The following is a 115,343-nucleotide window of genomic DNA, read 5'->3' as shown; positions in this document are numbered from 1 at the left end:
TGGTACTTGGCCATTCCAGTTGGCATTGGGTGTGAAGGTGTAAGAGCCATCGGCATTGATGACTAAGTCGCCGCCTTCAAGTTCAACTGTGGTGCCTGCGGCCACTGTATCGCCGTTCACGGTGAAGCTAACGACCGATAAGGTGTTATCCACATCGCTGTCATTGGTGAGCACGTTACCGGTGGCAACGGTATCTTCATCAACGGTATTAGTATCGTTGGCTAACGCAGAGGCATCATCAACAGGGGTAACATTAATGGTTAATGTGGCCGTTGAACCAGTGTTAGTGGTGTAGGTAATGACAGGTACTTGGCCATTCCAGTTTGCATTCGGCGTGAAGGTGTAAGAACCATCGGCATTGATGACTAAGCTGCCACCTTCTAGGGAAACAGTGGTGCCTGCGGTAACGGTATCGCCATTCACAGTGAAGCTGACAACGGAAAGGGTGCTGTCGATATCGGAATCATTATCAAGCACATTGCCAGTTGCTGCAGTGTCTTCTGCAACTGTGGCGCTGTCATTTGCAAGGATGGAAGGATCATCGACAGGGCTGATATTAATGGTTAGCGTTGCAGTTGAGCCCGTGTTGGTTGTGTAGGTAATGACAGGTACTTGGCCATTCCAGTTTTCATTCGGCGTGAAGGTGTAAGAGCCGTCGGTATTTAAAACTAAAACACCACCTTCGAGAGTCACTTCTGTGCCTGCTGCATAGGTGGTACCGCTGATTTCGAAGCTCACAACACTTAGAGTGGAATCCACATCAGTGTCGTTATCGAGCACATTGCCAGTCGCTACAGTATCTTCATTGGAAGTGTTGCTGTCATTAGCTAGTGCTGAAGGTGAGTCTGCTGCAATGGTGAATTGTGGAATATTAACCGTCGTTCCAGTCAGTGCTTGGCCGCTTGTTGAGTAGCCTGAAGCTGCAATGGTTTCTGTGCCGCTACGGGCTAGAGTGACATAGCCCGAGTTACCATCACTGCCTGGTGTGTTACCTGCTGCGGTTTCTGGTAGGTTCTGAGTTGGGTCTTCACCGGATGCAATAAGATCTTGTAATGCTTGAATTTCATCTAGGGCTGCTTCGTTAGCCGTGCCAGAGGCTGCTGCAGTAGTTTCGCTGGGCGCGACTTCATTTGATAGCTTAGTGCCATCATCGAAGGTAATTTCATAGGTTGCGTTTTCGCCAATATGGAGCACAGCACCTTTAGGGAGTTGTTCGCCATCCTTAGCGGGTTGATTTGAACCATCAACTTCGACATTGATTTGCCCTTTTACTAACTTAAGCAAACCTTTCTTTGATGTAATTACCGATCCCATAGTAAGCTCCCAACAGCCAAAGTGTGTTAATCCATAGACGCACAAGTCCAACAAATATGTCGCACTGTGATACAAGTGGTGGAATTTTAGCTAACGAAACGACTTAAGTCAATTTTTTGACGCGCTTGTGTTGCCTGCTCTTATGCGGTTTTACGGATCTTAATGCGCAAAAGTGACAATTTTTAGACCTGTAACTAGATGTAGTAGTTATATCTATAAAAAGAGCCGTATTTAGTACTTTTTAACTCTAAGATTAAGCATAGTTATAAGAAATTAATCTGGATTGGGAGAGTGGTTTTTACGGAAAAGAAGCGACACGATCTAGTTTTTAACATTTTTGCAAGTTCAGTGGGTTTTAATATGCCAGCATTGGCAAGTGCCGTGATCTTTCGTTACTCAAATCACGGCGACTAGGTTGCAGGCATTGTAGAACTACAGATTAACCGCCTGACGATAACTTTGATTTGCGTTACCTTGTTCGCCTAACTGTTCTTGAATCCGCGCAAGCGCCAACCAAGAGGCTTTTGTGGGTTCGAGTCGGCAAACATTTTGCCAGCAGGTTCTGGCTTCTTTCATATCCCGTGTTTGCTGATAAAGTTTAGCTAAGCACATCTGGTAGTCGGCATTATTCTCATGGGTGATTTCATGCTTGAGTAACTGCTTACGGATTTCTGTATCTTGGGCTGTCGTTATTTCTGGAATGACTTCTAAAAGCGCTGATTCAGGAGCAGTGCGTAATTTTTTCGAGAGTAGCTTCAGCGCTTGCTCTTTGCGATTAAAGCGGCATAAACCCACAGCATAAATCGCCAAAAACTCAGACTGATTGCGCTCACTGCGAGATAACCACTGCCAGCATTGTTCTAAGGCTGCTTCGCCTTTAATGGTTGCGGCTTTGAGTAAAGCGCAGTGAGTGATTACATTGAGTTCATTTAGCTGGGTGTCATCTAGGATCTGGCGCTTCTTCAAAATAGGTAACAATAGCTTGAGCGCATCCCAATCCTCTTGCGCTCGATATAACTCGAGGGCGAGTTTGAGTACCGGTGCTTTGCTCTTACTTGTGGGGGCTAATTTATCGAGCTCGGCGCGGGCTAAAGCTAACTCTCCTTGTTTTAACAGATATCGAGTACGCGTGGTTGCGACGGCATTCGCGGCCAGCGGTTGTGTTGCTGCACGGTCAAGATATTGATCACGCTCTGCTATTTTCTGTTGGTACTGGGCAGCACGAGCCGCTGCAAGTAAATTAAGTGCAGGGAGTTCGCCATTGTCGGCGCCTTTTATCATAGCGCGTTCTGCTGCTGGCCAATCTTCTTCTGCCAGAGCCAGTGCACCCATTAAGGTATGCTTTTTCGCGGAGCGACGGCGCCAGTGGCGAGGAATAAAACGGCTACGCAGCATGAGATTAATGGCGCTAATCACCAACCATTCTAGTACTTGGAACATGGCATAAAATACAATTAAGGCAATGATCCCAAAGACTAAACTGGTCTCAATCTGGTAGTCACCTGCCGCAATGTATACATAACCTGTGTTGCCCACCAACCAAGGGCTAATGCAGAGCCCTATTAGTATTATCCCTAAGAAAATTAATATCTTGATCATAATGGCACATCCTCTGATGAGGTCAGCTCACCATAGCTTGTCAGCTGTAATAGCAGAGGTTTTGCGGCAAAGGATTTCAGAGTAATAGGATCAAGTTCTAATGTCGCCAATTTATCGATTTTGGCGATGGCTTCAGCAGTGCTGTGATCTTGAGTATCAAAATAGGTTTGAATCCACTTACGCACCATCATTAATGATTGGTGATAAGCGGCTCTGTCGTAGCGGTATAACGCAAGTTGAGATTGCAGCAGTTTATGACGAATGTTTTCAACCAGATACCACTGTTGCTCAGGAGCAAGTAAAGCGGGTGCATCGGCGGTTCTATGGCGTATGGTGATAAAGTCTTGGGTTAACGCTTTCCACGTCTTCCCTAAGTTGCTCTGCCAGTCATTTAAATCGCCAGTAATGTTTGTATCTTCAGGGGCATCGGTTTCTGCATCGGTGCGATTAAGTGGCAGCTTATCGAGTTGCTCAATTAAGGCATCGAGTGCTAATACACTACCATCAATATCTGTGGTTTTAATACTTGCAGTCGCGGCGATATCTTTTGCCAGAGCTTTACGAATAGGTAGCAAAGCGGGATTGTTCATGGCGGCGATGGTTTCATCCGCCGACTTTAATAGATCGGTGGCGGTGCGGGGATCTTTTTCTAACCAAAGTTTACGGCCCGCCATGTTTACTAGATATTCGGCTTCTGACGCCATCCAATGCGTTGAGCTGCGTTGGGCGAGTTTATTGATCCTGTCCTGCAGTTGATTTTGGTCTTCTGCCAATTTTGTTAATTCTTGATAGGTCTTAGCATCATTCAGTTGTTGCTGTTCAAGCTGGCCAATACGTTGATTGGGTTGTAGCAGGGCTTGCTGTAATTGGTCCTGCAGGGCGATATTTTTCGCATCCTGCGCCAGCAGTTGCTGTTGCATCTGTTGGTATAACATAAAACCGCCGCCAAGGGTGCAAGCGGTTAAACCCAGCGCTAATAACACCCCAAAGCGAATCGCCCACGAGCTTCTATTGGATGCTGGCGTTTGACTCGGCGTGCTTGAAGGTGTGGCTTTGGCTGTTTGGGATTCAGAAGATGGCGCTGAAGTTATGGGCGTGTCATCAGTCGTTATTGATGGTTCAATAATAGAGGTAGCCTGTAATTCAGGGCTCTTTGCGTCGTGCTTGTTGTTATCCATTTAACAGTCCTTGAAAACATGCTACTGCCGAAATTCGAGTTAAATCGGGCTAAATAGCGCTTAGAGTTTAAGGGCGTTTAGCACGGCTTTGCTGTTGGCGGCATTGGCATTGGTGACTTGGGTTATACCAAAGGCGTGAGCTTGAGCTTCTACTCGGTTACTTGGGACTATGATATGACATGAGCGCAGCCATGCAAATAACTCTTTTGGCACTAGATTAATCAGGTTATCCAGTACTTCACCGCTGGTGACGACAATAGTGTCGATGCCAAACTCTTGCCATTGTTGTGCGATCTGTTGTCCATTGAGTGGTGGACAAGCCCGTTGATATACTTCCCAATAGCGCACTGTTGCCCCGCGCTCAGCCAGTCGTTCAGCTAAGGCTTCACGGCCACCAACGCCACGTATGATCGTAATCTGCTTACCTTTAATATCTTGCAAAGGCGCGAGCGTGAGTAGACCTTCGGTCTGCTGACAATCATCTGGGGCTTCGAGGGCTTCAATGCCGAGTTGATTTAATGCTTCCCAAGTCGCATGACCTACGGCGAAATATTGAGCTTGAGGCCAGCCTTTTATTCGAGAATGAGCGGTTGTTAAGGCATAGTCGGCATAGCTGACTGCATTAGCGCTGATACAGATAATCATATCGGCGTGTGCCAGTGGGTGCGAGTTATTCGTTGTGATGGGCGGCGTTGCTTCGACACACAGTAGAGGTGTAACCCAATGGCTAATGCCTTGTTGATTCAAGGCATCGGTCATGGACTGATTGCGCCCTTCTGGGCGCGTCAGTAAGACTTTCATCGACTTAGGCTTTAGCGTAAACAGCGTCGAGTATGCTTTTTGCGCCTTTGCTCAATAGCTCTTCGGCAAGGGCAACCCCTAATTGCGTGGCGTCGGTTTTTGGACCTGTGATCACGCCTTCGATGATTTCACTACCATCAGGGTTACCGACTAGGCCGCGTAATGTCATCTCATCACCATTGATTTCGGCAAATGCGCCAATCGGCACTTGGCATCCACCTTCTAGGCGCGTGTTCATCGCGCGCTCGGCAATCACACGGTAGCGCGTTTCTAAATGTTCTAATGGTGCCAGTAGAGCCTTAACGCGTTCGTCGTTGGTGCGACATTCGATACCCACAGCGCCTTGGCCGTTGGCGGGCAAGGATTCTTCGGCAGAGATAAAGCTAGCAATCCGCTCAGATAATTTCAGGCGAATTAAGCCAGCAGCAGCAAGAATAATGGCATCGTATTCGCCGTTATCAAGTTTAGCTAAACGAGTGCCTACGTTACCGCGTAAATCTTTGATAATAAGGTCAGGGCGTGATGCGCGCAGTTGGCATTGACGACGTAGGCTCGAGGTGCCCACAGTTGCGCCTAATGGTAATTCGCTGATCGTTTTATATAAATTCGATACAAAGGCATCGCGGGGATCTTCGCGCTCGCAAATAACTTCAAGGCCTAAGCCTTCTGGGAAGTCGACGGGCACGTCTTTCATTGAATGCACTGCGATATCGGCAAGATCGTCTAACATAGCGACTTCAAGCTCTTTGACGAACAAACCTTTACCGCCCACTTTGGCTAGCGGCGTATCTAAGATAACGTCGCCTTTAGTGCTCATTGGCAGCAATTCCACCACAATACCGGGGTGAATGCGTTCTAATTCGGCTTTAACAAATTCAGCTTGCCACATGGCCAGCGGACTCTTGCGGGTTGCGATACGTATGCGGTTCTCAGACATGCCTAGTTTCCATCAAAGATCTTAGTTGCGCCAATGCTAACATTGGCAAATCGTTTATGTAAGGAAGCCGTATCGATTCTTTGAAGTTGGCGATGTTCTAGATACCATGAAAGTGTGACGGGCTTCACGTTTAGTTGCTCGAGTTTGTAAAAGTGTTAACATGAGCACATTTCCCATAAGTGCTTAAGTGTTGTGTTTTTGAATGGATCGGCAAATACAGTTTCCTGATATAGCAGAAAGACTTAATAAGGTACGTATTGCACGCGCCCTAGCTTTGCTATCGCCGCTACAAAAACACTTATTCCATTTGATCCCTTTTTTAATTCACCAGAACGGTGTTCAGTATCCTGGCTATCATGCCGCCAATACGCCCTGTGGAATCAACGAGTATCAGGTTGGTGAGACTGAGTCCCAGGCCTGCGATGTGTTCTCTCTGCCTTTTACTACTCAAGAAGCGGATATCAATGCCTTTGAAGGCGTTTATGCGATGGGGAGTACTGGCAGTTTTGGCCAAAATGCCAAGAGCGATGTCGATGTTTGGTTAGTACATAGGGCCGATCTGTGTGCTGAGGATTTGGCGCTAATCAAGATTAAAGCGACTCGATTGACTGCTTGGTTTGCCGAGTATCAGTTTGAGGTGAATTTTTACTTAGTTCATCCGCAGCAGTTTTGTGGCGGTAAAGCCGTTCGTGGATGTCAATCAGCAATGGCCCATGAGCATAGCGGTAGTATGCAACATTGGTTATTACTTGAAGAGTTTTATCGCAGTCAAATTCGTTTGGCGGGTAAAACGATTGCATGGTGGCCAGACGCTAAACTCAATCCTGCGCTCTTGTCCTTAGGCGATGTACATGAATTACCTGCGAGTGAGTACTTTGGTGCTTCGTTATGGCAGCTCTACAAGGGCTTAGAAAAGCCCCATAAGGCACTGATTAAAGTATTGCTACTCGAGGCTTATGCCAGTGATTATCCCCATTCAACTCTGCTTTGTGATCACTTATGGCAGAAAACGCTCGCCGGTGATTTTTCGACTTCGAATGATGCCTATTACTCTATCTATGAGATTATCGAAACCTATTTACTTAAGCAGAATGATACTCGCCGACTAGAGATAGTGCGGCGCTGCTTCTATTTAAAATGTGGCGTGCACTTGAGTCGAACCCAAGAGGGCAAAGATTGGCGTTATCCTAAATTGCAAAAGCTGGTGCAGGATTGGCAATGGCCGGATAGTCTGATTAGCACTTTAGACAATTGTGAACATTGGCATAGTGGCCAGCTCAATTGGTTTAACGAGCAACTGAATGAACTGTTATTAGCAAGCTACCAAACCTTATTACGCTTCGCATCGACACATGAGTTAAATGAAGGTTTGCGGATTGAAGATTTGGGAATGCTGACTCGCAAGTTGCATACCTATTTTAGTCAAGATGAAGACCAAATCGCTAAGCTGAATCTGCTGTGGAGTGCTTCAGTCGCTGAGTCCGAAGTGACTATGGTCTCAAGCTCCCGCGAGCGTCAATATTATCTGTATCGACAAGGGCCTCAGCCACAAAATTTGTTAGGCGAGTCGGCAATATGTAAGGGAAAAACCCCTTCAGCCTTAATGATTTGGGCATGTTTAAATGGGATCTCGACGCCGAGTACTCAATGGCATGAATATGGTCAGAGTAAGGCAAAGTCGAAACGGCTTACCGAAGCTTCTAAGCGGTTACTGAATTTTATCGACCACGATTGGCGTGTATCTAAACGTGACTTATGCCAGCCATGGCATTTTCGTAAGCTGATTTTCGTGCTCAATCTGGATTGCGATCCCACCATTGAATGGCAAGGACAGGAAATGATGGTCGATGTGATGAATGCGAACGTGTTCTCACTCGGGCGTAAAAAAGCCAATATGCTTGGTGCGTTAGATGCGATTTGCTTGAATAGTTGGGGTGAATGGCAGTGTCATCGCTTCGAAGGCGATACCGCGGTATTGCAAGCCTTAGCCTTTGTAACGCCGGGGCTAAGACGGGCCAGTTTACCTGTGGATATGGATGTGATCAGCTGTTCACAGAAGTTACGCCCACAGCTTAAATTAGCAGTGAAAAATCTACTAAAACAAACCATGCGTTTGTGCCAACAAGTGCAGCAATCCAGCACCTTAGTGCAGCCACTGCAGATAAGTCGTACTCGCTATGGGATCTTTTTTAATCCTTTAGGTATGGCTTATCAGGACTTGAGCGATGCCAAGTCATTTTATCAACAGTTATCCCGCAGTCATCTTGTACTATTGCCGCGGCCTGAATTAGGTGACGATCCCTTTTCGAGTATGCCGAAAGTGGTGCAAAACTATGCGGCTAAAGGCGCTATTCAGTATTTTCTACGCCAACGGGTCGATAACTTGGATGTATTTATCCTCGATGAGGAAAATCAACTAAGCCATTACGTGCAGGCGGGATCAAACATGGCCGAGTTGGTAAATAAAGTGAGCCATCACTATGTGTTCGATGAGCATTATGCTTCACGGGCGCGGTTTAATATTCCGCAATTTTTCCATTTAGTGCGGGTAGCCGGAGAGTTAACGGTGGCGCCTTTCGGTATCGATGTTAGCGATCAAGACACTGAGTTTTAGCTGGTTTTTAACATAAATAATGGGAGCTAAGGCTCCCATTATTGTTTTGCACTATTACGGTTTTGCACTACGACAGGCTTAGATTAGAAGCTAAGCTTAATGCCGCCTTGGCGCTCGATAGACTCTTGCACGAATGGCATAAACTCGCCGCCATTTCGTCCGTCCATCCATTTACCTTCAACAAAACCAAAGTGATATCCACCAAAGCGTGTGGCGACCCAAATCTCATGCAAAGGTTCTTGCTTGTTGATCACTATCTTAGAGCCATCAACAAATTCTAATTGCAATACGTTGCCACTGGCATCGATATCAAGATCGGCATCTTGATCATCAATCGCAGTTTCAATCGCATTTTCTATGGCTTGGAACATGTCATCGGCGAGCTGGTGAAATTCTGTATCTGTCATGGCCATGCATTTCTGTCCTTTGCTTTCGTCAAGATGGGTGCGATTATAAGGCCATTAGTCACCAGATGCACAGATGTTGAGAAAAATGAGACTGTTTTTATTGTTATTGCTTGGTAGCCTATTCATTACTGCATGCGGCCAGAAGGGCCCCCTCTATCGATCTCCGGCCACAGAGGTGAATCAGCCTAAAAAGGTTGAGGCGTCTAAACCTGAGCCTGAAGTAGAAGAGATTAAAACCGAAATTCGAGCCATCGAAGTACAAAAAACACAACAATAATAGCAGCTATAACTATCATCACTATCGCAGCGATAAAGCGCAGTAAGGAATCAGACATTGGATCACTTTCTCTACCAACAAAATGCCCTGCACGCAGAAGGCTGCCAGGTCGCCGACTTAGCTCAAACCTATGGTACGCCGCTGTATATCTATTCCCGCGCCACGCTAGAGCGCCATTGGCATGCCTTTAATAACGCCGTGGCAGATCATCCACATTTGATTTGTTACGCGGTTAAAGCTAATTCGAACTTGGCCGTACTGAATGTGTTAGCACGTTTAGGCAGTGGTTTTGATATCGTTTCGGGTGGCGAGTTAGCAAGAGTGATTGAAGCGGGCGGCGATCCCGCTAAAGTGGTGTTCTCTGGCGTGGGTAAAACTGCGGCCGAAATGGAACAGGCACTTAATCTGGGCATTTATTGCTTTAACGTCGAGTCGAGCGCCGAGCTTGAGCAGTTAAATTTGGTCGCAGGTCGTTTAGGTAAAGTGGCGCCAGTTTCCTTGCGAGTCAATCCCGATGTGGATGCGGGTACTCACCCCTATATTTCGACTGGTCTTAAAGAAAATAAATTCGGTATCGCTATGGATGAGGCCGAAACTGTCTTCGCCCGTGCCCATGCTTTGCCACATTTAAAAGTGAAAGGTGTCGATTGCCATATCGGTTCGCAATTGACAGAAATTCAACCTTTCCTCGATGCAATGGATCGTATGCTAGCGTTGATCGATCGTCTGGCTGAACAAGGTATCGTCATCGAGCATTTTGATGTGGGTGGCGGTTTAGGTGTGACCTATGATGCTGAAACCCCGCCGCACCCTGATGTGTATGCCGCCGCCATATTAGCGCGTTTGGGCGACCGTCAACTTAAGCTGATCTTCGAACCGGGCCGTGCGATTGCCGCCAATGCGGGGATTTTTGTTACTCAGGTGCTTTATCTGAAAGAAAACAGCGACAAGCGTTTTGCGATTGTCGATGGCGCGATGAATGACTTAATTCGCCCAGCACTTTACAGCGCATGGCAAAATATTATCCCAGTCGTGCCAAGGGACTCTGAGGCCTATGAGTTTGATATTGTTGGTCCAGTCTGCGAAACAGGTGATTTTTTAGGTAAAGATCGCAAGCTGGCTTTAGTGGCAGGGGATTTACTTGCTGTGCGTTCGAGTGGTGCCTATGGTTTTGCGATGGCCTCTAACTACAACACGCGTCCTCGTGCGGCTGAAGTCATGGTCGATGGTGAGCACGCTTTCTTAGTGCGTGAGCGAGAAAAATTGTCTCAGCTCTGGCAAGGTGAGCAACTCCTGCCGTAAACTAGAAAAATTATATTGATTCAGGCGCTTGGTTTCATACTTAATGAGCGGCGCCTCGGCTTAAAGGATAAGTATCTTGATCCAATTCACTAAGATGCACGGACTGGGTAACGATTTTATGGTGGTCGATGGGGTCACGCAGAACGTGTTCTTTTCGCCTGAGCAGATCCGCCGTTTAGCCGACCGTAACTTTGGCATAGGTTTCGATCAATTACTGTTGGTTGAGCCGCCTTATGATCCCGATTTAGATTTTCATTATCGCATCTTCAATGCCGATGGTACTGAAGTCGAACAATGCGGTAATGGCGCCCGCTGTTTTGCCCGTTTTGTGCGCAATAAAGGATTGACCAATAAGAGTAAAATCCGTGTTAGTACTTCATCAGGTAAGATGACTCTGCGTTTAGAGCGAGACGGTACAGTTACCGTGAATATGGGCGTGCCTATTCTTGAACCAAGTCTGATCCCCTTTAAAGCCAAGAAAGCCGAAAAAACCTATTTACTGCAAACACCACTGCAAACCTTTTTATGTGGCGCGGCTTCTATGGGCAATCCCCATTGTGTGCTCGACGTTGAAGATGTGGCGAGCGCCGCTGTTGCTGAAATTGGTGCCATGCTCACTAAGCATGAGCGCTTTCCCCGTGGTGTGAATGTGGGATTTATGCAAGTAGTAGATTCGGGCCACATTAAGCTGCGGGTGTATGAACGTGGTGCGGCCGAAACTTTGGCCTGTGGCACTGGCGCGTGTGCAGCTGTGGTTGTAGGTCAAGTGCAAGGGAAGCTCGGCCAGCAAGTGCGGGTGGATTTACCCGGCGGTACTTTAACCATCAACTGGGAAGGCGAGGGGAAACCTTTGTGGATGACGGGCCCAGCGCAGCATGTTTACGATGGACAAATTCAGTTATGACAGAGCCCTTGATGCCGCAGACGAATGTGCCCTTTGATGAGTTGATTATTCGCGAGTATCTGCTGGATAATCCTGATTTTTTCAATCGCTATCCTGAGCTATTGCTGGCAATGCGTCTGCCCCATCTGGAGCGCGGCGCCATCTCTTTGGTGGAACGTCGTCAAGAAATGCTACGCCAGCGAGTCAGCCAGTTGGAAGAAGAGATCACCAGTCTGTTAACGATGGCGGCGCGCAACGAGAAAATTTACCAATTCAATACTGAGTTATCCTTCCAGCTACTGAATTGTGCCGATCTAGTGTCACTCAAAGAAGTGCTGGCCGACAGTTTAAAATTACAGTTTAATTTCAGCCATGTGCGTTTGATCAGCGTTCTCGATGCTGATATGAAGGCAATATGGGATCAAAGACTGCATAAAGGTCACTATTTTGGTCGGCTAACGCAACAAGAAGCCAAACGGTTATTTGGTAGCGAAGTGGGATCGGTGGCACTGACTAAATTGTCGGAAGACAACCCGGTGATTTTTGCCATTGCTAGCCAAGATGTCACCCATTTTCATCCAGATATGGATAACATGCTGCTGGAACAGTTGCGGCGTTTACTGGCGCATATGCTTGCCAAGCTGTAACGGTCGTTGAGCTATAGTGCTCACCCAAAGCTTAGCAAAACCCACGAGGAAACCGATATGAGTACGCAAACAGGCGAAGTGTCGGCATTAAATACTCAATGGTTACAAACCTTTGAACGTTATCTGAGTACCGAGCGACAGTTGTCTGCCCATACAGTACGGAATTACCTTTATGAGCTTAATCGCGGTAGCGATCTCTTGCCCGAAGGCGTGCATTTACTCAATGTGAGCCGCGAGCATTGGCAGCAAGTGTTAGCCAAATTGCACCGCAAAGGTTTAAGCCCGCGATCGCTTTCTCTGTGTTTATCTGCGGTAAAACAATGGGGTGAATTTCTGCTGCGCGAAGGTGTGATTGAGCTTAATCCCGCCAAAGGCTTAAGTGCTCCCAAACAAGCTAAACCGCTGCCGAAGAATATCGATGTCGATGCCATCAGTCACTTGCTCGACATTGAAGGCACAGATCCCTTGAGTCTGCGGGATAAAGCCATGATGGAGTTGTTTTATTCCAGTGGTTTACGTTTAGCAGAACTCGCCGCGCTTAATTTATTCAGTGTGCAATACGATTTGAAAGAAGTGCGAGTCTTAGGTAAAGGCAATAAGGAACGTATCGTCCCTGTCGGTCGTTTGGCGATTGCTGCGCTGCAGAATTGGCTCAATTGCCGAAAGCAGATCCCCTGTGAAGATAACGCCTTATTTGTAACCGAAAAGGGCAAGCGACTCTCCCATCGTAGTATTCAGGCGCGGATGGCGAAATGGGGTCAAGAGCAGGCATTATCGGTGCGAGTACATCCCCATAAGTTGCGTCATTCCTTTGCCACTCACATGTTAGAAGCGAGCGCCGACTTGCGAGCGGTGCAAGAATTATTGGGTCATGCGAACCTAGCGACCACACAAATTTATACCAGTTTGGATTTCCAACACTTAGCTAAGGTGTATGATAACGCCCATCCTAGAGCGAAAAAAACACAGGATAAATAATGCGTTGCTATCTTAGGCCTCAACATATTCAAGCGATCAGTTTCGATCTCGACGATACCTTGTACGACAATCTGCCGCATATTTTAAATGCCGAAGCTGAGCTGGCGACGTTTCTGTTGCAGACTTATCCATTATCGCAGGCGTGGCAACCCCATGATTGGCGCAGGCTAAAACTGCAACTTTTGCAGCAAAATCGTGAGCTCGCCCACGATACTAGCGCCGCCCGTTTAGCTACGCTTCGCCAAGGCCTAATACAATTAGGATATTCGGCGACTGAAGCCGAACGCGGCGCCGAGCAAGGATTAGCATGCTTTTATTTTTATCGCAGCCATTTTCAAGTGTCTGACGAAGTGCTCTTATTACTCAAGCGCTTATCGCAGCATTTTAGATTAGTCGGGATCACCAATGGCAATGTGGACGCCGAGCGGATTGGTTTAGGGGAAACTTTCGAGTTTGTGTTGCATCCAGGTAATGGCGTGCATATGAAACCCGCTAAAGACATGTTCGCATTAGCTTGCTCGCGGTTAAAGATTGCACCGCAACACTTACTGCATGTTGGTGATAGCATGAATGCAGACGTTCGTGGTGCTCGGTTGGCGGGGTGCCAGTCTGTGTGGCTAAATCCCAGTTTTGGTCGAGTCGATTCCTTACCGATAGCCGCCTTGTTGCCCCATTTAGAAATAGCCTCCCTCGACGCTTTGACAAAAGTATTGGCTATCGACGTAAACTAACTTAGCGTGCATTTTTAATCTGTATCTTTGGGTGATTGAGATCAAGGTTTGCCAGCCAAATTTGCACTAAAGTTAAGTTTTATATCACTAAAGTCACTGACTAAGGCTATTTTATGGCGCGTATCGGGTTGTTATTACTGCTCTCTTTATGTTGGATCGCGCCGGTATCGGCCCATGAGATCCATTCAGGTGGCGGTTTCATGTCGGGTTTTAATCATCCCGTATTGGGCTTCGATCACTTGCTGGCTATGTTGAGTGTGGGCATGTTGAGCACCCAGCTCGGTGGCCGCGCGATTTGGACTGTCCCCTTAGCATTTGTCACCTTTATGTTAGTGGGCGGGATTTTAGGTTTATATGCGATTGCTGTTCCCTTTGTTGAAATAGGTATTGCCCTTTCTGTGTTGTTGCTCGGTCTTGCTATCGCCTTCGACCGTCAAATCCCGCTGTTATTCGCCATGGCCTTTGTGGGTGTATTCGCGATTTTTCATGGTCACGCCCACGGCGCTGAAATGCCGGAATTGGCCAGCCCAGTCCTGTATGCCCTAGGATTTTTATTTGGTACAGCAGTCATCCATTTAGGCGGCGTAATGATAGGCCTTGGAATGCAGCGGATGACAGGGCAACGCAATTTAATGCGCGTTACTGGCGTGGCGATTGCGGCCATGGGCGGCTATCTATTAGCAGGTTTTTAAAGTAATAACAGGATGTTAGATTTACTGGATTAACGCGCCTTGAGTTGCTTCATGCAAAGATGGGCGCGGCGTAGCAGTAGATTGACTTGCCGACGGCTCGCGTGCATGTCGGCATCTCCCACTCTAAAATAACTCCCAGTGTAAGGATCGCTGCCTACGTAGATAGGTTTGAGCTGCTCAGGCGCCAGCGGTACGCGGATACGAATCAGCTTTTTATTCATAATTTCAATAATCTGCACATCTGAAATCGCTAAAAGATTGTGACTAGTGCGACTCGGGTCATCGAGTATTTCCCAAAATTCTTGTAGAACAGGAAGCGGGTTGGGAATGCCTTCAATACTGAAATGGCCACGTTCTTCACGTACCCCTAGGATGATCTCGCCACCCAAAGTGTTGGCAAAAGAGCTATAAGTCGCCCAAATGTCTTCGGGTAATTGACCTTGGCCATCGCGGCCACCTGCGAGTTTAAATTCTACTTGGGCCGATTCGTGTAAATTGGCAATATCATCGAGTGCAAATGATTGAAATGTCATGGCAGCTTATCCGTCAGCGACACATGACTTGTTGTAGCACGTCAACAATTGAAAGGCCAGACTTAGGTCTAGCCTCAATGTTAAGCGGATAATCCGTAATTTGGAGCCGCTACGGGATAAACATTTAATCAATTATTGGGTGAGACCCAATGCCTTAGGAAATAGAATATTGTTTTCTAAGTGAATATGCTGATGTAAGTCCGCCTCAAATTCCGCCAGAGTGGCATAACAAACACGCCATGTAGTGCACGCATATTCAGGTGGTGTGAAGTCGTTAGTGAGTTCGTGTAATTTTTGCAAAATCAAACCGACTTCTTCATGCTCATGTTGCATCGCATTGATGGGGTTGCCAATATGGCCAAAGCAAGCCTCAACCTGCTCTCCATGACTCATGGCGCGGATCGCCGGAAACAGTATTTTTTCTTCCTTCATTAAATGTGGCATTAAGTCTTCAACTAAGGCTCGTACCCAACCCGCAAAGGGAACGATTTCGGCATAGTGCTCACCGTGAGCGCGAATCATTTTCTCAGAATATTCGACTAATAAAGGGGCTTTTTCGCGCACGTATTGATGGTGCGTTGATTCTATATATTCGATAAGTTGATCTAAGGGTAATTGATTTAATTCATCTTCTTTGCCACCAGTAAGTGTTGCGGCATTCAGCGCAGCAACCACTTTTGCGGGATCTACATCTGCACGCTCACAGGCGACCACTAGTGATTTACCCCCGCCACAACAAAAATCGATACCAAATTGACTAAGCACATGTGCGCGGCGAAAGTCTTCTGCCACTAGTTCACCTATTTTTCGTTCTAGCCAATGATTGTGTTGAGAATTAAACCCATGGGGTGGGAGTTGTGCATCTTTTGAGACAGAAGTAGCAGACATGAGTAGCTCCAGAGCAGCAATAAATTTACATTCATATTATTTGCAGCTTTTAACTATGACAACTAAACCCGACTAAAATAGTCAGGTTTTGCAGTACCAGTCACATAAATGGAGTCAAATAGAAGGAAGGCTATCTGATTGTTCTGAGCTACAAGCAACAGGAAGCTAAGATGGCTAGCCCGTTATTTTGACCTTGTAACCTTATCAAGTTGACGTTGAATCAGTTCGCTGGAGATTTGATTCATCTTAAGGGGAAAACCGCCCTCAAAGAGCCAAAAACGAGGCGCGATGGCGGGTTTTAGGGGGGCGTGAATCAGTCTGGTGAGAGTGATTCACTAACTCTGTTTTTGTCATTGTAGATTACCAAATGTATGGCATAAACGGCCCTTCAGCCGACAAACAAGCGAGAAATCACTTATGGACATTTTAGCATTAGGAATGCGAACGGTTTGAATACCAGAGCATAACTAATCACGGTAAAGACTAATCTAATATATTGCAGTGCTCGAATAAATATAATTTTGGCCACTGTCTAGGTATTAGATATGCTACATCTCCTGTGTATTCAAGTGTATTCAAAATTAGACGAAATAAAATATTTAAACAAGATGTTATGAGTTCTATTTCAGCCTTTTCGTCTTCAATATTTTTAGCTATTAACTTAGGATGTGCACAACGGTTACGTAACTTAGTCCAGTCACTCTTATCTTTATTTTCAAAAAGTCCTTTCTCAATTAAATGATCAAAGGCATTCGCTGAGGTTATATTCTTCCAATTAGCAACACTTCCTAAAATACGACTTTTCTGTTGGTCTGTTAACGCTGTATTTCTAAGTTCATTTTTGATGAATGAATGTTCAATTTTGTCTTCTGCTGTGTCCTGTGAAGATTTAATATACGGTATGTATATATCATTTAGCACACCTTCAATAGCGACAGACAGTGTCAATGAGAGAATTTCATCTTTTGACTGCGAAGCGAACCAGACACGTTCCCATTGAGCAACAATACTTTCAAATCTACTGTGTTTTTCAGCATATAGCTTTGTAATACACTTAAAAAGGTTATAGTGATATTCATGTGGTACAGTGACCAATGGCGATGCAGCTGTCTGTTGTTTTCTTGTATTATTAATACTTGATAATCTTTTTATGCATTCCGTCCCTTTCCGTTCATCCATATAGCCTAACTGTGGCATAGATCCACTTGAAAAACCGATATAGAATTTCAGGCTTTCTCTTACAACATCTATATCAAAAATGCCTTTAACAACTACTGATGTATGGTCTTTATGATGAATAATTGTCACTAGATAGCCTTCCATTTTAATATCTGCTTGATTCCAGCTGACGGATGCACTTCCTAGTGAGGATTCTGACGTATTAGACTTGTTGAACGGTATGTCTAATTTTTCTACGAACTCGAAATATAAATAATCTGATTCCTTATCGTAATAACCTTCTTTCGCTGTTTTTTTACATGATATTGATGGTAAAAAAATATATTGAACCGCCGGTAAATTGTGAAGACGATAAGATACTTCCATGAAGAAATTACTAGCTTCAAATAATTCACCGTCGACGGTTAGAGCTTCCAAGTGAAGTGATTGTGATTTATCTAAAGCATCTTGAGGAAAACGCTCACCGAAAAGACTTTTCGGTGCGTTATGTTTTTCTGTACATATAAACTCTAGATATAATGTGCCTACTTCATTGATTTTTATGGTGCCATGACCAGAAAGCTCCATTCCACCAATAAGTTTTTGAAAGATTTTCACATTTACACAGTGAAGAACCAAATCATTATTACGAATATTTTCGTTCAGTTTACCTGCAAACATTTTGCTGCCTATTGAGTGGATTGGTGAGGTCGACGTTCTTTAGATACTTTGTAGTATTATAAAATTTTATCAACTGGACAGTGCCAAATTTGCTGTTTGCATGAGAGTAAGACCGTATGGGGCAAAAGCATGTTAGCCCAAAGCTAATGAAAAATGACGGTATTCAGTGCGTGAACCAGACTAGGCAAGTCTGATTCACTCATTATCAAAATCTAACACTTTTTAGATCCACCCGCTGGGATAATGGCTCTCCATATTTAGGATTGGATTTATCGCCCTTAACGATAAATGCGCTGATTGATGCAGTGTGTCGATGGCAAAGCTTATGCAAATTGGGTGGTTTGCCTGTGAATCCCTGCATAGCCCTATGCTTGATGCAGCATTCTTTTGATCTACTCCGCAATAAAAGTTACTAGCGCCTTAGGGTCGATAATATGCAGCTGCTGATCGCGTTTTTCGACAAGGCCGAGTTCAATGAGAGAGTTGAGTGCGCGGCGGTAGACGCGACTGCTGGTGCCAAAGCGTTCGGCTTCTTGCTCGACTTTGTTAAAGGCTCCGAGGGCGATATTGTTTTGACTACGTTGTAGCAGATCGAGGGCAATATTGACGGCAATGGGGTGCAATAGGCGGTTGGTGTAGATTGCCATTGAGTCTTGATAATCCCATGCCAGCGCTGAGGCAAAAAAGAGTGCTAATTGCGGTTGCGTGATGATGCATTGCTGTAGTTTGGCGGCACAAATTACCTCGGCTTCCATCTGATCTTCGGCCATCACTGTCCACTGGCAGGGCAGTTTGGTAAAAAACTCAATTTCGCCAAAAATATGCTGATCACAATTTAGCTCACCTAACTGAAAGCGCCGACCATTGTGGGCGCTAGTATACATGGCGACTTTTCCTACGGACACGACATAAAGCTCACGCACATTTTGCCCCTGTTGCAACATGATATCACCGGGGGAAAATTGGCGGCTGGCCGTTTGGCACTGAAATAAGGCCTGCTTAAAGAGTTCGCGCTGCTCGCTTAATGTGTCACCAAAGCGGCTAGAGAGTTCAGGATGTAACTGCATGTTGATGATAGTTTTGGATATTGATGCGATTAAGGTACGCATTTCGCTGCAGGATTGATACTCATTCGATCATAAAATATGTAAATCCCTGCGTGAGGGCTGGCACTTTGGCGGCGGTAGATGGTCGATCGCATTGTGTGTCGCCGTTGTTGTGACGCTGCAAACGTGTGTTATGACAGGTCGGTGTGAGTGTGAGCTTTAGTGAAAATGTTGGCGCATTGACTGCGCCATTAAGAGGATGACTTGGTGGTTATCTGGATGCTGCGTTTAGCGGCAAGGCTTACTGCTAATTAACCTCAACAAGCTCTAATCACACAGTGCGTTGAGCGCAGCTAAAATGGCATGTTGCTCACCTTGGGTGCTTGCTTTGGACGATGCAACATAGTCATTAACTCCTGCTTTAACATCCTGCTCAAATAGCACTACGTTGGTTAGTATTGCCGCCACTTCAAGTTGGCGCAGTCGGCCGACGGTGAATAACGCAGCGGTTTCCATATCGGCACCGAGCACGCCTTGGCGATGCCAATAGTGGCAGAGCTCCTGTTCTTGATCGGTATAAAAACTGTCGTGGGAGCGCACTACGCCGCTATGGGCAATAATATGATACTGCGCGCAGTATGCTTGCAGTTTGCCGACCAAACGATGATTGGCACAGGCCGGAAAACCGGGCTTTACATAGCTGGCAGAGCCGCCATCATCACGCACTGCGGCCTCGGCAATAATCACATCACCTATCGCTATCTGCGGTTGTAGCGCACCGGCGGAGCCGATGCGGATAAGTTGTTTAACACCGCATTGATACAGTTCCTCAAGGGCAATGATCGCCGAGGGAGCACCAATACCTGTGCTGCAAACGGTGATTATAGTGTCGCCATAACGGCCACGCATTAACCGAAACTCGCGGTTATCCGCCAAGGATTCGACATCCGTTAGATGCGCCGCGATGCGGTTGACTCGATTGGGTTCGCCGCAGACGACGGCTTTTTCACTGACTTGATGGGGCGCGACGAGAATATGGGGTTGAATACTCATTGTTGACCTTTATCAATTACTTAGCTTGGCGGTAGCCCCGAATGGTATCGGGCTACCGCGAAGGGAAAACTTAGATAAACAAACTGACAATTGCAGCATTCATCAAGTTTGCTAACGTCGCCGCTAGCAGTACTTTCATCCCGAGCTGACCAATCAGCCCCGCGCGTTGCGGTATCATTTGACTCAGGGCGCCACACACCATGGCCACTGAGCCGATATTGGCAAAGCCGCAAAGGGCAATGGTCATAATGGCATTGCTACGTGCAGAGAGTTCCACATTGCCCATATTGGCGAAGGCAACAAACTCATTCATGGCGATTTTTTGGCCTAGGAAGGCGCCTGCTGTGCTTGCTTCAGCCCATGGAATACCAATCAACCATGCTACTGGCGCAAACAAGGTGCCGAGGATCATATCCACGGTTAAGGTTGGCATGCCAAACAGTTCACCAATCGCACCCAATCCGCCGTTCAACAAGGCCATGAGACCAATACAGGCAATAATGACTGCGCCGACGATGGCAGCGATTCCCATACCAGCAATAGCGCCTTTGGCTATGGCATCAATAAAGCTACTGGGCTTTTCATCATCGGGTAATTCTGGCACTTCGTTAACGGTTGGCTCGGTTTCTGGGATAAGCAACTTAGCGAACATCAACCCCGCTGGCGCTGACATAAAGCAAGCCATAATCAGATAGTTAAGCGCAACGCCCATCCCCGCAAGGCCCGCTAAAATGGAGCCAGCAATTGAAGACAATCCACCGACCATCACCGCAAAAATTTGTGCGCGGGTGAGGACGCGGTGGTAGGGCTTGATCAGTAACGGTGCTTCGGTTTGGCCGAGAATAATATTGCCCGCCGCATTCATTGACTCCGCCCGTGACGTGCCGAGCACCTTTTGCAAGCTGCCGCCAATAATTAACACAAACCACTGCATAATGCCTAAGTAGTACAGCAAAGAGGTGAGTGCGGCAGTAAAGATGATTTGCGGTAATACCTGTAACGCCCAGACAAAACCTATGCCTTCAACGCTGAAATTGACTAAGCTGCCAAAGGCAAATTTAATCCCTTCAGTACCATAACCAAAGACTTTGCCTACGGTATTCGATACGGCCAGCAGCACATCGGCACCAATCTCGGTTGCCAGTACAAAAAAAGCTAGCGCGATGATAATGCCAAACGCACCGATAACGGCACGCCAGCTGATCAAACGGCGGTTGTCAGAAAACAGCAAACCTACGCCTAAGAGTACAAAAATGCCGAGGATGGACTGGATCATACTGAGTGGTCCTTATATGAATTAATGGCTGCAATCACACGCTCAGCGTGGGCCTTTGCAAGGGAAAGGGTGTTGGACTTATTGCCACCTTCGGCGGCAGTGGAGTTCATCTCAAAGCTAATAATGGTATCGATAATCTCGACAGCGGCTGCGCGAAATGGGTGTTCGTAAGCTTGTTGGTATACGTTAAAGGGTAAAAAGTTAAAGCCTGTTTCGCTGTAGGAGTCTTCAGTCGCCCCTGCAGTGATAGAAAACAGGACAGGTTTACCTTGGAGCTGGCTACCATTGGGGCCAAAGGCAAAACCATAGGTAAATACCTCATCAATCCAATGTTTGAGCACGGCGGGGTAGGTGCTCCAATAGAGCGGGAATTGCACCACAATCACATCGGCATCGAGCAACTGTTGCTGCTCCGTGGCGGTATCCCCATCAAATTGAGCCACAGAATTAATACGCCAGCCCGGTTGCTCAGCTTCAAGGGTAAGTATGCTGGCATTGGCCACAGACAGAGTTAAGTTGGGGTGCCCGTTTAGCACGAGTATATTCATTAGCTAGCTCCTGAGAGGAAACGGTGCCGCCATGCAGCCAAAACCAGAGGCTCAAGCACCGAGTTACGAAGTCATGGCGTGGATTATAGGGAGGGAAGAGGGAATGCCAGAGGACATTTGTCTCCTAGCACCTGATGCAGCTCATACTATTGTGAAAGTTTGATTAAAACGTCGATATAAAAATGAATGAAGTGATAAGCGCAATGTCTGGTCATACCGAAATGCTAACGTTTATTAAGCGCTAAGCTTAGCTCCCAATCTGTTCATCCTGACTGCGTAAAATAGTGCTAAGTGCATGTGGCACCAATGTCGAACGCCGGTTAGCATTCTGTCATTGATGCTTCTTGCACAATGAAAACTTAATAAAGCGATAGGGCTTAATGCGTTTGATTACCCTAGTTGTCCCGCAATCATAAGTTCTTTTGTTTCAGGGACTTCATTATAGGATAAAACATGCAGTCCACGGGCGAATGCTAATGCGTAACGCGCGAGGAAAGGCCTGAGTTGCGGTGAAACAAGTAGGATAGGGTTATAGCCTTTCTCTTTTGTCTCCGCGAGTAATTGGGGCATTCTTTGTTGTAGCTGCGCCAGTAGATTAGGTTCGATAGGGAAACTATCCAATGCAACTCGGCCCTGTTGCTGCGATTGATTTAACGCTGTCATTAAGGTTTGTTCTAATTCTGCGGTCAGCGTAAGTACATTCAACTGCGGACTGCTGCCTGCGATTTGATGCAAAATACTATTGCGTAAAGCGCAGCGCACATCGGCGGCGAGTAGAACGGGATCTTTGGTTTGCTCGCTGCATTCCAGCAAGGTCGTTGCTATGGTGCGTATGTCTTTTAGCGGCACTTGCTCTTTGAGTAACAAGCGGAAAACTTTGAGTAACTGAATGGGGGTTAAACAGGTACTGAGTGATTCCGCCAGTTTGGGGGCTTGCTTACTGAGCCTGTCAGTTAATTGCATAATATCATCATGTTGCAATAATTCAGGCAGTGATTCGCGCAATAACTTACTGACATGAGTGGCAATGATAGTGGCATTATCGACGACCGAATAACCTAAATTGAGTGCTTTGGCTTTTAGTTCAGGCGTAATCCAAATGGCATCCATTTGGTAAGCGGGTTCCTTGGTTAAAATCCCATCAATTTTGCCGTACACAGGACCACTTTTTATTGCTAACAGTAGATCAGGCTCTAATTCGGCGATAGCCACTTGAGTGCCCATAAAGTTAATTTGGTATGCATGTGGTGCTAAGGCTAGATTGTCGCGCACTCTCACTTCCGATAGCAGAAATCCGATTTGTTCTGAAAGAGTACGTCTGATCCCTGTTAGGCGTTTTTGTAATTCTGCTCCTTTGGTTTTTTCGACTAGATGAACCAATCTATAGCCTAATCGTACTTCGATGATGTCGGTAAAAGGCAGGGATTCCCAGCTTGGCGCTGAAGGTTCTGTCAGGCTGGTTTCTATGAGTTCTTCAGTTTTCTCTTCAGTAAAGGAGGCCTTATTCTGGTTTTGTTTCCACGCTGCAAAACCTAGTAGTATTGCAAAAGATAAAAATACCAGTGCTGGCATGCCTGGGGTGATACCGAGAATCGCCATCACAATGGCTGCAGTGGCTAAGGTTCTCGGGTTAGCCAGTAACTGTCGACTCAATTGGGTCGGCATTTCTTCTGCGTCGGATACCCTAGTCACAATAATTGCGGCAGCAGTGGCGAGTAGTAATGATGGAATTTGTGCAACTAGGCCATCACCAATGGTTAATAACGCATAGGTTTTAAAGGCTTCTGTAGCACCCAGATCATGCATAAAGATGCCTATGCTGATCCCGCCAATAATGTTGATGGCTAAGATCAAGAGTCCTGCGATGGCATCTCCTCTCACAAATTTTGAGGCTCCATCCATGGAACCATAAAAGTCTGCTTCTCTGGCGACATCTTGGCGACGTAGGCTGGCTTGTTCATGTGTGAGTGTGCCGGCATTGAGATCGGCATCGATTGCCATTTGCTTACCCGGTAGGGCATCCAATGTAAATCGCGCCGATACTTCAGAGATCCGCTCGCCACCCTTAGTGATTACAACAAAGTTAATAATCATTAGAATTAAGAAGATAACAGCACCGACGACATAGTTTCCGCCAATAACGACTTCACCGAAGGCTTGGATCACTTTACCCGCAGCATCGCCTCCTTCATGACCTTCAATGAGTACTACGCGCGTCGATGCAACGTTTAAGGTCAAACGCATTAAGGTCGCAAGGAGCAATAAGGTTGGGAATACAGAAAACTCTAATGGTCGCCGGATCGAGACGCTCACCAGCAGCACCATGACGGCAAGGACGATGTTAAATGTAAACAAAATGTCCAGTAGCCATGCAGGCAGCGGTAAAATCACCATTGCCAGAATAGCGAGCAGCATGACTGGAATGCCGATATAGCTGTAATTTCCTGAAAAGGTGCGAGAAAGCCAATTCATAGGTTAAGCAATCCTTTAATCGTGACGTAAATTAGGGGGAATAAAAAAATGTGGTAAAGGCTCAGGTTTCTGCTGTAAGCCCTTACGAGATGCTTTTATTTGCATGACATAACTTAATACGTGCGCTATGGCGATAAAAAGGGCACTGGGTATCTGTTGATCGACTTGCGTTGAATGATAAATAGCCCGCGTGAGCGGTGGGATATCAATAATTTCAATATCATGTTTTTTAGCGAGTTCTCGCATATAGAGGGCGAGTTCTTCAGTGCCTTTAGTGATGACGTAAGGCGCATCCGCTAAGTCAGGATTGTATTTTAATGCCACGGCATAGTGAGTAGGATTAACCAATAGAACATCCGCTTTTGGAATGGTGGTATCTGCCCGAGAGCGAGCCATTCGTTGCTGTATTTGGCGGATTTTAGCTTTAATCTCTGGCTTACCTTCTTGCTGGGTATGCTCGTCTTTTACTTCTTGACGTGACATACGTAATTCTTTGCTGTTATGCCAATATTGGTAAGGCACATCAATAAAGGCGATCACGAGCAGCCCAGTACCAAGATAAAACATGCCTTGCGACAGTAGATTGATGCCATCACGAACCGCTTCATCAATAGGGCGTTGATTGTAGCTAAGTAGTTCTTGTAAGTGACCATTCAAGAAAACCAACATAATTCCGATCAGTAACACAATCTTTAGGCATGACTTGAGTAACTCAACAAGAGATTGAGCGGAAAATATTCTTCCGACACCGGCAAGAGGATCGATACGACTGTACTTAAAATTAGCATTTCCAAAATTAAATATCGGCCCCCCAGGTAAGGCTCCTGCAACTGCGGCCAACAGAGCAACCATGATGAATAGTGGCCCTAAGATGCTTAGCATTTCGACTAGGCTGGCGCCAAGATGGCGCATCATGATGTCTGGTTGATCTAACTCTGCTCGGGTGAGCAGCATATTGTATTTAGCTAATCCACTGACTCTCGTCGCAAACCAATCCGCATTACTGGTCAGCATGACAGAGCAACCAACAACCAGTGCTGCGGAGGCAAGATCTTTAGATCGTGGAACTTGGCCTTCTTCCCTCGCTTTACGCTTTTTCTGCGGTGTAGCTTTTTCTGTTTTATCTTGTTGGGGCGTTTTACTCATGAGATCCCTCCGATAAATTGGTACATGGCAGTTAATGCGTCTAAGCACAGATCACTGTAACGAGTTGGAATGCCGCTTAACGAAAGGAAGACGCAAATCAAGCCCATCAACAAGGTCATGGGAAACCCGAGCGAGAAGATGTTTAATGACGGCGCAGCGCGGCTTAATACACCAAAAGTGATGTTAACCATTAACATAGCGAGTACTGCGGGTATGGCGAGCATCAGCGATGCAGCAAATAGCCAGCCCATTCGACTAACCAATCCCATTAGCGGTAAGTCAAAAATCCCATTCCCAATTGGCCATAAACGAAAGCTATCAACAATGATGTTGAGCCCGACTAAATGACCGTCAAGAGCCAGAAAAATCAATGTACCAAAGATTTGTAACCATTCACTGAGAATGGGGTTGGTGTCGCCATTAGCGGGATCGTTCATCACCGCCATTGCGAGGCCCATCTGCATTGACATAATAGTGCCAAGCATGGTCATCACATGGATTAAAATCGTTAAAAACAGTGCGAGCATGAATCCAATAAGTAGCTGTTCAACGGCTAAAAATAATGACCCAAGCGAGAGCGCATCGACAGCAGGAACGGGTGGCAGCATAGGTGCAATAAGCGCTGCAATACTTAAGGCAAGAAAAATTCTTACTGTTGCAGGCACATAGGAATTACCTAACAAGGGCATTATCATAAATGCCCCCATGATCCGACAGAATGGCCACCAAAGGCTGCCGATTAACATGCTGAGTTCGGTTGAGGTGAGGGAAAGCATATCAACCGATAATATGAGGAATATTCATAAACAGCCTGTCAAATAAATCACTTAGCTGTTGTATGAGCCAATGGCCTGAAAACAGAACCATAAGTAGAGTAATGATAAGCCTTGGCAGAAAACTCAAGGTTTGTTCATTGACCTGTGTCGCAGCCTGAAATACCGCAACGATTAAGCCTAGAATGAGTCCCGGTGTCACCAACACAGAAACCATGATGATGACGAGAAACATTGAGTCAGCAAAGAGCGAGGTCAGTTCATTGATGTCCATCTAGCTACCCAAAACTTGCGGTTAAGGTGCTTACCGTCATAGCCCAACCATCGACTAATACAAAAACCATCAGTTTAAATGGGAGAGAAATAATTAACGGTGACAACATCATCATCCCCATAGACATGAGGACACTTGCGACAACCAAGTCGATAACTAAGAAAGGTAAGAAAAGTAAGAAGCCAATTTGGAAAGCTGTTTTGAGTTCACTCAGTACAAATGCGGGCATAAGGACAAAAAAGGGGACTTCCTCTGCTGCTTTCATGTGTGTGGGTTCGTTAGCTATTTTCAGCATTTGCTCAAGATCAGTTTCTCTTGTCTGCGCCAGCATAAATCGAGTTAAAGGGATTTTGGCTATTGAGACAGCCTCCATCAATTCGATCTTACCTTGGTCATAGGGCAAATAAGCTTCCTTATAAATTTTGTCTCCCACTGGGCGCATAATAAAGATAGTGAGTACTAATGCTATCCCAACAAGCACTCGGTTAGGGGGACTTTGTTGTAGTCCGAGAGCTTGTCGGAGAATTGCTAATACAATGATAATACGAGTAAAACTGGTTAGCATCATCAGCATGATGGGCAAGAAACTAATTGCCGTCATGAGCGCTAAAATTTCGAGTTTAATGTTAACTGCTTGACTGTCTTGAGCGCTATCCAGTGTGAATAAGGTCAGTCCTTCCGATGCGAGGGCTTGGGGAGCAAACAATAGAATCGCCAGTAACAATACCCGAACTATCATTCGTTACTTGTCCCATCGAGAGTAATGCTCTCTATTTCCAGCAAACGTACGCCATATCTGCCTGCCACTTCTACGACTTCGCCTCTTCCTAATAGTGCACCATTTACTCTGATATCCAGCGGCTCACCTACCATACGGTCGAGTGCGATAACATCACCTTCTCCCATACGATTTAGTTCGCCTAAAGACATTTCAGCACTGGCCAGTTCGAGAGTAACTTGAACAGGAAGTTGTTGAAAAAAATTATTATTTTTCAATTTACGGTTATGGGTGTCCGGCTTTGAAAATGCTCTCTCAGAGAAAATATCGTCCTCTAATAGAAAATCATCATCCGATAAAATAGATTGTTCAGCCAATGTCATGCTCCTCATGCTGATAAATATCTTGGGTCAATTTCGCTACCATCTGTCCTTCATGACTATGCACAGAGGCATGAAATAGCGGTGTGTTTCCGATTGATAACAAGGTTTTTGGATAGAGATTAATAGGTAAAATATCCCCAGTTTTTAATTGGCTGAGTGATTGCACCGGGATGCTATGTTGCCCTAATGTCAGCTGCATTTTTATGGGGAGACTTTTTAGCCAGACGGCTAGTTTTGCGGGTAAATCCGCAGATACTTCAGATTTCTTAGGCTGTTCGGCCAGATGCCCCAGTAAATGCTCAGTTAAACAAAAGAGCATTGGAGGGGTTAGTGGGCCATTGGTAAAGTTGAACGACCATACTGCCGATACTGCGAGTGGCATATGGCCTTTTATGAGCTCAACTTCAAGATTATTGGTTTCGATCGTGCTATTAGGTAGCTCCTCCACTACGGAAAGTAGCAACTTTTTGGCTAATCTAAATTCAGATTGGCTGGGGTTTCTCAAAGGAGAACTTAATGGTGTTGAGGTATTACCGTAATAATTACTCGCCAATTGATCGAGCGTGCAGCGATCAATTCTCCAATAACCGAGGGTATTTTGATGATGTTTTAATACAAACCATGCATAGCAATGTTCTGGAACGACAGGTGTTCTAGGTTCTGTTAACGTTGACCCCGAAACAGCGGGATGACCCTGTCTTAGTAGCGGAGATAGGATATTATTTATGGCATCGATAAGTGGACGATGTAGCTTTTCTAGCTGTTGCAATAATCGCGTTCTCGCTAGCTTTTCTTGAACTAGCATAATAGGTCTAATTATTTCATTGGAATTTGATTTTATAAGCCTAGCTTTCGCCGTCGTCTTCATTGTTCTTCCTATTAAACGTGTTTTTACTACTAGAATGCTGCTTGGCTACCTCCGTGATTCAGTTGGCGCATAAAAAACATACACAAACAGAGTGCCTAAATATTTATTTCTTTATCGTTAAGGATTAATGAATTTCTTAAAACAGTTAAGCGTTGAACTTTAGGTTCGACTCTGTTTTAAACGACGAGGATGATAAGTTAATAAGGCTTAAGTATTCAATAATAATTATAAGAAATGCTGAAATATATGTGAATGGAATTGTAGGGTAAAGTTGGTTGTGAACAAAATGTTTGTTTTGAGATTGTGTAAGAAGATATTAATGCTTTAGGTTTTGCATTTTCGCGTCAATAAAAAGGCGGTTAGATATTATTTTGACATTTGTCGATATTTTGGCGGGCAATATTTATGTCAGCATTTACATATTGATTATTAATGATGATTTTGTGTTGCAAATCTGTTTGTCTTTGATTTTAATTGTTTTTTGTGCGCTATATTTTGTGGTTTATTTAATGTTAAACATTGGTGGTTAAATTTTGTCACTATTTTAAAAGTATCGATGGTGTATTTTTATCATTGTCATATATTATTTTACAAATATATTTGGTATAAGTCAGTCCTAAGTTATATGTATCACTTTTTTGCGGTTTTTCTTTTAGAACTTTCATGGTTGATAGCAATTGATTCATATAATTCGGTGATACCTTGAACTTTGTTGCTGGTCACATTTCTTATCGATGATTGCACTAGAACACGTTTTAACCTTATTTAGTTGAGGGCATATCCTTAGCCATTGTCAATGTGGATACTCATTGTGTGTAGTTCTCTATCGCTGGCTTTGATATTACATGCGGAAATATATCTTCCGCATTTCGCTTCCGCATTTGTTTTTACTGTTCTTAATGGCTTGAGTTATTTATTGCTCATTCATCTAGATGGATAAGTAAGTAGTAATAGCTTTTATATACACTCAAACACAAAGACTTATGGGTCTAAATTAAGGTGTTATTTAATGTACTGTAAACGAAAGGGAGTTAGTGAGTGGGTGGCCTAAGTATACGGATTGAAGGGTTAAACATATCTGCGGAACTTGCATGCAAAATAACACATGAGGATTTTTATCTGTGGAGTGATGCAATGGAATTACCTTGGCTCACTATCGTTAACTTATCGGATTGTAGTCCTTGTGATGTGAAGTCCTATCTTGCCCGTTTTCCTGGCCGTAATATCGTCGCGTTATTAGCACCAGAGCAAGGTGAGTTGGCAGCCGCAGCAATGCGAGCTGGCGTACAGGATTATCTATTAATTCCCGTAGAAACTGAGCAGTTACTTGCCTCAATTCAACGATTACACCGTTTAGAATTACCTGATTCTAGTTTGGTTGTCGCGGCTTCTGTTAGTCGACAATTGTTGATGTTGGCCCATCGCGCCGCAACTACTGAGGCCAGTGTTTTATTATTGGGTGAAAGTGGTACTGGTAAGGAACCGCTTGCTCGTTATATTCATCGTCACTCCTCCCGTTCACATAAGCCTTTCGTTGCGATTAACTGCGCTGCCATCCCTGAAAGTATTCTAGAGTCCGTTCTCTTTGGGCATGTCAAAGGTGCCTTCACTGGTGCCATTTGTGATAAGGCAGGAAAATTTGAGCAGGCCAATGGCGGTACTTTATTACTCGATGAAATTGGTGAAATGCCCTTGCCGTTACAGGCGAAGTTACTTCGGGTGCTACAGGAGCGTGAAGTCGAAAGACTTGGTGGCCAGCATGTTATACCACTGGATATCAGAGTCATTGCCTCTACCAATCGCGACTTAAGACAAGCCGTGGAGTTTGGACATTTTAGGGAGGACTTGTTCTATCGATTAGATGTTTTACCTCTGAAAATTAAGCCTTTAAGAGAACGAAAGGCTGACATCCTGCCTCTAGCTGAACATTTCTTAAATTTATATGGCCAATCTGATTGCTCAAGTCGCTGTTATTTCAGTGAGCACGCAAGGCAAGTGCTCGTGACCTATGATTGGCCCGGAAATGTAAGAGAGCTAGAGAATTGTATTCAACGTGCATTAGTGATGCGTAGAGGTCAGGCGATTCAAGTTGCGGAACTCGGGTTAAACATTCAAGAAGAGATGCTTGAGTTGGAGCCTTTAGGCGCCTCAGATGGGCTTAAAGCGTCAAAACAGCAGGCAGAGTTTCAATATATTATTGATGTACTTAAACGTTTTAATGGGCAACGCACATTAAGTGCAGAGGCGCTAGGGATGACGACTAGAGCCTTAAGATATCGCCTCGTCCAAATGCGTGAAGCGGGTATTGATATTGAAATGTTATTAGAGCAAGCGGGTCGAGCAGCTTAGAGCAATCAAAAAGTAATAGGAATGGAATATGTCTAATGGAGCGATTGTTAGCTCAAATATGTTAATGGAAACCTTAAACATTCATCGTGAAGTGGCTAAAGGGGCGATCAACATCACTTCAAACCCTGCCGATAATGGTATGGCTTATGGGTCATTCACTGACTTGATTAAGAGTAAAGTTTCTGCCGTTAACCAAGATCAGAACCAATCCTCTATGGCGATGGCTGCTGTCGATAGTGGAAAAAGCGATGATCTCGTCGGTGCTATGGTGGCTTCGCAAAAGGCCAGTTTGTCCTTTGCGACTATGCTCCAAATTCGTAATCGTCTCGTGCAAGCATTTGACGATGTAATGAAGATGCCTATTTAAGGAATTGTGTGAATGTCTACCACTTTTGTTCAATCAGGTCAGGATATTACCGGGACTGAATCTTCGTCAGGATTCATTGCTGGCATGACCCAAAAATGGCATCGTTTTAACCGTGGTGATCGTCAGGTTATCGCCTTAGCTTTACTTGCGGTGGTTGTCGCCAGTGTCATAGTGTTGATGTTATGGACTGCTACTGCAGGGTATCGACCTTTATATGGCAGCCAAGAAAATGTCGATACTTCTCAAGTGTTAAATGTCTTGGATGCAGAAGGCATTGATTATCGCCTAGAGGCAAATACTGGGGCAGTCCTCGTTGCAGAAGAGCAAGTCGGTAATGCGCGTATGCTTTTGGCCGCAAAAGGGGTAAAAGCGAAAGTACCTTCGGGTATGGAGGCACTCGACAATACCGCGCTCGGCACGAGTCAATTTATGGAACAAGCTAAGTATCGCCATAGTTTAGAAGGTGAATTAGCTCGCACTATCATGTCGTTAAAGTCGGTCCGTGCCGCAAGAGTTCATTTGGCGATACCTAAACAAACTCTGTTTATCCGTCAGGAGCCTGAACTGCCGACGGCTTCCGTCATGCTACAGCTAGACCCGAATACTCGACTCTCTGAAACACAAGTTGAGGCTATTGTTAATTTGGTTGCTGGCAGTGTGACTGGACTAACGGCCAGTAATATCAAAGTTGTCGATCAAGATGGTCGATATTTAAGTGAGAACATTTCAGGCAATCAAGACCTTAGCCAGTCTAGAAACAAGCAGTTACAGTACACGCGTGAACTTGAGAATAGCTTAGTGGCTAATGCCGCCTCTATGCTCGAGCCTGTGCTTGGTCAAGATAATTTCCAAGTGCGGGTGACTGCAAAAGTAAACTTCAATCAGGTGGAAGAAACTAAGGAGTCACTCGATCCGCAAAATGTCGTGACTCAAGAGCGCACGAGTGTCGATGATTCAAGTAATACTATTGCCGCGGGAATTCCCGGAGCTTTAAGTAATAAGCCACCCCAAGCAGGCAAAGAGGTGACGAATGATAAGACCCGTAATTTGAAGCAGGAAGAAAGTCGTCAATATGACGTTGGTCGTTCTGTGCGTCATGTTCGTTATCAACAAATGCAGCTCGAAAACCTCTCAGTTTCAGTGCTTATTAATAGTGCTACGGGTCAAGGAGCATTTAATGAAGAGGCCCAACTGGTTAAGTTTGGCAATATGGTTAAGGATGCCATCGGCTTTTCGGCGGCGAGAGGTGATAGTTTTACCATTAATGCCTTTGAGTTTACCCCAACCGTCGCTGTCGAATTTACGCCGTCACCTTGGTGGCAATCAGAAAATTATCAAGCTTATTTACGCTACATCATAGGCGGCATCCTTGGCTTTGGACTTATTTTGTTCGTATTAAGGCCGCTGGTTAAGCACTTGACCCGAACCGCTCAAATTACTGCGCCTAGAATTGAGCCCGTTGCATTAAGTGCCGCTTCCGCTGCAGCACTCGATGGGCATTCCGCCGAAACTTTACCAAATCAAGCACATCAGTTACCGAGTGCCGAGTGGCTAGGCAGTCAAGGTTTACCCGAGCCCGGCTCACCTTTGACCGTTAAAATGGAGCATTTAGCCTTGCTCGCAAACAAAGAACCCGCGCGTGTTGCAGAAGTGATAGCTCATTGGATAGGCGATAAAGACGGTGAATAATTCAATCGAAATTAAGATGGACAATTACGCCCAAGCGGCCATGTTATTACTGAGTATGGGAGAAGAAGGTGCTGCCATGGTCATGGCGCATTTGGATCGTAACGATGTGCAACACTTAAGCCATAAAATGGCGCGGTTATCGAGTATTACCCAGCAAGAAGCCGAGGCAGTACTCAGCCGTTTTTTCCAACGCTATAAAGAACAATCGGGTATCGCCAGAGCCTCACGGTCCTATTTACAAAAGACACTCGATATCGCTTTGGGAGACAGAGTCTCTAAAAGTCTTATCGATAGCATTTATGGTGATGAGATTAAAGTGCTCGTTAAGCGTCTCGAATGGGTTGACCCCCAATTACTTGCCCGTGAAATCACCCATGAGCACTGCCAGTTGCAAGCGGTATTGTTGGGATTATTACCACCAGAAAGTGCCGCTAAAATCTTAAAAATGTTGCCTAGTGATAGCCAAGATGAGGTGCTTGTTCGTATTGCGCAACTTGGCGAATTAGACCGCAACGTTGTTGAGGAACTGCGAGAACTGGTTGAGCGTTGTATGTTGATGGCAATGGAGAAAAGTCACACGCAAGTGGCGGGTGTCAAACAGGTTGCCGATATCCTCAATCGCTTCGAAGGTGACAGAGAACAGCTGATGGAAATGATCAAACTCCATGATAAGCAGATGGCGATTGATGTCACCGATAACATGTTTGACTTCATTATTCTTGGGCGACAAAAGCAAGAAACGTTGCAGACCTTATTAGGACAAGTACCTTCTGAAACCTTATCGTTAGCATTAAAAGGCATTGATTTTGAATTAAAAGATGCCTTGCTCAATGCCTTGCCTAAACGCATGTCGTCAGCGATTGAAACACAAATAGAAGCGTTAGGTGGTGTACCTGTTAGCCGAGCGAGTGGGGCGCGTAAAGAGATAATGGAACTGGCGAAGCAATTAATGCAAGAAGGTGAAATTGAATTGCAGCTATTTGAAGAACAGGTCGTTGTTTAATGGAAAACAAGCATTCTCGTTGGCGTCTAAATACCAATCTCGCTCGTCGTTATCGTTTTCCTGCATTACACGATGCGGTGGAATCAAATTCCGATGCGGGCAGTGATTTTCAAAGTTATCAACAAGCATTCGATGAGGGTTATGACGAAGGTGTTATTCAAGGTAAGAGTGCGGGTTATGAGGCTGGCATAGAAGAAGGGCGCATTGCTGGACATGCAGCTGGTTTTCATCAAGGTCGGTTAGATGGGCAGTCAGCGGGTAGAGCATCCATCGATGAGCAGCTCAACAGTTTACTCGTACCGCTAGGTGCTTTGAGAGAGCTACTCGAAGATGGTCATGCAAAGCAGGTTCGTGAACAGCAAAATTTGATCCTTGAATTAGTACGCCGAGTGTCACAACAAGTGATTCGCTGCGAGCTAACCCTGCAGCCACAACAAATTCTTAAACTCGTTGAAGAAACCTTGAGTGCGTTGCCCGATGACCAAGCGGATATCAAAATCCATTTAGAGCCGAGTGCCGTGACTAAATTAAAAGAGCTCTCGGAAGATAAAATCCGTGGCTGGAATCTCATCGCTGATAGCAGTATTTCAGCGGGCAGTTGTCGAATTGTGAGTGATAAATCCGATGCAGATGCTTCAGTCGAGACACGACTCGATGCTTGCATGAAGCAGGTTGAAACCAAGTTGAATGAGGCTGAGATTGGAGTCTGATGTATTTCATGACGATTGGCCTCAGGTTCCAGTTGCAAGGGTTTATGGGCGTCTTATTCGAGTCAATGGTCTATTGCTTGAGGCTGTTGGCTGTCAGCTTGGCATGGGGGATCGTTGCCAGATTGAAGGGCGAAATGGTCGTTTAATTGAGGCTGAAGTCGTTGGCTTTCATCGGGACGTATTGTGCCTTATGCCGATTGAGCCTACACAGGGCTTGATGCCAGGTGCCAGAGTGCTGCCTATTACGGATGAGCAAACAATTGCTATTGGTGATGGTTTGCTTGGCAGGGTGCTTGATGGACTTGGACAACCACTCGACTTATTGGGTGATTTAACCGGTGTTTCACAAGTCCCGCAATCTCACACGAGTTACAACCCTTTGCTGCGCCAGCCTATTCGGCAGCCGCTAGATGTCGGTATTCGCGCCATCAATAGTTTGTTGCCCATTGGTAGAGGCCAGCGACTCGGGCTCTTTGCGGGCTCTGGTGTGGGTAAGAGTGTGTTATTAGGCATGATGACTCGTTTTACTGAAGCAGATGTCGTGGTGGTTGGCTTAATTGGTGAGCGTGGCCGTGAGGTCAGGGAGTTTATTGAAGAAACACTCGGTGAAGAAGGGCGTAAACGGGCTGTGATTATTGCAGCCCCTGCAGATACCACACCGCTGATGCGATTACGTGCAATGCGGTTATCCCACTCCATTGCCTGTGCTTTTAGAGATCAAGGTAAGCAAGTGTTGCTATTAGTCGACTCATTGACTCGTTATGCTCAGGCACAGCGTGAAATCGCCTTGAGTTTAGGTGAGCCTCCAGCAACCAAAGGCTATCCGCCATCGGCGTTTGCACAGTTACCTAGACTGGTGGAAATGGCGGGCAATGGTGAACATCCGACGGGAACGCTAACCGCGTTTTATACCGTATTGGCCGAGGGTGATGATCAGCAGGATCCTGTTGCAGATGCAGCGAGAGCTATTTTAGATGGCCATATAGTGCTAAGTCGTAAATTGGCCGAGCAAGGACATTTCCCTGCGATTGATCTTAATGCGTCAGTGAGCCGCTTAGCCATGCACATAGCGACCTCTAGCAGTATTGAACAGAGTCAGATCTTTAGACATCTTTTGAGTCGTTACAATGAGGTCAGAGACTTATTACCTTTAGGTGGCTACCAAGCGGGCCAAGATCCTGAAATGGATCTTGCTGTGCGAGTGTATCCAGAAATGGCACGATTTTTACGCCAGACTACACACAGTAAAGTTAATTTGGCTGAAAGTTTAGTGCAATTGGAACAGTTGATGGGAGTTATGGGATATGAGCCAGCGTCATCTCTCTAAGTTACGTGTTCAAGCTGAAAAGAAATTAGCGCAGTTAGGGCAAAAACGCGATGATTCCAGCCTAAGCGTCCAACTAAATCAACAACAAAATCAAGCCTTAGCCCAAATGATATTGACTTATCGTGGTGCGAAAGAGGGCTCAAATGTTTTGCTCTGGCAAAATTCCGCAAGTATGGCGCAAGTGTTAGAGCCTATGCGGGTGAAGTTAGCTCAAAAGGAGGTCTTTCTACAACAGGAACAGCTGCGTATTGATCGCCTATGGCGTAAGCAATTAGGGCGTCAGCAAGGTTTGAAGTGGCTTGAAAAACAAACACGTATACAAGAACAAGCACAAGTGGCACGTCGTGAACAGGCTGTTGTTGATGATATGGCGGGTTTCTATTACAAGAATAAAGGCCAATAAGCGCTGTGTCATTACAGCTGAGAGCCACCTTTTAAACTATGTCCCATTAGCGAGGGCTTTGGTAACTCTCAATAATTCAGTTTGATTAGCGTTTGGCACCGTAATCAATTTCATGGTGTTGGCCATCTTGATTCAGGATACGGTTAATCGTCTCTTGCTGTATTACTAGCAATCTGCCGTTGGTTTCATTGGCTGTTTGGCTATCTTTCACTAACAGCTGCAAGTTGTCCCATGACATTTTTATTTGCGGTCTTAGGTGATCAGGTAGCGCCGTGATTAAGCGTCTCATGCCACTATTGTCACTATTAAAACCTAGTGTCGCGAGATTTTCGCTTCGCTGTTTGGCTCTCAAAGCTAACTTGTTACACAGTGCAGTTTGACGCTCGTTATGGGCTAAGAGCGCATCATTATCCCTGCGTTGCATTAATTCACGTTGGTGCTTAAGCATTGATTTTAATTGACTATATCCCTCAAGATCTTGACGAATATCGCGAATTAAACTTTGAACAAGTTCGCGCTTATTTACTTGACTATTATCCATGCTGTATCAATATCTTATCTGCAATTTTATCTAAGCTCAGCTCAAAGCTGCCATTACTTAAAGCCTGACGTATAGCAGCAACTTTATCTGTGTCAACGTCGGAGATGGTATGTAACTCTTTCTGGGTTTGTTCTAACAATTGCCAGTCGTGACTAATATCTTGTCGTGTTGGCGTTGATAGATTTTCTGATTCAACGGGCTTTCTGGGCGTATTAGCGCTCTTACTCGTGCTGAACTCAGTGCTCAAGGCACTACTAATTTTATTAATTTCCATAGATGTTCATCGTCATAAATGGCTAGATATTAGATATAGGCGACCTAAATAGGATAAATCTAAAATAAATTTTTAAATTTATCCTCAGGTGACCTGAATGTTAAAAACGGGTTTCAACTCTCCCCTTAGCTATGGGGTAGGCGGTAATGATTTTCCCTGAACTACTATTCCTCACTCTAATGGCATCACCTTGTTTACCCGCATCCATAGCAATCCCAATCATATTGGCATAAAAGGTGGCACTGACTGCTTCAATAATCACTTCATCTCCTATGCTCACGAGTTCTGGTGCACTTAAATTGCTTGCTCTTATGGGTTTGTTTTTGATTATTTTTCTGGCAACCGCTTGCCCTAAAATGTGTTTTTCATCAGTAATAATGTCTTGATCTGACGCAGTTAAGGGCAGCATTTGCCATTGTAGATTTTCTGATGTGACAACTTCATCTCTCTTAAGCGTTTTGTTGGCAACAGGAATGTAGGCGCTGAGAGCAACCTTGGCCCGAACATAGAGTGACCAGCCTTCAGAGGCACAGCTTATTTTTCGTTGGATCCGACCGAATGGGAGCCCTTTAGCAGCCTCGACTTGGAGCGCCGTGCTACACGTTTTTAGCTTGGCTGTGCTGGAAGGAATGTGCAGTGTGATTTTTTTGCTGACTTTTTTGATCTCTTGCGATTGTTGCCACTTAGCTATCTCTGCGGCTACGGAGTTTGTCATTTGCTGAGATATTTGTTCTGTCGCCGTGATCTTCCCTTTCGCGTGCACATTGAGCGGAAGTAACCCTATGCTCAGTAAGAAAGTGAGGGAAAAGAACTTTCCGTATATCAATAGCGATTTCATTTAACCAACTGTTTTATATGAATAAGTATATTGGCATGCTAATTGTAAGCTGCTCGACCATCTAAATTAATTACGCATACAGTACTAGGAGTTGAGATGGCTATCAACCTTGATAAAGCATTAGGAATACATCCTCAGACACTCGATTTTAGAGTGGAGAGAAGCAAGGTATTAGCGAGTAATTTAATCAATGCCGAAACTCCGGGGTACAAAGCGAGAGATTTGGATTTCAAAGCGGCCATGAAGCAAGTTGAAGCAGGCATGCAGATGAATCAAGAGTACAACCTCGCTTATCGCATGCCTTATCAAAATTCTGCCGATGATAATACCGTGGAACTCGGTAAGGAACAGGCAAGATATTCACAGAATGCGATGGATTATCAAACGAGTTTGACATTTTTAAACATGAAAATAGCCGGTCTAAAGTCTGCTATTGAAGGTCGTTAGGAGCCTGTATGTCATTTGGCGATATTTATCAAATAGCGGGTGCTGGCATGAATGCTCAGACCATACGTTTAAATACAGTCGCGAGTAACTTAGCTAACGCTGGAACTGCCGCCGAAAACCCTGAGTCGGCCTATCGAGCATTAAAACCCGTATTTGCGACTATTTATGATGCGACTCAACAAGGTGCGATTGGTGCTTCGATTGAAGTGAGTGAGATAGTCCAAGCGGATGCCCCATTGGATATGCGTTATGAGCCGAATCATCCCTTTGCCAATGAACAAGGTTATGTCGCTTACTCTAATGTGAACACGATTGAAGAAATGGCCGACATGATGGCGGCAAGTCGTTCATTTGAAACCAGTGTTGAAATCATGAATCGTGCGCGTTCTATGCAGCAAGGTTTATTGCAACTAGGGAATAAATAGCAATGGAATTGGCTCGCTCTGGTAACAACTCGATTCAGAATCCAGCAGGTGCATTAGCGGCTCCAGGGAATGATGCTGCGTCATTAAAGAATGAATTTATGACCTTAATGATCGCGCAAATCAAGAATCAAGATCCCACTAAACCGCTTAACAGTGCTGAGTATATCTCTCAATTAGCGCAGTTTTCGCAGGTCGAAAGCTTAGAGGGAATGCGGAAGAATCAATCAAGCCAAATGGTCATGATGGAAAATTTGGGCATAGTACAGTCGGCATCTTTGATTGGTAAGAATGCCATGGTGCCTGTGTCTGAGTTTCAGCTCGATGGTGAAGCGGTTGAAGGCAAAGTGTATTTAGAGAATGCAGCTGAAGGCTTAGATCTTGAAATTATCGATGCACAAGGTCAGGTCGTTAGCACTATTCAACTCGGTGCTCAGGATGTTGGTGATGTTCGGTTCTCTATCGATCCAGCTGAGCTGGGGTTGTCTGCAGGCCAATATGAAATCAAAGCTAAGGCGACACTAGGTGAAAATAGTTTAGTTGCGCCAACGTATATTAAGGCACCGATCGAGAGAATCCATTTCTCCAGTGCATCCGGCATGATGATGGCTGAAATGGGCCATGGTGTTGGGGTTGTTTCTGTGCTCAATATTTCTGAAGTTTCGTAAATTATTTTTATAGGATATTAAGATGTCATTTAACATAGCTTTAAGTGGTTTACAGGCGACGACTCAAGATCTCAACACTATCAGTAATAACATTGCTAACGCATCGACGAGTGGGTTTCGCGGTGGCCGTAGTGAATTTGCATCCATTTATAATGGTGGTCAGGCGGGTGGCGTTGGCGTGATGTCAACGAGCCAAAACTTCTCTAAAGGTGGCAGCTTAACTTATACCGGTCGTCAGCTTGATATGGGGATCCAAGGCGAAGGCTTTTTTGTTCTCAAGGGGAATGATGGCGGCGCCATGTATGCTAGAGCAGGGATGTTCCATAAGGACAATCAAGGCTTTATAACCGATCCAGTCGGTAATCGTTTACAGGGATATTCTGTGAATGCGACGGGAAGATTACAAACCGGTAATGCGGGTGACTTACAGGTACAAACGGCTTCTTTAGCGGCCAAAGCCACAACGAATGTCAGCATGGTTTCAAATCTCGATGCGAGAGTCGATGTTATTCCTCCAGCTGTCCCAGCCGTGCCATTTGATCCTAAAAATATTGATAGTTATCACTCTATTGGTACCACCAGTGTCTACGACTCTTTGGGTACAGAGCATGTGGTGACTCAGTATTATGTAAAAACAGCGCCGAATGAGTGGACTGTTAATTACACTCTGGATGGGACTCTTCTGCCAGACCAAACAACATTAAAATTTGATTCAAAAGGCATTTTAGATCCAACTACGACAAAGGATACCTTCGACCTTACATTGGGTAATGGGGCATCACCGCTTAAATTTGATATCAATTTTGATAAAAGCACTCAGTATGCCGCCAAATATAACAACTCCAGCTTATCTCAAGACGGTTACACCTCGGGTGAATTGAAAGGCGTGCGTCTGGATGACAATGGCATGTTGTATGGCACTTATACTAACGGCCAAGATCAATTACAGGGTCAGGTCGTCCTCGCAAACTTTAGTAATCCCAATGGTTTATCTGCCGTGAGTAACAATGCTTGGGTGGCTACAAATACCGCTGGGCAAGCGATTATGGGGGCGCCATCTACAGGCACTATGGGCACTGTTACGGGGGGGTATTTAGAGGGCTCGAATGTGGATACGACCGCTGAAATGGTTAACCTCATGTCGGCACAACGTAATTATCAATCTAACGCCAAAGTTCTCGATGTGAACTCGACTATGCAACAAGCATTACTTAATGCCATTTAAGAAGAGACACTGACATGGAGAAGATGCTTTATACCGCCGCCAGTGGTGCAGTTCGTATTCTTGAGGCGCAAAGTATTCGCGCGAATAACTTGGCTAACGCTGAAACTGCAGGATTTAAAGCCGACCTTGAGCGCGTTAATGCCGTGCCTTTAGCTGTTCAAGGTAATAGTTTGAACACAAGGGTTATGGCACAGACTGAGAGTAGTGGTTTTAGCCAGCAAAGTGGGGTGATCAATCCTACGGGCCGTTCATTGGATTTAGCGATCCGCGATCGTGGCTTGTTCAGTGTGGCTGTTGACGGTGTTGAAGCATACACCCGTTCAGGTGCAATTGAGACCAATGCCGAGGGGCAACTGACTATCGATGGCCGACCTGTATTAGGCGTTGATGGGCTGATAGCGCTGCCTGAGCATAAAGATGTCTTTGTGGGTGAAGACGGCACCGTCAGTGTTTTACCCTCTGAAGGCGGGATCATTGAGGAGGTGGGCCGATTAAAGCTAGTGAATCCTGACTTTGCCTTAATGCAAAAGGGGCAAGATGGGTTGCTCTATCGTCGTGATGGCCAAGCAGTGCCACAAGATGAAGGTGTGTTAGTGGATAGTGGCTTCCTTGAGTCGAGTAACGTGCAGGCCGTGTCAGAGCTTATTGCATCTATGGATTTGAGTCGTCAATTTGAGATTCAAGTTAAGTTAATGAAAAGTGCAGAAAAGCTGGCCGAGGCTGGTAATCGTCTGCTGGGCAATGTTTAAGGATTATTGGTATGCAATCAGCGTTATGGGTAAGTAAAACCGGCCTAACAGCACAAGATACGAAAATGACTGCGATTGCCAACAACTTGGCAAACGTGAATACCACAGGTTTTAAGCGTGACCGTGTTGCGTTTAATGATCTGTTTTATCAGGTTCAACGTCAGCCAGGTGGACAGGTTGATGCACTGAATAATCTGCCATCGGGTCTGCAATTAGGTGCAGGAACGAGAGTCGTTGGTACTCAAAAAATATTCACTACTGGGGATATGCAAAATACCAGTCAGCAGTTGGATCTAGCGATCGAAGGTCATGGTTTTTTCCAAGTAGAAGAGCCAAATGGCGATCTTGCTTATACCCGTGACGGTCAGTTTTATCGCAGCAGCGAAGGCATGATGGTCACGTCACAAGGTTTACCTTTAGTGCCCAATATCGTGATCCCTGAAGATGCGCTAACCGTTACCATTGCTAACGATGGTGTAGTCACAGCGAAAATGGCGGGTGAAGCTGAACCTCAAGATTTAGGTCAAATCACGCTTGTTAACTTTACTAATCCAGCAGGGTTAGAAGCTCGAGGTGACAACCTTTACCGTGAAACGGCGGCATCGGGTGTGGCGGTTGAAGGTGTGGCGGGTGATCAAGCTTTAGGTGCTTTAAGACAGGGTGCGCTAGAGGGCGCAAACGTCAACGTGGTGGAAGAAATGGTCGAAATGATTTCCACGCAGAGAGCATATGAGATGAATGCCAAAGTTGTGTCAGCCTCAGACGATATGCTCAAGTTCCTCAATCAATCGGTTTAGAGAGGCAATCATGCGTTGGTTATGGTTTTTATGGTTTGCACTGTTATCGGGTTGTATGTCGCATATTCCAGATAAGGAGACTAAACCTGGCACTAAAGAGTGGGCACCGCCTGAGATTGACTACAGCCTGCCAGATGCAAAGGATGGCAGTCTTTATCGTCCCGGTTTTATGTTGACGCTTTTTAAGGATAAACGTGCTTTCCGTGAGGGCGATATTTTAACCGTCGCGTTAGATGAAAAAACCTATTCGAGTAAGAAAGCGGATACCAAGACCAACAAAGAACAAGATATGGGTATGGGGCTTGCGGGCAATATTGGTGATAAAACGGCCAATGCTGACGGTAAAACCTCTTTTTCGAGAGGGTTTAATGGTGCAGGCTCAAGTACACAGCAAAACCAGTTATCAGGTTCAATCACTGTAACTGTTTCTAAGGTTTTACCTAATGGTACCTTGTTGATACGTGGTGAAAAATGGCTGCGATTGAATCAGGGCGATGAGTATTTACGCTTACTTGGCATTATACGTGCTGATGATATAGGTAATGACAATACGATATCGTCGCAACGTATTGCCGATGCCCGAATTATCTATGGTGGTCAAGGTGCCATTGCCGACAGTAATGCTATGGGATGGGCTTCTCGCTATTTCAATAGTCCATGGTTCCCGCTCTAGCAAAGGATATTTTGATGCTACGTTGTTTATTATTGTTACTTTTGGCTACTGGTACACTGCAAGCGGAAGAGCAAAGCCGCTACTTGATGGATATTGTCGATGTGCAAGGTCTGCGTGATAACCAACTCGTGGGTTATGGCTTAGTCGTCGGATTAAATGGAACGGGTGACCGCTCTCAAGTTAAATTTACCAGTCAATCTGTCGTCAATATGCTTAAACAGTTTGGTGTACAGATTGATGATAAAACCGATCCTAAGTTAAAGAACGTCGCCGCTGTTGCTGTGCATGCGACTATTACTTCTCTGGCGAGCCCAGGACAATCCTTAGATGTGACGGTTTCATCCCTTGGTGATGCAAAAAGTCTTCAGGGCGGAACCTTATTAATGACGCCTCTTAGGGCTGTCGATGGTGAGGTTTACGCGGTAGCGCAGGGCAACTTAGTGGTTGGCGGTATTTCTGCCGCCGGTCGTAATGGATCATCTGTGACTGTGAATGTGCCAACTGTTGGCACTATCCCCAATGGTGCCTTACTTGAGGCACCAATCAAAAGTAACTTTAGTGATAATGAAGACATCATATTAAACCTTAAGGATCCTAACTTTAAAACCGCCCGAAATATCGAACGGGCTGTGAATGAACTATTTGGACCCGATGTTGCACGTGCGCAAGATCATGCCAAGGTTCTGATACACGCGCCTAAGTCGAATCGAGAGCGTGTGACTTTTATGTCAATGCTTGAAGAACTCAAGATTGACCAAGGCCGACGTTCACCTCGAATCGTGTTTAATAGTCGTACTGGCACTGTGGTATTAGGGGGAGATGTTGTGGTTCGTAAAGCCGCTGTGAGCCATGGCAATCTGACAGTGACTATTGTTGAACGGGAAAACGTGAGCCAGCCTAATGGCGCTTATCTTGGTAATGCCGCAGGGGAAACCGTGGTGACTAATGATAGCCAAGTATTAGTCGAGCAAGGTAACAAACGTATGTTTGTTTGGCCCGAGGGCACGGCAATTGAAGAAATCGTGCGTGCCGTAAATAGCTTAGGTGCGACACCAATGGACTTGATGGCAATTTTAGAAGCTTTGGCGGAAGCGGGCTCTTTAGAAGCTGATTTGGTGGTAATTTAATGAAAGTTGAAAATACGGGCGGTTACTTAAATAAGCTGAATGCTGATGATTTGATTAAGGCGAATGGCGAGCAAGGTGCACTTAAATTAGTCAGTCAACAATTTGAGGCGCAGTTCCTGCAAACGGTACTTAAGCAAATGCGCTCAGCCACCGACGCTATGGCCGATGAAGATAATCCTTTAACCTCCAAAAGCAATAATGGCCTTTATCAAGATTTACATGATGCGGAATTGGCCAGTCGTTTAAGCCAAGTCAATGGTATGGGCTTGGCTGACGTGATGACTAAGCAGCTATCACGTTCATTTCAGTCTGAGAAAGATCCGGTCGCCTTTGATCCTCAACAGATGACAACAACAGCGATGCAGCCTGCACTTATTATGCGGCCCGTTGTGAAGGATTTTAAATGAGCATGTTGAACATTGGTAAGTCTGGCTTATTGGCAAGCATGGCCGCATTGAATGCAACCTCAAATAACGTTGCTAATGCTATGGTTGGAGGCTATTCACGTCAGCAGGTGATGTTAAGTTCGGTTGGTGGCGGTGCTTATGGCTCCGGCGCGGGCGTGTTTGTTGATGGTGTTAGACGGATCTCTGATCAATACGAAGTCGCGCAGTTATGGCAAACAACGAGTGCTGTTGGTTTTTCTAAAGTGCAAAGTAGTTATTTGCGTCAGGCTGAACAAGTATTTGGTGCCGAAGGGAATAATATCTCAAAAGGCCTAGATCAATTATTCGCCGCCCTTAATTCATCTATGGAACAACCTAATCTCATTGCCTATCGACAAGGTGTACTTAATGAGGCTAATGCCGTTGCCCAAAGAGTGAATGCAATCAACGACAATATTGATTCGCAACGTAATCAGATCAATGGACAGCTTGGTTCATCCGTTAAAGAGATCAACTCACAACTTAATATTATTGCCAGTTTCAACCGCGACATTCAGGCAGCGAGTGTAACAGGAACGATTCCCCCTGCACTGCAAGATAGTCGAGATGCTGCAATTGATGACTTAGCGGCGATTTTAGATATTCGGGTTGTTGAAGATAGCCAAGGCATGGTCAATATCTCGCTGGCCCGAGGTGAGCCGCTATTGACGGGAAATACTGCCGCTAAGTTAACGAGTAATCCCGATCCCACCAATCCTAAGAACGATTTGGTGACTATCCAATTTGGTGCTAGCCAGTTTAATGTTGATGAAACCGCTGGTGGCAGTTTAGGTGCCTTGCTTACGTACCGTGATGTGCAGCTCGCGGATTCGCAACAGTACATAGATGAATTAGCGGTAATGTTAGCGACTGAGTTTAATTCTATTCTTGCTTCTGGCACTGACTTAAATGGTGCGACACCGTCACAGGATTTATTTACTTATCAAGCTAATAACCCAGGAGGAAGCTTATCTCTAACGGCCGGTTTTACGCCTGATAAACTTGCCTTTGGTAAAGATGGCACCCAAGGCGATAACGCAAATTTAAAAGCTTTAGTACAGCTAGCGAATAAAGAACTGAGTTTTACTAGCCTTGGCAGTAATACAAGCTTAGCGGAATCCTTCTCCAGCAAGGTTGGCCAGTTAGGTTCTGCTTCTCGCCAAGCGATTTCATTTGCTAAAACAAGTGTAGATTTGCAAAAAGATGCGCAGTCCCAATGGGCGAGTACCAGTGGTGTGAATCCCGATGAAGAAGGGATTAATTTGATCATCTATCAGCAGTCATATATGGCAAATGCGAAGGTGATTTCCACCGCAGATCAACTGTTTCAAACTATGCTTAGTAGCTTTTAAGGACTTTATTCATGCGTGTAACAATGCAAAATTTATACACTAACAATTTAAACAGTTTGCAGAACACGACCTATGATGTGGCACGTTTGAATCAAATGCTCTCTAAAGGTGTTTCAATACTATCGCCTTCGGATGATCCTATTGGTGTTGTTCGGGTAATGGATAACCAACGTGATTTAGCACTAGTACAGCAATATGTTAAAAATATCGATTCCTTAAGTACCAATATGAGCCGTGCTGAAACCTATTTATCCAGCATGGTTGAGACGCAGCAGCGGATGAAAGAAATCAGTATTGCGACTAATAGCTCGAATCTCTCGAAAGAGGATAGAGCATCCTATGCTTCTGAAATGGAAGAACTCTTAAAGGGGTTAGTGGATAATATTAACGCCACCGATGAGTCGGGTAATTATCTCTTTTCCGGTAATGCGATTGAGAAAGCTGCGGTAGTTAAGGATGCGGTTGGGCGATACGTCTACCAAGGTGATGCTAGCGAGAGAACGGTACAAACGTCTAGCTCTTCATGGACTACGGCTAATGTCACCGCCGAAAAAGTCTTGTTCTCCAATGCTGGTCAAGATATTTTGAATCAAGCAATGGACTATATTAACGTATTAAATGATCCAAGCTTATCACCAAGCGATCCTGCTTTTAGTGCGGCCGCGAGTGGAATACAAACAGCGTTAAGTGAAACCTTAGATAGCATAGGTGCGGCTATTACCGATTTCGGTGGCAAGCAAAATAATCTCGCTTTAGTTAAAAGCTCCCATGAAGAAATGGTGTTGTTTAGTAAACAAGTGATAGGTGAAACGCAGGAGCTCGATTATGCCGCTGCCACTGCCGAGTTCAATGTCAAATTAACCGCATTAAAAATTACCCAGCAAACTTTTGTACAGATAAGCCAGCTGTCCCTTTTCAATCATATGTAGGTAATGAGTTAAATGATCAAAGGGATAGGTGAGTCACTTAGTCAGTTACGTCAAAGTCAGACGGTAACGTCTCATTATGTTGCACCGATATCAGGTGTGCCTCGCAGTGCACCGAAAGCGAGGCCCATACCTAAGCATAGATTGGAAGCCTATGGACGTTGGGCTAAGGTGACTCAAGAGCAACATAATATTAGTGCATCGCAAGTGGTGTTACAGAGCTTGATTTCTGCCAAGAGTATCCTAGGTCAACTGAACAAACAGCTACAAACCTGCTTGTTCAGTAAAAACACAGTTGTTGAAGATGCATTACATAAAGCGGAGGAGTGTCGAAGACAATTAATCGAGATTAGGCCTTATTACCAAGGAAAGCGTTTACTCGATCATCACTTGAATTTGATTTCAGCATCCCAGCCTGCGGCATTACATTTTTTTAGGTTCCGACGAGTCGATCTCACATCACCTAAGAACCGCGATGAGCGGATTACGCTTTTTACTGAGAAGCAAACATTACATTTGCTTTTGCCTGCCAATAAAAATCGCTTAGAGCTACAAGATATCATAGAGCCTGTTTTAGCTTCGATTGGGATAAGTATTGACCGCTTATCGACCAATGACACAGTGTTTACTGCACAGCATGAGACTTGGATGAAGCTCAATGGGGGGATTTTAATGGTCGGCGAAGGGCAAAGGTTGCCCGCGGGTGAGCCGAGGAATATACCATTAGAAGAGAAATTTAGTTGGCAGGATCCCCGTGAATGGAATTTTACGGATACTGAAAAGTTAAAAATGACATTGGCTAAAGTGTCAAAGGTAGATAAAAAAGTCACAGTGCAAATTGATGATATTAAAGCATCCCACCGTTTACTACTGGTGAAGGTTAAGCAATTGACCGCATCTAGTCAGCCCAAATTTGAACTCCAGCATTTGCATAAATTTATGCAACCCTATCCTTTTGCCTATCAAGTAACATCTTTGATGGCGCAGGGAAATACGAACCGCGAACAGGTTAGCGCTCTGCTGCTCTAATTTTTGAAGCGAATCCTAAGTGTGATTATTTAATTTTTGAAAATAAGCTATTTGGCTTCAGTGAAGAGCTTTTCATGTCGCCTTAATGAGTTATGCCTGGATTCAGGCCTAACCAAAACAATCGTTATTTTCTGGAGAACTACTATGTTAGGTGTTCATACTAATTACGCTTCAATCGTTGCGCAGGGTGCTGTAAATAAAAGCAATAACCTTTTAACTAATGCTATGGAGCGTTTGTCGACTGGTTTACGTATTAATAGTGCATCTGATGATGCTGCTGGTCTGCAAATTGCTAACCGCATGAGTGCTAACGTAAAAGGTATGGAAACGGCTTCACGCAATATTTCTGATGCGACCTCTATGCTGCAAACCGCTGATGGTGCGTTAGAAGAATTAACGACCATTGCTAATCGCCAGAAAGAATTGGCTACTCAAGCCTCTAACGGCGTTAACTCTGCGGCTGATTTAACGGCATTAAATGATGAGTTCACGCAATTGAACGCCGAAATAACGCGTATTGTAGAAAATACCACTTATGCCGGTAATAAATTATTCGATACTGGTGTATTGACCTCTGGTACGGGCGTGAAATTTCAAATTGGCGCCGGAACAACGGAAACAATGGATGTTAAATTAGGCGCAATTCCTAAAACTGTCGCAGGTACTTTAACAGGTGGTACCGCCAATGCTGCGATTGCCCTTGTGGATACCTTCTTAGCCGCTGTGGGTACTGAGCGTTCTACCTTAGGTGCCAACATTAACCGTCTTGGCCATACTGCCGCTAACTTAGCGAGCGTTACCGAAAACACTAAAGCCGCTGCAGGCCGTATTATGGATGCCGACTTTGCGGTTGAATCTGCCAATATGACCCGCAATCAATTATTAGTTCAAGCAGGTACAACGGTACTGTCTTCAGCTAACCAAAATACGGGTTTAGTGATGGGCTTACTGCGCTAATTTTATTCAATTAGTCAGTGTTAGTTTTAATGCCAGTAAGCTTAGCTTGCTGGCATTTTTTATGGTGTTTGCGCATGCCATTTCAGTCTAGTTTTTATAGTGTCATACACTCTATTTTTAAATAGGTTTTAGTTAAGCGCTTGTGTGGTCGCTTTAGTTAGTTATCCCTGAACTCAGGTCTAACCCCGCTACTCGTTATTTAATGGAGAACTTATATGTTAGGTGTTCACACTAATTACGCTTCAATTGTTGCTCAAGGTGCTGTTAACAAAAGCAATAATCTATTGACTAATGCAATGGAGCGTTTATCGACAGGTTTACGTATCAATAGCGCATCTGATGATGCTGCTGGTTTGCAAATTGCTAACCGCATGAGCGCTAACGTTAAAGGTATGGAAACCGCTTCACGTAATATTTCTGATGCGACCTCTATGCTACAAACTGCTGATGGTGCGTTAGAAGAATTAACGACCATTGCTAATCGCCAGAAAGAACTCGCCACTCAAGCGGCAAACGGTGTTAACTCTGCTGATGATTTAACGGCTCTGAATGATGAGTTTACTCAATTAAACACCGAAATTACCCGTATTCTCGATAATACAACTTATGCCGGTAATAACTTATTCACCAAGTTGGAGGCTGGTGTTACCTTCCAAATTGGTGCTGGAACGGGTGAAAAATTGGTTGTTACAACAACAGCCATAGATGATGCAGCGCTGGCTGCTGGTGATTTAACTACTGGCGCGAATGCGGCAATTGCCCTTGTTGATACTTTTATCGCAGCAGTCGGTACAGAACGTTCTACCCTAGGTGCCAACATTAACCGTCTTGGACATACTGCAGCTAACCTTGCCAGTGTGACTGAAAATACCAAAGCCGCCGCTGGACGTATTATGGATGCCGATTTCGCGGTTGAGTCTGCCAATATGACACGCAATCAATTATTAGTTCAAGCGGGTACAACGGTACTGTCTTCTGCTAACCAAAATACAGGTTTAGTGATGGGGCTACTGCGTTAATTACGCCGAGTTGAGTTAGTTTTAAGTGCCAGTAAGCTTAGCTTGCTGGCATTTTTTATGGCGTTTTGTGGATGCCATTTAAGTCTGTTTTTATAGAGGTGATCCCATCTATTTTTTAATAAGTTTTAGTTTTGCGCTGTTGCTGTCGCCTTACTTAGTTATGGAGCTATACCGGGATTCAGGCATAGCTAAGATAACTGTTTTTCTAGGAGAGCTGATATGTTAGGTGTTCACACTAATTACGCGTCAATTGTTGCACAAGGTGCTGTTAATAAAAGCAATAATCTATTAACTAATGCTATGGAGCGTTTGTCGACGGGTTTACGTATCAATAGCGCATCTGATGATGCTGCGGGTTTGCAAATTGCTAACCGCATGAGCGCTAACGTAAAGGGCATGGAAACGGCTTCACGCAATATTTCTGATGCGACCTCTATGCTGCAAACCGCTGATGGTGCGTTAGAAGAATTAACGACTATTGCTAACCGCCAGAAAGAATTGGCGACTCAAGCATCAAACGGCGTTAACTCTACAGCAGATTTAAAAGCGTTGGATGATGAGTTTAAGCAATTAAATGCAGAAATTACCCGTATTGTAGAAAATACAACCTATGCGGGTAATAACTTATTTAAAGATGCTACTGATGGTGTACTCGTCAAAGGTGTGACCTTTCAGATTGGCTCGGATGGAGCAGAGCAAATGTCAGTTACCTTAGGTGCTATTGATAAGACTGTTACTGGTGATTTGTTGACTTCTGCAGCCGCCAATACGGCTATCGGGGCTGTTGATACCTTCTTGGCTAAAGTGGGGACAGAACGTTCAACCTTAGGTGCCAACATTAACCGTCTTGGCCATACTGCGGCTAACCTTGCCAGCGTAACTGAAAATACTAAAGCCGCTGCCGGCCGTATTATGGATGCCGATTTCGCGGTTGAATCTGCCAATATGACACGTAATCAATTATTAGTTCAGGCGGGTACAACGGTACTGTCTTCAGCTAACCAGAATACGGGTTTAGTCATGGGTCTATTGCGTTAATGTTATTGGGCAAGTGATGTCATTGGTCACGGCTAAAATGCCAGTTAGTTGCGCTGACTGGCATTTTTATTTTAGCCACGGTTTATGTATTGGTCGATAGTCGCTAAACCCGAGATTGAAACCTATAAGGTTCATGTTTTAGGGGGGTAATTTTCGATAACACAAAGTGGAAGATGGTTTTCCTGTTTAAGTGTTCATGCGGAAGTATTTAGCTGTGTTGGGGCCAGTTAATTATTTAAATTCATTTAAAAACAGTAGCTTGTTTTTGGCATGCGTTTTGCTCTAGAACGAGTGGAGGTAGTCATGATTTCAGGTATGAATGCAGCACAATTTGCTCAGCAACTGATTGGCGCAGACCGCGCAGGTAAAGATACGCTTTACAAAGGTAAGCTAACTGCCAGCAAAACACAGTTAGATGCTTATACGTTGCTCGAAAATAATATGAAGAAGATGGCCACTAAGCTGAGTGAAATGGGTGGCGATGCAGCTAAAGGCAAAATTGCTACGGTTACGGGCGAGAATGCGACCGCGACAGTTAAATCTGATGCGCCTAAGGGCAACTATGATTTGAGTGTGCATAAACTTGCGCAAGCGCATCAACTGACTAAAGCCTATTCCTCTGAAAGTGAATTGTTGCCAACGTCGGGTATTATCAGTATTCAAGTCGGTAGTGATCCGACTAAGCGTATGGAAATTGATTTGGCAACGGTTAATGGCGGTGCGGCTATTTCTGTGTCTCAGTTACGCGATGTGATCAATAAACAAGTGGGTAATCCTGGTGTACAAGCGTCATTAGTGCGCACAGGTAACCAAATCGAATTTATGCTGTCTTCAAAGGAATCGGGTGTCGCGAATCAAGTGAAGGTAGAGTTTAACGGTGCCGATTGGGGCATGACAGAACGTCGTGCAGCACAAGATGCGGAACTCACATTAAACGGTATCAGTATTACCAGCAGTAGTAACTATCTAGAAAATGTTGTTGATGGTGTCAGCCTCGAATTAGTCAAGGTGCATGCGGCTGGTGAAAGCAGCATGATTAAAGTCACAGACGATTTTGAAGCGAATAAGAAAGCGGTTAAGGATTTTGTCGATTCATTTAATTCTTTAATGACGCAAATTAATCAATTAACTCGTTCTATGGGCGTTAAAACCTCTGACTCTGGCTCTTCCGATAAAGATAAGGAAGACAAAACCACTGCAGTGAGTGAAGCGCAAATTGGTGTGTTGAAGGGGGATACCTCTATTCGCCTTCTCCAGTCTAAATTACGTGATTCTGTATTTGCAACGGCTGCTAATGGCATGCGTTTGTCTGATATCGGGATTGAGATTGGACGAGACGGAAAACTGAAAATTGATGATGCTAAGCTGACCGATAGCTTTAAAAGTGATCCAGAAAAAGTACAAGCCATGTTTACTGGTCCTGACAGTTATATCAAAAGCATAGAAAAGACCCTAAAACCTTTTACACAGTTCAATGGCTATATCGATCAAAAGCAGGAAGCGCTAAATAAGCAGATTAAAAGTGTGAATGACAGTATGGCGCGCCATGATTATCAAATGAATCAAAAGTATCAGATTTATTTAACCCAGTTTACGGCAATGGAATCCACCATTAATCAGTTTAATTCCGCAAGTCAGTTGTTTTCATAGGAAGCAGTAAAAAATGTTAAATGAGTACGATCCATTTAATGCCTACAAGCAAACCGCTTTAGATGCACAAGTAGCGGCAGCAACAACCCATGACATGGTGCGTATGTTACTTGATGGTTTATTGGAAGAACTAGAGCGGACCGCTGGCCATATGGAATACCAAAGGTTTGAGGCGAAAGGAATGAGTATCCATAAGTGCCTTAATATCGTGCATGGCTTGGACTCTATGCTTGACCTTGAAAATGGTGGTGAGGTTGCCGTGAGCTTACATCGTCTCTATGACTTTTGTAGCCGTCAGCTTGTCAGCGCCAGTGTCGAAAACAGTGCTGAAGCGCTAGTTCCAGTGACTCAGGTGATTACGAATGTCAGAGAAGGATGGACAAATCTCAATTAAGCAGTGGGCGCGTTTTGCGAATGCTTTACGCCAATATGCAGATGCTCAGGATTGGGAAAGCGTCCGAAAAGTGAACATCGCTTTGATCAAAGCCCTGCAACAGGCAGGTGAGACTCATGATATTGAGCAGAAATTGGCACGTGCAGAATTAAAGCGGGTTCATTCCCAAGTGCTACAAGAGTTGATCTTGGCTCGTGATGAATTAGCCGCTGAAATGGGCCGCTTTAAGGCGCAACAACCAGGTTTAGCCGCCTATCAATTAACACAAGTAAGTGGAGTTTTGGATGATATCTGATCTTCTTTCAACTCGTCCTGTTGGCACAAATACCAGCTTGATGACTAAAGTGGCAAGTGCAGTTGATCAAGATAAATCAGAGTCATTTACCTTGTTGGGGTTGCCAGTCGGATTGTCTGCAGCGCCTCTCCCGTTAGAGGGGACTCAGTGGACTCAGAATGGCGAACATACTTTAGAAAGAGATGCTGATACTTTTTCAAATCAATATGTTAATAGTAGTTTCATTGATTCGGCTCCTTTTGCGTCTATAGTTCCTGCTGCACAGGGATTGTCTCCGTCACTGTTAAATACTGAGATTAACTCAGTGCCTATTATTCAAGATGGCTTAGCCGCCACGCCTCAGGCTAGTCTCGTTTCACCGACTGCGGTAGCGCCGTTTGTTCCTGTGATTTTTCCCGCAGAAACTGTTAAAGCGGATCCGATAGGTCGAACTCCTGCGTCTTTAATTGGGCTTTCAACCACAGATCAAAGAGGAACGCTATTTAGTTCAGGGATGACCTCATCTATGGCTCTTGCAGGAAGTCGTACTCAGCCTGCGGGTATGAGTGGCGAATCCTTGAAAATGAGCGGCGTATTTACGCAGGATTCAACGCTGGCAACTTTCTCTGGGGATTGTGAGCATTTGAAATCTGACTCGTCAGTGTTTCAGCGTGTGTTGGCAGAACTTAGGGGGCATGAAGTTAAAGATATTAATGCGATAGGATCTCAGCAGGTTGCGGGTACGCAGGCTGCAAGTGCTACTCAATGGGGCCCTGTATCCCTCACTCCCATGGCTTCTTTAGCGCAGCACTCTCAGGAGATCCTTACTCCCTTAAGAGAGCATCTTCGTTTCCAAGTCGATCAACATATTAAGAAGGCTGAATTAAGGTTAGATCCGCCAGAACTGGGCAAGATTGAGCTCAATATTCGTTTAGAGGGCGATCGTTTACAGGTGCAAATGCACGCAGTAAATCCTGCGATTCGAGATGCATTGCTCAATGGTTTAGATCGTTTGAGAGTGGATTTGGCAATGGATCATGGCGGTCAAATTGATGTCGATATTGGCCAAGGAGAATCGCAACAGCATCAACAGGAAACTGCATTATTCTCCTCGTCGATAGCGGCTGAAACTACAACGGATAATGTAGTCGATGTGATGGCGAGAGAGAAATCCCAATTAGATTTATTGGCTTAAGTGCCGGAGTCGTTTCATGGCAATTTTAAAATCTCGTTTAGTAAAGATTATTTTAGCGTTACTTGTGCTCATTAGTTCGACCGCAGGTGCATTTTGGATTGGAACAAGTAGTGGAGATTGGAAGCTAGCAGAGCTTTTTGCATCGGAACCCGAAGTCGAACCTGTACCTGTGGCAAAGTTTTATCCATTAGAAAAGTTTGTAATATCGATTCCAGGGGATAAATATCCCCATTACATGCTGCTTGAAATGTCATTAAAAAGCCGTAATCCCAATATGAAAACGGTGTTGCTGGAGTCAGATCCACTTATACGAAACGCTATGATGAAGATGTTCTCACGTAAAACATTTGAGCAGTTGAACCACTTAGATCAGCTTGACAGTTTACAATCAGAGGCGTTGATATTGATGGTTAAAGTGCTGTCAGATAACCAATTACCGTCAGATATTGATGAAGTACTCTTTACTCGCATGGTGATCCAGTAAGAGGCCTTATCATGACAGCAGCGGGCCAACTCGCATATCAACAAACCTGTGATTATCCAGTCGAAGAGCGTCAATCTGAACAACAGATTATTCGACAATACTTGCCATTAATCAAACGTATAGTCTCGCAGATGCGCAGTCACTGCGGCGTGATGTTATCCCTCGAGGATATGGAGCAAATTGGCATGATGGCCTTGCTTGAGTCATCACGTCGGTATCCTGGTGAGCTGGATAATGGATTTATTTCCTTCGCTGGGCAACGTATTCGCGGTGCCATACTCGACGAGTTGAGGCGGCAGGATTGGCGCCCTAGGCCTGTTAGACAGCAGGCCCATGAGCTTAATGATGTAGTTAGACGTTTGAGTCGAGAGATGGGACGTGAACCAAGCGATCTTGAAGTGGCCAGTGCGCTTGGGCTGAGCGCGGAGGATTATCGGGAACGTTTATACTCGACGCAAGCAGAGTCGATGAAAAGCTTAGATGAGTTACTATTGGGCGGTGATCATCCAGTAGACAGAAGTAATGATGTTGAGCGGTTAATGCTGAAGCAAACTTTGATCAAAGTTATTTCAAAATTAAATGAAAGAGAACAGCTAATTCTGTCGCTTTACTATCATCATGAGCTGAATTTAAAAGAGATAGCTATGGCATTGGGATTGACTGAAACGCGTATTTGCCAGCTGCATAAATCAGCTATTTCACAGTTAAAAACAATATTGCAGCGCTAAAGTTTAAAAGTGAGAAGATCGTAATGAGTAAACTAGTTGGGCTGTTAATCATTTTAGCTTCTGTGTTTGGCGGATATGTTTGGGCTGGTGGAGCTTTGTCTGCATTGTGGCAGCCTGCTGAAATTTTAATCATTATGGGGGCCGGAGTAGGGGCGCTTATTATTGCTAACCCGCAATCAGTATTAAAAGAAATGCTTGAGCAGTTAAAAGAATTATTTAATAAGGGCAAAGAAGATCCTGAATTATATCCTCAGTTATTTCCTTTGATGGGCACTTTAATGGCTCAGATCCAATCTCAAGGCTTAAAAGTGCTCGATGAACATTTAGAAAATCCTCATCAGAGCTCTATTTTTCTAATGTACCCAGCCGTGCTCAATCACCCAAATGTTTTACAGTTTTTAATTGATAACTTACGAGTGCAATCTATTGGGAAAATATCTCCCCATGACTTAGAGCATATCCTAGAAGAAGAGATTCATCGAATAGAAGAGGACAGATTACGACCATCGGAAGCTTTTAGTAAGGTGGGTGAAGCTATGCCTGGCTTTGGTATTTTAGCTGCTGTACTCGGTATTATCATTACTATGTCTAATATTGATGGCCCAATTACTATGATTGGTGTCAAAGTTGCCGCGGCATTAGTCGGTACATTTATTGGTATTTTCGCGTGTTATTGTTTCTTTGACCCAATGTCAAAGGCATTAGAACATCTGGTTGATCGCAAATCGGCACAGCTTCGGTGCATAGCCGCTATTTTAGTGACCTTTTCAAAAGGTAAACCACCAATGATGGCTATTGATGCGGGACGGAAACAAATACAAAGTGAAAATCGTCCTTCATTTATCGAGTTAGAACGTTGGATGGAAGGGCAGAGAAGCTAATGCTCCATAAAAATGAGCCGATTATTATCAAGCGGCGAAAGCGAGGAAAGCGTAATCATGGGCATGGTGGTGCGTGGAAAGTCGCTTTTGCCGATTTCACGCTTGCTATGATGGCGCTCTTTATGGTGCTGTGGATCATGCAAATCGCAGATCAAAAAGAGCGAACCATGATAGTGCAGTATTTACGTGGAGATATGAATCCCACTGGCCCAATGAATCCATTTGAGCTAAGTCAGTCATCTTCAATTATTGATTTAGAAGGCAATATGTCTATTGCCCCTCCAATCATACCTTCCAATTCTATGCCTAGAGGTTCGGAGTCAGAAGGATTAGAGGAAGGTACGCTCATCCCTGGGCAATTTGATACTCAGGCGCAATTAACTGTGCTCGCCAGAGAATTGAATCGAGTCGTGCAAAGCTCGAGCATGGCTGAGAACATTTCTGTGACTATTGTGCCTCAAGGCATACGCATCTTAATTCACGATAATGTGAATCAATTTATGTTTACGCGGGGTAGTGCACAGATGCAGCCCTATTTTGAAGAATTACTTTTATCTTTAGGGCCTATTTTAAAAAATATAACTAATAGCATGGTTATTTCTGGTCATACGGATTCAACGCCTTATGCGGGCAGTTTATTTACTAATTGGGAATTATCGAGTGAAAGAGCACTATTAGCACGAAGAGTGCTTGAGCGTGGCGGTGTTAAACGCGATCAGGTTATTCAGGTGACGGGTATGGCTGATCAGGTTCCTTACATCACTTCGGATACTGCTGCGGCGGCTAATCGTCGGATTGAGGCGCTTATTTTAACCTCCTCTGCTGAACAGTTATTAAGAGGCATGATTGGCGCTCCGATCGATACAGTCCCAAGTGGCGTTACAATCAACGAAATTAAGCGCCAAGCAAACACTCGCTAGTGTTAATACCTGCTCTCATTTGTTAGGGATGACTATGAATCTGTATGAAGAGTTTGTACATTCTGAGGATGAAGTTGAAGCGACCCCTGAGTATCAGATTATTGAATTTGATAATCGTCGAACTCATCAAAGATTTAGCCTGAGACGAAATAAAAGAGCGCCACTCGCATTTGCATGCGATGGCCTGACAGTAAATTTATCAACAACTCGCTGGTTTGTTATTACACCGATTGGAACTGCAAATATAAAAGATATTAGCATTGGCGGTGTTGGGATTTTGTGCAATGAACCACTATCAGTAGGGAGGAGATTCTATATTGAACTTGAGCAAACACGAGTCTTATGTGAGGTAACTCGAGAACACACGATTAAAGGTCGATTGAAGTTCTTAGGCGCTCGCTGGATTTATCGTGATAAAGCTGAAGTCCAGAACTTGATTGATGCAATTAGACTACGGGCGAAAATATAGGATATGCAATGGCTGCATCTTTTCATCGAAACGGCTCGGATAAATTACAGAAGGTCTTTCTGTATCTTATTCTGCTGAATTGGCTATTGCTTATTATTGTTGCACTCAATATGAATACATTACGCTTTAGCCATGGTGTTATGATTTCAATTATGATTTTTATCTATAATTATTTTCTGGCTCATTTATGTTTTATTCGTGCTGCCAGAGCGCAAGATGCTTATCTCATTTACCCAGTGGTTATTGGTGCACTCAGCTCTTTTTTCCTCGTTGTTTATTTCTTCTTTTTACTCTAAATTCCCTACCTATAAAAATGAGTTGCTACTCATTGTTATAGGCTTTTGTTGAGCATTCTTGCATCTAGCTCACATGCTTTTGGGGTCGCTCGCTTGGGAGCGATAACTTGGCCTTGTTTAGTTTATTCGTACAACTGGGTAGGTTTTGCCCGCGGTAATTGCGACAAGCCCAAAAGGGGCCGAATCGACCATCCTTTAACTGCATATCGCCACCACAGAGGCTACAAAGTGGCGCTATATGGCCACAGTTCTCATTCAAACATACCTTAAAGCCAGCAAAGCGTGTTCGGGTCATTGGGCTAGCACAGAGCTCACAACCTTCTTCCTTGTGATCGCAAAGGGGAAAATGTGAGCAGGAATAAAACGATTTAAATTTTCCCGTTCTAGGCTTAAGCGTTCCCGTGTTACAACGCACGCATTTTATGTCTTCAAATAACCTTTGTACTAAAGAGGTGCTGAACTCATCTTGTTCAATTGCGTAGCCTTTTGTAAGCATTTCGGTGACGAATGGGCTCACGTCTGTCATATCGGCAATCACATAGGCGCGGTGTTTTGCCCGCGTTAACGCGACATAAAACAGTCGACGTTCTTCTGCAAATTCAAACGCTTCCGTTTTTGGTAAAAATGCATCTAGTATCGGAGGCGTGACTTTCATTGAAGGAAAGCCATGCATTCCCGTTTTCATCCCCATGATCACCACATAATCGGCTTCTTTCCCTTTAGATGCATGAAAAGATTGGCATTCAATTTTCAAGTTAGGGTACTTAGTCTTGAGTTGGTTTACTTGGGTTTTATCGGGTAGCAGAAACCAAAAACGTGCCAGTAAATAGACGCTTGCTACGCTGTTAAGTTTGTCACTTCTAGCGCTTATCCTTGCACTAATGGCCGTTAATGCTTGTTCCAGTGCATTTGGGCTTGGTTCATTTAGGTTTGACTGCTCGTTTTCTCCGCGGCGTAATATTGAGACTGCAGGGTAGGCGACCTGCATGAGGGAGCGAATGTCCTTCCTCAATTGCGTGGGATTCTGGGTGACAAACTGAGTGGCGACTTGCCCAATACTACTGTTAAACCTAAAAGTCAGATCCAAATAGCTTTGGGCTGTTGGGCCAAAATATTGGCTAAATTGCGTGGTTAAACTTACATCTGCACCGCTAAAACGGTAAATTGCCTGCCAGTCATCCCCGACACAAAATAAAGACGCCAGCGCTTTAGAATGGGGGGCACAGGAATCCCTCAAGGCACGTACTAAGCGGGCACGTGGTTCTGAAATATCTTGGAACTCATCCACCATAATAAAACGCCACGGGCTAATAAATTGACCGCGTTGTAAATACGTCAACGCTTTGCCTATCATGTCCTCAAAATCAATGTCGCCATTTATCACTAAATGTTGCTCATAGCGCGTTAGTATGGGCTCAAGCAGTTCGAATGCCTTGCGGGTCTGCTGAGCATCGGCGGCGCGAGCAAATACCCCCTCAAGTCCATGTTCATCAAGGCAAGCCGCTTTATACAGCCCTATCAGCTGACTAAACATTTTTGCCAATTCGGTCACGCGGCCAAGTTCATGTAGGGTTGCTAGTATGGCTTCATCGGGTAAGGGCGCATATTGTACTTTAAAGACCTGTAAAGCTTGCTCAAGCTTACTGATTAACAACCCTTTTTTATGTTGGTAATAAAATAGCTCAACACACTTAGTGCCATGCTGTTGATGTAGCTGGCGTTTCCATACCATCGATTCCAAGTATTTCTGGTTATCGATATAAGGAGCGGTATGCTGGTGTTCATCAATACCATAGTATTCAAGATAAATTTGGTATTCGGGTAGATAGAAATCGGGTTGATACTGACGAAAATCAATACTGCGCACATCATGCTCGTACTTAGCTTCATAGACATATTCGATGCCATTGCTAAATAGCCAGTTGGCAATGTAGAGCTCACCAAAGCTTTTGACTCGCTCACCTTTAAGACTGCGAATATCGTTATCATTCAAGTATTGAAAATACTCGCTTTCCATATCGAACTCGAACGGGCTTTTTTCAACATAATAGAAACGGCTGAAATATTCGAAAAGTTGTTTACGGTAAGCCTCATCTTCAATCAAAGTCTCAAGGGTATTGTGCACCCACAGCTCTTTGGCTTTGTCATCCTCCGCTAAAGGGGACAAACTCGGTTTTGCTCGCTCAACGTCGGCGATAATTTTTGAGCCTAAACTGTGGAAGGTGCTCGCCTTGATATCATCCGTACCGAGCCTATTTTTAATCCGCTCATCCATCTCGTCAGCCGCTTTACGGCCATAGGCTAATAGCAATATTTCATCGGCTTTTGCTTGACCACTCTTAAGCAAATATCCTGCTCGACCAACCATCACACTGGTTTTTCCCGTGCCTGCGCCTGCCAATAACAAGTTATTGTTATCATCGATAATACAAGCTCGGCGCTGTTTTTCGGTTAAGGGATTAGATTCTACATGCTCAAAATAGTCAGCAAATTTAACGAGCTGAGACTGAATGTAATCTTCACGCAACTGCTTTATATCGGCGCGAGTCCAGCGGTGGATTTGCTTAAGCCTCGCTAACACTGTGTGTAAATGTGCAGACAATGGCAGGTTTTCACACCAAGGGAACCAGCGCTGGTATTCGCGCGCGACTCTGGCTTGTATCATTTCTAAACGTGATTCACGTAAATAAGTGCGTGTCAGTGTCTTATCCACTTTCGCCATTAACTCAGCAACGCGCGGCCCATTGGCATTTGCCCAATACTGTGCGATTTGATTGCTAAATTGATGCTGTGCAAAATAGCTGAGAAACGGCAGTTGATAGGCTTTGCCTAATACTGTGAAACCGAGTAGATAACCTAGTGGACTTAAGGTAAAAAATGGTGGGAAATCTAGCTGTTGCCAGGTAAAACATTCGTCAGCTTCTACTTTGTTGGTGCTGCGAGAGTGAGCAAAAAAGCCGCCTTTAGTGCGATTAATGCTAATACCACTCGTGGTGAGTTTTACCGCATCAGCTTTGCCAATAAAGAAACGGCCAAACCAACTGTGTTTGATATCTTGTTCAGAGTGAGTCAATGACAATGTAAAACCTACGGCTAAAAAGTTTTAGAATTAACAGACTGATTTTTAAATGCATTATAACTTAAAATCCGATGGCTCGTGTCAAGGTTGTGCTATGGGCTGTATGGATTATTTATTGATTTTGGTCTCTAGATGGAGCAAAACTTAGGTATTCGTTAACTAGGCCTTAGTTTGAAGTGAGATGAATGATAAACCAAGTATGATTTTGACTGTGTGTAACTATGTATTAGAAAGGCGTGTATCAGAAAGCAAAAAAGCCCGAATCTCTTCAGGCCTTTTCTTTTTTCAATACAACAGTTTAATCCTTGCGGATTAATTCATGCCGTATTTTTTCAATTTTTTACGCAGAGTACCACGGTTGATACCTAGCATGTTTGCTGCGCGGGTTTGGTTGCCACGAGTGTGTTGCATGATTATGTCAAGCAGAGGCGCTTCAACTTCGCTTAGCACCATTTCATAAACTTCTTGTGCTTCCTGACCGTCCAACTGTGCGAAGAAGTTAGTTACGGCACGCTTGACGGCGTCACGTAATAACTGGGGCTTGATAGTGCCGTTTGCGGTTTCGATTTTGCCAACGGTAAGCTGGTGAACTTCTGTGTTAGTTGTCTGATCAAACATTCTATTCTGCTCTTTATTAATTCTGTACTAATTCATCAAAATAACATTCCACGAGGGAATACTGTTCTGCAGCGGTTTCCAGCCGATTAAAGTCAGCCCTAAATTGGCGCTGAGCTTCTTGGTCTAGGTACCATCCCATATGTTTTCTGGCGAAGCGGATACCCTTGTATTCACCATATAAGTCATACAGTTTGGTGAGGTGTTCCAGCATCACTTGACGCTGTTCGGCAACCTCAATGGGCGCTAGCTTATTACCCGTTTCCAAGTAGTGCTGGATTTCTCTGAAAATCCAAGGCCGTCCTTGAGCACCCCGTCCTATCATCAAGGCATCGGCACCGGTGTATTCCAGCACAAAGCGGGCTTTCTCCGGACTGTCGATGTCCCCATTGGCGACGACAGGAATCGAGACATTCTGTTTGATTGCTTTGATCGTGTCGTACTCGGCGTTGCCTCTGTACATACATTGTCTCGTGCGGCCGTGAACGGCGAGCGAGGCGATGCCACAATCCTCTGCAATCTGGGCGATTTGAACACCATTCTTGTGTTCTGGCTCCCAGCCGGTGCGAATCTTTAACGTGACAGGCACATTCACTGCGGCGACCACGGCTTGTAAAATCTCTTTTACCAGCGGTGGATTTTGCATCAGCGCTGAGCCAGCCAGCTTTTTATTCACTTTTTTCGCGGGGCAACCCATATTGATATCAATGATGTGAGCACCTTGTTCAACATTGAACAAGGCGGCTTGCGCCATTAAATCAGGATCAGCCCCTGCAATTTGCACTGAGCGGATGCCTTCCTCGCCAGAATGCGTCATGCGCTGGCGGCTTTTATCTGTATCCCAAACCTCGGGATTGGATGAAAGCATCTCGGAAACCGCTAAGGCTGCGCCATAACGAAGACAAAGATTGCGGAAGGCTTGATCGGTGACACCTGCCATTGGTGCCACGATCAGCTGATTGTTCAGTTGATAGGGTCCAATCTGCATTTTATGTTTCACCTTAGCTCTTCAAAGGGGCGCTATAGTAGCCCTTTTTGTTGGCCGTGAAAAGGTCAATAAATGACCTAGAGGTAATTTTTTTTCTTGACTTTTAATTGACGAGAAGTCAGAGGCTAAATTGTTGGAAGCCAGCGGTGGCGCATGTTGCGCCACCCTTTAGCGCTATTTACGCTTACCTGTCAAGCGGCTCCAATCTTCTTTGTGAGCCGCTGCGTCCATATCGAACCATTGGCTATAAAAGTCAGAGATTTCTTGGGCTTGTTCTTTGAGGAGGCCGGAAAGGGCAAGTTTGCCACCAGTTTTTACGCGTTCTGCGATCAAAGGCGCTAATTCTCGCAGAGGGCCTGCAAGAATGTTAGCGACCAGTACGTCGGCTTTGAGATCGGCGGGTTGGTCTTCTGGTAAGTACAACGCCAGCTTGTCGGCGACATCATTGCGCTCGGCGTTGGCACGTGAGGCGTCTATGGCTTGATAGTCGATATCGATACCTGTGACTTTTTTCGCGCCCAGTTTCAGTGCAGCTACGGCTAAGATGCCTGAACCACAGCCAAAATCGATCACTTCTTCATCGCTTAAATCTAAGCTGTCTAGCCACTCTAAACACAGTGCTGTCGTGGGATGAGTGCCAGTACCGAAGGCAAGACCCGGATCTAAGATCACATTGACTGCGGTTGGATCAGGGATTTCGCGCCAGCTTGGGCAGATCCATAAACGTGTGCCAAATTGGATGGGGTGGAAGTTATCCATCCATTCGCGTACCCAGTCTTTATCTTCAATTTGTTCGACTTTATGGCTGAAGTTCTCACCGAGGAAAGGCAAGGTTTTCAGCATGGCGATGGTCGGTGTCAGATCGGTTTCTGCATCGAATAAGGCCACTACCACTGTATCGCGCCACAGTGGGGTTTCGCCTAATTTAGGTTCAAAAATAGGGGTATCTTTACCGTCTTCGAAGGTGATAGAGACTGAACCTTCTTCCATGAGCAAGTCGCTGATGGTTTCAGCGTCATCGCTATTGGTGTTTATACGGAGTTGGATCCAAGGCATGGGGGCATCCTGTGACTGAGTGTTCATAAACTAAGGGTTCAAAATATCGCGGTATTGTATACCCAAACTATCCCAAAATGCAGGATGTAGGGGGAATTTAAAGCGCTTTAGGTAAGGTCGTTTGGTTATCACTAGGCTTTAGGTTCGACGACTGGCTATCCTGGTATTACGCTTTTGTCTATACAGACAAGGGGTTAGCTGGCGGGTATGGATTGGTGTTAAAAAACGAATTGTCAGTTTCATTATTTGATATAACACTATGAAAAGTATTGGTTAATTGGTTTTACCTTTGTTTGGTTTTGATACGTTTTTTGTGATCATCTTCTAAGAGTTTAACTCCGTCAGGTGAGTTGGCTCACGCTTTAAATCTGTGACACTCAAGCCTGATTTGAGTTGCTGCTATGGTGTAGTTTGCCAAGAGGTGCCAACGATAAACGACATAGGTTAATTCAAGATGACAAGCATAACTCGAGTTCACAATAGGGTGAGTACACCGCTAGGTCATCCTTGGTCGGCTAAGGCTGATAGGCTGCAGAGTGCGACAGGGATTATGCTTGGCAGCTTTTTACTATTACACATGCATTTTGAATCGAGTATTTTGCTGGGTAAAGAGGCTTTTTATCGGGTCGTTCAGTTGCTTGAAGGTGGAATGTTTAGCAGCACAGGACATGGCTTTCCTATAGTCACTAAAGTGTTTTCAGTGTTTATGCTATTGGTGGTGATAGTACATGCCGCGGTGGCGCTACGGCGTTTTCCGGCGCAGCTAGGGCAATGGCGAGCCCTGCGTTCGCACATGGGGAATATCAAACATAAGGATACCCATGCGTGGTTTTGGCAACTGATCACTGGCTTTATCTTATTTTTCCTCGTTCCTGTTCACCTCTTCACTATGATTTTGAATCCTGAAATTGGCCCGCATTTATCGGCTGAGCGGGTTTATCACGATAACGCTTGGTTGCTGTATGCGTTGTTACTTCCCGCTGTAGTGGTACACGCCATGATTGGTCTCTATCGCGTAGCGGTAAAGTGGGGCTTAACCACTAAACGTTCAGGTCTACGAAAAGTCGCTAAGGTGTTGATTATATATCTGCTATGTCTGGGGACTGCGAGCCTTGTTTCATATCTATTTATCGGTAGCGAGCTCGATATTCCTGTGCAGCCCTTCGTACCTGAGTAGGCTTTAAGCCAGCAGCAGGATTTTGTTTCACTGCTATTATTAAGCATTAGGTTAATTATTCAGCACTCAATTGATCTGGCTCACGTTTTCGTGTGGATGTGTGAGCGATATTAGTTTGCGATAAAACTTAATGAGATTGGCTCGATAAGGTCAACGGTGTGAGGCGATAGGATGGCGATCAAATTAAATATTAAAAAATGGAGTGCTTGGCTGGATTTAAGCCAGAGTTTGTCAGGGGTAATACTCGCAGTCTTTTTGTGGACCCACTTAGTGTTAGTGTCATCGATTTTATTGGGTGCGGATGCCATGAGTTGGGTGGCACGCACCATGGAGCTGAGTTTTCTGTCCGCTGATGGACACGGTTATCCTTGGGTAGTGACTTGTATTGCCATTGGTATTGCCATTTTGGCGTTAGTGCACGTGTTAGTGGCATTGCAAAAATTACCAATGAGTCTGCGTCAGCAAAGGGCTCTACGCCAACAAATGCAAGTGATCAACCACAGCGATACTCGCTTGTGGCGTTGGCAAGCCATTACCGGTGTAGTGATTTTACTGCTGTTGCCTGTGCATTTGTGGCTTATTGGCTCGGCTCCCGAAACCATTGGCCCTCAGGGAAGCGCCGATCGTATTTGGAATCAAGGTGTCTGGATGGTTTATCTGCCTTTGCTGCTCACTGTGGAGTTACATGCAGCAATTGGCATTTACCGTGTGGCTTTGAAATGGGGGGCGGCGCGGGATCTCAACAACCGCAGTCGATTACGTAAGATCAAGACCATAGTGAGCGTGCTATTTGTCACTGTTGGTGTCGCCTCACTTCTGGCATTTTTACCCTACGCGAGTTAATTCCGCTTTTAATCAATGATTAAGTTAATCAGTGAATAGAATGTCGAACATAAAAAAACAGCACAAAACAATAGACCCCATTAAGGAGCTGGCGTGAAACTGATTTATACCGATTCATTGGTGGTAGGAGCTGGGCTCGCGGGCTTAAGGGTCGCTATCGCTTCGAAAGAGCGTGGGCTTGACACTTTAGTTTTGTCACTCATTCCTGCAAAACGTTCCCACTCTGCTGCCGCTCAAGGGGGGATGCAGGCGAGTTTAGGCAATGCCGTTAAGGGAATGGGCGATGATGAGGATGTGCATTTTCAAGATACGGTAAAAGGTTCCGATTGGGGCTGTGATCAAGATGTCGCACGGATGTTTGCCCATTGTGCACCTAAGGCAGTACGTGAGCTGGCCAATTGGGGCGTGCCTTGGTCTCGGGTGACTGCTGGCCCGAGGGAAGTGATAGTCAATGCGCAAAAAGTCACGCTACATGAGGCCCAAGAAGCCCATGGTCTTATCAACGCCCGTGATTTTGGCGGGACTAAAAAATGGCGCACTTGTTATACCGCTGACGGTACAGGTCATTCGCTGTTATACGCTATGGATAACAAAGCGATTTCCATGGATATTCCCGTCCATGAACGTATCGAAGCCTTGGCACTTATTCACGATGGTAAGCGTTGCCATGGCGTGATTGCTCGTTGTTTGATTACGGGTGAACTTAGAGCCTATGTGGCTAAGTCCACTACGATAGCCACTGGTGGTTATGGCCGAATTTATGAAGTGTCGACCAATGCGATCATCTGCGAAGGTATTGGCCAAGCGTTGGCATTGGAAACGGGCGTGGCAAGGCTTGGCAATATGGAGGCGGTACAATTCCATCCCACTGCCATTGTACCCGTGGGCATTTTAACAACGGAAGGGTGCCGTGGTGATGGCGGCTTATTGCGCGATAAAGACGGTTATCGCTTTATGCCTGACTATGAGCCCGATAAAAAGGAGTTGGCATCGCGGGATGTGGTATCGCGTCGCATGACTGAACATATACGTAAAGGTAAGGGCGTCGATAGCCCTTATGGCCCCCACCTGTGGCTAGATATTACCCTTTTAGGTCGCAAGCATATTGAAACGAATCTTAGGGAAGTGCAGGAAATTTGTGAGAATTTCCTTGGCATCGATCCCGCTAAAGATTGGATCCCTGTACGCCCAACTCAGCATTATTCTATGGGCGGTATTCGGACTAATGCCACAGGTGAAAGTCCGCAGCTTAAAGGCTTATTTAGCGTAGGTGAGGCGGCTTGTTGGGACATGCACGGCTTTAACCGTTTAGGCGGTAATTCGTTGGCCGAAACCGTGGTTGGCGGCATGATTATTGGTAAATATGTCGCCGATTTTTGTGAGAACAATAGCCTTGAGATCGACACTCAGCTTGCTGAACGGTTTATGCAGCAGGTGCAGAGTGAAATCGATATGCTGGTCGAGGGTGATGGTCACGAGAGCGCCTTTGAGCTCAAGCGCGAAATGCAGCGCATCATGATGGATTATGTGGGGATTTTCCGTAATGGCCCCGAGCTTGAAAAAGCGGTTGCCGAGCTAAAAGTGTTGCTCGAGCGTTCGCGTAAACTCGGACTTAAGTGTAAAAAGCGTCACGCCAATCCTGAGTTAGTCGAAGCTCTGCGGGTTAAGCGTATGCTAAAAGTGGCGCTAACCGTAGCCTGCGGGGCCGCAGCGCGAACAGAGAGTCGTGGTGCCCATGCTCGCGAGGATTATCCGCAGCGAAATGATCGAGACTGGCTGAATCGCACCTTGGCCAGCTGGCCCGATCCCGAGGCACTCGAACCTGTGCTTAACTACGAAGCACTCGATGTGATGAAGATGGAGCTCCCGCCGGGTTATCGTGGTTATGGCATCAACAACGCCATAGTGCATCCCGATACCGAAAAGCGTGAACAGCAAATTGCCGAGATTTTAGCTGAGCTAGGTGATGATGCTGACCGTTATCAAAGGCAGCGGGCTCTTATGCCCTTTGAATTACCCGAGAGCTTACAACCCAATAATGAACGTTTAAGTGATACTTTAAAAAGTCCATCTGCCAATGCGTTAGGAGAAAAATCATAATGAGCCAAGGTCGCCAGTTAACCTTTAATATCTTTCGTTATGATCCGCAGGAGCCAAACGATAAGCCGAAAATGGTGCGTTATCAGCTTACCGAAACGCCGGGGATGACGGTATTTATCGCCCTTAATAAACTCAGGGAAGAACAAGACACTTCATTGCAGTTCGACTTTGTTTGTCGTGCTGGCATCTGTGGTAGCTGCGCTATGGTGATCAACGGTTTCCCGACGCTAGCTTGCCGCACCTTAACGGCCAAATACCCTAAGGGTGAAATCACCTTAATGCCGCTGCCAGGTTTTGAGTTGATTGGTGATCTCTCGGTTAACACTGGTAAGTTTATGCGGGAACTGGCCGAACGCTTAAAGCTGTGGTTACACCCTAAGGCTAATGATATAAGCGTGCATCGGCTTGAAGATCCTATGGACCCAGATGAAGCTGCGCGTTTGTATGAGCTAGAGCGCTGTGTTGAATGTGGCGTGTGTGTTTCCGCTTGTGCGACTAAACAAATGCGTGAAACTTTTGTCGGCGCTGTGGGTATGATGAAAATAGCTCGTTTTGAGATGGACAGCCGTGACGCTCGTACTGCCGAGGATTTTTACCATGTGATTGGCAATCAGGATGGCGTATTTGGTTGTATGACTTTACTCGGCTGCCAAGACAACTGTCCTAAGGATTTGCCACACATGCAGCAAATCGCGTATTTACGCCGCAAGATGGCCATGACTTTGATTCGATAAGTGATAAATGATGAAAAGCGCCAATGTCTTTGGCGCTTTTTTGTTGATTAGCAGGCGTAGCTTTTGTGAATGTCAGCTCGACTGATTAAGTCTGCGGTTTGAGCGACGAATGCTTGAAAGTGCGTACTCGCCATATGTTCATCCAGTGCTACTTGGGATTGCCAAATTTCGTACATCCAGAAGATATTTTCATCATCTAATGAGTGATGCAGTTTGTATTCGATGCAGCCAGCCTCAGTATGAGTGTCTGTCACGAGTTGCTTGAGTATCTTAAATAGCGTATCGCTTTGGCCTTTATTCGCGATGATTTGGGCAAATACTGTTATTTTCATTGGTTAAAACCTTCTAAAACAATTTTACCGATCGCTTTGCCAGACTCTATCTGAGCGTGAGCTTTGATTAAGTTTTGGGCATTAATGGTGCCGTAGTGTTCACCGAACGTACTCTGTAACTCGCCTGTATCGATAAGGGCGCTTAAGCGGTTGAGTAAGTGATGTTGCGCAATCATATCCTCGGTCTGATATAGGCTGCGGGTAAACATCAGTTCCCAGTGTAAGGATAAGCTTTTACGCTTAAGTTTCATCACATCTAATGGCCCCTTAGGATCATCGATTAATGCTAGTTTTCCTTGTGGCTTAAGCACTTGTACTATTTCATCAAAATGTTGATCGGTTTGGGTTAAGCTAATCACATGGGTCACATCAGTAATGCCAATATTGGCAAGTTCCTGTGAAAGTGGCTTGGTGTGGTCGATAACAGCATCGGCACCAAGTTTGTGCACCCAAGCGGCGGATTCTGGACGAGATGCAGTGCCTATTACTTCTGCACCTGTGAGTTTTACTGCAAGCTGAGTGATGATTGAACCCACACCGCCGGCCGCACCGATAATTAAAATACGGGCGTCAGTTGCCGAACCATCTTGGGGTAAAGCTAAACGGTCGAATAAAATCTCCCATGCCGTAATCCCCGTTAAAGGTAATGCCGCGGCTTGGGTATAGGTTAAACTTTTAGGTTTATGGCCGACAATTCGCTCATCAACCAATTGATATTCTGCGTAACTTCCGCTGCGACTGATATCGCCTGCATACCACACTTCATCGCCAACGTTGAAAAGACTGGCTTTCTCACCAATGGCTTTGACGACACCGACCGCATCCCAGCCGATAATTTTGTATTCGCCTGCAGGCGCTGAGCTAGATGCACGGATTTTTGTATCAACCGGATTGACAGAAATGGCTTTGATTTCCACTAAAAGGTCAAAACCTGTCGCAGTTGGCTCGGCTAGCGTGATGTTTTCTAATGCATTGGGCGCTGTGATTGCACCTGCTGTCTGGTAACCAATGGCTTTCATGTTTATTCCTCTGGGTGTACTTGCTGGAGTCTACTTGTTTGAGTGTACTTGTATCGTGTAGCCATTGTGTGGAATATTAGCCAAGAGATAAACAGGATAAAGTTTGTAATTTTTTCAAAGGATTTTTGATAATCATGCTAATTAATGATTTAGCTTTGTTCGTGCGAGTCGCTGATTGCGGCAATATATCTGCCGCAGCAGCCGAGATGGATATCTCGGCTGCTTCTGCCAGTGCAGCAATAAAACGGCTTGAGAAACAGCTCGATACTAGTTTATTTATCCGCACGACACGCAGCTTACGTTTGACTGTGCAAGGTGAACGTTATCTTATTCATTGCCGACGTGCGCTAAGCGATTTAGCGCTTGGCGAACAGGCTATCGCCAGTGATAAAGGTAAAATATCTGGCACTTTAAGCCTGTCGGTTTCTTCAGACTTTGGTCGTAATTTGTTTGTGCCTTGGCTCGACGATTTTTTGCTCGATTTTCCTCAACTGCAAGTGCGCTTGCACCTTGGCGACAATATCAGCAGTTTTTACCACGATAAAATTGATGTCGCCGTGCGCTATGGAAAACCGCAGGATTCTAACCAAGTGGCTTTCCCTATCTGTAGTGTTGATCGTGTCTTGTGCGCCTCACCTGAATATCTCGCCAAGTTTGGTGTGCTTGATTCGTTAGAGCAATTAGTTGAGCATAATTGCTTGTTTTATAAGTTAGATGATCGCACCCACGATCAATGGCTATTTAGGCGTGATGGTCAAGAATTCAAAGTGCGTGTCACGGGCAATCGTAGTGCTAATGATGCCGAGATTGCCCGCCGTTGGGCTGTGGCTGGTAAAGGGTTGGTATTTAAGTCGAGTCTAGATCTGGCCGATGACTTAATCTCAGGGCGATTAGTACGTTTGTTGCCTGAGTATCAGGGGGAGCCCGTCGATTTGTACTTAGTGTGCCCAGGACGTGAACATGTCACTCCCGTGGTGTTACTGCTTCGTGAAATGTTACGCCAGCGCTGTAAAGAGCTGCAAATGCAGTTGGCGGCTCGTCATATTCTCCCACAACACCCTTAAGCAATTGCATTTTGGTGGTATATGTAAATAAGCGCACTGCATGTTGTTATTTATTTATAAATAAAGTTTTCTAAATTGTTTTTCTAGGAGGGCTTAGTTGTTGCTCATTGTGTTTTTTTATGTTTAATTTTGCATGGTTTTTCTGATCTAACTCATATTTATTTTAATTTAATATGAGTTAGCTCTTGTGTGAGTTGTAAATATTTTTTGTTCGTGCATATGATGCAACAGATGTATCTTTTTGTATCTTTGGCTGTGATGTCGCAGTGGAGATTATTTATAGCATAACGTATTGACGAGCAATGTTAACGAAATTAGCCACAAAAAAATATCCAAAAATACCAAAGCGTTTTCTTTTCGCTGTGGGTGAGTGGCTGATATTTGGAATATTATGGGTGAGTTTACCTGTGAATATTGCCGCGTTGTCTAATTCTTGTGTTATTAAAAATAATTATTTATCAATGGCTTCAGTGTTGTGGTTTCACTGTGAACCTGTTAGCCATCAGTCAATAGTAATAGTTGGTGAATATAGCGCTCCCCTTTGGGCTGGGTTTGCCCAAACGGATTTTGAAAGCATATTTTGGGGAGCGTCTTTTTTCGTTTTTTTGGGTTTTATTTATTTCGTCTTAACCATATTTATACGTAGTTATATTACTAATATAGAAAACTATTATTCAGTTTTACTTAATTGGATTAAATCAATTCAAGCAAGTACATCCTAGCGTTAAATAGAGCGCATGCTCACTATCAAGATTTTTCATTAAAAATATAAATCAAGGTTTTATTATGCAACCAACGAGTAATCAATATTATTCGTCGATTTCTCGTCGACGAAATAAATGGTCTGTGCTTTTCTGCGTGCAGGTGATGCTGGCCAGTTTCTCCTTTGTCGGCCAAGCATTGGCCGTCAATGAATTTGAGCTAGCAACGGATGCACAAGCAGCAAAATGGTCTGGCTACGTTAATGTGGGTTTTACGCGAAACATTTATGACTCGGAAAGTTATTACGCCTATCAAGCCTACAACATCGATAGCCGTATCGATTACAAGGCAAATTGGGGCAATGTGTTGTTTACCCTTGGGGGTGAAAAGCAAACACTACATGGCAAAGAGTCCAGTTTTTATGATCCTTTGCTGGAGTACCGCACGCCACTGTATGCCTTAACCGATACCGTCTCATTGAAAGGTAGTTTAGGTGTGTATCTGCCCGCAGAACGTGAATCAAAACTAGATAAGTTGCAATATGCGCCGCGCATTGCCGCGTACTTATTTTGGAGCCCGCTAGATAACCTAAGTTTTTATTTTTCACCGCGCTATCGCTACAACGCTTACCAATACAAAACCGCTGGTGAACGCGTGTTAGTTGAACAGCAACTCGATGGATTACTCGATGCTTATTGGCAAATAACGGCCAATTGGTATTTGGATATCAGTGGTCGTTATCGGATTTCCAAAAACTATTACGGTCGTCGACTCGATGATCAATTTACCTTTGCCCAAGAACTCGGTTGGTCGTTTAAGCCTGATTGGGTGTTGGCTGTTGGTCACAACAATAGTGGTCGTTTCTATAACCCAGAAGTGGGGACATCTCAGGGATTTGAGATTTATGACAAAAAGAGTTCAACCTTTTATTTGTCAATTACTAAATATCTATAAAAACAGTAGTTAAGAGGAATCTATGAAGAAGTCCATGGTATGTCTGGCGATCACCAGTGCACTGACCCTTGTGGGGTGTGGTGCCGGCGATGAGCCTTATAAAGAACTCCCGAAAGATGAAAAGCAAGTCACCACTGCCGACATCGATAAAGCAACTGAGCGGCAATATCTCTACATTCGCAGCGTGGGTAAGGCTCCGCGTTATGCTGCCGAGGTGCGAGGTTTTACCCAAGGTGATCCTAAGTTGGTGACCTTGCATAAAACTGAGAATGGTATCCAAGTACGTCAAATTGACCGAGATAATATCGGACTAGGCCATGACAGTCGTTATCCTAATGAGTATAACCAAGCGCCAGTGTTAACCATTCCTGGCGAATATATCGACTTTAAATGTACCGAAGATAAATGGCGTGAGTGCGTTAACGTTGAGCAAGTTAATACAGATGCTAATTTAACATGGCAGGATAAGCGCTACTTTGTCCCCGATTTTGCCAAAGCCAAAATTGCCGAGCTGGGCATTAATGACATTTTCACCTTTGGAGAATGCGTTACTGAAACAGAAGCCCCGCGTCTAGTGAATACTCAAGGCCAAAAAGGCTATGAGATGGATTTAGCTAAGGGCGTGGTTAACTTTGAAATTGAGCATACTTATCAAGCTTCACCAAGTTGCTTTAACCAATTTTACGGTGGCAACCTCGACAACCTATCCTTTACGACCACCGAGTTTATTTCGATTGTGGCGGTGGATCAGTTAGCCAGTAAAGACTATCAAGCGATTCCCTATGCCGAAAATGAAAAGGGCGCATTTGGTTTCTTTACCTCCTCCCATACTTATCGTGATGCGACTGATTCAGACGGCGTTGACGGGTATGTGCGTACCTACTTGAATCGCTTTAATCCGGCCAAATCGGAACTGACTTATTACCTGAGTAATAATTTCTACGATGCGAAAAATAAACCCTTTTTGGATGCTGCCATTGAGTCTGTTACGGCAATTAACATTCAAAACAAGCTGTATAAAACCGGTTTTCCACAGATAAAGCTTGAGCAAGCCAACGATAAACGCCATGGCGATCTACGTTATAGCAACATCACTTTATTCGATGAGCCGCTAGATAATGGCTTGGCGGGTTATGGTCCATCAGCGGCAAACCCGCTAACAGGTGAAATTGTTAGTGCGCGAGTTAATCAATACAGCTCGAATCTAAAACAAGGCGCAGTTCGTTACTATCGCCAAGTGCGATTAGATTATAACAGAGGCAAATTGGACGCGAATTCTGTGACGTCGTTAACGGGCGAGCCATATGTATCGAATTTGGACAAGCCAGATGTCAGCCTAGACACCGCGCCAGTTGAGGCGGCTGCATTTGAGCAACCCACTCAGCAACTTATTGCTGCACCCAAATCGATGTTATTAACGCCCAAGGATAATAGTTTCGATGCCTTAGCGGATTTTGATGAAAAAACACAAGCGTTTTGGTCTGAAAACTCAATGATGCATGTGGATACCGTGTTTGCTACGGGTGGTAGTGATCGTGAATTACCTCGCGGCATCAAAGGTCATGAAATTGACTGGAAAAAAGCTGAAATGTGGGTTGATGGCAAAGTGGGCGGTAAGTTAGCGGCATTTGAAGATTTGCCTATAAGTTTACAAGACTCCTTAACGACAGCCCTAGCCGCACAAGCATTTGCTGGCACCTTAACCCATGAGTTAGGACATACCTTTGGCTTAAGGCATAACTTTGCTGGGAGTCGCGACCACGACAATACCTTTAACCAAGCGCAACTGACGGAGTTAAAAGCCGCCTTTAGCGATGCAGGTTACCCAGACATTACTGTTAATGCCGAGTTTTCAAGCCAAATGGATTACAACGTGAATCGGTTTGCAACCACGTTTGAACCCTATGACTTAGCTGCGTTACGTTTTGGCTATGCCCGTGAAGTAGAAACGAAGGCCAACGAATTTGTATCGCTCAAAGCGGAAGATGTCAAACGCCGTGACGAACTCGCCAAAGGGGTTGTTAATGGAGATACTCGATTTGGTGTGCTCTATAACATTGAGCAAAACAATAGCCTACGTCAGTATTCTTACTGCACTGATGAACATGTGTCCCTTAACAGTAACTGTAATCGTGGTGATGCAGGTAAAAACTTAGATGATATTAATCAGTTCTATATCGAGAAGTATTTTGATAGCTACGAGACCATGAACTTACGCCATAATCGTCAATCTTTATTTGAAGATCATAGCCTAAGTTACGCCATTAATCGTAAAGCTCAGTTTGATGAAATACGTCAATTCATTGAAGATGTGAGTTTTTTAGAGCAATTATTTGGTCTATCTGAAAACTTTTTCGCTGGTGAATGCGAACGATTGGTGGCGGCAGGTAGCGAGGCTTGGTATTGCGCGAATCAGCGGGCAATGAATCAGTCGGCAGATTTCTTCCTTAAGCTGGTGGGAGAAAATGATGCGACCCTCGATGTGACATACAAGCAAGCCGATGGCAGCGTGGCCTTAAGACAACAGTACAATTTTGGCAAAGTGCTTGAACAATATCGTTTTAAAAGCGGCGATATGAAGGCGAAGTTTGAGCCAGGTGAGGTGATAAGTCAGTTCTCTGATTCTCCTGAAGCCTTGAAAGAGCTGATCATTAAATCGCAAATAAATCCTAAATTTCAGGATTTATTAACGGCGGATGTCAGCTTTTCGGGTCGCTTACTTAACGGTATTAAAACGCCTGCGTCCTCACCTAACCATCCCTATGTGAATGAGCGCGACGTGTTGGGGGTGTGGCCAGATAAATTGTTAGCCGTGAGAGCCTTAGTATCACGTACCACCCCACGTAGTACATCGAGTCTTGGTTATAAAGCATTGGTTGATTTACCTAATGTGGGTCCAGTGTTCCAAGATATGCTGTGTAAGATGACCATGGGTGAAGGTCCTGGGCTGACTCGTGGTAATACGCCACTCTTTGCCGAAAGCTGTGGCGCGAGTGATAAGCTCGATAGCTATTTGCCTTATTACACTGATTTTTCGCAACAAAGTATTGAGCCATTACCTAATTACGACCGTTCGGTATCACGTTACTTCCAATTCGATACTGTTAACGGGCAGCCAAAAGGTAAGAGTAATTTACTGCAGATGATATTACGCCAAGTGGTGCTTGCATCCGTTGACAGTGATTATCAAGGCGAGCAAAAAGCTAGGGTATGGCGTGAATATGTTGGTATTCGTTTAGCTGGCCCGGCATTGGCGACTCAAGCGGAAGTGACGTTAAATGGCCGAGTGTACGCGGCAACCGCAGAAAACACCTTAGCACTTGCGCTGATCAACCGAATTAAAGAGATGGAAACCTTTAAGACGCAAGCCGGGGAGGCCACGCTTGCCATCAAGTTAAACAATGGCACAGTAGGGGAGATCATTGATAGCCAGTTAAGTCGAGATCAGTTAGTGCTCAGTTACTTACCTGTGCTTGATTAAGTCACTTGAATCAAGATTAGCCGCACCCGCGGCTTTTTTAATACATAAACAAAAGGCCGCTCAGTGAGCGGCCTTATTATTCATGCAATCTTGTATGGCTTAAGACTTAGTGCGTTTCATGGCGGTAAAGAACTCTTCGTTAGTCTTGGTCATCGCCAATTTATCGATTAAGAATTCCATTGCGCTGACTTCATCCATAGGATTGAGGATCTTACGCAGGATCCACATTTTTTGCAGTTCTTCTTGAGTCGTGAGTTTTTCTTCGCGACGCGTACCGCTGCGGTTGAAATCAATGGCTGGGAACACGCGCTTTTCTGCCGCTTTACGTGACAAATGTAGCTCTTGGTTACCTGTACCTTTAAATTCTTCGTAGATCACTTCGTCCATCTTAGAACCCGTATCAACCAAGGCTGTGGCGATAATGGTCAAGCTGCCACCGTGTTCGATGTTACGTGCCGCACCAAAGAAGCGTTTTGGACGGTGCAGGGCGTTAGCATCCACACCACCGGTTAACACTTTGCCCGATGATGGGATAACAGTGTTATAGGCACGGGCTAAACGGGTAATCGAATCGAGTAAGATAACGACGTCTTTCTTGTGCTCAACCAAACGTTTTGCTTTTTCAATCACCATTTCGGCAACTTGAACGTGGCGGCTGGCTGGCTCATCGAAGGTTGATGCGATAACTTCGCCTTTAACGAGGCGCTGCATCTCAGTTACTTCTTCTGGGCGTTCGTCGATCAGTAATACCATCAACACCACTTCTGGGTTGTTGTAGCTGATGCTTTGAGCAATACCTTGAAGTAATAGCGTTTTACCGGCTTTTGGTGGTGCAACGATCAAACCACGTTGACCTTTACCAATCGGTGAGCATAAATCCAGAATACGTGCGGTAATATCTTCAGTTGAGCCGTTGCCGCGCTCCATACGCATACGTTCTTCTGCGTGGAGTGGGGTTAAGTTTTCAAAGAGGATTTTATTACGGGAGTTTTCTGGTTTATCGAAGTTAACTTCGTTGACTTTCAATAGGGCAAAATAACGCTCGCCTTCTTTTGGTGGGCGAATTTTACCAAAAATGGTATCACCCGTTCGCATGTTGAAGCGGCGAATTTGGCTTGGTGAGACATAGATGTCATCTGGACCAGCTAAATAAGAACCGTCTGAGCTGCGTAAGAAGCCGAAACCGTCTTGGAGTATTTCTAATACCCCACCACCGAAAATGTCTTCTCCACTTTTTGCGTGGGCTTTAAGGATTGAGAAAATAATGTCCTGCTTGCGAGCGCGGGCCATATTTTCGAGCTTCATATTTTCAGCTAGCGAGACTAGGTCAGAAATCGGCGTGTCTTTTAATTCAGTTAAGTTCATTTTGGGGGTCTTGTGTTACGCGACAAAGCTTACCGCGATCAATCAGTAAGGATGTAATTCAGGATAGTGATTGACGAGCGAGAAGAGGTTATTAGAAAGAATCTGGTTATTAAAGTAGCACTAACAAAGCGGGGCGTCCAGAAATTTAGGGAAATTCCGGCACAATTAATTTATAGCTTGTGCCGGAGGTCACTCATTACGACGTCAAATTAGATTTGAGCGTCGATAAACTCTTTCAATTGCGTTTTTGAGAGTGCGCCAACTTTAGTCGCGGCTAATTCGCCGTTCTTGAATAGCAGTAAAGTTGGGATGCCACGAACGCCATATTTCGCTGGAGAAACATTGTTTTGGTCAACGTTTAATTTAGCGATAGTCAAGCGACCTGCATATTCTTCAGACACATCGTCTAAAATTGGAGCGATCATTTTACAAGGACCACACCACTCGGCCCAGAAGTCTACCAATACTGGCAAATCAGACTTTAATACGTCGTTTTCGAAGCTGTCGTCACTCAGGTATATAATTTTATCGCTCATGATGTTCTCCAGTTTGGGTGCCATTGCTGGTTTGTTAATGGCTTACCATGTATATTGGGGCTGAAAAATAGCTTTTCAAGTTACCTTTTTACAATGTGGCTATTTCAAACGATCGAGTATCTTATTGCAACCTCAACAGGTAAGCTTGCGCTATGAGCGAAACACATCTATCTACCCAAAGGTTTGCCGACCTACCTCTACATCCTGAGGTTAAACAGGCCCTTGCCGAGAACGGCTTCGAATTTTGTACGCCGATCCAGGCGTTATCACTGCCTGTATTACTCCAATCAAAAGATATCGCAGGCCAAGCACAAACGGGCACTGGTAAGACAATGGCCTTTTTGGTCGCCACGTTTAATCATTTATTATCGACTACCATACCTGAAGGTCGACTGATTAATCAGCCCCGCGCCATCATTATGGCCCCGACTCGCGAACTGGCGATTCAGATTGCCAAAGATGCGATTTTACTCGCTAAGCACACGCACTTAAAGGTGGGTATTGTTTATGGCGGTGAAAGTTACGATGTGCAGCGTAAAGTATTAGATCAAGGTGTTGATATTTTGATTGGTACAACGGGTCGAATTATCGACTACGTTCGCCAAGGTATTATTGGCTTGAATTCAATTCAGGCTGTGGTACTTGATGAAGCCGATCGTATGTTTGACCTTGGTTTTATTAAAGATATCCGCTTCTTATTTAGACGTATGCCTGAGGCAAATCAACGTCTTAATATGCTATTTTCGGCAACCTTGTCCATGAAAGTACAAGAGCTGGCTTATGATCATATGAATGAGCCCGTTAAAGTCGAAATCGCCCCCGAAGAAAAAACCTCCAAAAACATCAAAGAAGAAATCTTCTATCCTTCCCAAGAAGAGAAGATGCGTTTGCTGTTGACCTTGATTGAAGAAGATTGGCCAGAAAAAGCCATCGTTTTCTCCAACACTAAGCATAGTTGTGAAACGCTTTGGTCTTGGCTTGAAGGTGACGGACATCGTGTGGGTTTATTAACGGGTGATGTGCCACAGAAAAAGCGTATTCGTATCCTTGAGCAATTTACCAGTGGTCAATTAGATATATTGGTTGCTACCGATGTCGCGGCTCGTGGTTTACATATTTCTGACGTTTCACACGTGTATAACTATGATTTACCTGATGATTGCGAAGACTATGTTCACCGAATCGGTCGTACGGGTCGTGCGGGTAACAAAGGCATGTCGATAAGCTTTGCCTGTGAAGAGTACGCATTGAACTTGCCTGCAATCGAAAGCTACATCAACCATTCGATTCCAGTAAGTAACTACGATAGTGAAGCTTTACTGGCCGATATACCTACGCCAGCGAAGATTCACCGTAAACACCCTAGCGGCACTCGAAACTTGCGTGATCGTTCAGGGGCAAGCCGCCCAGGTGCTCAACGCAGTGGTGCTCGCCCTCCTCGTCATGATAGGACACGTAGACATTCGTAAATGCCAACACCCGCTTATGCCGCTATAACATTAGGCTCAAATAGTTTTAATATGCTGATCGCCAAAACGCGTGGTGGTCAGCCACATATTATTGCGAAATATAAACGCAAGGTGAGGCTCGCCGAAGGCATAGGCAACGATGGCAAATTAAGCCCCGATGTCATGCAGCGCGGCCTCGACTGTTTGAGTATGTTTGCCCAGATGTTGGTGCAACATAAGATTGAAGCAAACCATGTTGCTGTGATTGCAACTGCAACTCTTCGCAGTATTAGCAATGCTGATGAGTTTAATCGGCGTGCATTGCCACTCTTAGGTTATCCGATCGAAATTATCTCTGGAATGCGTGAAGCAGAGCTTATCTATCAAGGTATGGTGGCGACCACTTGTGGTCACGGCCGTCGCTTAGTTATTGATATCGGTGGGGCGAGTACAGAGTTTATCATTGGCGATGGGCATCAAGTGCTGTTCAAAACCAGTTTGCCTTTTGGCAGTGTGACTTATAATCGTCAATTTTTCAGCAGTTTGCCGCTGCAGCAGTTAGATTTTGATGATGCTAAGCAGCAAGTACTAATCGCATTAGCAGAGCATAGACAAACCCTACGTGATCTTGGTTGGCATTGTGTCGTTGGTGCCTCCGGGGCTGTACAGTCCGTGGTAGAAGTGTTACTACACCGAGGGTTATCTGAAACTATCACACTCGATGTGCTTACTCAGTTGAAGGCTGAGATCCTCGCTCAAGAAGATATTAGCTTAATGGGGATTGTTGGGCTTTGCAGTGAGCGAGCACCGACTTTTGCTGCGGGTGTCGCTATTCTATTGGCTTTGTTTGAGTTGCTGGGGATCGAGCATTTAGCCTTATCTGGCGGCGCATTACGTGAAGGTGTTTTAGTGATGTTAGCTCAGCGGATTATTGACGAAGTCAGCTAATATTTTATTAAAACATGATAAAAACTAAAGGCCGCGATGCGGCCTTTATTGTTTGTATATTCTTTGTACTGTGGCGATTATTTCAATAAATCGGCGAGATCTTTTTCTAAGGAAACCGTTGGACGCTCTACGATGCGGCCAACTTCTTTACCTTGCTGCAGTACAATAAAGGTCGGTATACGGGTAAAGTCGTATTTTGCGGCTAAGCCTTCGGGATCTTTTTTCGTGCGGTCGACACCAATATAGGTAACTTTAATATTGGGATTAGCGACTTCTTCCATAATACGGATAAAGCGCGGGGTTTCCCGGTGACAATCTGGGCACCAAGTACCAATGATCACTACAATTTCTGTAGGTTCAGTGATGCTTTTAAGCGGGGTGATTGCAGTGGTATCGACTTGATAGGTTTTATACCCTTCGGCAAACTCATTGAGATCTGTGACTAAATGTTGTGCTTCTACTATGCCAGTTAAAATCACTTCTTGTTTCTCCTCACTGCAGGTCGCAATTAAACCCTGTTGTTGTTCTTCAAATCCACAGCCACCATTGGCTAGTACCTGACAACTAAAAAATAAGGCGGTAGTGGCTAGGAATACCTTAACGTTATTGTGCATGATGCGCCCTCGAAATCGAAGAGAAAGAATGAAATTCGATTCAAACATTATTCTGGATACGATTAAAGCGATTAATTGATTTGCTGCAAGCAAGATCACGCATTGCTAATATCTATACCCAAGCTACCTGAAGATACGAGTTTCAGAGCGCCTAGGGTGCTTCAATTCAAGGCGCATCAATGACAGAATGTCGGCCACCTTTTGAATTGATGCAACACGGAAGTGGAGTGCCCTAGGCGCTCCGTCTCGGCGTGTTTTAACGCACTTTATGCTGTGTTGATTATTTTTAACTTAGCCCGCTAGGTCTGCAAATAGCCGCCTTGCCTAAAGTGCGTTAAATTCCCGCTGAATCCTGCATCTTCAGGTGGTTTGGGTATGTAAGCTTAACGATCACATAATTACATGTTTTTCGGAGTTAAGGCATTGAAAAAGTTCATCCCCGAATCGTGATTCGGGGACAGAACACATTGAGAGGATAAGGTAAATTGCTTGATTACTGAGCCAGAATTTTTTCAAGAATAGGCTTATTAGCCTCGGGGAAGTCGTAATTGGTTAAGTCGGTTTTAGTGACCCAAGCGATAAGCTGACCTTCAAGGCCTTGAGCTGTGCCGTTAAATTCGGTGACTGAATGGATATCGAGTAGCACTTGTTTATCGGGATAGTCGAAACTCAACGCCATAAATGGCTGACTATCAGTGACATTGAGCGCGACTTCCTCTTTGAGTTCACGGATCAATGCCTGAGTGACAGTTTCGCCTGTCTCAACTTTACCACCAGGAAATTCCCATTTCCCACCTTGATGTAAATGATCTGGGCGTTTTGCCAACAGAATTTCACCGGCCGAGTTAGTAATAATGCCGACGGCAACATGGATGCGTTTAGTCATAATATTTATCGATTAATGAGTGGGTAAAAGTAAGTGCATTAAAGGCTTGAGCTGAGTGATTCGTGTGTAAACCCAAAATTACTCTTTAAAAAAATCGCCTTCATCGAGATCAAATTCATCAAATGTTTCTGGATCAAATTCGGCTTTGACTGGGATGACGTGTTTTTCTGACGCCCAATCGCCGAGGTCGATCAACTTACAGCGCTCGCTGCAAAAAGGTTTAAATGCAGATTGTGGCACCCACTCGACAGGGGCTTTGCAAATAGGGCAGTTAACGGTCAATGGCATAATTGTTCTCTTGGTTAACGGCGATAAAGCGGCCGCCAATACTAATGTCTTTCAGGCCATTAGTGTAAAGGCTTCATGCACAGGTAGCCAGTAAGAAATCAATTGAACGGTCGGAGTGGCGTTGTTGTTCAAACTGTACAAAATGGATAGCGAAACGGTTTTTATGGCCGCTAATCGTAGGATAACACCCGTGGGATGCATCGACTTTAACCCTTACCAAAGCAAGTGCTTGGGCACTGTCGCCCTGATAAAAGCCAGCATGGGCAACGGCATTATCGTAATGGGCTGTACTGCGGGTGAGTTGGAGTAATAGTGTGATGGGGGTGAGCAAAGGTTCGAAATGCGCTATCCAAGAGCGATAATCGTGCTGTTTTTCTTCCCAAGGTTTAGACAGCCAATAATGTAGTTGAGGTAGGTCGAAGTTACAGCAAGCGCCTGGCATGCCGAAGCGTTGTCGCAGCGCGGAAATAAATTTGTCTTGTTTTAATTGGCTGCCGAAGCGTTCAGGCTTTTGTAAGGGTTCACGGGCTTGGGTGAGGGCGTTGATATAGATATTGATTTGCTGGTGGTCGACGTGATCTAATTCTTGCCATTTGTTCAGTTGTAGCAAGTGCCGCTCAATATCTTTTAATACTTCATTGCGATAATCGCAGCGTTCGGACAATTCACAGAGGGAAAACAGCGGATAAAAACATCTATGTTGGTGGTCATTGCTTAGGTTACTTTGCAGCTGTTTATCGAGGTATTCGAGCCGCAAGTAGCTGCGAATTTTCTCGTTTAGGGGCTGTTCGTAAACTAATTCAGTCATGGGCGTTATGAGTACCAGATCGTTGTAAATAGCGTTGGTGCAATGCTAGCACCTCTCGTTTTAAGGTTGATATCTCTCCCTGATTATCAATAATGTCGTCGGCTCGGGCGAGTTTTTCGCTGCGGCTCAATTGGCTGTTAATGATGTTATTTACTTGAGATGCATCAACATTGTCCCTTTTTATGGTGCGGCTGATTTGCAACTCAGGCGAAATATCCACCACTAAAGTCCGATTGACTAACCTATCTAACCTGTTCTCAAATAGCAAGGGTACGACCATAATTACATAGGCTGAGGTTGCTTTTTCTATCTGCGCTAGCATTTCTTGGCGGATCATGGGGTGCAATCGCTGGTTTAACCATTCACGTTCTTCAGGGTGGCTAAATATCCGTTGCCGCAGTTTGGCGCGATCGAGTTCACCTTCTGGCGTTAACATCTCAATGCCAAAATGGCTAACGATGGCCTCAAGTCCTTTTGAACCCTGAGCGACAACGTCGCGGGCAACGATATCGGCGTCGACTAAGGTAATGCCTTCTGCGGCGAATAAATTGGCAACAGTCGTTTTACCGCTACCAATCCCACCCGTTAAACCAACAACAAATTTGGACATAAAACTCTCTTAAAAGCTATGAAGGGCGCTACGCTGCTAGGACGGACTTCGTCCTTACAGTCTACGGAACGGGCTTCGCCCTTACGGTAAGCGAAGCGTTCAGTGAGTGAGCTTGCGAACGTTCCGTTATCCTTAAGTGAAGCCTGTTCTATAACGTACTTAAGTACCAATCCACTATAGGTTGACCCCATATTAGGGCTATCCAGCCTGCGGCAGCAATATAAGGCCCAAATGGGATGGGATTACCTTGCTTGAGGCGTTTACTGACAATCATAGTGATGCCGACCACTGCTCCGACTAAGGACGAAAGTAAAATGACCAGCGGCAGCATTTGCCAGCCGAGCCAAGCACCGAAAACGGCGAGCAGTTTAAAGTCCCCATAGCCCATGCCTTCCTTGCCTGTGAGGATCTTAAATAGCCAAAAAATGGACCACAAGCTTAAATAGCCTGCTGCCGCACCGATAATGGCATCGGTTGGGCTCGCAAAGGTATTATTTAGATTGATGATCAAGCCTAGCCAAAGCAACGGTAGCGTCATTTGATCTGGCAGCAGCATCTCATCAAGATCGATACCAGTAAGGGCGACAAGTACAAATGTTAGTATGCTCGCAAAGACAAATTGCCAGCTTGGACCAAAGTGCCACGCTAAAGTCGCGATAAGTAGCCCTGTGACGAATTCAATTATTGGGTAGCGGGCGGAAATTGGTGTGTGACAGGCGGCGCATTTTCCCTTGAGCATTAACCAGCCGAATACAGGTAAATTATGCCAAGGTTTAATCGCCGTTTTGCACTTAGGGCAAGCAGAACCCGGCACCACAAGATTATATTTTTCGGGGAAGCTATCTATAGGTGTATTGAGTTTATCAATACCGATTTTTGTGACTATCTCAGCGTGGTATTCCTGCAAATACTGATTACATTCTTGCTGCCATTCCCGTTTCATCATCACAGGAAATCTGTGGATCACTACGTTTAAAAAACTGCCTATGGTGGCGGCAAAAATAAAGCTTAGCGTAATAAAGAGCCAAGGACTCTGATCAAAAGAGTGGCCCAAAAGAGAGATAAATTCTGACATTTAGTTTTCTTATTTTATTTGAATCGAATGAATTAACTGACGATTTTACCCATTTGGAAGATAGGAAGATACATAGCGACAATTAACCCGCCGACCACAGTACCGATAACCACCATCATAATAGGTTCAATTAGGCTTGATAAACCATCAACCGCATCGTCGACCTGCATTTCATAGATGGTTGAGACTTTATTGAGCATGTTATCCAGCGAGCCGGATTCTTCGCCTATCATTACCATTTGCACTAACATATCGGGGAAGAGCCCTGTGGTTTGCATCGCGACATTCATTTGCATCCCCGCCATGACTTCTTGGCGAATATTCAATATGGCTTTGCGATAAACGGCATTACCCGATGCGCCAGCGGCGGATTCTAAGCCATCAATTAACGGCACACCTGCAGCAAATGTGGTAGCTAAGGTGCGGGCGAAACGAGCCATGGCACCTTTGTGTAAAATTGGTCCAATGGCTGGGATTTTAAGTATGGCTTCGTCGACTCTATCTCTCACCATTTGTGAGTTTCGGTGCGCGCGTACAAACAAAAATACGCCGCCAATAATAGCGGCTAAAAAGATATACCAAGAGGATTGCAAGCCGCGGGAAATATGTAGTACCAGTTGCGTAAAGGCGGGCAGTTCTGCACCAAAGCCTTTAAAAATATCTTCAAACTGTGGCACCACAAAAAGAAGTAACAAAACCGTAACTAAAATAGCGACAATTACAACTGCAGCAGGATAAAACATGGCCTTCTTTATTTTGGATTTCAGTGCTTCTGATTTTTCTCTGTAAGTAGCTACGCGATCGAAAACTAAGTCAAGTGAACCAGAATGCTCACCTGCAGCGACTAGGTCTACATAAAGTTCATCGAAGTAACGTCTATGGGGGCGCATAGCATCGGATAAGGGAATACCCGATTGAATTTCGCTGAGGATGTTTCCTAATAGTTCTCGCATTTTAGCTTTTTCGTGACCGCGTCCGAGTAACTCAATTGTGGTTACTAAAGGTACGCCAGCGGCTAGCATAGTCGCGATTTGGCGAGTCATTACAGCAATATCCATAGGGGTGATTTTCGGATCACCTAGTTTAAATAGCGCAGATGACTGTTTACGAACGCTTTTAGGATTTACGCCTTGGGATTTCAGCTGGCTACGGATTTCAGCGGCGGTAGCGCCCCTGAGTTCTCCTGCGGTTTTCTTGCCGTCGCGATTAACACCTTTCCATTCGAAGGTATAGATTTTTGGTTGGCTCTTTTGCTCGGCTTTCTTGGTGCGAGGCTTTCTTGTTGTCGTTGCCGTAGCCATAAATGATTCCTATAAATAAATCGTTCTAGATTTTTAGTTAACTGAACGCTGTGCTTGTAAAATAGTTTGGACTCTAAGATTCAAATATGCGAGTAATGATGCGCTATTGCCTGCATTTTAGACTTAGCTCTAGATGTCTAAAGATTGGATTTAGCCAAAACTGGTTACACGATTGACTTCTGCAATGCTAGTGACACCGTGGATCACTTTCAATAAGCCTGATTGCCGTAAATCTCGCATTCCTTGGGCTTTAGCTTGGGAAGCGATTTGTAAAGAGTTACCGCCTTCCATGATAGTACGAGCTATTTCGTCAGACATCTTCATCACTTCGTAAATACCGACACGGCCTTTGTAGCCTGCAGAGCAATGTTCACAGCCAACAGGTTTAAAGGTAGTAAAGCCTTGAGTAATTTGTGTTTGAGAAAAACCTAAACGTAATAGTTCATGCTCGGGGATGATTTCAGCTTGCTTACATTCGGGGCAAAGTCGACGCGCCAAACGCTGGGCAATAATCAGGTTAACTGAGCTGGCGATGTTATAACCTGGCACGCCCATATTGATTAAACGGGTCAAGGTTTCCGCCGCCGAGTTAGTATGTAGAGTGGATAATACTAAGTGACCCGTTTGTGCAGCTTTAATGGCAATTTCGGCGGTTTCAAGATCGCGGATTTCTCCGACCATCACCACATCGGGGTCTTGGCGTAAGAACGAACGCAGTGCGGAGGCGAAGGTGAGGCCTGCTTTTAAATTAATGTGAACTTGGTTTACACCTTCGAGGTTAATCTCCACCGGATCTTCTGCGGTGGAAATATTACGCTCTTCGGTATTGAGAATATTTAACCCTGTATAAAGGGAGACTGTTTTACCAGAACCCGTGGGGCCCGTTACTAGAATCATCCCTTGGGGTTTTGCTAGCATCTCAAGGTAGAGCTTTTCTTGGTCTGGCTCATAGCCAAGCTTTTCAATGCCTAATTGTGCGGAGGATGAGTCTAAAATCCGCATTACAATTTTTTCGCCCCACAGGGTCGGCAGAGTACTAACCCGAAAGTCGATAGACTTAGTGCGGGACAGTTTCATCTTGATTCGACCGTCTTGTGGCACGCGTCGTTCGGCTATATCGAGTTTCGACATCACCTTTAGCCGTGCCGATAAACGTCCGGCGAGACTTATCGGTGGCTCTGACACTTCGTGCAGAATACCATCTATACGAAAACGAATACGGTAGCGTTTCTCATAGGGTTCAAAGTGCAAATCTGACGCACCCTTGCGAATCGCATCGGTTAAAATTTTATTGATATAAATAACAATGGGCGCATCGTCACTACTCTCACCAGTAGATTCTTCGCTACGTCTGTCGGTATCAGTAATTTCTATCGCTGCCAGCGCTGCTTCGTCCATACCGCCTAAATCGAGACCGCTGATGTCTACTTCGAGGATTTTTTCTAGCGCTTTAGCGAGCTTATCTTCCTCAACTAGAATCGCTTCGGCGTGCAGGCCTGCACTAAACTGGAAATCTTCGAGGGCTGCAATATTGGTTGGGTCGGATGTGCCGATATAGAGGCGATTACCGCGTTTAAACAAGGGTAAACAACGGTGTTTTTCAATGAGTTTTTTATTGAGAAAATCTTCAGGAATGGAGGCAAGATCAAACTCATTAAGATCGAGTAGTGGTGTACCGTATTCTTCGTAGCAAAGCTCGGCTATTGCACGGGCAGAGATTAGCTTACTTTGAACTAAGGTGCTTACAAGGGCGTGTTTGTTTTGTCGAGATTTAGTGATAGCGTTAGCCATCTGCTCTTCATTTAGTAGACCTTTGCGAATAAAAAGGGTCGACAGCCCTAAGTGAAGGCCTGTAGATGGCATAACACACTCCTATCTTGATAAAGTAGCTCATAATAGCGCCAAAAAAAGCATTTGTCATATATAATAAAGGCTCCATAATTGCAGAAAAATCATGTTCATCATAGAGATGCGGTTTAATGTATATGCTGTCGCGAGCGGATACCGTTAATTTCTATGATTGGATCTTCATTAGCATTTTGATTGGGTGCATTTAAAAATCGATTTTTATTATTTTATATGGGTAAAGTCCTTTTTTAAAAATATAGGTTCCTTTTAAAATCAATAATATTATTTTTAATAATCATTGCGATGTTATAAGTCGCCAATAAGGATGTTCAAGTTGATACTCTCTCACGCTTTTTCTCGAATAATCCTTTTTTTATTTTTTGCAATCTTTTTTATGGGTTCTCTTCTTTCGGGCTATCTCAGTGGTTTCGCTGGACTGAGTAACACTTATGACCTGAAACGTATTTTAGTTATCGTATTTGTGATGGTTGCTATGGTGTTGCTTTCATACAGAAAATCTGTACCGATAGCTATACTTTCTCCTTACACATGTTGGGTTTTCTGTGTAATATTTATTTTGGGTTTTATTTCTGCATTAAATAGTAAACACACATTTTGGTCATTGATTGAGTTAGCCAACTTTTTATTGTTGTTCTGCTTGTTTTATATCATCGGTGTACTGATTGCGGATATAGGCAAAACTGTTGTACTGCAATATTTTTTTTGGTTTGCATTATTTTTTTCGGTTTGTATTTCAGTTAAGTTTTTTTTGCTACTGCTTTTTCATGCCTTCGATGCTAATCGGCCCGATGTGCATTCTTTAGTTGCTGGCTTTATGAATGTCAGATTTTTCAATCAGTTGCAAGTTATGCTGATGCCACTATTGTACTTATCTTTTTATATTGAACAACTCAAGAAATATAAGCAGGCAGCCATGTTGGTCTTTAGTGTGTTGTGGTTAATCTTGCTGCAATCAGAGGCTCGCGGGGCATTACTCGCAATGGTGGTGGCAGCTTTTGTTGTGTATAGCTTTTTACCTGTCGACCTGCGTAAAGCGTTTATTCGCCCAATTATCAAGGCTGTGGCTTTAGGCACGCTTTTGTGGTTAGTGTTGATCATTATTATTCCACTGTTTATTTTTGATAGCCAAATTTGGCAGCTAAGAACCAATAGCTCAGGTCGCATTGACATGTGGATTTATATTTTGCAAACGATCCCTGAATGTATTTGGTTAGGTTACGGGCCAATGAGTTTTGCATGGGCAGAAGCAAGACCTTTGCCTAATGCCCATCCCCATAATGCTCTACTGCAGTTTTTATATGAGTTTGGTGTATTTTCATTTATCTTGCTGGCGAGTTGGTCAGTGATGAAATTACGGACAATATTAAAGAGGCTGACATTATTGGGGACAAAGCCGAATGAGTATTTGGCTGTAAAACTACAAAGTAGCATCGATACACGTTTTGACACAAATAGAGATACAACCGATATTGTGTTGGTATTTGCCCTGTGTGCGGTATGGATTTATGCCATGTTTGATGGGGTAATTGTGATGCCATTATCCCAAGCATTATTGATGGCGTTATTGGCACTTAATTGCCGCCAATATCAACCGCGAGTAGTAACACTGCCATTAAAAGTTACTTTGGTGGTGACATTGATAACCTGTAGTGCGCTGTTAATCACTAGCCTTAGTGATGCCGCGCTTAATCAGCAAATGTATCCAAGACTATGGTTAACGGGGATAATTAATTGAGAGAAATAAAAAAGCCCCAGAAAGGGGCTTGAGTATATGAAATATTATTAACTACCTATACCAGCACCTTTTTTACATAGTGCGTCATCTGTAGATTCAACACCTGCAGCAGAATAGCTAACACTACCATCATCCTTGATATCTGCAGTTACAACACATTTACTACCTGTATAAACTACGTCAGAATCAACGCCGTAAGCCACTGTTCCTGTTAAACCCATAGCAGTCATATTGGTTGCAACTGTTGGACAACCAATATCAGAAGTAACACATGCTGCAGCAGTTGAAGTCATTGAGCTTACTGCTTTCATAGATGAACCTCCTCCAGCAGTAACGACGTAATCTTTATACGCTGGTAATGCGATCGCAGCCAAAATACCGATAATGGCTACTACGATCATCAGTTCGATCAGAGTAAAACCCTGAGCTTTTTTATTTAATGCTGTGTTTAAATTCATGGCCTTCATTTTTCTCTCCAGCTAACTATTTAGTGACTTACTGTGGTTGAATAGAGTGTTTAACCTAACCGCTGTTTTACTCTATAAATTGTGTTATCTCATCAAACTTTATTACTCATTTATGTCAATAAAATCATTTATATGATCTATGTAACATTAACAGTACACCGATGATCTTGAATGACCCATGTGTAATGACTCATGCTGATTTATCCAAGCTAGCTTTACTAAATTAGCACTAAGTTAGTACTGAGTTAATGCTGGGTTAGCGCTTGTTTGAATAAATTGTTTCGGCAACCGCACCTTAGGCTAACGTTTTCAAAAATATGCCTCTCAAAAAACGTGAACTAGGCAATTTTAAAAAGAATCCCAGTGCTGACCTTAGGTGAGGTTGACCAAACGGCCATCTCGCCTTGGTAAAAGTTAGTACAAAGTTAGGTAAAAGGAAACAAAAATTAAGTATAAAGTACTAATAAAGTGTTGTTTTTGTATAAAAGGCTAACTTATCGACATATTAGGTTATAACAACTTTTTGACAATATCTGTTTCGCTGGCGTGTGTCTCTATGTTGTCAAATTGGTGACATGAAATGGTGACGGGGTGGGGGAATCGTGAGGGTGAATGCTGAGTATGATAGTGCTGGCACGATTTCACATTTGGTTTGGAGGAGCCCTACAAAAAAAATGCATTTCGCCTTAATATTTTATGAGTGGAATGTGCTTATGGTACTTTGCGAGAACATTCCACTACCAGCTAACATCCAGCGGTTTTAAGCTTTTAATCTGAGTGATAAATCTAAGGCGCGAACATGCTTAGTGAGTGCGCCAACTGAGATATAGTCCACCCCTGTTTTGGCGAATTCGGCTAAGGTATCTAAGGTGACATTACCAGAGACTTCGAGCTTAGCGCCGGCGCCTTTAGCTTTATATTGATTGTTCATTTCAACCGCTTCGACCATCTTAGTGATGTCGAAGTTATCTAACATTATGATATCTGTGCCAGAGTCGAGTGCTAAGGCGAGCTCTTCGAGTGACTCCACTTCGACTTCAACGGGTTTATTCGGGTACAAGCTGCGGGCGGTATCTACGGCTTGGCGAATGCCACCACAGGCCATAATGTGGTTTTCTTTAATCAAAAAAGCATCATATAAACCAATACGATGGTTTTTTCCGCCGCCGCAGGTGACGGCATATTTTTGTGCCGTGCGTAGGCCTGGAATCGTCTTACGAGTATCCAACAAGCGAGTGTGAGTCCCCGCCAGTTTATCGACATAATGTTTGGTTAAGGTGGCAACACCAGAAAGTGTTTGGATAAAGTTCATTGCCGTGCGTTCGCCAGTGAGAATAGCGCGCGCAGGACCTGATAATTCACATAATAGCTGGTTGGGTAATACTAGATCGCCATCATCCACATGCCAATGCAGTGCGACTTCACCACCGAGTTGGTTAAAAACCTGCTCTGCCCATGCTTTACCACAAAAAACGCCTTCTTCACGGGTGATTAAAGTGGCTTCAGCGTACTTATCGGCGGGGATCAACATTGCTGTGATGTCGCCATAAGCGATGGCTTTGGTTTGATCGTTGATTTCGGTGCCACCTAAGTCTTCACTGAGGGCGGATTTTACTGATTGGCGGATATCATTTTCTAACATAAGCGGAGTCCTTGCATTACGGCCTACTTGCATTTTAGGTTAAGATTACCACGGCCTTAGGTCCCACGGAACAGGTTGGAAGATTGGGCAAAAGGTGTAAGCTGCAGCCTTATTTAAATTGAGAGTGGATGGTTTGCTCCATGATCTCAATGTTAAAAGATAGCTCAGTCAGTAAGTTCCGTGCGCAGGGTTTCTTCTTTGCTTGGAGGAATACTGTTAGAGTAAGCCAGTATATGTGGCATAGAGGATAAGCTCATAATGCGGTTTGATTCGGGTTGGTGTGATAGTGCGAGGCGTTGTGAGTCGCCACATTTTAATCAACGTCCCTTGAATGAAGTGAGTTTGTTAGTGATCCACAATATTAGTCTGCCCGCAGGCTGCTTTGGATTACCTTACATTGATCAATTATTTCAAGGGTGTTTAGATACTAATGCCGATTCCAGCTTTGCACCGTTGCAGGGGGTGCAAGTGTCGGCGCACTTTTTGATCCGCCGCAATGGCGAGCGTGTCCAATATGTAAGCTGTAATGACAGGGCTTGGCATGCTGGGGTGTCTCGTTATGATGAGAGAGAGAATTGTAATGATTTTTCCATTGGTATTGAACTGGAAGGCACAGATACTGAGCCTTACACTCCTGAGCAATATCAGTCACTCATCGAGTTAACACAAGCCCTACTGGTAGAATATCCATTGCTGAGTATTGAACGGATTGTGGGTCATTGCGATATTGCGCCAATGCGGAAAACGGACCCAGGGCAAAGTTTTGATTGGGAAGGATATTTAGGCAAGTTAAAGGAATATACTCAGGCGTTGCGCTCTTAGTTAATCACTTAACTTTTTGGATTTTAGACGTATTCCATATAAACCTAGACTATTTATGGACAAATTATAGAGGTACAGCCCATGGCATTATTTTCACTCTTGGTCGCCATTTTAGTGGAGCGACTTAAATTTCTTCCTTCATCATGGCAATTTGATCGTTTACTGCAATCCTATCAGACAACATTTTTTGGTGATAAAGCGTCACTGACAAACGTGATGATGGCGTTGGCGTTAGTGCTACCAGCCTTGTTGGTATATGTTTTATCTTGGTTAGTGGCGGGAATGTTTTGGGGCTTATTAAGTTTAGCCCTATGGATTGTTGTGGCAGTGGTTTGTTTTAACCATCAGAAACAGCGTGATATTTTCAAAAAGTATATGCAAGCGGCTTGTCGCTCAGATGTCCAAGCTTGTTACCATTATGCCGCCGAACTCGATTGTAGCGAGTGTTTAGATGCTGTATCCGAGAAAGACCTTGGTGCCAAAGTGGGTCAAAGTGTTGCTTGGATTAACTATCGTTATTATGGTGCCGTGGCGTTGTTTTTCATTTTTTTAGGTCCAGTCGGTGCGGTACTGTATTGCACGGTACGTTTTTATGCCGAAGAGAATGCCCGTAAATCCCTAGAGCTACCCTTAGTCAACGAAGTGATTACGCTACTGGATTGGTTACCGAGCCGGATTTTCGCCTTTGGTTATGCCTTAAGTGGTCAATTTAGTGAAGGTTTAGCGGCGTGGCGCCGTAATGGGTTGACCTTGAATGTGAGCGCTCGTACTGTGGTGGCTGAAACGGCATTAGCGGCACAACCTTTACCAGAGGTCGCAAGTGCACCTATATGTGTACAATCAACCTTAGCATTATTAGTGCTCAGTAAACGTAACTTTACACTTATTGTTGCAATACTTTCATTACTGACCATTTTTGGATTGGTGAGCTAAAAGAAGGATGCTTCGCTGCTAGAATCGAAAACGCTTCGCTGCTAGGGCGTCGCAGTGCTCCTTCTCGTCTAGAGCCTAGAATCTATCCGCTGCGCTTTTTGCAGCGCCTAGTAGTGCGAAGCCCGTGCTTTTGTCAAATGGTCTGACCCCATAAACATTTTTTTCCGCTATGCTCTCTCTTCGTGGGTGCTTTTGATCGAGATCGCTTTTAAGGAGTGATCTTCAATCTGGACATCAAAACGCTGATTTGATAAAGTGCGCTCACTCAAAAAAATTGGTAAGACCAATTTACAACGGAGCTGAGCGCCTGATGGCCTATAGTAAAATTAATCAGCCAAAAATTTCTGACGTGATCATGGCGCAATTAGAGCAAATGATCTTAGAGGGGAGTTTACAGCCCGGTCAGAAGTTACCGCCTGAACGCGAACTGGCGATCCAGTTTGAAGTGTCTCGACCTTCTTTGCGTGAAGCTATTCAAAAGCTTGAGGCAAAAGGACTGTTAATGCGCCGCCAAGGCGGTGGTACTTATGTCAAAGAACAACTCTGGCAGACCCTTGCCGATCCTATTGTTGAACTGATGAATTCAGATCCAGAGAGTCAGTACGACTTACTGGAGTTCCGCCATGCCACCGAAGGCATGATGGCCTATTTTGCGGCCCTGCGTGGTACCGACGCCGATATGCAAAATATCAAGCGTATGATCCTCGAGGTGGAAGCCGCCACCGATATCGAACAAAAAGCTGCTGCGATTGTGCGTTTTTATCGTGCTGTGGCGGAAGCGTCACATAACGTGGCTATGTTACACCTCGTTCTTAGTTTAACCCCTGTGCTGCATCAAAATGTGGCGCAAAACCTGGAGCTTTTAAGCCGCCGCGAAGAAGCTTCTACTATGGCTAACGATCACAGACGGGCCTTGCTCGCTGCCATCGTTCGTCGTGATCCCGACGCCGCCAGAGAAGCCTCGAATGAACACTTAAGTTACATCGAAGAGGTGATGTTATCTGTGCGGGAAGAAGATAGCCGGTTGCAGCGAAGCTTGCGCCGTTTAAAGAGTGGCGCTTAAGTTCTGTGATTTAGCTGCCAGCTAAATCGGAATATGCCGCAAACACCATTCATTATCATGTATATAGAGAAGGACAGTGTCATGTCTGAAGATATGCTACAAGACGTAGATCCGTTAGAGACTCAGGAATGGGTTGATGCCCTGCAAGCCGTGTTGGAACAGGAAGGCCCAGAGCGCGCGCATTTTTTACTAGAAAAGCTGATCGATAAAGCGCGTCGTAATGGCACTCACTTGCCTTATAACGCCACAACGGCTTACCTGAACACTATCCCTGCGGGTCAAGAGCCGCACATGCCTGGCAACCAAGAGATGGAACGTCGCATTCGCGCCATCATCCGTTGGAACGCTTTAGCTATGGTGCTTCGTGGTTCTAAGAAAGATTTAGAATTAGGCGGCCATATTTCAAGCTTCGCCTCAAGCGCGACTATTTATGACGTATGTTTTAACCACTTCTTCCGCGCACCCAATGAAAAAGACGGTGGCGATTTAGTGTATTTCCAAGGCCATATTGCTCCTGGTATTTATGCGCGTTCATTCTTAGAAGGTCGTTTAAGCGAAGACCAACTGGCTAACTTCCGTCAAGAAGTGGATGGCAAGGGTCTGTCTTCATACCCACATCCAAAACTGATGCCGGATTACTGGCAATTCCCAACAGTTTCTATGGGCTTAGGCCCTATCCAAGCGATTTATCAGGCGCGTTTCCTGAAATATCTGACTGACCGTGGTCTGAAAGATTGTTCAGCACAAACCGTTTACTGTTTCTTAGGTGACGGTGAGTGTGACGAGCCAGAAGCCTTAGGTGCGATTGGTTTAGCGGCCCGTGAAGAATTAGATAACTTAGTCTTCATCGTTAACTGTAACTTACAGCGTCTTGATGGCCCTGTACGTGGTAACGGTAAGATCATCCAAGAACTTGAAGGCGAATTCCGCGGCGCAGGCTGGGAAGTGGTCAAAGTGATTTGGGGTCGTTACTGGGATCCATTATTGGCCCGTGATACAAGCGGTAAGTTACTGCAGTTAATGGAAGAAACCGTTGACGGTGAATACCAAAACTGTAAAGCCAAAGGTGGCGCTTATACTCGCGAACACTTCTTTGGTAAGTATCCTGAAACGGCCGAAATGGTTGCTAACATGTCAGATGATGACATTTGGCGCTTAAACCGTGGCGGTCATGATCCAGTGAAAGTGTACGCTGCCTTAGATCACGCACAAAAAACCAAAGGTCGCCCAACGGTGATTTTAGCTAAAACTGTAAAAGGTTATGGCTTAGGTGATGCGGGTGAAGGTAAAAACATCGCTCACAACGTGAAGAAAATGGGTATCGAGTCTATCCGTTACTTCCGCGATCGTTTCAATATTCCGATCCCAGATGACCAGTTAGAAGATCTGCCTTTCTATCACCCAGGTCCAGATTCTGAAGAAGTGAAGTACATGATGAGCCGTCGTGAAGCGCTGCATGGTAGCGTGCCACAACGTCGTCAAAAGTTCACTGAAGAGATGGAAGTGCCGTCACTGAAGATTTTCGATTCGATTTTACAGGGCTCTAACGGCCGTGAAATTTCATCGACTATGGCATTCGTTCGTGTTCTGACAGCCCTGCTGAAAGACAAGAAAATTGGCAAAAATATTGTGCCAATTATTCCTGACGAAGCTCGTACTTTCGGTATGGAAGGTTTGTTCCGTCAAGTGGGTATTTATGCTCACGAAGGCCAAAAATATATTCCGCAGGATTCTGACCAAGTTGCTTACTACCGTGAAGATAAAACCGGCCAAGTATTGCAAGAAGGGATTAACGAACTCGGCGCTATGTCTTCATGGGTATCAGCAGCGACGAGCTACTCAGTCAACGATACACCTATGATCCCGTTCTACATCTACTACTCAATGTTCGGTTTCCAACGTATTGGTGACATGGCTTGGGCAGCGGGTGATATGCGTGCTCGTGGTTTCTTAGTCGGTGGTACTTCAGGTCGTACAACGCTTAACGGCGAAGGTTTACAGCATCAAGATGGTCATAGCCACGTATTGGCGAACACTATCCCTAACTGTATTACTTACGATCCAACCTACGGCTACGAAATCGCCGTTGTGGTACAAGATGGTATCCGTCGTATGTACGGCGAAAATCAAGAAGATATCTTCTACTACTTGACCACAATGAACGAAAACTATGAGCAACCAGCCATGCCAGAAGGTGCGGAAGTGGGCATAGTGAAAGGTATCTACAAGTTAGAAACGGTTGCGGGTTCAGGTAAAGGCAAAGTTCAGTTAATGAGCTGTGGCACTATCCTTGAACAAACTCGTAAAGCGGCGCAAGCACTGGCGAAAGACTTTGGTATTACTGCTGACGTATTCAGTGTGACCAGCTTTAACGAATTGACTCGCGATGGTCAAGCCGCTGAACGTTGGAACATGCTGCACCCAACCGAAACGCCAAAACAAGCCTATATCAGCCAAGTGATTTCAAGTGATGCACCTGCAATCGTCGCGACTGACTATATGAAGATTTACGGCGAACAGTTACGTGCTTATATTCCTACCGATTACAAAGTGTTAGGTACTGACGGTTTCGGTCGTTCAGACAGCCGCGAGAATCTGCGTCACCACTTCGAAGTGGACGCTAAGTTCATCGTTATTGCGGCACTGAAATCACTGGTTGATCGCAAAGAGCTGCCTGTCGATGTGTTAGCAAAAGCCATTAAAGAATATGGTATCGACGCTGACAAGATCAATCCACAGTACGCGTAAGAGGCAATGAAAATGGCTGAATTAAAAGAAGTTTTTGTTCCTGATATCGGCGGCGATGAAGTGCAAGTGATCGAAATTTGTGTGGCTGTGGGTGATACCTTAGCTGCAGAAGAATCGATTCTTACCGTCGAAAGCGACAAGGCGACTATGGATATTCCAGCGCCTTTCGCCGGTGTTTTAGCCGAATTGAAAGTGGCTGTGGGCGATAAAGTATCTGAAGGTACTTTGATTGCTATGATGCAAGCGGCGGGCGCGGCAGCAGCCGCTCCGGCTCCAGTTGCAGCACCCGCTCAGGCGGCACCAGCATCTGCACCAGTTCAAGCGGCTCCTGCCCCTGTGGCTGCTGCTCCTGCGACGGGCGCAACCAAAGTGGTTGAAGTGACAGTACCAGATATCGGTGGCGACACTGATGTATCGGTTATCGAAGTCCTGGTTGCTGTCGGTGACAAGATTGAAGTTGATAGCGGTTTAATTACCCTAGAAACAGACAAAGCGACGATGGACGTGCCATCACCTTTCGCGGGTGTGGTTAAAGACGTTAAAGTTGCGGTTGGCGATAAAGTGTCGCAAGGCTCTTTAGTCATCATGCTTGAAGTGGGCGGCGCTGCACCTGCAGCCGCGCCAACTGTTGCTGCCCAAGCTGCTCCTGCCGCTACGGTAGCGCCAGTGGCCGCAGCACCTGCTGCACCAGCGGCAAGTGTGGTTGCGGTAAAAGAAATTCAAGTGCCGGATATTGGCGATGCCAGCAATGTCGATGTGATCGAAGTGCTCGTCTCTGTCGGTGATGAAATCACTGCCGACCAAGGTTTGATTACGCTTGAAACTGACAAAGCCACCATGGAAGTGCCTGCGCCATTCGCCGGTAAACTGCTGTCTTTGACTGTTAAAGTGGGTGACAAGGTTTCGCAAGGTAGCGTCATTGCGACGATTGAGACGACTTCTGTTGCAACAGCAAGTGCTCCAGCACCTGCTGCACAAGCGGCGGCTCCTGCTCCAGTGAGCGCGGCACCCGTTGCTGCACCTGCAAGCCGTCCACCAGTACCCCATCACCCAAGCGCAGGTACACCTGTGTCTACTGGTGCGGTACATGCGTCTCCTGCTGTACGTCGTTTAGCCCGTGAGTTTGGTGTCGACTTGACCCAAGTGACAGGTTCTGGCCGTAAAGGTCGCATCATGAAAGAAGACGTACAGGCGTATGTTAAATACGAACTGTCGCGTCCGAAAGCGACTGCTGCAACTTCTGTTGGTTCAGGTAATGGCGGCGGTCTGCAAGTGATTGCAGCACCTAAAGTTGATTTCAGTAAGTTTGGTGAAGTGGAAGAGATTCCATTAAGCCGTATCCAGAAGATTTCTGGCCCTAACTTACACCGCAACTGGGTGACTATCCCTCACGTGACTCAGTTCGATGAAGCTGATATCACTGAAATGGAAGAGTTCCGCAAGCAGCAAAACGATGTAGCGGCGAAGAAAAAAGCCGATTACAAGATCACGCCTTTAGTGTTTATGCTGAAAGCTGTGGCTAAAACGTTGCAACAGTTCCCTGTGTTCAACTCGAGCTTAAGCTCTGATGGCGAATCACTGATCCAGAAAAAGTATTTCCACATCGGTGTGGCGGTTGATACGCCAAACGGTTTGGTTGTGCCAGTCGTGCGTGACGTGGATAAGAAAGGCATTATCGAGTTATCTCGTGAACTGGCTGATATCTCTATCCGTGCCCGTGATGGCAAGCTGAAATCTGCTGATATGCAAGGTAGCTGTTTCACCATTTCAAGTTTAGGTGGTATTGGCGGTACGGCGTTTACGCCTATCGTGAACTACCCAGACGTGGCGATTTTAGGTGTGTCTAAATCTGAAATTAAGCCTAAGTGGAATGGTAAAGAGTTCGAACCTAAATTGATGTTGCCGCTGTCACTGTCATACGATCACCGCGTGATCGATGGTGCCATGGCTGCACGTTTTAGTGTGACGCTGTCAGGAATTCTGTCCGATATTCGTACTTTGGTTCTGTAAGCATATAAGGCTGCTCATCTTGAGCAGCCTTTTGTTTATTGTGATCAGTATCAAACACAGGTTAAAATGCGCCCACCTTACGCGCTGGCGCATTTTCGGTTGGCAGGATAGCTCCTCCAACGGATTGAATGAGAATTAGAGGAAAACATGAGTAACGAAATCAAAACTCAGGTAGTGGTATTAGGTGCAGGTCCTGCAGGTTATTCTGCGGCTTTCCGTGCTGCTGACTTAGGTCTGGAAACCATCATAGTTGAACGTTTTAGCACTTTAGGTGGCGTGTGTCTTAACGTGGGTTGTATCCCATCTAAAGCCTTACTGCACGTTGCTAAAGTTATCGAAGAAGCCAAAGCGGTTGCCGCTCACGGTGTGGTCTTCGGCGAGCCAACTATCGATTTAGATAAGTTACGTGGCTTTAAAGAAAAAGTCATTGGCCAATTAACTGGCGGATTGGGCGGCATGTCCAAAATGCGTAAAGTTAACGTGGTTAACGGTTTTGGTAAATTCACTGGCCCTAACACGCTAGAAGTGACTGCTGAAGATGGCACTGTGACTAAAGTGACTTTCGAGCAAGCGATCATTGCTGCGGGTTCTCGTCCAATCAAACTGCCATTTATTCCGCATGAAGATCCACGTATTTGGGATTCGACTGACGCATTAGAACTGAAAGAAGTTCCAGGCAAGTTGTTAGTGATGGGTGGCGGTATTATCGGTCTAGAAATGGGTACTGTGTACGCTTCTTTAGGTAGCCAAATCGACGTGGTTGAGATGTTCGACCAAGTGATCCCTGCGGCTGATAAAGATGTGGTTCGCGTATTTACTAAGCAAATCAAGAAGAAGTTCAACCTGATCCTTGAAACTAAAGTCACAGCGGTCGAAGCCCGTGAAGACGGTATTTATGTTTCTATGGAAGGTAAGAGCGCGCCAACTGAAGCTGTTCGTTACGATGCCGTATTAGTGGCTATTGGCCGTGCACCTAATGGCAAGTCGTTAGATGCTGAAAAAGCAGGTGTTAACGTTGATGAGCGTGGCTTTATCAAGGTTGATAAGCAACTGCGTACTAACGTACCGCACATTTATGCTATCGGCGACATCGTTGGTCAACCAATGTTGGCTCACAAAGGCGTGCACGAAGGCCATGTAGCGGCTGAAGTTATCGCTGGCATGAAGCACTACTTCGATCCAAAAGTCATCCCATCAATTGCTTACACTGACCCTGAAGTAGCTTGGGTTGGTCTGACTGAGAAAGAAGCGAAAGAGCAAGGTATTGCTTACGAAACCGCAACTTTCCCATGGGCTGCAAGTGGTCGTGCGATTGCGTCAGATTGTTCTGAAGGTATGACTAAGCTGATTTTCGACAAAGACACTCACCGCGTGATCGGTGGTGCTATTGTGGGTGTTAACGGCGGCGAGCTGTTGGGCGAAATCGGTCTAGCGATTGAAATGGGTTGTGATGCTGAAGATTTAGCATTAACCATTCACGCTCACCCAACACTGCACGAATCAGTAGGCTTAGCGGCTGAAATGTACGAAGGTTCTATTACTGATTTGCCAAACCCAAAAGCAAAGAAAAAGTAATTTAGCTGTCGATTAAAAAAGCGCTCACTTGAGCGCTTTTTTATTGCCTGTATTTTTTTGTAACTTTTATGTAAACAAGCGGATGAATTGAAGGGATTGAGCTGTTACAGTACAGCTATACCCAAGCGACCTCAAAATACGAGTTTCAGAGCGCCCAGGGTGCTTCAATTCAAGGCGCATCAGTGAAAAAATGTGGCCACCTTTTGAATTGATGCAACACGGAAGTGGAGTGCCCTGGGTGCTCCGTCCCGGCGGGTTTTAACGCACTTTATGCGGTGTTGGCCATTTTTGACTTAGCCCACTAGGCCTGCAAATAGCCGTCTTGCCTAAAGTGCGTTAAATTCCCGCTGAATTCTGCATTTTGAGGTGGTTTGGGTATATGTATGAAGTAAGTTGTCACATGCAAACAAAAATAATTAGAACAATTCTGACATGTTTCATCCTTTCGCTGATTAGCGTCCATTCGGCTTGGGCGGGCGGCTTTGTGCAGCGTGTTTTTACCGATAGAGACGGTTTAGCTGTCACCAGCATCCGAGGTTTAGCCTTAGATGACTATGGTTTTGTATGGGCAGCGACTGAGCAGGGCTTGTATCGGGTCAGTAATTCTAAGGTGCGGCGCATTGATAAAATTGGCACGGAATCACGGCTTGCGGATGACTTTTTAACGACAGTGGTGAACATCGACCGAGACAAGTTATTGGTCAGTACCAATGCCGCGATTTACCTTTACGATATAGTACAAAATCAATTTACCGCGTTTGGCTCTCCCTATCTATTCCCGCAGTTTCCAGGTGGTGCGCTGATATCGGCAGCCCGCAAGAATAGCAAAACATGGCGATTATTAATTGATAATGGTCAGATCTATGAGTTTTCCCCTTCAAAGTCTGAACTGCGCCTTATTACTCAATTAGCTGTTAATCGCGACCTTCCTTGGCGCAAGTTATTGCTTATGCCCAATGGACACATGTTGGTTGCGGGGCAGTTGCAACTAGAGCTCCTCGACAACAAGGGCGAACGGCTGTTTCAATACCCTTGGACCGAATCTATGGGCAGTATTCTCGATATGTTGGAGGATACTCAACATAGGATCTGGATTGCGACAGGGCGTGGTGTTTATCAATTAGATCAAATCGCTCATCAAATTACACCTGTGCCAGAATTACCCGATTGGAGCACTGCGATCATTGAAGATGCTAAAGGGTATTTGTGGTTTGCCAGTCGTATTGGCTTGTTAAAATGGTCGCCTGAGACGCGATTGATTGAGAACTATCAGCAAGAGTTGAAGGCTGAGGCCAACATGGAAACGCTGAAAGCCATGTTGTTTGATGATGCAGGCTTGATGTGGGTTGGAGGCTCTGGTGATGGATTGGCATTGTTAGCGTCACCGCCTGATTTCATTCTTGATACTTATACGGCAGATGAACCCTATCAGCTGAGCGATGCCATGACTTGGTCTGTACATGCCAGTGATGAAGGGGTTTGGCTCGGTTCTTCTAGTTTAGATTTTGTTGCTAAGGGCAGTAAAAAAGCGGTTAACATTCCGATTGAGGGGTTTAATCCCCACGAAAGTATTTATGATATTAGTGAGTTTGAGGACCATTATTTACTGATCTCAACAACCAGTGGTCTTTTTGTTATTGATAAAGAGACCTTGCAAGGAAGCAGTTTTTCTAAATGGACTCACGGTCAGGATGACTTTAAAAATAAGCTCATATATAAAACTTATCGGGATCCCAAACTGAAAGGACGCGTCTGGATTGCGACTACCACGGGACTCTATTTTTGGGAAATGGGACTCTATGAGCCCCAGCCATTTGATATTGATAAGTCATCGAACGAATTTGATGGCCCCAAGCGGCCAGTGATCCGCACGATTTATCGTACCTCTGACGGTCGTCTTTGGGTTGGCGGTAAAAAAGTCTTTGGTTACATAGACAGTCAAAACGAGTTTCATGATCAACGGCACTTATTTAATGCTTTTGCGGCACAACCAACGATTAGCCATATTGAAGAAATGTCCCCGGGAATTATCTGGTTTGGTTCCTATGAAAAAGGTTTGTTTGAATATCAGCAGCAGACGGAATCGTTAGTTTCACTGACTTCCGAATGGCAATTAAATTGTAGTTCAGTATTTTTTATTCAAAAGACCCCTAAGTCAAATCTTGTGGGTTGTGCTGATTCTTTGATTCGTCAGGATATTCAAACAGGCAATATCGCTATGTTTAATCAACTCGATGGTTTGATTTCCGATGAAATGAACGAGGGCGCTTATTTTTATTCACCAAAAACAGGCTTTTACTTAGGAACACCTGAAGGTGTGATGCGACTCAATGTCAATAGACTGGTCAACCGTATAACCGATGACCATGTGATGCTTGAATCTGTCTCTGTGTACTATAACAACACGACAGAAGTATCCTTGTTGCCGCGTAACCTGATGACCATCAAACCCGATGCGAATATGGTGAGTTTTCAAATCACTAACTTAGATTATCTCGATGATTCGCCAATTCAATTTAAATACCGATTACGTTTTCAGGATGAAGATAGCCATTACGTCTTGTTGCAGGGGGAATCTCAGATCAACCTCGCAGGATTAGCTGCGGGTGGCTATGTGCTAGATATTTTGAGTCAAGTTAATGGGATATGGTCAGATAAGCCGTTTTCTTACCCTTTTTATGTTGAGCAGCATTGGTGGTTATCCCAAGGTTTTAAAGGTATTTTGCTGTTGTTATTTTCTATTATTGCTTTAAGTCTTGCTTGGTACCGACAACGACAGATCAATACATTTAAGCAGATGAATCTGGCATTAACGGAGAGTGAGGACAGGTTAAGGCAGTCTTTGCGCGGCAGTGACTCAGATCTCTGGGAGTGGCATAAAAATACTCAGGCATTTCACCTTGATAATCGCGGTTCGGTGCTTGGTACGCATGCCAATGAGATTGTGGTGAGCTTAGAGGATTTGCCTGTGCATCCGCAGGATAGGGAGAAAGCTCTCGCTCAGTGGGATAACATGATGGCGGGTGAAATTGACCGATTCGAGGCCGAATATCGCTATCAGCGTAAGGACGGTAATTGGGGATGGCTGAGGGTTAGAGGTCGGCCAGTTGCTCGCAATAAGCACTCAAATGAAATTGAACGGGTCGCGGGTATTTATAGCGATATTACTGTGCAACGCCAGCTAGAAGATGAAATTAATTTATTGGCGAAAGCGTTTGGCAATACCTCTGAAGGTGTGTTGATTTTAGATGTCGAAGGCGGTATTCGCGTTGCGAATTACGCTGCGCAACAAATTATTGGTATAGATTCTGACGACTTAGTTGGGCAACCATTTGCACAATTCGTACAGATGAATGACGGATTAGCATCGGAGATTAAGCAACTTCTCCGTGATAGTCAGTCTTGGACCGGAGAGCGGGAGTTAATCCGTGCCAATCAGCAACTCTGTCCTGTGTGGCTAAACGTGTCGGTGATGCAAAGCATTAACGGGAAAGTAACCCACTATGTGGTGGTATTCTCGGATATCACTGAGCGTAAACGTACTGAAGCCGATTTACGCCGTTTGGCTAATTACGATGTACTTACTGGCTTGCCAAATCGCTCCTTATTTTCTAGCCGTTTATTACAGTCGATTCAAGCTGCGCAACAAACAGGTGAGAAACTGGCGCTATTGTTTTTAGATCTCGATAGATTTAAGCATGTTAATGATTCCTATGGTCATAGCATGGGCGATGCACTGCTGGTCGAAGCATCAAGCCGACTGCAATCTTGTATTTCCAGCGAGCATTTACTCTGTCGTTTTGGTGGCGATGAATTTGTGATTTTACTCCGCAATGCAAACAGCATTGACGATATTAACCATGTCGCCGAGCGCCTGTTGGAGCAAATTGTCGCGCCTTTTAAGTTATATGGTCGGGAATTTTATATTTCGACCAGCATAGGCATCAGTATTTGGCCCGACGATGCGGTGCAGCCTGAGGCTTTTATCAAGAATGCCGATCTTGCTATGTACCATGCCAAAGAAGAAGGGCGAGGGAATTTTCAATATTATTCCTCGGAGCGTAATGCTCAAGCCCTCTATCATTTACGGCTTGAGGCCGATTTACGCAAAGCCATAGAACGACAAGAGTTCGAGCTTTATTATCAGCCGCAAATTGATATTTTACGTAACGATAAGCTCATAGGTATGGAGGCATTAATTCGCTGGAAACATCCGCAAGACGGGTTTATTCGCCCCGATATTTTCATTAAAGTTGCTGAGGCTTGCGGTTTAATTGTTGATATTGACCGCTGGGTATTAAGACAAGCCTGTGTGCAGGGGGCCAATTGGACTAAGCGCTATGGCTCGGGCTTTAAGTTGTCGGTTAATATTTCGGCGGTGCATTTTAGGCAGCCAGATTTTATTGAAGATATTCAAAGAATTTTACAAGAAACCCAAATGCCAACTGCATCTTTAGGATTAGAAATCACCGAAGGCGTATTGATGAAGGAGTTGCATGTCGCTAAAGACCATCTTACTCGATTGAAATCTTTGGGGATCGAGGTTGCCATCGATGACTTTGGTACTGGGTATTCTTCACTGGCTTATTTGCGTAATTTTGAGGTCAATACTCTAAAAATTGATCGCTCCTTTTTGATTGATATCGCCACTAATACCGCAGATCAGGCGATTGTGAGCAGTATTATTGAATTAGCCCGTAACCTTAAATTAAATGTGGTTGCTGAAGGGATTGAGACGGTTGAGCAGTTAGAGCAAGTCTTTAGCCGTGGCTGTTATATTATTCAAGGGTATTATTTTGCTAAGCCTATGTGCGTTGATGATTTTGAGCGCTATTTAGAGACAGATAACAAAATCGTCTCTATTGATCATTAAGCTAGAAACATAGTCTATTATTGGCTCGCGAATACTTAATATTTGTACAGCTGATGGGCAATCGTCTGCACGATATAAGCCAATGAGCTTGAGATGTAAACGTTATCGTCTTCAGTGGTGATGGATATTTTGTTTAGCGGTTTATTCAATTAAACTTCATCTGTTTGTATAAAGAGTACACAAACTTATCACTAGTCGGTCCAGATAAAATATGACTGACGGTTAAATCGATAAGTTTGTTAATATAACTCGGATTTTTATCCCATAAAAAGTAGCCTCACATGATGCGTCAACTACTCGCTTCTATTATTTTGTGTTTGTGTGTTACCCCGTCTTTGGCTGCAGAGCGCCTTAAAATTGGTGTCGTACTCAGTGGTGGTGGTGCTAAAGGCGCCGCTCACGTGGGCGTGCTCAAAATATTAGAAGAACATAACATCCCAGTCGATTATATCGCGGGCACCAGCATAGGTGCCTATGTCGCTGGCATGTATTCACTGGGTTACAGTGCGAGTGAAGTTGAAGCTATCATGATGGGGGTCAACTGGGACAGTGGCTACTCGGACACCATACCGCGCAATATTTTGAGTTACAGGGATAAACAGTTACGCGACCGTTACAATATTCCGTTAAACATTGGCTATAACGAGGGCCAAGTGAGGGCTCCAAGTGGTCTGCTACGTGGACAGACTATGTCACAACTTTTACGTCAGTCGACAGATCTGGTACAGCAATTTGGTCATTTTGATGATTTAGCCATTCCCTACCGAGCGGTTGCAACCGACTTAGAAACTAGCTTACCTGTGGTGATTAGTCATGGCAGTATGGTTAAAGCTATGCAAGCGTCTGCAACTGTGCCTGGTGCACTTCAGCCTGCACAAATTGAAGGCAAGTTATTGGTCGATGGTGGTATTGCCAATAACATGCCCGTCGATGTGGTTAAAGCCATGGGCGCCGATATCATTATTGCCGTCGATATTGGCTCGCCTCTGGTCAAAAAAGATAAATTAGACAGTACCATTGCGGTACTGGATCAACTGTCTAATTTCCTGACCAATGCCAGCACCGCCAAGCAAAAGGAGCTGCTGACAGATAAAGATGTATTGATTCGACCCGCGATTGACGCCCTCAGCACCACTGATTTCACTATTATGCCGCTGGCATTAACCCTTGGAAAAGAAGCCGCTAATGGTCAGCTTTATAAGTTGAGCAGTATGAGCGTGAGCCCTGAGGAATATGCCGCCTACGTCGAGGCTAAAAAAGCCAAAGGTAAATTATTAATGGCGGATGTACGTCATCCCATTAATGAAATCGTATTTGAAAACCAATCTAAGGTGAGTTTGAATCTCTTGACGGAAACCTTGAATATTAAACCTGGGCAAGCTGTATCTAAAGACGAGCTTAATGAGGCGTTAAAGCGTATTTACTCTCTCAATAAATTTGAGCGTGTCGATGCTGAATTTGTAGAAGGTGAGGATGGCCGCATACTCACTGTCACTACTAAGGCTAAGTCTTGGGGGCCGAATTATTTCCAACTGGGCTTTAATTGGGAGGATGACTTTAATTCAGAATCTGCCATCAGTTTTGACATGGCTTATACCATGACCGATTTGACCTTTAATGGTGGAGAGTGGCGCAATGAGGTCAAACTCGGCATTGAAAAGTTGTTTGCAACTGAGTTTTATCAGCCTTTAGACAGGGACCAACAGTTTTTTAGCCGTGCCCGCTATCAATACGATACCCGTGATTGGGACTTATACGATAATAACAGTCGTATCTTAACCTTCGACAAGAAAACCCATACTATTGAATTAGGCATAGGTTATAACTACACCTTACAAGGGATGATTGAGTTAGGCTTAGTCGCAGAGAAGGGGTCGATAGTCAATGATGTTTGGCTAACGCAGGACTTAGATTTTAGTTCCTATGGTGCTTACTTTAGGTTCGGTTACGATAGCTTAGATAGCATTAGCTTTCCAACATCAGGTAATCGCGTAACCTTAAACGTCTACGTGCGCAATGAAGATTTCAATGACAGTATCGACGATAATCAAAACCAATTTAGCGTGCAAATAGAGGCCGACTGGAAAGGTGCCTTGAGTGTCGGTAACCACGCTTTTGTTGGTAAGGCATCAATTGCTACTAACAATAATGATGGGGTCAATACGCTGCATTTATCTGAGCTGGGAGGATTCTTAAACCTATCTGGTTACCATAAAGACTCAATTATGGGCGCACATAAAGTGTTTGGGGCCTTTATTTATCAATATGATCTCGGGCGTGATGCCCTAGGCATGACAGATTATCCTCTATACCTAGGTTGGAGCTTAGAGGCGGGAAATGTCTGGGACGAGCGTACTGACGTCACCCTGACCGATCTGATTTATGCATCGAGTCTTTATATCGGTACAGATACTTCCATGGGACCCGCAGCACTTGGTTTTGGGATCACAGATCTTGGCGATAAGTCTTTCTATTTATTTGTGGGTAAAAACTTCTAGTTTGAGATTTGTGTAAAGAACTTAAGGGCATGACTGAGGTTGTGCCCTTACTTTTTGGTCGATGGAAAAACTATAAGCGTCATCCCTATGGAAGTTAGCTTGCCGAAATAGCTAAGAGTGTCGCTAAAGTGTCATATCCTTTTACAAAATCTTACTACTGTGAGGCGTGCCAAGATGCTAAGGTTTTGCGGGAAAAATAATAACTCTCAACGGAAGCTGGGGAAAACAATGAAGAAGATAAGCACACTGGCACTGAGTATCGCCTTGAGTTTAGGTTTAGCGGCTTGTAGTACTGAGCCTAAAACTGAAGCCGTCGCGGTGTCTGGCATTGAATTGCAAAACTTTGATGCCTCAGTTCGCCATCAAGATGATTTCTATTACAGCGTTAATGGAAAATGGTTGGCAAATACGCCTATTCCAGCTGACAAATCTAACTATGGCGCGTTTTCTGTGTTGTACGACCAAAGCCAAGATGCATTGAAGAAAATTATCGACGAAGCGGCCGCTAAAAAGAATCCTGCTGCAGGCTCTAATGAACAGAAAATCGGTGATTTCAATGCTAGCTTTATGAATACCGATTTGCTTGAAACATTAGGTGTTACTCCGCTTAAGCCATTGCTGGCCGATATCGCTGCCGCAAAAACGCACGCTGACTTACCCGCTGTGATGGGTAAATTACTGACGACGGGTTCTGGTATTCCTTTTGGTTTTTACGTCAATAATGACGCTAAAAACTCAACTCAGTATGCGGTGTATTTAAGCCAGTCGGGCCTTACGTTGCCTGACCGCGATTATTACCTAAAAGATGATCCTAAGTTTGCCGCTAATCGCCAAGCCATGGCCAAGTATGTGACAGAAATACTGACCGAAGCGGGTTACAAGGACGCTAAACGCGCGGCTAAAAACGTCGCCGACATCGAAATGATGATCGCCAAAAGTCAGTGGAGCCGAGTCGAATCCCGTGATGCCAACAAGGCATACAACAAGTTAGATCGTGCTGAACTGCAAAAGTTAACCGGTCAATTCGATTTTAATGCCTTTGCTGCGAGTGCTGGCTTAGGCGATAAAGTGACTGAAGTGATCGTGCGTCAGCCCTCTTATTTTGAAAAACTCGGCGCCAGTTTCGAGACATTCCCAGTATCGGCTTGGCAGGATTATCTGGCGTTCCACTTAGTGGATAGCTACGCCGAGTTACTGAGTAAAAACTTTGTTGATTTGAACTTCGCCTTTAAGAGCAAAACCTTAATGGGTATCGAAGAGCAGCAGCCACGCTGGAAAAAAGCGGTTGATGGCGCCGACCAAGTGATTGGTGAGTTAGTGGGTGAAGAGTACGTTAAGCAATACTTCAAGCCAGAAGCTAAAGCGCGCATGGAAACCATGATCAAAAACTTGATCAAAGGTTTTGAAGTCAGCATTAATGAACTTGAGTGGATGACGCCAGAAACCAAAGTCGCCGCCCAAGAAAAACTGGCTAAATTTACCTACAAAATTGGCTATCCAGATAAATGGAAAGATTACTCAGGTTTAGATATCAAGGCTGACGAGTTAGTGGGTAACTACATGCGTTACGCTCAGTTTGAATATCAAGACATGATCAACAAGCTAGGCAAGCCAATTGATCGTACCGAATGGGGCATGACACCACAAACGGTGAATGCTTACTACAGCCCAGTGAAAAACGAAATTGTGTTCCCTGCTGCGATTCTGCAACCGCCATTCTTTAATATGGATGCCGATGATGCCGTTAACTACGGTGGTATAGGTGCTGTGATCGGCCATGAAATTAGCCATGGTTTTGATGACCAAGGCGCTAAATACGATGGTGATGGCAACCTACGTGATTGGTGGTCAGATAAAGACAGAGAAGAGTTCCAAAAACGCGGTAAGCAGTTGTCTGCCCAATACTCAGGTTATGAGGCAATGCCCGGCAAGTTTGTTAATGGTGATTTGACCTTAGGGGAAAACATCGGCGACTTAGGTGGTTTAACCGTAGCGGCACGTTCGTATTTGATGAGCCTTAACGGCAAACCAGCGCCTGTGCTCGATGGTTTAACGGGTGAGCAACGCTTCTTTGTGGGTTGGTCGCAAGTATGGCGCCGTAATTACCGTGATGAAGAGCTGAGCCGTCGTTTGCTGACAGATCCGCATTCACCGAGCCATTATCGTGCCATGGGTACGCCACGTAACGTGGAAGCCTTCTATAAGGCCTTCGATATGAAAGAAGGCGATAAAATGTATTTAACACCAGATGAACGTGTGAAAATTTGGTAATACATTCAGCAGATTGAAATAAAAAAGCCAGACAATGTCTGGCTTTTTTATTGATGACGATAATCTAGGATGCTGCCGATTAATGTCCGTAACCTAAGGATTCAATTTTTGTGACTTTATTATCTGTGGCATACAGGCGACGCATTAAGCGTGTTGGTCCAAAATCATAGGTCCATTCTTGATACTCAGTTGGCAACTTGCTGGGATCGATCACCCTGTCTCCGTTAGCGTTGAGATAAGTTGCGGGCAGACTGTATTCTCGAATATCGCTGGGCGAGCCGCATTTATCCTGCACAGTCGTTAAAGTATCGCCCGTATTGATCACTTGTTGTTTACAGTGCATGGTCTCACCTGCGCTAGCGGGTAAACTGGTGGACATGAGTATTAAGCCTATGGGCAGTATTAAGGACAGGTATTTCACATTGAATTCCTTCTGGTGCATACACCATTCTGTCATTTATCCGTAGGGCAAAGACTAAGCTTATCCGCCCTGCAGAAACTCGGTGTGTTGTGACGTTATTTTGCCAAAATTGTTGTTAATGCCAACAAACTCTCGGCCTGATGATGGGCGATAATCCACTTAGCATCGCCTCTTTGTTCTGGCGCAGGGATCGCGACCGTTTGCATGTTGGCTGCTCTTGCGGCAATTAAGCCGTTAAAGGAATCTTCGATGGCAAGACAACAACGGGGATCAACATCTAACGCCTTAGCGCAATTCAAATAAACTTCTGGGTGGGGTTTGCCATAGGTGAGTCCCTCGGCCGATTGTACTGCCATAAATTTATCACTGAGTCCTAGCTTAGAAAGAACTGCCTCAATAATAGTGTAGAACGACGAGGTCGCTAAGCCGATTTTAAGGCCAAGCGCTTGGCAGTGATCAATCGCTTCGTGGACGCCCAGCATAGCTTCGCCGCTAACCAGAATTTCATTTGCAACTTTATCAACAATCGTTTGGCTGACCTTGGCATTATCATAGTGTGGCCAAGGTGCCTTGTGGTACCAATAATCGACGCATTGATCGATGCGTAAGCCCGTGGTTTGTTGAATCGTTTCTATCGTCACTGGCACGCCGAGTGCGGATAACACTTCATACTCGACTCGCTGCCATAGGGGTTCTGAATCGATTAAAACGCCATCCATATCAAAAATAACGGCTTGAATGCTAAGGGATGTCATTGGTACTCCGATGGACTAAGGAAATAACTGAGATATGCAGTAAATTAAGCCTGAGTGTAAGTTCTCGCACTGCATCTTAAAAGCCAAAATGCAGCAAGATGAGAAAAATTTATACCTATTTGCTCTGGGGCGCGGAAAATTGCTTGTTCGATTTAAAATTAATGAAACATTGTTAACTATTTGTAGTGTATGGTTTTTTGTCTGTTTTCAAACTATTGTCTAATTTCACTTGTTTTAATCTTCCCGTAAGTTGGCATTCGCCGCCGGATTTAGTCCTTATTTCGCTTTTTGCCGAGTGTGACCTGATTCATACTTTTGCAAAGCTGTAGTATACTGCAGGCCGGAAATACGGGTCGATCATGTCGGACTGTCAGCTTCAATTAAGAAGACGTGCAGTTTCGTTGTTAGAGCGCCAAACAAAGAGGAATGTTGCCGTGCTAGAAGCATATCGTAAACACGTCGCAGAACGTGCTGCAGAGGGCGTAGTCCCTAAGCCATTAGATGCACATCAAGTGGCTGAACTGGTTAAGTTAGTTCAAAACCCACCCGCAGGTGAAGAGGCTTTCGTTCTCGACCTGCTTGAAAATCGAATTCCCCCAGGTGTTGATGAAGCTGCTTATGTTAAAGCTGCTTTTTTAGATGCGGTTGCCAAAGGCACTGAAAAATCACCGATTCTGTCTGCTGAGCGTGCTACTGAGTTGTTAGGCACAATGCAAGGCGGCTACAACATCGAACCTCTGATCGCACAGCTGGATAACCCAGCGTTAGCACCTTTAGCCGTTAAAGCGCTATCTCATACTCTGCTGATGTTTGATTCTTTCCACGATGTGGTTGAGAAGATGGAAGCGGGCAATGAGTTTGCGAAGCAAGTGGTTGAAGCGTGGGCGAATGCAGATTGGTATTTAAGCCGTCCAAAACTGGCTGACAAAGTCACTCTGACAGTATTTAAAGTTTCTGGTGAAACCAACACCGATGACTTGTCACCTGCACCAGATGCATGGTCACGTCCTGATATCCCATTGCACGCGTTAGCTATGCTGAAAAACGCCCGTGATGGTATCGAGCCTGATGTTGCTGGTGCCGTTGGCCCAGTGAAAAAAATCGAAGCATTAAAAGCACAAGGACATCCATTAGTATATGTGGGTGACGTTGTGGGTACGGGTTCATCACGTAAATCTGCGACTAACTCAGTACTGTGGTTTATGGGCGATGATATTCCATTCGTACCTAACAAGCGCGCTGGCGGTTTCTGCCTTGGCGGTAAAATTGCACCGATTTTCTTCAACACTATGGAAGATGCGGGCGCACTGCCAATCGAGCTTGACGTAAACAAGATGGAAATGGGCGATGTGATTGACATCTACCCATACGCCGGTGTGGTTAAGCGTCACGATAGCGACGAAGTGATTTCAGAATTCAGCTTAAAAACGGAAGTCTTGTTAGACGAAGTTCGTGCTGGTGGTCGTATTCCATTGATCATCGGTCGTGGTTTAACTGACAAAGCCCGTGACGTATTAGGCTTAGGGTTATCTGACGTCTTTGTACGTTCTCAAGATGTCGCTGATACCGGTAAAGGTTATACGCTTGCGCAGAAGATGGTCGGTAAAGCTTGTGGCGTAGCGGGTGTGCGTCCTGGTCAATACTGCGAACCTAAGATGACGTCTGTCGGTTCACAAGATACCACTGGTCCTATGACCCGTGATGAGCTGAAAGATTTAGCTTGTTTAGGTTTTAGTGCTGATTTGACTATGCAGTCATTCTGTCACACTGCGGCTTATCCAAAGCCAGTTGATGTGAACACACATCATACTCTGCCAGATTTCATCATGAATCGCGGCGGTGTATCACTGCGTCCAGGTGATGGTGTTATCCACTCATGGTTAAACCGTATGCTGCTGCCAGATACCGTTGGTACGGGTGGTGACTCACATACGCGTTTCCCAATTGGTATTTCATTCCCAGCGGGTTCTGGCTTAGTAGCGTTTGCTGCTGCGACTGGCGTTATGCCACTCGACATGCCTGAATCCGTATTAGTGCGCTTCAAGGGCAAAATGCAACCGGGTATCACACTGCGTGATCTGGTTCATGCTATCCCATTAAAAGCCATTGAACTGGGCATGCTGACCGTTGAGAAGAAAGGTAAAGTAAACATCTTCTCTGGTCGCGTACTGGAAATCGAAGGCTTAGAATCACTGAAAGTTGAACAAGCTTTCGAACTGTCTGATGCTTCAGCTGAGCGCTCTGCTGCCGGTTGTACCATCAAGTTAGACAAAGAACCTATCATTGAATACCTGAACTCCAACATCATCATGCTCAAGTGGATGATCGCTGAAGGTTATGGCGATCGTCGTACGATTGAACGTCGTATCAAAGGCATGCAAGAGTGGTTAGCCAATCCTGAGCTGATGAGCGCCGATAAAGATGCTGAGTACGCTGCAGTAATCGAAATCGACCTAAATGACATCAAAGAGCCAATCCTGTGTGCGCCAAACGATCCTGATGATGCCGTTTTACTGTCATCTGTTGCGCAAACTAAGATTGATGAAGTGTTCGTAGGTTCTTGTATGACCAACATCGGTCACTTCCGCGCAACCGGTAAGATGCTAGACAAGTTTGCTAAAACCCTGCCAACACGTCTGTGGATTGCACCACCGACTAAGATGGATAGAGATCAGCTGACTGAAGAAGGCTACTACGCGATTTTTGGTCGTGTAGGCGCGCGCATCGAGATCCCAGGTTGTTCACTGTGTATGGGTAACCAAGCACGTGTAGCTGAAGGTTCAACTGTGGTATCGACTTCTACCCGTAACTTCCCTAACCGTTTAGGTACAGGTGCTAACGTTTACTTAGCCTCTGCTGAACTGGCTGCGGTTGCTGCACTGTTAGGTCGTCTACCGTCACCTGAAGAATATCAAGAATACGCTAAAGAGTTAGACGCAACTGCAGCTGACACATACCGTTACTTGAACTTCGATCAAATCGAGTCTTACACAAAAAAAGCATCGGAAGTGATCTTCCAGACTGCCGTGTAATCGATTGCCGTTAAGGTAACTTGATGTAAAAAGCCAGCGTAAGCTGGCTTTTTTGTGGGTTTGTTTTATTTCTACATCTATATGCACCAATGAACCCTATCATAGTCATGCTTTAGGCCTTACATCACAAACTCGCTACTTACTAATGGTCACGTGTTGTCGCCATTAAAACAAATCCATTTAAGCCGTTCCGTCGGTCAATCTCGCGCTTAGCCCCATTTAATCTTCATTTTAAAAGACGAAAGTCTTCTATTTTTATAACTACCAACAAATCATCTAATGGCTTTTGGCTATACATAATGCGAAACAAAGGCGCAGTCTTGGCTGAATTGTGGATAACTTTGGGGGTAAGTGGTGTGTATCTTGTGGCTAGATTAGATAATTAGAATTAACTGCAAATTTCCTTAAAATAGGGGTTGCACAAAATTCTCTGCTGCCTATAATGCGCATCCACTGACACGGCAGACAGCGAAAGCAGGCTGACGAGTTAGGTTGAATTGAGTCGCTTTTAAGCACTTAATTCAAGCGCAGCAAGAAGTTGAAAATACTCCTTGACGCGAAACGGGAAATGCGTAGAATACGCAGCCCTAGCCAACTGGAAGCGTTCGGCGCTCAGTGTGGTACTCACCTTCTCTTATGAGGTTGAGTTGCTCTTTAACAAGGTAAAACAAGAAATCTGTGTGGACACTCACAGGTGTTGAGTTAATCGAAACTGCTTAGCCTTCGGGTTGGCAGTCAAAAATTTAAATCAATGTTTTCAAGTCATTCTCCTTAGCGGGAAGC

At 44.9% G+C, this 115,343-nt stretch carries 104 protein-coding genes (1 of these 104 running past the window's edge); 61 read left to right on the top strand and 43 right to left on the bottom strand.

Translation table 11 applies throughout. The annotated features are described in order from the left end of the window. The 5 genes from KO531_RS18705 to hemC form a co-directional block, all read right to left on the bottom strand. On the bottom strand, positions 1-1,314 hold part of the coding region annotated (locus KO531_RS18705) for a retention module-containing protein (RefSeq protein ID WP_219251947.1) (this coding region is incomplete at its 3' end). The annotated region extends 196 nt beyond the left edge of the window; 1,314 of 1,510 annotated nt are visible. Positions 1,315-1,746: 432 nt separating this feature from the next. Further along, on the bottom strand, positions 1,747-2,913 hold the full coding sequence (locus tag KO531_RS18700; protein WP_219251946.1) for a heme biosynthesis HemY N-terminal domain-containing protein: 1,167 nt from the start codon (positions 2,911-2,913) through the stop codon (positions 1,747-1,749). Further along, positions 2,910-4,091, bottom strand: coding sequence for a uroporphyrinogen-III C-methyltransferase (locus tag KO531_RS18695; RefSeq protein WP_219251945.1), 1,182 nt, complete (start codon positions 4,089-4,091; stop codon positions 2,910-2,912). The genes KO531_RS18700 and KO531_RS18695 overlap by 4 nt, the downstream gene beginning before the upstream one ends. Before the next feature lie 60 nt (positions 4,092-4,151). Further along, complete coding sequence (locus KO531_RS18690; protein ID WP_219251944.1) at positions 4,152-4,892, bottom strand: uroporphyrinogen-III synthase; 741 nt, start codon at positions 4,890-4,892, stop codon at positions 4,152-4,154. A 4-nt stretch (positions 4,893-4,896) separates the two neighbouring features. After that, positions 4,897-5,829, bottom strand: coding sequence for a hydroxymethylbilane synthase (hemC, locus tag KO531_RS18685; RefSeq protein ID WP_105250441.1), 933 nt, complete (start codon positions 5,827-5,829; stop codon positions 4,897-4,899). Positions 5,830-6,031: 202 nt separating this feature from the next. On the opposite strand from hemC, the gene KO531_RS18680 reads away from it, so the two are divergent. Next, a complete protein-coding gene (locus KO531_RS18680; protein WP_105250440.1) occupies positions 6,032-8,443 on the top strand; it encodes a class I adenylate cyclase in 2,412 nt (803 codons plus the stop codon). Positions 8,444-8,526: 83 nt separating this feature from the next. Here KO531_RS18680 and cyaY read toward each other — a convergent pair whose 3' ends face one another. Next, the gene (cyaY, locus tag KO531_RS18675; RefSeq protein WP_131523369.1) at positions 8,527-8,856 is read right to left on the bottom strand and encodes an iron donor protein CyaY; all 330 of its coding nucleotides are present in this window, start codon (positions 8,854-8,856) and stop codon (positions 8,527-8,529) included. A gap of 79 nt (positions 8,857-8,935) precedes the next feature. Here cyaY and KO531_RS18670 point away from each other — a divergent pair, with 79 nt between their 5' ends. The 7 genes from KO531_RS18670 (at position 8,936) to KO531_RS18640 (ending at position 14,360) form a co-directional block, all read left to right on the top strand. Next, entirely contained in the window at positions 8,936-9,127 is a 192-nt protein-coding gene (locus KO531_RS18670; protein WP_168825920.1) for a lipoprotein, read from the top strand. Positions 9,128-9,184: 57 nt separating this feature from the next. Beyond that, on the top strand, positions 9,185-10,429 hold the full coding sequence (lysA, locus tag KO531_RS18665; RefSeq protein WP_131523370.1) for a diaminopimelate decarboxylase: 1,245 nt from the start codon (positions 9,185-9,187) through the stop codon (positions 10,427-10,429). Between the two features lie 76 nt (positions 10,430-10,505). Then, complete coding sequence (gene dapF, locus KO531_RS18660) at positions 10,506-11,333, top strand: diaminopimelate epimerase (RefSeq protein ID WP_105250436.1); 828 nt, start codon at positions 10,506-10,508, stop codon at positions 11,331-11,333. After that, positions 11,330-11,959: a DUF484 family protein gene (locus KO531_RS18655; RefSeq protein WP_131523371.1), complete on the top strand. Its 630-nt coding sequence runs from the start codon at positions 11,330-11,332 to the stop codon at positions 11,957-11,959. The genes dapF and KO531_RS18655 overlap by 4 nt, the downstream gene beginning before the upstream one ends. A 57-nt stretch (positions 11,960-12,016) precedes the next feature. Further along, the gene (gene xerC / locus KO531_RS18650; RefSeq protein WP_219251943.1) at positions 12,017-12,937 is read left to right on the top strand and encodes a tyrosine recombinase XerC; all 921 of its coding nucleotides are present in this window, start codon (positions 12,017-12,019) and stop codon (positions 12,935-12,937) included. Beyond that, positions 12,937-13,668, top strand: coding sequence for an HAD-IA family hydrolase (locus tag KO531_RS18645; RefSeq protein ID WP_219251942.1), 732 nt, complete (start codon positions 12,937-12,939; stop codon positions 13,666-13,668). The genes xerC and KO531_RS18645 overlap by 1 nt, the downstream gene beginning before the upstream one ends. A 113-nt stretch (positions 13,669-13,781) precedes the next feature. Then, positions 13,782-14,360, top strand: a complete 579-nt coding sequence (locus tag KO531_RS18640) for a HupE/UreJ family protein (RefSeq protein WP_113940843.1) — start codon at positions 13,782-13,784, stop codon at positions 14,358-14,360. 29 nt (positions 14,361-14,389) lie between these two features. On the opposite strand, the gene KO531_RS18635 is transcribed toward KO531_RS18640, so the two are convergent. The 14 genes from KO531_RS18635 to KO531_RS18570 all read right to left on the bottom strand — a co-directional run bounded on the left by KO531_RS18635 (position 14,390) and on the right by KO531_RS18570 (position 28,177). Continuing rightward, positions 14,390-14,893 (bottom strand): ATP-binding protein, encoded by a 504-nt coding sequence (locus tag KO531_RS18635; protein WP_105250431.1) that lies wholly within the window; start codon positions 14,891-14,893, stop codon positions 14,390-14,392. A gap of 132 nt (positions 14,894-15,025) precedes the next feature. Beyond that, positions 15,026-15,781 carry an iron-sulfur cluster repair di-iron protein gene (gene ric / locus KO531_RS18630; protein WP_219251941.1) on the bottom strand — a complete coding sequence of 252 codons (756 nt, stop codon included), beginning with the start codon at positions 15,779-15,781 and terminating at the stop codon, positions 15,026-15,028. Between the two features lie 483 nt (positions 15,782-16,264). Next, positions 16,265-17,620 carry a hypothetical protein gene (locus tag KO531_RS18625; RefSeq protein ID WP_219251940.1) on the bottom strand — a complete coding sequence of 452 codons (1,356 nt, stop codon included), beginning with the start codon at positions 17,618-17,620 and terminating at the stop codon, positions 16,265-16,267. Between the two features lie 392 nt (positions 17,621-18,012). Further along, positions 18,013-18,729: a Crp/Fnr family transcriptional regulator gene (locus KO531_RS18620; RefSeq protein ID WP_251069012.1), complete on the bottom strand. Its 717-nt coding sequence runs from the start codon at positions 18,727-18,729 to the stop codon at positions 18,013-18,015. A gap of 264 nt (positions 18,730-18,993) precedes the next feature. Then, a complete protein-coding gene (locus tag KO531_RS18615) occupies positions 18,994-19,719 on the bottom strand; it encodes a nucleoside phosphorylase (protein ID WP_219251939.1) in 726 nt (241 codons plus the stop codon). Between the two features lie 70 nt (positions 19,720-19,789). Beyond that, complete coding sequence (locus KO531_RS18610; RefSeq protein WP_219251938.1) at positions 19,790-20,995, bottom strand: nucleoside transporter C-terminal domain-containing protein; 1,206 nt, start codon at positions 20,993-20,995, stop codon at positions 19,790-19,792. Further along, on the bottom strand, positions 20,992-21,543 hold the full coding sequence (locus KO531_RS18605; protein WP_168825901.1) for an NAD(P)H-dependent oxidoreductase: 552 nt from the start codon (positions 21,541-21,543) through the stop codon (positions 20,992-20,994). The genes KO531_RS18610 and KO531_RS18605 overlap by 4 nt, the downstream gene beginning before the upstream one ends. A 390-nt stretch (positions 21,544-21,933) precedes the next feature. Then, positions 21,934-24,015 carry a flagellar biosynthesis protein FlhA gene (gene flhA / locus KO531_RS18600; RefSeq protein ID WP_219235561.1) on the bottom strand — a complete coding sequence of 694 codons (2,082 nt, stop codon included), beginning with the start codon at positions 24,013-24,015 and terminating at the stop codon, positions 21,934-21,936. Positions 24,016-24,030: 15 nt separating this feature from the next. After that, positions 24,031-25,161, bottom strand: a complete 1,131-nt coding sequence (gene flhB / locus KO531_RS18595) for a flagellar biosynthesis protein FlhB (protein WP_219251937.1) — start codon at positions 25,159-25,161, stop codon at positions 24,031-24,033. After that, the gene (gene fliR, locus KO531_RS18590; protein ID WP_219251936.1) at positions 25,158-25,937 is read right to left on the bottom strand and encodes a flagellar biosynthetic protein FliR; all 780 of its coding nucleotides are present in this window, start codon (positions 25,935-25,937) and stop codon (positions 25,158-25,160) included. The genes flhB and fliR overlap by 4 nt, the downstream gene beginning before the upstream one ends. 1 nt (position 25,938) lies before the next feature. Beyond that, the gene (locus tag KO531_RS18585) at positions 25,939-26,208 is read right to left on the bottom strand and encodes a flagellar biosynthetic protein FliQ (RefSeq protein WP_006083412.1); all 270 of its coding nucleotides are present in this window, start codon (positions 26,206-26,208) and stop codon (positions 25,939-25,941) included. Positions 26,209-26,212: 4 nt separating this feature from the next. Further along, positions 26,213-26,947: a flagellar type III secretion system pore protein FliP gene (gene fliP, locus KO531_RS18580; protein ID WP_131523383.1), complete on the bottom strand. Its 735-nt coding sequence runs from the start codon at positions 26,945-26,947 to the stop codon at positions 26,213-26,215. Next, entirely contained in the window at positions 26,944-27,303 is a 360-nt protein-coding gene (locus KO531_RS18575; protein WP_131523384.1) for a FliM/FliN family flagellar motor switch protein, read from the bottom strand. The genes fliP and KO531_RS18575 overlap by 4 nt, the downstream gene beginning before the upstream one ends. Next, on the bottom strand, positions 27,296-28,177 hold the full coding sequence (locus tag KO531_RS18570; RefSeq protein WP_219251935.1) for a FliM/FliN family flagellar motor C-terminal domain-containing protein: 882 nt from the start codon (positions 28,175-28,177) through the stop codon (positions 27,296-27,298). Before KO531_RS18570 ends, KO531_RS18575 begins: the two co-directional genes overlap by 8 nt. A 1,038-nt stretch (positions 28,178-29,215) precedes the next feature. Here KO531_RS18570 and KO531_RS18565 point away from each other — a divergent pair. From KO531_RS18565 to KO531_RS18535, 7 genes are read left to right on the top strand one after another with little or no spacing between them, the layout of a single operon-like run. Next, on the top strand, positions 29,216-30,526 hold the full coding sequence (locus KO531_RS18565; protein WP_168825891.1) for a sigma-54 dependent transcriptional regulator: 1,311 nt from the start codon (positions 29,216-29,218) through the stop codon (positions 30,524-30,526). Positions 30,527-30,554: 28 nt separating this feature from the next. Then, positions 30,555-30,893, top strand: coding sequence for a flagellar hook-basal body complex protein FliE (gene fliE, locus KO531_RS18560; protein WP_113940834.1), 339 nt, complete (start codon positions 30,555-30,557; stop codon positions 30,891-30,893). A 12-nt stretch (positions 30,894-30,905) separates the two neighbouring features. Then, entirely contained in the window at positions 30,906-32,582 is a 1,677-nt protein-coding gene (fliF, locus tag KO531_RS18555; RefSeq protein ID WP_219251934.1) for a flagellar basal-body MS-ring/collar protein FliF, read from the top strand. A 16-nt stretch (positions 32,583-32,598) separates the two neighbouring features. After that, the gene (locus KO531_RS18550; RefSeq protein ID WP_049821660.1) at positions 32,599-33,585 is read left to right on the top strand and encodes a flagellar motor switch protein FliG; all 987 of its coding nucleotides are present in this window, start codon (positions 32,599-32,601) and stop codon (positions 33,583-33,585) included. Next, entirely contained in the window at positions 33,585-34,295 is a 711-nt protein-coding gene (fliH, locus tag KO531_RS18545) for a flagellar assembly protein FliH (RefSeq protein WP_113940832.1), read from the top strand. The genes KO531_RS18550 and fliH overlap by 1 nt, the downstream gene beginning before the upstream one ends. Further along, a complete protein-coding gene (locus tag KO531_RS18540) occupies positions 34,273-35,622 on the top strand; it encodes a FliI/YscN family ATPase (RefSeq protein ID WP_113940831.1) in 1,350 nt (449 codons plus the stop codon). The genes fliH and KO531_RS18540 overlap by 23 nt, the downstream gene beginning before the upstream one ends. After that, on the top strand, positions 35,600-36,025 hold the full coding sequence (locus tag KO531_RS18535) for a hypothetical protein (RefSeq protein WP_173247927.1): 426 nt from the start codon (positions 35,600-35,602) through the stop codon (positions 36,023-36,025). The genes KO531_RS18540 and KO531_RS18535 overlap by 23 nt, the downstream gene beginning before the upstream one ends. A gap of 85 nt (positions 36,026-36,110) precedes the next feature. Here KO531_RS18535 and KO531_RS18530 read toward each other — a convergent pair whose 3' ends face one another. The 3 genes from KO531_RS18530 to flgA all read right to left on the bottom strand — a co-directional run bounded on the left by KO531_RS18530 (position 36,111) and on the right by flgA (position 37,678). Then, the gene (locus tag KO531_RS18530; protein WP_028761850.1) at positions 36,111-36,566 is read right to left on the bottom strand and encodes a flagellar protein FlgN; all 456 of its coding nucleotides are present in this window, start codon (positions 36,564-36,566) and stop codon (positions 36,111-36,113) included. After that, positions 36,559-36,840: a flagellar biosynthesis anti-sigma factor FlgM gene (gene flgM, locus KO531_RS18525; RefSeq protein WP_113940828.1), complete on the bottom strand. Its 282-nt coding sequence runs from the start codon at positions 36,838-36,840 to the stop codon at positions 36,559-36,561. The genes KO531_RS18530 and flgM overlap by 8 nt, the downstream gene beginning before the upstream one ends. A 100-nt stretch (positions 36,841-36,940) precedes the next feature. Continuing rightward, the gene (gene flgA / locus KO531_RS18520) at positions 36,941-37,678 is read right to left on the bottom strand and encodes a flagellar basal body P-ring formation chaperone FlgA (RefSeq protein WP_131523391.1); all 738 of its coding nucleotides are present in this window, start codon (positions 37,676-37,678) and stop codon (positions 36,941-36,943) included. Positions 37,679-37,774: 96 nt separating this feature from the next. Between flgA and flgB the strand changes: the two genes are divergently transcribed. The 25 genes from flgB (at position 37,775) to KO531_RS18395 (ending at position 57,823) form a co-directional block, all read left to right on the top strand. Then, on the top strand, positions 37,775-38,125 hold the full coding sequence (gene flgB, locus KO531_RS18515) for a flagellar basal body rod protein FlgB (protein WP_168825885.1): 351 nt from the start codon (positions 37,775-37,777) through the stop codon (positions 38,123-38,125). An 8-nt stretch (positions 38,126-38,133) separates the two neighbouring features. After that, positions 38,134-38,550 (top strand): flagellar basal body rod protein FlgC, encoded by a 417-nt coding sequence (gene flgC, locus KO531_RS18510; protein ID WP_131523392.1) that lies wholly within the window; start codon positions 38,134-38,136, stop codon positions 38,548-38,550. A 2-nt stretch (positions 38,551-38,552) separates the two neighbouring features. After that, positions 38,553-39,215 (top strand): flagellar hook capping FlgD N-terminal domain-containing protein, encoded by a 663-nt coding sequence (locus KO531_RS18505; protein ID WP_113940824.1) that lies wholly within the window; start codon positions 38,553-38,555, stop codon positions 39,213-39,215. A gap of 22 nt (positions 39,216-39,237) precedes the next feature. Beyond that, positions 39,238-40,440, top strand: a complete 1,203-nt coding sequence (gene flgE, locus KO531_RS18500) for a flagellar hook protein FlgE (protein WP_113940823.1) — start codon at positions 39,238-39,240, stop codon at positions 40,438-40,440. 14 nt (positions 40,441-40,454) lie between these two features. Next, complete coding sequence (locus tag KO531_RS18495) at positions 40,455-41,189, top strand: flagellar basal body rod protein FlgF (protein WP_173247921.1); 735 nt, start codon at positions 40,455-40,457, stop codon at positions 41,187-41,189. 11 nt (positions 41,190-41,200) lie between these two features. Further along, the gene (gene flgG, locus KO531_RS18490; protein WP_006083393.1) at positions 41,201-41,986 is read left to right on the top strand and encodes a flagellar basal-body rod protein FlgG; all 786 of its coding nucleotides are present in this window, start codon (positions 41,201-41,203) and stop codon (positions 41,984-41,986) included. Between the two features lie 10 nt (positions 41,987-41,996). After that, entirely contained in the window at positions 41,997-42,659 is a 663-nt protein-coding gene (flgH, locus tag KO531_RS18485) for a flagellar basal body L-ring protein FlgH (RefSeq protein ID WP_113940821.1), read from the top strand. Between the two features lie 14 nt (positions 42,660-42,673). Next, positions 42,674-43,786 (top strand): flagellar basal body P-ring protein FlgI, encoded by a 1,113-nt coding sequence (locus KO531_RS18480; RefSeq protein ID WP_113940820.1) that lies wholly within the window; start codon positions 42,674-42,676, stop codon positions 43,784-43,786. Then, complete coding sequence (locus KO531_RS18475; protein ID WP_113940819.1) at positions 43,786-44,193, top strand: rod-binding protein; 408 nt, start codon at positions 43,786-43,788, stop codon at positions 44,191-44,193. Before KO531_RS18480 ends, KO531_RS18475 begins: the two co-directional genes overlap by 1 nt. Further along, positions 44,190-45,563 (top strand): flagellar hook-associated protein FlgK, encoded by a 1,374-nt coding sequence (flgK, locus tag KO531_RS18470; RefSeq protein ID WP_219251933.1) that lies wholly within the window; start codon positions 44,190-44,192, stop codon positions 45,561-45,563. The genes KO531_RS18475 and flgK overlap by 4 nt, the downstream gene beginning before the upstream one ends. Before the next feature lie 11 nt (positions 45,564-45,574). Next, entirely contained in the window at positions 45,575-46,492 is a 918-nt protein-coding gene (gene flgL / locus KO531_RS18465) for a flagellar hook-associated protein FlgL (protein WP_219251932.1), read from the top strand. 12 nt (positions 46,493-46,504) lie between these two features. Next, positions 46,505-47,518 (top strand): hypothetical protein, encoded by a 1,014-nt coding sequence (locus KO531_RS18460; RefSeq protein WP_168825875.1) that lies wholly within the window; start codon positions 46,505-46,507, stop codon positions 47,516-47,518. Between the two features lie 144 nt (positions 47,519-47,662). Beyond that, entirely contained in the window at positions 47,663-48,475 is an 813-nt protein-coding gene (locus tag KO531_RS18455) for a flagellin (RefSeq protein WP_006083386.1), read from the top strand. 215 nt (positions 48,476-48,690) lie between these two features. After that, a complete protein-coding gene (locus tag KO531_RS18450; RefSeq protein ID WP_113940815.1) occupies positions 48,691-49,494 on the top strand; it encodes a flagellin in 804 nt (267 codons plus the stop codon). Between the two features lie 219 nt (positions 49,495-49,713). After that, a complete protein-coding gene (locus tag KO531_RS18445; protein ID WP_113940814.1) occupies positions 49,714-50,532 on the top strand; it encodes a flagellin in 819 nt (272 codons plus the stop codon). Between the two features lie 303 nt (positions 50,533-50,835). Further along, the gene (gene fliD, locus KO531_RS18440) at positions 50,836-52,182 is read left to right on the top strand and encodes a flagellar filament capping protein FliD (RefSeq protein WP_113940813.1); all 1,347 of its coding nucleotides are present in this window, start codon (positions 50,836-50,838) and stop codon (positions 52,180-52,182) included. Between the two features lie 13 nt (positions 52,183-52,195). Next, on the top strand, positions 52,196-52,576 hold the full coding sequence (gene fliS, locus KO531_RS18435) for a flagellar export chaperone FliS (protein WP_113940812.1): 381 nt from the start codon (positions 52,196-52,198) through the stop codon (positions 52,574-52,576). Further along, complete coding sequence (locus KO531_RS18430; RefSeq protein WP_219251931.1) at positions 52,545-52,871, top strand: hypothetical protein; 327 nt, start codon at positions 52,545-52,547, stop codon at positions 52,869-52,871. Before fliS ends, KO531_RS18430 begins: the two co-directional genes overlap by 32 nt. After that, positions 52,861-54,045, top strand: a complete 1,185-nt coding sequence (locus KO531_RS18425) for a flagellar hook-length control protein FliK (RefSeq protein ID WP_219251930.1) — start codon at positions 52,861-52,863, stop codon at positions 54,043-54,045. Before KO531_RS18430 ends, KO531_RS18425 begins: the two co-directional genes overlap by 11 nt. 16 nt (positions 54,046-54,061) lie before the next feature. Further along, complete coding sequence (locus KO531_RS18420) at positions 54,062-54,529, top strand: flagellar basal body-associated FliL family protein (protein WP_131523400.1); 468 nt, start codon at positions 54,062-54,064, stop codon at positions 54,527-54,529. Positions 54,530-54,540: 11 nt separating this feature from the next. Next, complete coding sequence (locus KO531_RS18415; protein ID WP_113940808.1) at positions 54,541-55,257, top strand: RNA polymerase sigma factor FliA; 717 nt, start codon at positions 54,541-54,543, stop codon at positions 55,255-55,257. Positions 55,258-55,280: 23 nt separating this feature from the next. Beyond that, a complete protein-coding gene (gene motA, locus KO531_RS18410; RefSeq protein ID WP_113940807.1) occupies positions 55,281-56,138 on the top strand; it encodes a flagellar motor stator protein MotA in 858 nt (285 codons plus the stop codon). Beyond that, positions 56,138-57,058, top strand: coding sequence for a flagellar motor protein MotB (locus KO531_RS18405; RefSeq protein WP_219251929.1), 921 nt, complete (start codon positions 56,138-56,140; stop codon positions 57,056-57,058). Before motA ends, KO531_RS18405 begins: the two co-directional genes overlap by 1 nt. Positions 57,059-57,092: 34 nt before the next feature. After that, positions 57,093-57,527, top strand: coding sequence for a pilus assembly protein PilZ (locus tag KO531_RS18400; RefSeq protein ID WP_219251928.1), 435 nt, complete (start codon positions 57,093-57,095; stop codon positions 57,525-57,527). A gap of 8 nt (positions 57,528-57,535) precedes the next feature. Next, positions 57,536-57,823: a hypothetical protein gene (locus KO531_RS18395; protein ID WP_113940804.1), complete on the top strand. Its 288-nt coding sequence runs from the start codon at positions 57,536-57,538 to the stop codon at positions 57,821-57,823. Positions 57,824-57,887: 64 nt separating this feature from the next. Here the strand turns inward: KO531_RS18395 and KO531_RS18390 are convergent, their stop codons facing one another. From KO531_RS18390 to prmA, 4 genes are all read right to left on the bottom strand, one after another. Beyond that, the gene (locus KO531_RS18390; RefSeq protein WP_219251927.1) at positions 57,888-60,902 is read right to left on the bottom strand and encodes a UvrD-helicase domain-containing protein; all 3,015 of its coding nucleotides are present in this window, start codon (positions 60,900-60,902) and stop codon (positions 57,888-57,890) included. 312 nt (positions 60,903-61,214) lie between these two features. Continuing rightward, a complete protein-coding gene (gene fis / locus KO531_RS18385) occupies positions 61,215-61,520 on the bottom strand; it encodes a DNA-binding transcriptional regulator Fis (protein ID WP_006083371.1) in 306 nt (101 codons plus the stop codon). A gap of 16 nt (positions 61,521-61,536) precedes the next feature. After that, positions 61,537-62,505 (bottom strand): tRNA dihydrouridine synthase DusB, encoded by a 969-nt coding sequence (gene dusB / locus KO531_RS18380; RefSeq protein WP_105250428.1) that lies wholly within the window; start codon positions 62,503-62,505, stop codon positions 61,537-61,539. Positions 62,506-62,679: 174 nt separating this feature from the next. Further along, positions 62,680-63,561: a 50S ribosomal protein L11 methyltransferase gene (gene prmA / locus KO531_RS18375; protein WP_105250427.1), complete on the bottom strand. Its 882-nt coding sequence runs from the start codon at positions 63,559-63,561 to the stop codon at positions 62,680-62,682. A gap of 454 nt (positions 63,562-64,015) precedes the next feature. Between prmA and KO531_RS18370 the strand changes: the two genes are divergently transcribed. From KO531_RS18370 to KO531_RS18355, 4 genes are all read left to right on the top strand, one after another. Further along, on the top strand, positions 64,016-64,738 hold the full coding sequence (locus tag KO531_RS18370) for a fumarate reductase cytochrome b subunit (RefSeq protein ID WP_219251926.1): 723 nt from the start codon (positions 64,016-64,018) through the stop codon (positions 64,736-64,738). Between the two features lie 171 nt (positions 64,739-64,909). Further along, positions 64,910-65,581: a fumarate reductase cytochrome b subunit gene (locus KO531_RS18365; protein ID WP_173247897.1), complete on the top strand. Its 672-nt coding sequence runs from the start codon at positions 64,910-64,912 to the stop codon at positions 65,579-65,581. A gap of 93 nt (positions 65,582-65,674) precedes the next feature. Next, complete coding sequence (locus KO531_RS18360) at positions 65,675-67,681, top strand: fumarate reductase flavoprotein subunit (protein ID WP_219251925.1); 2,007 nt, start codon at positions 65,675-65,677, stop codon at positions 67,679-67,681. Continuing rightward, positions 67,681-68,415 carry a fumarate reductase iron-sulfur subunit gene (locus tag KO531_RS18355; RefSeq protein ID WP_105250423.1) on the top strand — a complete coding sequence of 245 codons (735 nt, stop codon included), beginning with the start codon at positions 67,681-67,683 and terminating at the stop codon, positions 68,413-68,415. Before KO531_RS18360 ends, KO531_RS18355 begins: the two co-directional genes overlap by 1 nt. A gap of 47 nt (positions 68,416-68,462) precedes the next feature. Here KO531_RS18355 and KO531_RS18350 read toward each other — a convergent pair whose 3' ends face one another. Both KO531_RS18350 and KO531_RS18345 read right to left on the bottom strand, forming a co-directional pair. Further along, entirely contained in the window at positions 68,463-68,747 is a 285-nt protein-coding gene (locus KO531_RS18350; RefSeq protein WP_219251924.1) for a putative quinol monooxygenase, read from the bottom strand. Further along, on the bottom strand, positions 68,744-69,766 hold the full coding sequence (locus KO531_RS18345) for a zinc-binding alcohol dehydrogenase family protein (protein WP_219251923.1): 1,023 nt from the start codon (positions 69,764-69,766) through the stop codon (positions 68,744-68,746). The genes KO531_RS18350 and KO531_RS18345 overlap by 4 nt, the downstream gene beginning before the upstream one ends. A 134-nt stretch (positions 69,767-69,900) precedes the next feature. Between KO531_RS18345 and KO531_RS18340 the strand changes: the two genes are divergently transcribed. The 4 genes from KO531_RS18340 to KO531_RS18325 all read left to right on the top strand — a co-directional run bounded on the left by KO531_RS18340 (position 69,901) and on the right by KO531_RS18325 (position 75,967). Next, a complete protein-coding gene (locus KO531_RS18340; protein ID WP_219251922.1) occupies positions 69,901-70,830 on the top strand; it encodes a LysR family transcriptional regulator in 930 nt (309 codons plus the stop codon). Positions 70,831-71,132: 302 nt separating this feature from the next. Next, positions 71,133-71,552, top strand: a complete 420-nt coding sequence (locus KO531_RS18335; protein ID WP_219251921.1) for a hypothetical protein — start codon at positions 71,133-71,135, stop codon at positions 71,550-71,552. Between the two features lie 64 nt (positions 71,553-71,616). Then, positions 71,617-72,486, top strand: a complete 870-nt coding sequence (locus KO531_RS18330; protein ID WP_219251920.1) for a hypothetical protein — start codon at positions 71,617-71,619, stop codon at positions 72,484-72,486. 22 nt (positions 72,487-72,508) lie between these two features. Further along, positions 72,509-75,967: a zinc-dependent metalloprotease gene (locus KO531_RS18325; RefSeq protein WP_219251919.1), complete on the top strand. Its 3,459-nt coding sequence runs from the start codon at positions 72,509-72,511 to the stop codon at positions 75,965-75,967. A 99-nt stretch (positions 75,968-76,066) separates the two neighbouring features. On the opposite strand, the gene rho is transcribed toward KO531_RS18325, so the two are convergent. Together rho and trxA are read right to left on the bottom strand one after the other, a co-directional pair. Beyond that, positions 76,067-77,332: a transcription termination factor Rho gene (gene rho, locus KO531_RS18320; protein ID WP_011787892.1), complete on the bottom strand. Its 1,266-nt coding sequence runs from the start codon at positions 77,330-77,332 to the stop codon at positions 76,067-76,069. A 209-nt stretch (positions 77,333-77,541) separates the two neighbouring features. Further along, entirely contained in the window at positions 77,542-77,868 is a 327-nt protein-coding gene (gene trxA / locus KO531_RS18315) for a thioredoxin TrxA (protein WP_105250415.1), read from the bottom strand. A gap of 152 nt (positions 77,869-78,020) precedes the next feature. Between trxA and rhlB the strand changes: the two genes are divergently transcribed. Both rhlB and KO531_RS18305 read left to right on the top strand, forming a co-directional pair. Further along, positions 78,021-79,337, top strand: coding sequence for an ATP-dependent RNA helicase RhlB (gene rhlB / locus KO531_RS18310; RefSeq protein ID WP_219251918.1), 1,317 nt, complete (start codon positions 78,021-78,023; stop codon positions 79,335-79,337). Further along, complete coding sequence (locus KO531_RS18305) at positions 79,338-80,264, top strand: exopolyphosphatase (RefSeq protein WP_219251917.1); 927 nt, start codon at positions 79,338-79,340, stop codon at positions 80,262-80,264. It begins immediately after the preceding gene. Between the two features lie 77 nt (positions 80,265-80,341). On the opposite strand, the gene KO531_RS18300 is transcribed toward KO531_RS18305, so the two are convergent. The 8 genes from KO531_RS18300 to pilB form a co-directional block, all read right to left on the bottom strand. Next, on the bottom strand, positions 80,342-80,878 hold the full coding sequence (locus KO531_RS18300) for a thioredoxin family protein (RefSeq protein WP_219251916.1): 537 nt from the start codon (positions 80,876-80,878) through the stop codon (positions 80,342-80,344). Between the two features lie 493 nt (positions 80,879-81,371). Continuing rightward, entirely contained in the window at positions 81,372-81,764 is a 393-nt protein-coding gene (gene mutT, locus KO531_RS18295) for an 8-oxo-dGTP diphosphatase MutT (protein ID WP_131523409.1), read from the bottom strand. 78 nt (positions 81,765-81,842) lie between these two features. Continuing rightward, positions 81,843-82,052 (bottom strand): DNA gyrase inhibitor YacG, encoded by a 210-nt coding sequence (gene yacG / locus KO531_RS18290; protein WP_219251915.1) that lies wholly within the window; start codon positions 82,050-82,052, stop codon positions 81,843-81,845. A 73-nt stretch (positions 82,053-82,125) separates the two neighbouring features. Continuing rightward, positions 82,126-82,860, bottom strand: coding sequence for a cell division protein ZapD (gene zapD / locus KO531_RS18285; RefSeq protein WP_173247868.1), 735 nt, complete (start codon positions 82,858-82,860; stop codon positions 82,126-82,128). After that, positions 82,853-83,470: a dephospho-CoA kinase gene (gene coaE, locus KO531_RS18280; RefSeq protein WP_219251914.1), complete on the bottom strand. Its 618-nt coding sequence runs from the start codon at positions 83,468-83,470 to the stop codon at positions 82,853-82,855. Before coaE ends, zapD begins: the two co-directional genes overlap by 8 nt. Before the next feature lie 148 nt (positions 83,471-83,618). After that, positions 83,619-84,545 carry an A24 family peptidase gene (locus KO531_RS18275; RefSeq protein ID WP_219251913.1) on the bottom strand — a complete coding sequence of 309 codons (927 nt, stop codon included), beginning with the start codon at positions 84,543-84,545 and terminating at the stop codon, positions 83,619-83,621. 32 nt (positions 84,546-84,577) lie between these two features. Continuing rightward, a complete protein-coding gene (locus KO531_RS18270) occupies positions 84,578-85,846 on the bottom strand; it encodes a type II secretion system F family protein (RefSeq protein ID WP_219251912.1) in 1,269 nt (422 codons plus the stop codon). Positions 85,847-85,996: 150 nt separating this feature from the next. Continuing rightward, complete coding sequence (gene pilB, locus KO531_RS18265) at positions 85,997-87,709, bottom strand: type IV-A pilus assembly ATPase PilB (RefSeq protein ID WP_219251911.1); 1,713 nt, start codon at positions 87,707-87,709, stop codon at positions 85,997-85,999. Between the two features lie 379 nt (positions 87,710-88,088). On the opposite strand from pilB, the gene KO531_RS18260 reads away from it, so the two are divergent. Then, a complete protein-coding gene (locus tag KO531_RS18260; protein WP_219251910.1) occupies positions 88,089-89,450 on the top strand; it encodes an O-antigen ligase family protein in 1,362 nt (453 codons plus the stop codon). A 47-nt stretch (positions 89,451-89,497) separates the two neighbouring features. Here KO531_RS18260 and KO531_RS18255 read toward each other — a convergent pair whose 3' ends face one another. Together KO531_RS18255 and nadC are read right to left on the bottom strand one after the other, a co-directional pair. Next, positions 89,498-89,917, bottom strand: a complete 420-nt coding sequence (locus tag KO531_RS18255) for a prepilin-type N-terminal cleavage/methylation domain-containing protein (protein WP_219251909.1) — start codon at positions 89,915-89,917, stop codon at positions 89,498-89,500. A gap of 760 nt (positions 89,918-90,677) precedes the next feature. Continuing rightward, a complete protein-coding gene (gene nadC, locus KO531_RS18250; RefSeq protein ID WP_105250404.1) occupies positions 90,678-91,559 on the bottom strand; it encodes a carboxylating nicotinate-nucleotide diphosphorylase in 882 nt (293 codons plus the stop codon). Positions 91,560-91,817: 258 nt separating this feature from the next. Between nadC and ampD the strand changes: the two genes are divergently transcribed. The 9 genes from ampD to KO531_RS18205 all read left to right on the top strand — a co-directional run bounded on the left by ampD (position 91,818) and on the right by KO531_RS18205 (position 110,352). Continuing rightward, positions 91,818-92,381 carry a 1,6-anhydro-N-acetylmuramyl-L-alanine amidase AmpD gene (ampD, locus tag KO531_RS18245; RefSeq protein ID WP_219251908.1) on the top strand — a complete coding sequence of 188 codons (564 nt, stop codon included), beginning with the start codon at positions 91,818-91,820 and terminating at the stop codon, positions 92,379-92,381. 81 nt (positions 92,382-92,462) lie between these two features. Continuing rightward, positions 92,463-93,314 carry a beta-lactamase regulator AmpE gene (gene ampE / locus KO531_RS18240; RefSeq protein ID WP_219251907.1) on the top strand — a complete coding sequence of 284 codons (852 nt, stop codon included), beginning with the start codon at positions 92,463-92,465 and terminating at the stop codon, positions 93,312-93,314. A gap of 310 nt (positions 93,315-93,624) precedes the next feature. Beyond that, positions 93,625-94,377, top strand: coding sequence for a pyruvate dehydrogenase complex transcriptional repressor PdhR (gene pdhR, locus KO531_RS18235; RefSeq protein WP_105250401.1), 753 nt, complete (start codon positions 93,625-93,627; stop codon positions 94,375-94,377). Between the two features lie 81 nt (positions 94,378-94,458). Further along, positions 94,459-97,125 carry a pyruvate dehydrogenase (acetyl-transferring), homodimeric type gene (gene aceE / locus KO531_RS18230; protein WP_105250400.1) on the top strand — a complete coding sequence of 889 codons (2,667 nt, stop codon included), beginning with the start codon at positions 94,459-94,461 and terminating at the stop codon, positions 97,123-97,125. Between the two features lie 12 nt (positions 97,126-97,137). Continuing rightward, positions 97,138-99,135: a dihydrolipoyllysine-residue acetyltransferase gene (aceF, locus tag KO531_RS18225; protein ID WP_219251906.1), complete on the top strand. Its 1,998-nt coding sequence runs from the start codon at positions 97,138-97,140 to the stop codon at positions 99,133-99,135. A 147-nt stretch (positions 99,136-99,282) separates the two neighbouring features. Then, positions 99,283-100,710 (top strand): dihydrolipoyl dehydrogenase, encoded by a 1,428-nt coding sequence (gene lpdA / locus KO531_RS18220; RefSeq protein ID WP_105250398.1) that lies wholly within the window; start codon positions 99,283-99,285, stop codon positions 100,708-100,710. Positions 100,711-101,089: 379 nt separating this feature from the next. Beyond that, complete coding sequence (locus KO531_RS18215) at positions 101,090-105,583, top strand: EAL domain-containing protein (protein WP_219251905.1); 4,494 nt, start codon at positions 101,090-101,092, stop codon at positions 105,581-105,583. 281 nt (positions 105,584-105,864) lie between these two features. Further along, positions 105,865-108,081, top strand: a complete 2,217-nt coding sequence (locus tag KO531_RS18210) for a patatin-like phospholipase family protein (RefSeq protein ID WP_219251904.1) — start codon at positions 105,865-105,867, stop codon at positions 108,079-108,081. A 228-nt stretch (positions 108,082-108,309) separates the two neighbouring features. Next, positions 108,310-110,352, top strand: coding sequence for a M13-type metalloendopeptidase (locus KO531_RS18205; RefSeq protein ID WP_219251903.1), 2,043 nt, complete (start codon positions 108,310-108,312; stop codon positions 110,350-110,352). Positions 110,353-110,431: 79 nt separating this feature from the next. Here KO531_RS18205 and KO531_RS18200 read toward each other — a convergent pair whose 3' ends face one another. Both KO531_RS18200 and hxpB read right to left on the bottom strand, forming a co-directional pair. Next, positions 110,432-110,773: a DUF2845 domain-containing protein gene (locus KO531_RS18200; RefSeq protein ID WP_219251902.1), complete on the bottom strand. Its 342-nt coding sequence runs from the start codon at positions 110,771-110,773 to the stop codon at positions 110,432-110,434. Between the two features lie 95 nt (positions 110,774-110,868). Then, entirely contained in the window at positions 110,869-111,528 is a 660-nt protein-coding gene (gene hxpB / locus KO531_RS18195; RefSeq protein WP_113940780.1) for a hexitol phosphatase HxpB, read from the bottom strand. 434 nt (positions 111,529-111,962) lie between these two features. Between hxpB and acnB the strand changes: the two genes are divergently transcribed. Then, positions 111,963-114,560 carry a bifunctional aconitate hydratase 2/2-methylisocitrate dehydratase gene (gene acnB / locus KO531_RS18190; RefSeq protein ID WP_173247838.1) on the top strand — a complete coding sequence of 866 codons (2,598 nt, stop codon included), beginning with the start codon at positions 111,963-111,965 and terminating at the stop codon, positions 114,558-114,560. Positions 114,561-115,343 lie beyond the last annotated feature (783 nt).

Origin of the sequence: Shewanella sp. NKUCC06_TVS, from assembly GCF_019345515.1 — a bacterium.
GTDB classification, from domain to species: Bacteria; Pseudomonadota; Gammaproteobacteria; order Enterobacterales; family Shewanellaceae; genus Shewanella; species Shewanella oncorhynchi.
Note: the sequence above shows the minus strand (reverse complement) of the source record. Positions and strands in the feature narration are given on the sequence as shown.

Excerpts from the sequence above, each read along its gene's own strand:
- flgH (WP_113940821.1), top strand. The coding sequence starts at position 41,997 with ATGCGTTGGTTATGGTTTTTATGGTTTGCACTGTTATCGGGTTGTATG.
- aceE (WP_105250400.1), top strand. The coding sequence starts at position 94,459 with ATGTCTGAAGATATGCTACAAGACGTAGATCCGTTAGAGACTCAGGAA.
- KO531_RS18405 (WP_219251929.1), top strand. The coding sequence starts at position 56,138 with ATGCTCCATAAAAATGAGCCGATTATTATCAAGCGGCGAAAGCGAGGA.
- fliH (WP_113940832.1), top strand. The coding sequence starts at position 33,585 with ATGGAAAACAAGCATTCTCGTTGGCGTCTAAATACCAATCTCGCTCGT.
- KO531_RS18370 (WP_219251926.1), top strand. The coding sequence starts at position 64,016 with ATGACAAGCATAACTCGAGTTCACAATAGGGTGAGTACACCGCTAGGT.
- ampD (WP_219251908.1), top strand. The coding sequence starts at position 91,818 with ATGCGGTTTGATTCGGGTTGGTGTGATAGTGCGAGGCGTTGTGAGTCG.
- fliD (WP_113940813.1), top strand. The coding sequence starts at position 50,836 with ATGATTTCAGGTATGAATGCAGCACAATTTGCTCAGCAACTGATTGGC.
- KO531_RS18700 (WP_219251946.1), bottom strand. The coding sequence starts at position 2,913 with ATGATCAAGATATTAATTTTCTTAGGGATAATACTAATAGGGCTCTGC.
- rhlB (WP_219251918.1), top strand. The coding sequence starts at position 78,021 with ATGAGCGAAACACATCTATCTACCCAAAGGTTTGCCGACCTACCTCTA.
- KO531_RS18455 (WP_006083386.1), top strand. The coding sequence starts at position 47,663 with ATGTTAGGTGTTCATACTAATTACGCTTCAATCGTTGCGCAGGGTGCT.
- flhB (WP_219251937.1), bottom strand. The coding sequence starts at position 25,161 with ATGAGTAAAACGCCCCAACAAGATAAAACAGAAAAAGCTACACCGCAG.
- KO531_RS18690 (WP_219251944.1), bottom strand. The coding sequence starts at position 4,892 with ATGAAAGTCTTACTGACGCGCCCAGAAGGGCGCAATCAGTCCATGACC.
- KO531_RS18275 (WP_219251913.1), bottom strand. The coding sequence starts at position 84,545 with ATGTCAGAATTTATCTCTCTTTTGGGCCACTCTTTTGATCAGAGTCCT.
- KO531_RS18330 (WP_219251920.1), top strand. The coding sequence starts at position 71,617 with ATGCAACCAACGAGTAATCAATATTATTCGTCGATTTCTCGTCGACGA.
- flgC (WP_131523392.1), top strand. The coding sequence starts at position 38,134 with ATGTCATTTGGCGATATTTATCAAATAGCGGGTGCTGGCATGAATGCT.
- flgK (WP_219251933.1), top strand. The coding sequence starts at position 44,190 with ATGAGCATGTTGAACATTGGTAAGTCTGGCTTATTGGCAAGCATGGCC.
- fliE (WP_113940834.1), top strand. The coding sequence starts at position 30,555 with ATGTCTAATGGAGCGATTGTTAGCTCAAATATGTTAATGGAAACCTTA.
- KO531_RS18655 (WP_131523371.1), top strand. The coding sequence starts at position 11,330 with ATGACAGAGCCCTTGATGCCGCAGACGAATGTGCCCTTTGATGAGTTG.
- KO531_RS18325 (WP_219251919.1), top strand. The coding sequence starts at position 72,509 with ATGAAGAAGTCCATGGTATGTCTGGCGATCACCAGTGCACTGACCCTT.
- KO531_RS18345 (WP_219251923.1), bottom strand. The coding sequence starts at position 69,766 with ATGAAAGCCATTGGTTACCAGACAGCAGGTGCAATCACAGCGCCCAAT.
- KO531_RS18365 (WP_173247897.1), top strand. The coding sequence starts at position 64,910 with ATGGCGATCAAATTAAATATTAAAAAATGGAGTGCTTGGCTGGATTTA.
- pilB (WP_219251911.1), bottom strand. The coding sequence starts at position 87,709 with ATGCCATCTACAGGCCTTCACTTAGGGCTGTCGACCCTTTTTATTCGC.
- KO531_RS18480 (WP_113940820.1), top strand. The coding sequence starts at position 42,674 with ATGCTACGTTGTTTATTATTGTTACTTTTGGCTACTGGTACACTGCAA.
- KO531_RS18680 (WP_105250440.1), top strand. The coding sequence starts at position 6,032 with ATGGATCGGCAAATACAGTTTCCTGATATAGCAGAAAGACTTAATAAG.
- hxpB (WP_113940780.1), bottom strand. The coding sequence starts at position 111,528 with ATGACATCCCTTAGCATTCAAGCCGTTATTTTTGATATGGATGGCGTT.
- fliS (WP_113940812.1), top strand. The coding sequence starts at position 52,196 with ATGTTAAATGAGTACGATCCATTTAATGCCTACAAGCAAACCGCTTTA.
- yacG (WP_219251915.1), bottom strand. The coding sequence starts at position 82,052 with ATGCCATTGACCGTTAACTGCCCTATTTGCAAAGCCCCTGTCGAGTGG.
- KO531_RS18425 (WP_219251930.1), top strand. The coding sequence starts at position 52,861 with ATGATATCTGATCTTCTTTCAACTCGTCCTGTTGGCACAAATACCAGC.
- nadC (WP_105250404.1), bottom strand. The coding sequence starts at position 91,559 with ATGTTAGAAAATGATATCCGCCAATCAGTAAAATCCGCCCTCAGTGAA.
- coaE (WP_219251914.1), bottom strand. The coding sequence starts at position 83,470 with ATGTCCAAATTTGTTGTTGGTTTAACGGGTGGGATTGGTAGCGGTAAA.
- flhA (WP_219235561.1), bottom strand. The coding sequence starts at position 24,015 with ATGAATTGGCTTTCTCGCACCTTTTCAGGAAATTACAGCTATATCGGC.
- KO531_RS18205 (WP_219251903.1), top strand. The coding sequence starts at position 108,310 with ATGAAGAAGATAAGCACACTGGCACTGAGTATCGCCTTGAGTTTAGGT.
- KO531_RS18270 (WP_219251912.1), bottom strand. The coding sequence starts at position 85,846 with ATGGCTACGGCAACGACAACAAGAAAGCCTCGCACCAAGAAAGCCGAG.
- KO531_RS18215 (WP_219251905.1), top strand. The coding sequence starts at position 101,090 with ATGTATGAAGTAAGTTGTCACATGCAAACAAAAATAATTAGAACAATT.
- KO531_RS18400 (WP_219251928.1), top strand. The coding sequence starts at position 57,093 with ATGAATCTGTATGAAGAGTTTGTACATTCTGAGGATGAAGTTGAAGCG.
- KO531_RS18415 (WP_113940808.1), top strand. The coding sequence starts at position 54,541 with ATGACAGCAGCGGGCCAACTCGCATATCAACAAACCTGTGATTATCCA.
- KO531_RS18460 (WP_168825875.1), top strand. The coding sequence starts at position 46,505 with ATGATCAAAGGGATAGGTGAGTCACTTAGTCAGTTACGTCAAAGTCAG.
- zapD (WP_173247868.1), bottom strand. The coding sequence starts at position 82,860 with ATGACTGAATTAGTTTACGAACAGCCCCTAAACGAGAAAATTCGCAGC.
- fliP (WP_131523383.1), bottom strand. The coding sequence starts at position 26,947 with ATGATAGTTCGGGTATTGTTACTGGCGATTCTATTGTTTGCTCCCCAA.
- KO531_RS18445 (WP_113940814.1), top strand. The coding sequence starts at position 49,714 with ATGTTAGGTGTTCACACTAATTACGCGTCAATTGTTGCACAAGGTGCT.
- KO531_RS18635 (WP_105250431.1), bottom strand. The coding sequence starts at position 14,893 with ATGACATTTCAATCATTTGCACTCGATGATATTGCCAATTTACACGAA.
- prmA (WP_105250427.1), bottom strand. The coding sequence starts at position 63,561 with ATGCCTTGGATCCAACTCCGTATAAACACCAATAGCGATGACGCTGAA.
- KO531_RS18625 (WP_219251940.1), bottom strand. The coding sequence starts at position 17,620 with ATGTTTGCAGGTAAACTGAACGAAAATATTCGTAATAATGATTTGGTT.
- KO531_RS18605 (WP_168825901.1), bottom strand. The coding sequence starts at position 21,543 with ATGAATATACTCGTGCTAAACGGGCACCCCAACTTAACTCTGTCTGTG.
- fis (WP_006083371.1), bottom strand. The coding sequence starts at position 61,520 with ATGTTTGATCAGACAACTAACACAGAAGTTCACCAGCTTACCGTTGGC.
- KO531_RS18305 (WP_219251917.1), top strand. The coding sequence starts at position 79,338 with ATGCCAACACCCGCTTATGCCGCTATAACATTAGGCTCAAATAGTTTT.
- KO531_RS18530 (WP_028761850.1), bottom strand. The coding sequence starts at position 36,566 with ATGGATAATAGTCAAGTAAATAAGCGCGAACTTGTTCAAAGTTTAATT.
- KO531_RS18615 (WP_219251939.1), bottom strand. The coding sequence starts at position 19,719 with ATGAGTATTCAACCCCATATTCTCGTCGCGCCCCATCAAGTCAGTGAA.
- KO531_RS18210 (WP_219251904.1), top strand. The coding sequence starts at position 105,865 with ATGATGCGTCAACTACTCGCTTCTATTATTTTGTGTTTGTGTGTTACC.
- flgL (WP_219251932.1), top strand. The coding sequence starts at position 45,575 with ATGCGTGTAACAATGCAAAATTTATACACTAACAATTTAAACAGTTTG.
- motA (WP_113940807.1), top strand. The coding sequence starts at position 55,281 with ATGAGTAAACTAGTTGGGCTGTTAATCATTTTAGCTTCTGTGTTTGGC.
- KO531_RS18695 (WP_219251945.1), bottom strand. The coding sequence starts at position 4,091 with ATGGATAACAACAAGCACGACGCAAAGAGCCCTGAATTACAGGCTACC.
- KO531_RS18340 (WP_219251922.1), top strand. The coding sequence starts at position 69,901 with ATGCTAATTAATGATTTAGCTTTGTTCGTGCGAGTCGCTGATTGCGGC.
- KO531_RS18505 (WP_113940824.1), top strand. The coding sequence starts at position 38,553 with ATGGAATTGGCTCGCTCTGGTAACAACTCGATTCAGAATCCAGCAGGT.
- pdhR (WP_105250401.1), top strand. The coding sequence starts at position 93,625 with ATGGCCTATAGTAAAATTAATCAGCCAAAAATTTCTGACGTGATCATG.
- KO531_RS18430 (WP_219251931.1), top strand. The coding sequence starts at position 52,545 with ATGTCAGAGAAGGATGGACAAATCTCAATTAAGCAGTGGGCGCGTTTT.
- KO531_RS18550 (WP_049821660.1), top strand. The coding sequence starts at position 32,599 with ATGGACAATTACGCCCAAGCGGCCATGTTATTACTGAGTATGGGAGAA.
- hemC (WP_105250441.1), bottom strand. The coding sequence starts at position 5,829 with ATGTCTGAGAACCGCATACGTATCGCAACCCGCAAGAGTCCGCTGGCC.
- KO531_RS18300 (WP_219251916.1), bottom strand. The coding sequence starts at position 80,878 with ATGCACAATAACGTTAAGGTATTCCTAGCCACTACCGCCTTATTTTTT.
- KO531_RS18540 (WP_113940831.1), top strand. The coding sequence starts at position 34,273 with ATGAGGCTGAGATTGGAGTCTGATGTATTTCATGACGATTGGCCTCAG.
- flgE (WP_113940823.1), top strand. The coding sequence starts at position 39,238 with ATGTCATTTAACATAGCTTTAAGTGGTTTACAGGCGACGACTCAAGAT.
- ampE (WP_219251907.1), top strand. The coding sequence starts at position 92,463 with ATGGCATTATTTTCACTCTTGGTCGCCATTTTAGTGGAGCGACTTAAA.
- KO531_RS18335 (WP_219251921.1), top strand. The coding sequence starts at position 71,133 with ATGTTAACGAAATTAGCCACAAAAAAATATCCAAAAATACCAAAGCGT.
- fliR (WP_219251936.1), bottom strand. The coding sequence starts at position 25,937 with ATGCTTTCCCTCACCTCAACCGAACTCAGCATGTTAATCGGCAGCCTT.
- ric (WP_219251941.1), bottom strand. The coding sequence starts at position 15,781 with ATGTCTGCTACTTCTGTCTCAAAAGATGCACAACTCCCACCCCATGGG.
- mutT (WP_131523409.1), bottom strand. The coding sequence starts at position 81,764 with ATGACTAAACGCATCCATGTTGCCGTCGGCATTATTACTAACTCGGCC.
- KO531_RS18355 (WP_105250423.1), top strand. The coding sequence starts at position 67,681 with ATGAGCCAAGGTCGCCAGTTAACCTTTAATATCTTTCGTTATGATCCG.
- cyaY (WP_131523369.1), bottom strand. The coding sequence starts at position 8,856 with ATGGCCATGACAGATACAGAATTTCACCAGCTCGCCGATGACATGTTC.
- flgM (WP_113940828.1), bottom strand. The coding sequence starts at position 36,840 with ATGGAAATTAATAAAATTAGTAGTGCCTTGAGCACTGAGTTCAGCACG.
- KO531_RS18670 (WP_168825920.1), top strand. The coding sequence starts at position 8,936 with ATGAGACTGTTTTTATTGTTATTGCTTGGTAGCCTATTCATTACTGCA.
- xerC (WP_219251943.1), top strand. The coding sequence starts at position 12,017 with ATGAGTACGCAAACAGGCGAAGTGTCGGCATTAAATACTCAATGGTTA.
- KO531_RS18495 (WP_173247921.1), top strand. The coding sequence starts at position 40,455 with ATGGAGAAGATGCTTTATACCGCCGCCAGTGGTGCAGTTCGTATTCTT.
- KO531_RS18640 (WP_113940843.1), top strand. The coding sequence starts at position 13,782 with ATGGCGCGTATCGGGTTGTTATTACTGCTCTCTTTATGTTGGATCGCG.
- KO531_RS18535 (WP_173247927.1), top strand. The coding sequence starts at position 35,600 with ATGAGCCAGCGTCATCTCTCTAAGTTACGTGTTCAAGCTGAAAAGAAA.
- fliF (WP_219251934.1), top strand. The coding sequence starts at position 30,906 with ATGTCTACCACTTTTGTTCAATCAGGTCAGGATATTACCGGGACTGAA.
- KO531_RS18645 (WP_219251942.1), top strand. The coding sequence starts at position 12,937 with ATGCGTTGCTATCTTAGGCCTCAACATATTCAAGCGATCAGTTTCGAT.
- KO531_RS18620 (WP_251069012.1), bottom strand. The coding sequence starts at position 18,729 with ATGCGTACCTTAATCGCATCAATATCCAAAACTATCATCAACATGCAG.
- rho (WP_011787892.1), bottom strand. The coding sequence starts at position 77,332 with ATGAACTTAACTGAATTAAAAGACACGCCGATTTCTGACCTAGTCTCG.
- lpdA (WP_105250398.1), top strand. The coding sequence starts at position 99,283 with ATGAGTAACGAAATCAAAACTCAGGTAGTGGTATTAGGTGCAGGTCCT.
- aceF (WP_219251906.1), top strand. The coding sequence starts at position 97,138 with ATGGCTGAATTAAAAGAAGTTTTTGTTCCTGATATCGGCGGCGATGAA.
- KO531_RS18585 (WP_006083412.1), bottom strand. The coding sequence starts at position 26,208 with ATGGACATCAATGAACTGACCTCGCTCTTTGCTGACTCAATGTTTCTC.
- flgB (WP_168825885.1), top strand. The coding sequence starts at position 37,775 with ATGGCTATCAACCTTGATAAAGCATTAGGAATACATCCTCAGACACTC.
- KO531_RS18610 (WP_219251938.1), bottom strand. The coding sequence starts at position 20,995 with ATGATCCAGTCCATCCTCGGCATTTTTGTACTCTTAGGCGTAGGTTTG.
- flgG (WP_006083393.1), top strand. The coding sequence starts at position 41,201 with ATGCAATCAGCGTTATGGGTAAGTAAAACCGGCCTAACAGCACAAGAT.
- KO531_RS18475 (WP_113940819.1), top strand. The coding sequence starts at position 43,786 with ATGAAAGTTGAAAATACGGGCGGTTACTTAAATAAGCTGAATGCTGAT.
- KO531_RS18450 (WP_113940815.1), top strand. The coding sequence starts at position 48,691 with ATGTTAGGTGTTCACACTAATTACGCTTCAATTGTTGCTCAAGGTGCT.
- KO531_RS18255 (WP_219251909.1), bottom strand. The coding sequence starts at position 89,917 with ATGAAGGCCATGAATTTAAACACAGCATTAAATAAAAAAGCTCAGGGT.
- KO531_RS18350 (WP_219251924.1), bottom strand. The coding sequence starts at position 68,747 with ATGAAAATAACAGTATTTGCCCAAATCATCGCGAATAAAGGCCAAAGC.
- KO531_RS18570 (WP_219251935.1), bottom strand. The coding sequence starts at position 28,177 with ATGAAGACGACGGCGAAAGCTAGGCTTATAAAATCAAATTCCAATGAA.
- dusB (WP_105250428.1), bottom strand. The coding sequence starts at position 62,505 with ATGCAGATTGGACCCTATCAACTGAACAATCAGCTGATCGTGGCACCA.
- KO531_RS18260 (WP_219251910.1), top strand. The coding sequence starts at position 88,089 with ATGGGTTCTCTTCTTTCGGGCTATCTCAGTGGTTTCGCTGGACTGAGT.
- KO531_RS18395 (WP_113940804.1), top strand. The coding sequence starts at position 57,536 with ATGGCTGCATCTTTTCATCGAAACGGCTCGGATAAATTACAGAAGGTC.
- KO531_RS18420 (WP_131523400.1), top strand. The coding sequence starts at position 54,062 with ATGGCAATTTTAAAATCTCGTTTAGTAAAGATTATTTTAGCGTTACTT.
- trxA (WP_105250415.1), bottom strand. The coding sequence starts at position 77,868 with ATGAGCGATAAAATTATATACCTGAGTGACGACAGCTTCGAAAACGAC.
- flgA (WP_131523391.1), bottom strand. The coding sequence starts at position 37,678 with ATGAAATCGCTATTGATATACGGAAAGTTCTTTTCCCTCACTTTCTTA.